General features: G+C 72.6%; 105 protein-coding genes, 2 pseudogenes and 1 riboswitch (2 of these 108 only partly in view). Of the genes and pseudogenes, 59 read left to right on the top strand and 48 right to left on the bottom strand.

Features of this window, described 5'->3' with window-relative positions:
• The 7 genes from ACFYZQ_RS12205 to ACFYZQ_RS12175 all read left to right on the top strand — a co-directional run.
• Nucleotides 1–498: the 3' portion of an NAD(P)/FAD-dependent oxidoreductase gene (locus ACFYZQ_RS12205; protein WP_389145194.1), read on the top strand. 456 nt of this gene lie to the left of the window's left edge; the window shows 498 of its 954 coding nt (coding positions 457–954); the start codon falls outside the window, past its left edge; the stop codon is at nucleotides 496–498.
• A gap of 29 nt (nucleotides 499–527) precedes the next feature.
• Complete coding sequence (locus ACFYZQ_RS12200; protein ID WP_389145192.1) at nucleotides 528–2,075, top strand: ATP-dependent DNA ligase; 1,548 nt, start codon at nucleotides 528–530, stop codon at nucleotides 2,073–2,075.
• Nucleotides 2,072–2,551 carry an NUDIX domain-containing protein gene (locus ACFYZQ_RS12195; protein ID WP_389145189.1) on the top strand — a complete coding sequence of 160 codons (480 nt, stop codon included), beginning with the start codon at nucleotides 2,072–2,074 and terminating at the stop codon, nucleotides 2,549–2,551. Before ACFYZQ_RS12200 ends, ACFYZQ_RS12195 begins: the two co-directional genes overlap by 4 nt.
• 101 nt (nucleotides 2,552–2,652) lie before the next feature.
• On the top strand, nucleotides 2,653–4,038 hold the full coding sequence (locus ACFYZQ_RS12190) for an NADP-dependent succinic semialdehyde dehydrogenase (protein WP_389145187.1): 1,386 nt from the start codon (nucleotides 2,653–2,655) through the stop codon (nucleotides 4,036–4,038).
• A 25-nt stretch (nucleotides 4,039–4,063) separates the two neighbouring features.
• The gene (locus ACFYZQ_RS12185; protein ID WP_389145184.1) at nucleotides 4,064–4,300 is read left to right on the top strand and encodes a DUF6213 family protein; all 237 of its coding nucleotides are present in this window, start codon (nucleotides 4,064–4,066) and stop codon (nucleotides 4,298–4,300) included.
• 143 nt (nucleotides 4,301–4,443) lie between these two features.
• Nucleotides 4,444–5,556, top strand: a complete 1,113-nt coding sequence (locus tag ACFYZQ_RS12180) for a type III polyketide synthase (RefSeq protein WP_389146209.1) — start codon at nucleotides 4,444–4,446, stop codon at nucleotides 5,554–5,556.
• Nucleotides 5,557–5,563: 7 nt separating this feature from the next.
• Nucleotides 5,564–6,085, top strand: coding sequence for a cupin domain-containing protein (locus tag ACFYZQ_RS12175; protein WP_389145181.1), 522 nt, complete (start codon nucleotides 5,564–5,566; stop codon nucleotides 6,083–6,085).
• Between the two features lie 9 nt (nucleotides 6,086–6,094).
• Here the strand turns inward: ACFYZQ_RS12175 and ACFYZQ_RS12170 are convergent, their stop codons facing one another.
• Nucleotides 6,095–7,330 (bottom strand): acyl-CoA dehydrogenase family protein, encoded by a 1,236-nt coding sequence (locus ACFYZQ_RS12170; RefSeq protein WP_389145178.1) that lies wholly within the window; start codon nucleotides 7,328–7,330, stop codon nucleotides 6,095–6,097.
• A 164-nt stretch (nucleotides 7,331–7,494) separates the two neighbouring features.
• Here ACFYZQ_RS12170 and ACFYZQ_RS12165 point away from each other — a divergent pair, with 164 nt between their 5' ends.
• Complete coding sequence (locus tag ACFYZQ_RS12165) at nucleotides 7,495–8,139, top strand: TetR family transcriptional regulator (protein ID WP_389145175.1); 645 nt, start codon at nucleotides 7,495–7,497, stop codon at nucleotides 8,137–8,139.
• Between the two features lie 13 nt (nucleotides 8,140–8,152).
• On the opposite strand, the gene def is transcribed toward ACFYZQ_RS12165, so the two are convergent.
• Nucleotides 8,153–8,692 carry a peptide deformylase gene (def, locus tag ACFYZQ_RS12160; protein ID WP_389145172.1) on the bottom strand — a complete coding sequence of 180 codons (540 nt, stop codon included), beginning with the start codon at nucleotides 8,690–8,692 and terminating at the stop codon, nucleotides 8,153–8,155.
• Nucleotides 8,693–8,842: 150 nt separating this feature from the next.
• Between def and ACFYZQ_RS12155 the strand changes: the two genes are divergently transcribed.
• From ACFYZQ_RS12155 to ACFYZQ_RS12135, 5 genes are all read left to right on the top strand, one after another.
• Entirely contained in the window at nucleotides 8,843–10,081 is a 1,239-nt protein-coding gene (locus ACFYZQ_RS12155) for a MurT ligase domain-containing protein (RefSeq protein WP_389145169.1), read from the top strand.
• Nucleotides 10,082–10,112: 31 nt separating this feature from the next.
• Entirely contained in the window at nucleotides 10,113–10,841 is a 729-nt protein-coding gene (locus tag ACFYZQ_RS12150; RefSeq protein WP_388790108.1) for a type 1 glutamine amidotransferase, read from the top strand.
• 407 nt (nucleotides 10,842–11,248) lie between these two features.
• Nucleotides 11,249–12,274, top strand: a complete 1,026-nt coding sequence (locus ACFYZQ_RS12145; protein WP_389145166.1) for a 6-phosphofructokinase — start codon at nucleotides 11,249–11,251, stop codon at nucleotides 12,272–12,274.
• 112 nt (nucleotides 12,275–12,386) lie between these two features.
• Nucleotides 12,387–13,337, top strand: a complete 951-nt coding sequence (locus ACFYZQ_RS12140; RefSeq protein WP_389145163.1) for a cytochrome c oxidase assembly protein — start codon at nucleotides 12,387–12,389, stop codon at nucleotides 13,335–13,337.
• Between the two features lie 56 nt (nucleotides 13,338–13,393).
• The gene (locus ACFYZQ_RS12135; protein WP_389145161.1) at nucleotides 13,394–13,564 is read left to right on the top strand and encodes a hypothetical protein; all 171 of its coding nucleotides are present in this window, start codon (nucleotides 13,394–13,396) and stop codon (nucleotides 13,562–13,564) included.
• A 60-nt stretch (nucleotides 13,565–13,624) separates the two neighbouring features.
• Here the strand turns inward: ACFYZQ_RS12135 and ACFYZQ_RS12130 are convergent, their stop codons facing one another.
• From ACFYZQ_RS12130 to ACFYZQ_RS12115, 4 genes are read right to left on the bottom strand one after another with little or no spacing between them, the layout of a single operon-like run.
• Complete coding sequence (locus ACFYZQ_RS12130; protein WP_389145158.1) at nucleotides 13,625–14,830, bottom strand: sensor histidine kinase; 1,206 nt, start codon at nucleotides 14,828–14,830, stop codon at nucleotides 13,625–13,627.
• Nucleotides 14,827–16,539, bottom strand: coding sequence for a cation acetate symporter (locus ACFYZQ_RS12125; protein ID WP_389145155.1), 1,713 nt, complete (start codon nucleotides 16,537–16,539; stop codon nucleotides 14,827–14,829). Before ACFYZQ_RS12125 ends, ACFYZQ_RS12130 begins: the two co-directional genes overlap by 4 nt.
• Nucleotides 16,536–16,892, bottom strand: coding sequence for a hypothetical protein (locus ACFYZQ_RS12120; RefSeq protein ID WP_389145152.1), 357 nt, complete (start codon nucleotides 16,890–16,892; stop codon nucleotides 16,536–16,538). Before ACFYZQ_RS12120 ends, ACFYZQ_RS12125 begins: the two co-directional genes overlap by 4 nt.
• A 10-nt stretch (nucleotides 16,893–16,902) precedes the next feature.
• Nucleotides 16,903–17,658 (bottom strand): LytR/AlgR family response regulator transcription factor, encoded by a 756-nt coding sequence (locus ACFYZQ_RS12115; RefSeq protein WP_389145149.1) that lies wholly within the window; start codon nucleotides 17,656–17,658, stop codon nucleotides 16,903–16,905.
• A gap of 77 nt (nucleotides 17,659–17,735) precedes the next feature.
• Here ACFYZQ_RS12115 and ACFYZQ_RS12110 point away from each other — a divergent pair, with 77 nt between their 5' ends.
• The 5 genes from ACFYZQ_RS12110 to ACFYZQ_RS12090 all read left to right on the top strand — a co-directional run bounded on the left by ACFYZQ_RS12110 (nucleotide 17,736) and on the right by ACFYZQ_RS12090 (nucleotide 21,457).
• Entirely contained in the window at nucleotides 17,736–18,251 is a 516-nt protein-coding gene (locus ACFYZQ_RS12110) for an Lrp/AsnC family transcriptional regulator (RefSeq protein ID WP_389145146.1), read from the top strand.
• A gap of 124 nt (nucleotides 18,252–18,375) precedes the next feature.
• On the top strand, nucleotides 18,376–19,188 hold the full coding sequence (gene ddaH, locus ACFYZQ_RS12105) for a dimethylargininase (protein ID WP_389145144.1): 813 nt from the start codon (nucleotides 18,376–18,378) through the stop codon (nucleotides 19,186–19,188).
• Nucleotides 19,185–20,411, top strand: a complete 1,227-nt coding sequence (gene rocD, locus ACFYZQ_RS12100; RefSeq protein ID WP_389145141.1) for an ornithine--oxo-acid transaminase — start codon at nucleotides 19,185–19,187, stop codon at nucleotides 20,409–20,411. The genes ddaH and rocD overlap by 4 nt, the downstream gene beginning before the upstream one ends.
• An 87-nt stretch (nucleotides 20,412–20,498) precedes the next feature.
• A complete protein-coding gene (locus ACFYZQ_RS12095; protein ID WP_389145138.1) occupies nucleotides 20,499–20,957 on the top strand; it encodes a hypothetical protein in 459 nt (152 codons plus the stop codon).
• Nucleotides 20,958–20,977: 20 nt separating this feature from the next.
• Nucleotides 20,978–21,457 (top strand): copper-binding protein, encoded by a 480-nt coding sequence (locus ACFYZQ_RS12090; protein WP_389145135.1) that lies wholly within the window; start codon nucleotides 20,978–20,980, stop codon nucleotides 21,455–21,457.
• 43 nt (nucleotides 21,458–21,500) lie between these two features.
• Here ACFYZQ_RS12090 and ACFYZQ_RS12085 read toward each other — a convergent pair whose 3' ends face one another.
• Nucleotides 21,501–22,004, bottom strand: coding sequence for a DUF4396 domain-containing protein (locus ACFYZQ_RS12085; protein ID WP_389145133.1), 504 nt, complete (start codon nucleotides 22,002–22,004; stop codon nucleotides 21,501–21,503).
• 232 nt (nucleotides 22,005–22,236) lie between these two features.
• On the opposite strand from ACFYZQ_RS12085, the gene ACFYZQ_RS12080 reads away from it, so the two are divergent.
• A complete protein-coding gene (locus ACFYZQ_RS12080; protein WP_389145130.1) occupies nucleotides 22,237–22,962 on the top strand; it encodes a lysophospholipid acyltransferase family protein in 726 nt (241 codons plus the stop codon).
• 57 nt (nucleotides 22,963–23,019) lie between these two features.
• Here the strand turns inward: ACFYZQ_RS12080 and ACFYZQ_RS12075 are convergent, their stop codons facing one another.
• From ACFYZQ_RS12075 to ACFYZQ_RS12040, 8 genes are all read right to left on the bottom strand, one after another.
• A complete protein-coding gene (locus ACFYZQ_RS12075) occupies nucleotides 23,020–24,636 on the bottom strand; it encodes an alpha/beta hydrolase (RefSeq protein WP_389145127.1) in 1,617 nt (538 codons plus the stop codon).
• 110 nt (nucleotides 24,637–24,746) lie between these two features.
• Nucleotides 24,747–25,505, bottom strand: coding sequence for an urease accessory protein UreD (locus ACFYZQ_RS12070; protein ID WP_389145124.1), 759 nt, complete (start codon nucleotides 25,503–25,505; stop codon nucleotides 24,747–24,749).
• Nucleotides 25,502–26,176: an urease accessory protein UreG gene (gene ureG / locus ACFYZQ_RS12065; protein WP_389145121.1), complete on the bottom strand. Its 675-nt coding sequence runs from the start codon at nucleotides 26,174–26,176 to the stop codon at nucleotides 25,502–25,504. Before ureG ends, ACFYZQ_RS12070 begins: the two co-directional genes overlap by 4 nt.
• 168 nt (nucleotides 26,177–26,344) lie before the next feature.
• On the bottom strand, nucleotides 26,345–27,019 hold the full coding sequence (locus tag ACFYZQ_RS12060; protein ID WP_389145118.1) for an urease accessory protein UreF: 675 nt from the start codon (nucleotides 27,017–27,019) through the stop codon (nucleotides 26,345–26,347).
• Nucleotides 27,019–28,740 (bottom strand): urease subunit alpha, encoded by a 1,722-nt coding sequence (locus tag ACFYZQ_RS12055; protein ID WP_389145115.1) that lies wholly within the window; start codon nucleotides 28,738–28,740, stop codon nucleotides 27,019–27,021. Before ACFYZQ_RS12055 ends, ACFYZQ_RS12060 begins: the two co-directional genes overlap by 1 nt.
• On the bottom strand, nucleotides 28,733–29,044 hold the full coding sequence (locus ACFYZQ_RS12050) for an urease subunit beta (RefSeq protein WP_389145112.1): 312 nt from the start codon (nucleotides 29,042–29,044) through the stop codon (nucleotides 28,733–28,735). Before ACFYZQ_RS12050 ends, ACFYZQ_RS12055 begins: the two co-directional genes overlap by 8 nt.
• Before the next feature lie 10 nt (nucleotides 29,045–29,054).
• Nucleotides 29,055–29,357, bottom strand: coding sequence for an urease subunit gamma (locus ACFYZQ_RS12045; RefSeq protein ID WP_037890687.1), 303 nt, complete (start codon nucleotides 29,355–29,357; stop codon nucleotides 29,055–29,057).
• A 243-nt stretch (nucleotides 29,358–29,600) separates the two neighbouring features.
• Nucleotides 29,601–29,879 (bottom strand): type II toxin-antitoxin system Phd/YefM family antitoxin, encoded by a 279-nt coding sequence (locus tag ACFYZQ_RS12040; RefSeq protein ID WP_389145109.1) that lies wholly within the window; start codon nucleotides 29,877–29,879, stop codon nucleotides 29,601–29,603.
• Nucleotides 29,880–29,949: 70 nt separating this feature from the next.
• Between ACFYZQ_RS12040 and ACFYZQ_RS12035 the strand changes: the two genes are divergently transcribed.
• The 3 genes from ACFYZQ_RS12035 (at nucleotide 29,950) to ACFYZQ_RS12025 (ending at nucleotide 31,898) form a co-directional block, all read left to right on the top strand.
• The gene (locus ACFYZQ_RS12035; protein ID WP_389145106.1) at nucleotides 29,950–30,588 is read left to right on the top strand and encodes an ATP-dependent Clp protease proteolytic subunit; all 639 of its coding nucleotides are present in this window, start codon (nucleotides 29,950–29,952) and stop codon (nucleotides 30,586–30,588) included.
• A gap of 7 nt (nucleotides 30,589–30,595) precedes the next feature.
• The gene (locus ACFYZQ_RS12030; RefSeq protein WP_388790048.1) at nucleotides 30,596–30,904 is read left to right on the top strand and encodes a hypothetical protein; all 309 of its coding nucleotides are present in this window, start codon (nucleotides 30,596–30,598) and stop codon (nucleotides 30,902–30,904) included.
• A gap of 305 nt (nucleotides 30,905–31,209) precedes the next feature.
• A riboswitch (cyclic di-AMP (ydaO/yuaA leader) is annotated at nucleotides 31,210–31,421 on the top strand.
• A gap of 3 nt (nucleotides 31,422–31,424) precedes the next feature.
• The gene (locus tag ACFYZQ_RS12025; RefSeq protein WP_389145104.1) at nucleotides 31,425–31,898 is read left to right on the top strand and encodes a C40 family peptidase; all 474 of its coding nucleotides are present in this window, start codon (nucleotides 31,425–31,427) and stop codon (nucleotides 31,896–31,898) included.
• 112 nt (nucleotides 31,899–32,010) lie between these two features.
• Here the strand turns inward: ACFYZQ_RS12025 and ACFYZQ_RS12020 are convergent, their stop codons facing one another.
• Nucleotides 32,011–32,469 (bottom strand): ATP-binding protein, encoded by a 459-nt coding sequence (locus tag ACFYZQ_RS12020; protein ID WP_389145101.1) that lies wholly within the window; start codon nucleotides 32,467–32,469, stop codon nucleotides 32,011–32,013.
• Between the two features lie 223 nt (nucleotides 32,470–32,692).
• Here ACFYZQ_RS12020 and ACFYZQ_RS12015 point away from each other — a divergent pair, with 223 nt between their 5' ends.
• Both ACFYZQ_RS12015 and ACFYZQ_RS12010 read left to right on the top strand, forming a co-directional pair.
• On the top strand, nucleotides 32,693–33,604 hold the full coding sequence (locus ACFYZQ_RS12015) for a helix-turn-helix domain-containing protein (protein WP_389145099.1): 912 nt from the start codon (nucleotides 32,693–32,695) through the stop codon (nucleotides 33,602–33,604).
• A gap of 9 nt (nucleotides 33,605–33,613) precedes the next feature.
• Nucleotides 33,614–33,838: a DUF397 domain-containing protein gene (locus tag ACFYZQ_RS12010; RefSeq protein WP_389145097.1), complete on the top strand. Its 225-nt coding sequence runs from the start codon at nucleotides 33,614–33,616 to the stop codon at nucleotides 33,836–33,838.
• 59 nt (nucleotides 33,839–33,897) lie between these two features.
• On the opposite strand, the gene ACFYZQ_RS12005 is transcribed toward ACFYZQ_RS12010, so the two are convergent.
• Nucleotides 33,898–35,025: an 8-amino-7-oxononanoate synthase gene (locus ACFYZQ_RS12005; RefSeq protein WP_389145094.1), complete on the bottom strand. Its 1,128-nt coding sequence runs from the start codon at nucleotides 35,023–35,025 to the stop codon at nucleotides 33,898–33,900.
• A gap of 148 nt (nucleotides 35,026–35,173) precedes the next feature.
• Between ACFYZQ_RS12005 and bioB the strand changes: the two genes are divergently transcribed.
• The 13 genes from bioB to mug all read left to right on the top strand — a co-directional run bounded on the left by bioB (nucleotide 35,174) and on the right by mug (nucleotide 49,705).
• Complete coding sequence (bioB, locus tag ACFYZQ_RS12000) at nucleotides 35,174–36,397, top strand: biotin synthase BioB (protein ID WP_389145091.1); 1,224 nt, start codon at nucleotides 35,174–35,176, stop codon at nucleotides 36,395–36,397.
• A complete protein-coding gene (locus tag ACFYZQ_RS11995) occupies nucleotides 36,390–37,679 on the top strand; it encodes an adenosylmethionine--8-amino-7-oxononanoate transaminase (RefSeq protein WP_389145088.1) in 1,290 nt (429 codons plus the stop codon). The genes bioB and ACFYZQ_RS11995 overlap by 8 nt, the downstream gene beginning before the upstream one ends.
• A gap of 1 nt (nucleotide 37,680) precedes the next feature.
• Nucleotides 37,681–38,397 (top strand): dethiobiotin synthase, encoded by a 717-nt coding sequence (gene bioD / locus ACFYZQ_RS11990; protein ID WP_389145085.1) that lies wholly within the window; start codon nucleotides 37,681–37,683, stop codon nucleotides 38,395–38,397.
• Nucleotides 38,398–38,494: 97 nt separating this feature from the next.
• Nucleotides 38,495–39,178, top strand: a complete 684-nt coding sequence (locus ACFYZQ_RS11985; RefSeq protein WP_389145082.1) for a class I SAM-dependent methyltransferase — start codon at nucleotides 38,495–38,497, stop codon at nucleotides 39,176–39,178.
• 200 nt (nucleotides 39,179–39,378) lie between these two features.
• Nucleotides 39,379–40,221 carry an ABC transporter ATP-binding protein gene (locus tag ACFYZQ_RS11980; protein ID WP_389145080.1) on the top strand — a complete coding sequence of 281 codons (843 nt, stop codon included), beginning with the start codon at nucleotides 39,379–39,381 and terminating at the stop codon, nucleotides 40,219–40,221.
• 4 nt (nucleotides 40,222–40,225) lie between these two features.
• Entirely contained in the window at nucleotides 40,226–42,790 is a 2,565-nt protein-coding gene (locus ACFYZQ_RS11975) for an ABC transporter permease (protein WP_389145077.1), read from the top strand.
• A 46-nt stretch (nucleotides 42,791–42,836) separates the two neighbouring features.
• Nucleotides 42,837–43,724: an LLM class F420-dependent oxidoreductase gene (locus tag ACFYZQ_RS11970; protein ID WP_389145074.1), complete on the top strand. Its 888-nt coding sequence runs from the start codon at nucleotides 42,837–42,839 to the stop codon at nucleotides 43,722–43,724.
• A 67-nt stretch (nucleotides 43,725–43,791) separates the two neighbouring features.
• Nucleotides 43,792–44,220: a GNAT family N-acetyltransferase gene (locus tag ACFYZQ_RS11965; protein WP_389145072.1), complete on the top strand. Its 429-nt coding sequence runs from the start codon at nucleotides 43,792–43,794 to the stop codon at nucleotides 44,218–44,220.
• A 157-nt stretch (nucleotides 44,221–44,377) separates the two neighbouring features.
• A complete protein-coding gene (locus tag ACFYZQ_RS11960; protein ID WP_389145069.1) occupies nucleotides 44,378–45,709 on the top strand; it encodes a hemolysin family protein in 1,332 nt (443 codons plus the stop codon).
• A complete protein-coding gene (locus ACFYZQ_RS11955; protein WP_389145066.1) occupies nucleotides 45,706–46,719 on the top strand; it encodes a hemolysin family protein in 1,014 nt (337 codons plus the stop codon). Before ACFYZQ_RS11960 ends, ACFYZQ_RS11955 begins: the two co-directional genes overlap by 4 nt.
• A 109-nt stretch (nucleotides 46,720–46,828) precedes the next feature.
• Nucleotides 46,829–47,623, top strand: coding sequence for an SGNH/GDSL hydrolase family protein (locus ACFYZQ_RS11950; RefSeq protein WP_389145063.1), 795 nt, complete (start codon nucleotides 46,829–46,831; stop codon nucleotides 47,621–47,623).
• Between the two features lie 97 nt (nucleotides 47,624–47,720).
• A complete protein-coding gene (purB, locus tag ACFYZQ_RS11945; RefSeq protein WP_389145060.1) occupies nucleotides 47,721–49,163 on the top strand; it encodes an adenylosuccinate lyase in 1,443 nt (480 codons plus the stop codon).
• Nucleotides 49,164–49,207: 44 nt separating this feature from the next.
• Nucleotides 49,208–49,705, top strand: a complete 498-nt coding sequence (mug, locus tag ACFYZQ_RS11940) for a G/U mismatch-specific DNA glycosylase (protein ID WP_389145057.1) — start codon at nucleotides 49,208–49,210, stop codon at nucleotides 49,703–49,705.
• A 4-nt stretch (nucleotides 49,706–49,709) separates the two neighbouring features.
• Here mug and ACFYZQ_RS11935 read toward each other — a convergent pair whose 3' ends face one another.
• Genes ACFYZQ_RS11935 through ACFYZQ_RS11925 form a run of 3 tightly spaced genes read right to left on the bottom strand, consistent with a single transcriptional unit; the run spans nucleotide 49,710 to nucleotide 51,840 of the window.
• Nucleotides 49,710–50,150: a hypothetical protein gene (locus ACFYZQ_RS11935; RefSeq protein ID WP_389145055.1), complete on the bottom strand. Its 441-nt coding sequence runs from the start codon at nucleotides 50,148–50,150 to the stop codon at nucleotides 49,710–49,712.
• A gap of 41 nt (nucleotides 50,151–50,191) precedes the next feature.
• The gene (locus ACFYZQ_RS11930; protein ID WP_389145052.1) at nucleotides 50,192–50,917 is read right to left on the bottom strand and encodes an ABC transporter permease; all 726 of its coding nucleotides are present in this window, start codon (nucleotides 50,915–50,917) and stop codon (nucleotides 50,192–50,194) included.
• 2 nt (nucleotides 50,918–50,919) lie between these two features.
• The gene (locus ACFYZQ_RS11925; RefSeq protein ID WP_389145049.1) at nucleotides 50,920–51,840 is read right to left on the bottom strand and encodes an ABC transporter ATP-binding protein; all 921 of its coding nucleotides are present in this window, start codon (nucleotides 51,838–51,840) and stop codon (nucleotides 50,920–50,922) included.
• Between the two features lie 108 nt (nucleotides 51,841–51,948).
• On the opposite strand from ACFYZQ_RS11925, the gene ACFYZQ_RS11920 reads away from it, so the two are divergent.
• The gene (locus ACFYZQ_RS11920; protein WP_389145046.1) at nucleotides 51,949–53,106 is read left to right on the top strand and encodes a sensor histidine kinase; all 1,158 of its coding nucleotides are present in this window, start codon (nucleotides 51,949–51,951) and stop codon (nucleotides 53,104–53,106) included.
• Nucleotides 53,107–53,120: 14 nt separating this feature from the next.
• Nucleotides 53,121–53,789 carry a response regulator gene (locus tag ACFYZQ_RS11915; RefSeq protein WP_389145043.1) on the top strand — a complete coding sequence of 223 codons (669 nt, stop codon included), beginning with the start codon at nucleotides 53,121–53,123 and terminating at the stop codon, nucleotides 53,787–53,789.
• Nucleotides 53,790–53,862: 73 nt separating this feature from the next.
• On the opposite strand, the gene ACFYZQ_RS11910 is transcribed toward ACFYZQ_RS11915, so the two are convergent.
• A complete protein-coding gene (locus tag ACFYZQ_RS11910) occupies nucleotides 53,863–54,138 on the bottom strand; it encodes an SHOCT domain-containing protein (protein ID WP_389145040.1) in 276 nt (91 codons plus the stop codon).
• Between the two features lie 236 nt (nucleotides 54,139–54,374).
• Between ACFYZQ_RS11910 and ACFYZQ_RS11905 the strand changes: the two genes are divergently transcribed.
• On the top strand, nucleotides 54,375–55,532 hold the full coding sequence (locus ACFYZQ_RS11905; protein ID WP_389145037.1) for an ROK family transcriptional regulator: 1,158 nt from the start codon (nucleotides 54,375–54,377) through the stop codon (nucleotides 55,530–55,532).
• A 130-nt stretch (nucleotides 55,533–55,662) separates the two neighbouring features.
• Here ACFYZQ_RS11905 and ACFYZQ_RS11900 read toward each other — a convergent pair whose 3' ends face one another.
• A complete protein-coding gene (locus tag ACFYZQ_RS11900) occupies nucleotides 55,663–56,424 on the bottom strand; it encodes a GntR family transcriptional regulator (RefSeq protein ID WP_389145034.1) in 762 nt (253 codons plus the stop codon).
• A 319-nt stretch (nucleotides 56,425–56,743) separates the two neighbouring features.
• Between ACFYZQ_RS11900 and ACFYZQ_RS11895 the strand changes: the two genes are divergently transcribed.
• On the top strand, nucleotides 56,744–57,574 hold the full coding sequence (locus tag ACFYZQ_RS11895) for an alpha/beta fold hydrolase (RefSeq protein ID WP_389145031.1): 831 nt from the start codon (nucleotides 56,744–56,746) through the stop codon (nucleotides 57,572–57,574).
• 93 nt (nucleotides 57,575–57,667) lie between these two features.
• On the opposite strand, the pseudogene ACFYZQ_RS11890 reads toward ACFYZQ_RS11895, so the two are convergent.
• Nucleotides 57,668–58,453, bottom strand: a pseudogene (locus ACFYZQ_RS11890) (EamA family transporter); the annotation flags it as partial.
• 47 nt (nucleotides 58,454–58,500) lie between these two features.
• Between ACFYZQ_RS11890 and ACFYZQ_RS11885 the strand changes: the two are divergent.
• From ACFYZQ_RS11885 to ACFYZQ_RS11875, 3 genes are all read left to right on the top strand, one after another.
• Nucleotides 58,501–59,931 (top strand): PLP-dependent aminotransferase family protein, encoded by a 1,431-nt coding sequence (locus ACFYZQ_RS11885; protein WP_389145028.1) that lies wholly within the window; start codon nucleotides 58,501–58,503, stop codon nucleotides 59,929–59,931.
• Nucleotides 59,932–60,085: 154 nt separating this feature from the next.
• On the top strand, nucleotides 60,086–61,669 hold the full coding sequence (locus ACFYZQ_RS11880; protein ID WP_389145026.1) for an alkaline phosphatase D family protein: 1,584 nt from the start codon (nucleotides 60,086–60,088) through the stop codon (nucleotides 61,667–61,669).
• A gap of 194 nt (nucleotides 61,670–61,863) precedes the next feature.
• On the top strand, nucleotides 61,864–63,318 hold the full coding sequence (locus ACFYZQ_RS11875) for a GNAT family N-acetyltransferase (RefSeq protein WP_389145022.1): 1,455 nt from the start codon (nucleotides 61,864–61,866) through the stop codon (nucleotides 63,316–63,318).
• Between the two features lie 46 nt (nucleotides 63,319–63,364).
• Here ACFYZQ_RS11875 and ACFYZQ_RS11870 read toward each other — a convergent pair whose 3' ends face one another.
• A complete protein-coding gene (locus ACFYZQ_RS11870) occupies nucleotides 63,365–64,570 on the bottom strand; it encodes a trans-sulfuration enzyme family protein (protein WP_389145019.1) in 1,206 nt (401 codons plus the stop codon).
• 60 nt (nucleotides 64,571–64,630) lie between these two features.
• Between ACFYZQ_RS11870 and ACFYZQ_RS11865 the strand changes: the two genes are divergently transcribed.
• The 5 genes from ACFYZQ_RS11865 to ACFYZQ_RS11845 all read left to right on the top strand — a co-directional run bounded on the left by ACFYZQ_RS11865 (nucleotide 64,631) and on the right by ACFYZQ_RS11845 (nucleotide 69,890).
• A complete protein-coding gene (locus tag ACFYZQ_RS11865) occupies nucleotides 64,631–65,125 on the top strand; it encodes an Lrp/AsnC family transcriptional regulator (RefSeq protein WP_388803488.1) in 495 nt (164 codons plus the stop codon).
• Nucleotides 65,126–65,157: 32 nt separating this feature from the next.
• Entirely contained in the window at nucleotides 65,158–66,849 is a 1,692-nt protein-coding gene (locus ACFYZQ_RS11860; protein WP_389145016.1) for a DUF885 domain-containing protein, read from the top strand.
• 128 nt (nucleotides 66,850–66,977) lie between these two features.
• On the top strand, nucleotides 66,978–67,238 hold the full coding sequence (locus tag ACFYZQ_RS11855; RefSeq protein ID WP_389145013.1) for a ferredoxin: 261 nt from the start codon (nucleotides 66,978–66,980) through the stop codon (nucleotides 67,236–67,238).
• Nucleotides 67,228–68,616, top strand: coding sequence for an NAD(P)/FAD-dependent oxidoreductase (locus ACFYZQ_RS11850; protein WP_389145010.1), 1,389 nt, complete (start codon nucleotides 67,228–67,230; stop codon nucleotides 68,614–68,616). The genes ACFYZQ_RS11855 and ACFYZQ_RS11850 overlap by 11 nt, the downstream gene beginning before the upstream one ends.
• A gap of 38 nt (nucleotides 68,617–68,654) precedes the next feature.
• A complete protein-coding gene (locus ACFYZQ_RS11845; protein WP_389145007.1) occupies nucleotides 68,655–69,890 on the top strand; it encodes a cytochrome P450 in 1,236 nt (411 codons plus the stop codon).
• Nucleotides 69,891–69,908: 18 nt separating this feature from the next.
• Here ACFYZQ_RS11845 and ACFYZQ_RS11840 read toward each other — a convergent pair whose 3' ends face one another.
• Together ACFYZQ_RS11840 and ACFYZQ_RS11835 are read right to left on the bottom strand one after the other, a co-directional pair.
• A complete protein-coding gene (locus ACFYZQ_RS11840) occupies nucleotides 69,909–70,424 on the bottom strand; it encodes an immunity 21 family protein (protein WP_389145004.1) in 516 nt (171 codons plus the stop codon).
• Between the two features lie 11 nt (nucleotides 70,425–70,435).
• Nucleotides 70,436–70,912, bottom strand: a complete 477-nt coding sequence (locus tag ACFYZQ_RS11835) for a rhodanese-like domain-containing protein (protein WP_389145001.1) — start codon at nucleotides 70,910–70,912, stop codon at nucleotides 70,436–70,438.
• 93 nt (nucleotides 70,913–71,005) lie between these two features.
• Here ACFYZQ_RS11835 and ACFYZQ_RS11830 point away from each other — a divergent pair, with 93 nt between their 5' ends.
• Nucleotides 71,006–71,452 (top strand): Lrp/AsnC family transcriptional regulator, encoded by a 447-nt coding sequence (locus tag ACFYZQ_RS11830; RefSeq protein WP_389144998.1) that lies wholly within the window; start codon nucleotides 71,006–71,008, stop codon nucleotides 71,450–71,452.
• 2 nt (nucleotides 71,453–71,454) lie between these two features.
• On the opposite strand, the gene ACFYZQ_RS11825 is transcribed toward ACFYZQ_RS11830, so the two are convergent.
• From ACFYZQ_RS11825 to ACFYZQ_RS11800, 6 genes are all read right to left on the bottom strand, one after another.
• Entirely contained in the window at nucleotides 71,455–74,448 is a 2,994-nt protein-coding gene (locus ACFYZQ_RS11825) for an AAA family ATPase (protein WP_389144995.1), read from the bottom strand.
• Nucleotides 74,445–75,608, bottom strand: coding sequence for an exonuclease SbcCD subunit D (locus ACFYZQ_RS11820; RefSeq protein ID WP_389144992.1), 1,164 nt, complete (start codon nucleotides 75,606–75,608; stop codon nucleotides 74,445–74,447). The genes ACFYZQ_RS11825 and ACFYZQ_RS11820 overlap by 4 nt, the downstream gene beginning before the upstream one ends.
• Before the next feature lie 107 nt (nucleotides 75,609–75,715).
• Entirely contained in the window at nucleotides 75,716–76,342 is a 627-nt protein-coding gene (locus tag ACFYZQ_RS11815; protein WP_389144989.1) for a YigZ family protein, read from the bottom strand.
• A 26-nt stretch (nucleotides 76,343–76,368) separates the two neighbouring features.
• Complete coding sequence (locus ACFYZQ_RS11810) at nucleotides 76,369–76,911, bottom strand: SixA phosphatase family protein (protein ID WP_389144986.1); 543 nt, start codon at nucleotides 76,909–76,911, stop codon at nucleotides 76,369–76,371.
• Nucleotides 76,908–77,090, bottom strand: a complete 183-nt coding sequence (locus ACFYZQ_RS11805) for a hypothetical protein (protein WP_389144983.1) — start codon at nucleotides 77,088–77,090, stop codon at nucleotides 76,908–76,910. The genes ACFYZQ_RS11810 and ACFYZQ_RS11805 overlap by 4 nt, the downstream gene beginning before the upstream one ends.
• The gene (locus ACFYZQ_RS11800) at nucleotides 77,087–77,839 is read right to left on the bottom strand and encodes a hypothetical protein (protein WP_389144981.1); all 753 of its coding nucleotides are present in this window, start codon (nucleotides 77,837–77,839) and stop codon (nucleotides 77,087–77,089) included. Before ACFYZQ_RS11800 ends, ACFYZQ_RS11805 begins: the two co-directional genes overlap by 4 nt.
• A 175-nt stretch (nucleotides 77,840–78,014) precedes the next feature.
• Between ACFYZQ_RS11800 and ACFYZQ_RS11795 the strand changes: the two genes are divergently transcribed.
• The 3 genes from ACFYZQ_RS11795 (at nucleotide 78,015) to ACFYZQ_RS11785 (ending at nucleotide 81,603) form a co-directional block, all read left to right on the top strand.
• Nucleotides 78,015–78,422 (top strand): CoA-binding protein, encoded by a 408-nt coding sequence (locus tag ACFYZQ_RS11795; protein WP_389144978.1) that lies wholly within the window; start codon nucleotides 78,015–78,017, stop codon nucleotides 78,420–78,422.
• Nucleotides 78,423–78,623: 201 nt separating this feature from the next.
• Nucleotides 78,624–80,261, top strand: a complete 1,638-nt coding sequence (locus ACFYZQ_RS11790) for an APC family permease (RefSeq protein ID WP_389144975.1) — start codon at nucleotides 78,624–78,626, stop codon at nucleotides 80,259–80,261.
• 118 nt (nucleotides 80,262–80,379) lie between these two features.
• Nucleotides 80,380–81,603: a 4-hydroxybenzoate 3-monooxygenase gene (locus tag ACFYZQ_RS11785; protein ID WP_389144973.1), complete on the top strand. Its 1,224-nt coding sequence runs from the start codon at nucleotides 80,380–80,382 to the stop codon at nucleotides 81,601–81,603.
• A 114-nt stretch (nucleotides 81,604–81,717) separates the two neighbouring features.
• Here ACFYZQ_RS11785 and ACFYZQ_RS11780 read toward each other — a convergent pair whose 3' ends face one another.
• The gene (locus tag ACFYZQ_RS11780) at nucleotides 81,718–82,077 is read right to left on the bottom strand and encodes an ArsR/SmtB family transcription factor (RefSeq protein ID WP_389144970.1); all 360 of its coding nucleotides are present in this window, start codon (nucleotides 82,075–82,077) and stop codon (nucleotides 81,718–81,720) included.
• Between the two features lie 59 nt (nucleotides 82,078–82,136).
• Between ACFYZQ_RS11780 and ACFYZQ_RS11775 the strand changes: the two genes are divergently transcribed.
• Entirely contained in the window at nucleotides 82,137–83,198 is a 1,062-nt protein-coding gene (locus ACFYZQ_RS11775) for a cation diffusion facilitator family transporter (protein ID WP_389144967.1), read from the top strand.
• Nucleotides 83,199–83,200: 2 nt separating this feature from the next.
• Here the strand turns inward: ACFYZQ_RS11775 and ACFYZQ_RS11770 are convergent, their stop codons facing one another.
• Both ACFYZQ_RS11770 and ACFYZQ_RS11765 read right to left on the bottom strand, forming a co-directional pair.
• Nucleotides 83,201–83,758, bottom strand: a complete 558-nt coding sequence (locus ACFYZQ_RS11770; RefSeq protein WP_389144964.1) for a YbaK/EbsC family protein — start codon at nucleotides 83,756–83,758, stop codon at nucleotides 83,201–83,203.
• Between the two features lie 43 nt (nucleotides 83,759–83,801).
• Nucleotides 83,802–84,374, bottom strand: a complete 573-nt coding sequence (locus tag ACFYZQ_RS11765) for a helix-turn-helix domain-containing protein (protein WP_389144961.1) — start codon at nucleotides 84,372–84,374, stop codon at nucleotides 83,802–83,804.
• A gap of 90 nt (nucleotides 84,375–84,464) precedes the next feature.
• Here ACFYZQ_RS11765 and ACFYZQ_RS11760 point away from each other — a divergent pair, with 90 nt between their 5' ends.
• Nucleotides 84,465–85,322, top strand: coding sequence for an EamA family transporter (locus ACFYZQ_RS11760; protein ID WP_389144958.1), 858 nt, complete (start codon nucleotides 84,465–84,467; stop codon nucleotides 85,320–85,322).
• A gap of 1 nt (nucleotide 85,323) precedes the next feature.
• On the opposite strand, the gene ACFYZQ_RS11755 is transcribed toward ACFYZQ_RS11760, so the two are convergent.
• Nucleotides 85,324–86,094, bottom strand: coding sequence for an acyltransferase (locus ACFYZQ_RS11755; protein ID WP_389144955.1), 771 nt, complete (start codon nucleotides 86,092–86,094; stop codon nucleotides 85,324–85,326).
• Between the two features lie 107 nt (nucleotides 86,095–86,201).
• Between ACFYZQ_RS11755 and ACFYZQ_RS11750 the strand changes: the two genes are divergently transcribed.
• Nucleotides 86,202–86,732 carry a gamma carbonic anhydrase family protein gene (locus tag ACFYZQ_RS11750; protein WP_389144952.1) on the top strand — a complete coding sequence of 177 codons (531 nt, stop codon included), beginning with the start codon at nucleotides 86,202–86,204 and terminating at the stop codon, nucleotides 86,730–86,732.
• Nucleotides 86,733–86,766: 34 nt separating this feature from the next.
• On the opposite strand, the gene ACFYZQ_RS11745 is transcribed toward ACFYZQ_RS11750, so the two are convergent.
• From ACFYZQ_RS11745 to ACFYZQ_RS11710, 8 genes are all read right to left on the bottom strand, one after another.
• Nucleotides 86,767–87,420, bottom strand: a complete 654-nt coding sequence (locus tag ACFYZQ_RS11745) for a DedA family protein (RefSeq protein ID WP_389144949.1) — start codon at nucleotides 87,418–87,420, stop codon at nucleotides 86,767–86,769.
• A 97-nt stretch (nucleotides 87,421–87,517) separates the two neighbouring features.
• Nucleotides 87,518–88,594, bottom strand: coding sequence for a class I SAM-dependent methyltransferase (locus tag ACFYZQ_RS11740; RefSeq protein WP_389144946.1), 1,077 nt, complete (start codon nucleotides 88,592–88,594; stop codon nucleotides 87,518–87,520).
• Nucleotides 88,591–89,775, bottom strand: a complete 1,185-nt coding sequence (locus tag ACFYZQ_RS11735; RefSeq protein ID WP_389144944.1) for a glycosyltransferase — start codon at nucleotides 89,773–89,775, stop codon at nucleotides 88,591–88,593. Before ACFYZQ_RS11735 ends, ACFYZQ_RS11740 begins: the two co-directional genes overlap by 4 nt.
• Nucleotides 89,772–90,578 (bottom strand): alpha/beta fold hydrolase, encoded by an 807-nt coding sequence (locus ACFYZQ_RS11730; RefSeq protein ID WP_389144941.1) that lies wholly within the window; start codon nucleotides 90,576–90,578, stop codon nucleotides 89,772–89,774. Before ACFYZQ_RS11730 ends, ACFYZQ_RS11735 begins: the two co-directional genes overlap by 4 nt.
• 3 nt (nucleotides 90,579–90,581) lie before the next feature.
• A complete protein-coding gene (locus ACFYZQ_RS11725) occupies nucleotides 90,582–90,902 on the bottom strand; it encodes a phosphopantetheine-binding protein (RefSeq protein ID WP_389144939.1) in 321 nt (106 codons plus the stop codon).
• Nucleotides 90,899–95,575 carry a beta-ketoacyl synthase N-terminal-like domain-containing protein gene (locus ACFYZQ_RS11720; RefSeq protein WP_389144936.1) on the bottom strand — a complete coding sequence of 1,559 codons (4,677 nt, stop codon included), beginning with the start codon at nucleotides 95,573–95,575 and terminating at the stop codon, nucleotides 90,899–90,901. Before ACFYZQ_RS11720 ends, ACFYZQ_RS11725 begins: the two co-directional genes overlap by 4 nt.
• Before the next feature lie 19 nt (nucleotides 95,576–95,594).
• Nucleotides 95,595–102,653 (bottom strand): SDR family NAD(P)-dependent oxidoreductase, encoded by a 7,059-nt coding sequence (locus tag ACFYZQ_RS11715; protein WP_389144933.1) that lies wholly within the window; start codon nucleotides 102,651–102,653, stop codon nucleotides 95,595–95,597.
• 406 nt (nucleotides 102,654–103,059) lie between these two features.
• The gene (locus ACFYZQ_RS11710; protein ID WP_389144930.1) at nucleotides 103,060–104,208 is read right to left on the bottom strand and encodes a hypothetical protein; all 1,149 of its coding nucleotides are present in this window, start codon (nucleotides 104,206–104,208) and stop codon (nucleotides 103,060–103,062) included.
• A 274-nt stretch (nucleotides 104,209–104,482) separates the two neighbouring features.
• Between ACFYZQ_RS11710 and ACFYZQ_RS11705 the strand changes: the two are divergent.
• A pseudogene (locus ACFYZQ_RS11705) lies at nucleotides 104,483–105,359 on the top strand (hypothetical protein); the annotation flags it as partial.
• Nucleotides 105,360–105,479: 120 nt separating this feature from the next.
• Here ACFYZQ_RS11705 and ACFYZQ_RS11700 read toward each other — a convergent pair.
• Nucleotides 105,480–105,917 (bottom strand): DUF4442 domain-containing protein, encoded by a 438-nt coding sequence (locus ACFYZQ_RS11700; RefSeq protein WP_389146206.1) that lies wholly within the window; start codon nucleotides 105,915–105,917, stop codon nucleotides 105,480–105,482.
• 85 nt (nucleotides 105,918–106,002) lie between these two features.
• Here ACFYZQ_RS11700 and ACFYZQ_RS11695 point away from each other — a divergent pair, with 85 nt between their 5' ends.
• The gene (locus tag ACFYZQ_RS11695) at nucleotides 106,003–107,010 is read left to right on the top strand and encodes a hypothetical protein (RefSeq protein ID WP_389144927.1); all 1,008 of its coding nucleotides are present in this window, start codon (nucleotides 106,003–106,005) and stop codon (nucleotides 107,008–107,010) included.
• Between the two features lie 37 nt (nucleotides 107,011–107,047).
• Here ACFYZQ_RS11695 and ACFYZQ_RS11690 read toward each other — a convergent pair whose 3' ends face one another.
• Complete coding sequence (locus ACFYZQ_RS11690; RefSeq protein WP_389146203.1) at nucleotides 107,048–107,839, bottom strand: spermidine synthase; 792 nt, start codon at nucleotides 107,837–107,839, stop codon at nucleotides 107,048–107,050.
• A gap of 106 nt (nucleotides 107,840–107,945) precedes the next feature.
• Complete coding sequence (gene tuf / locus ACFYZQ_RS11685; protein ID WP_389144925.1) at nucleotides 107,946–109,127, bottom strand: elongation factor Tu; 1,182 nt, start codon at nucleotides 109,125–109,127, stop codon at nucleotides 107,946–107,948.
• Between the two features lie 336 nt (nucleotides 109,128–109,463).
• On the opposite strand from tuf, the gene ACFYZQ_RS11680 reads away from it, so the two are divergent.
• Complete coding sequence (locus ACFYZQ_RS11680) at nucleotides 109,464–110,273, top strand: TVP38/TMEM64 family protein (protein ID WP_389144922.1); 810 nt, start codon at nucleotides 109,464–109,466, stop codon at nucleotides 110,271–110,273.
• 58 nt (nucleotides 110,274–110,331) lie between these two features.
• Here the strand turns inward: ACFYZQ_RS11680 and ACFYZQ_RS11675 are convergent, their stop codons facing one another.
• Nucleotides 110,332–110,793 carry the 3' portion of a cupin domain-containing protein gene (locus ACFYZQ_RS11675; RefSeq protein ID WP_389144919.1) on the bottom strand. The gene runs 261 nt beyond the window's last position, so only the last 462 of its 723 coding nucleotides appear in the window; its start codon lies off the right edge, out of view — the gene reads right to left on this strand; its stop codon occupies nucleotides 110,332–110,334.

Below are 110,793 nucleotides of genomic sequence, written 5' to 3'. Positions count from 1 at the left end.
GGCGTGCTCGCCACCACCCCCATGAGCGTCCACCAGGCCCTCATGGTCACCCAGTGGTCCAGCGACGTCACGCTGTTCCTGCACGAGGTCACCGAGGAGCAGCTCACCGACGACGACACGCGCAGGCTGGCGGCAGCCGGGGTCCGGGTGGTCCCCGGCGAGGTGGCCGAGGTGGTGGCCGCCGGGGACCGGCTCACCGGGGTCGCGCTCGTGGACGGACCGGCGTACGACCTCGATGTGCTGTTCGTCGCGCCCCGGGCCGTGCCGCGCACCGATCTGCTCGCCCGGCTGGGCGCGGAGCTGCGGCAGACCCCGTTCGGCGCCTACCCGGTGATCGACGAACGCGGCCTGACCACCGTGCCCGGGCTGTGGGCGGCGGGCAACGCGAGCGGCTTCGCGGAACAGGTGGTCAACGCGGCCAGCCGGGGTTACCGGGCGGGCGCGGCGATCAACGGGGAGCTGCTGTTCGCCGATCTGGACGCGGCTGTGGGGGTGTAGGCCGGGCGGCCCCGTAGCACCATTACTGCATGCTGCTGTCCCGGCTCGCCCACGTTTCCCGCGAGGTCGCCGCCACCTCGGCGCGGTCCCGGAAGACCGCCCTGCTCGCGGAGCTCTTCCGGGAGGCGGAGGCGGACGACGTGCCGATCGTCATCCCGTACCTGGCGGGACGGCTGCCGCAGGGCCGGCTCGGGGTCGGCTGGAAGGTGCTGTCCCGCCGGGTGCCGCCCGCCGCCGAGCCGTCCTTGACCGTGGCCGAGGTCGACGCCCGGCTCACCGAGCTCGGCAAGGTCTCCGGGCCCGGCTCCCAGGCGGAACGGGCGCGGCTGGTCGGGGAGCTGATGGGGGCGGCCACCAAGGAGGAGCAGCGCTTCCTGTACGGGCTGATCACCGGCGAGGTCCGGCAGGGCGCCCTGGACGCGGTCGCCGTGGAGGGGCTGGCGGGGGCCACCGGCGCGGCCCCGGGGAGCGTCCGGCGGGCGGTGATGCTCGCCGGTTCGCTGCAGACGGTCGCCGGGGCGCTGCTGGCCGAGGGGCCCGGGGCGCTGGACCGCTTCCGGCTCACCGTCGGCCGTCCGGTGCTGCCGATGCTGGCGCACAGCGCCTCCTCGGTCGCCGAGGCGGTCGGGAAGCTGGGCGCCTGCGCGGTCGAGGAGAAACTGGACGGCATCCGGGTGCAGGTCCACCGCGACGGGCCGGCCGTGCGGATCGTCACCCGCACCCTGGACGACATCACCGACCGGCTGCCCGAAGTGACCTCGGCCGTACGGGACCTGGCGGGCGAGCGGTTCATCCTGGACGGCGAGGTGATCTCCTTCGACGCGGCCGGGCGTCCCCGCTCCTTCCAGGAGACGGCGGGCCGGGTCGGTTCCCGGGTGGACGTGGCGAAGGCCGCCGGGGAGGTGCCCGTCTCCCCCGTCTTCTTCGACGCGCTCGCGGTCGACGGCCGCGATCTGCTCGACCTGCCGTTCGCCGAGCGGCACGCGGAGCTGGCCCGGCTGGTGCCCGAACCGATGCGGGTCCGCAGGACGCTGGTGTCCGGGCCGGAGGACCCTGAGGACATGGCGGGGGCGGAACGGTTCCTCGCCGACACCCTCGCCCGCGGTCACGAGGGCGTGGTGGTCAAGGCGCTGGACGCTCCCTACAGCGCGGGCCGGCGCGGCGCGTCCTGGCTGAAGGTCAAGCCCGTGCACACCCTCGACCTGGTCGTGCTGGCCGCCGAATGGGGGCACGGTCGCCGCACCGGCAAGCTGTCCAACCTCCACCTCGGCGCCCGCGACGCGGACGGCGGTTTCGCCATGCTCGGCAAGACCTTCAAGGGCATGACCGACGCGATGCTCACCTGGCAGACCGAGCGGCTGGCCGAGCTGGCGGTCCGGGAGCACGGCTGGGGGGTGACCGTACGCCCCGAACTCGTCGTGGAGATCGCCTACGACGGCCTGCAGCGTTCCTCCCGGTACCCGGCCGGGGTGACCCTCCGCTTCGCCCGTGTCGTCCGCTACCGCGACGACAAGCGTCCCGAGGAGGCGGACACCGTGGAGACGCTGCTGGCCGCGCACCCGGAGGTGGGGCCGTGAGCCCGGCGGCGCCGAGGCGAAGCGCCGGACTGCTGCTGTTCCGGCACACGGCCGACGGCCTTGAGGTGCTGCTCGGTCATATGGGCGGTCCCTACTTCAGCAGGAAGGACACGGGCGCCTGGACCGTCCCCAAGGGCGAGTACGAACCCGGTGAGCCCGCCTGGGACGCGGCCCGCCGGGAGTTCCAGGAGGAACTGGGCCTGCCGCCGCCCGACGGGAGCGCGGTGGCGCTGGGCGAGGTCCGGCAGACCGGCGGCAAGATCGTCACGGCCTGGGCGGTCGAGGCCGAGCTCGACCCGGAGACGATCGCCCCGGGCACCTTCACCATGGAGTGGCCGCCGAGGTCGGGGCGCATGAAGGAGTTCCCCGAACTGGACCGCGTGGCGTGGTTCGGCCTGGACCGGGCCCGTGCGGTGATCGTCACGGCGCAGACCGCGTTTCTGGACCGGCTGGCGGAGCACTCGAGCGACGGGTGAGCCGCCCGGCGGTTCGCCTGCCGACAGGACCGCCCCGCGTTGCGGCGCCGACCGCCGCGCGGGAAGGTCGTAACACAGCCCTGCTCCTAGGGAGGTCTGCCATGCCCATCGCGACGGTGAACCCGGCGAACGGGGAGACGCTCAAGACGTACGAGGCCATGGGCGAGGAGGAAGTGGAGCGCCGGCTCCAGCTCGCCGAGGCCACGTTCCGCACCTACCGGACGACGTCCTTCGCGGAGCGCGCCCGGCTGCTGAACCGGGCCGCCGACCTCCTCGACGAGGACCAGGGGGAGATCGCCCGGGTCATGACCACCGAGATGGGCAAGCCGATCAAGCAGGCGCGGGCCGAGGCCGCCAAGTGTGCCAAGGCCATGCGCTGGTACGCCGAACGCGCCGAGGGGCTGCTGGCCGACGAGGAACCCGCCGAGGCGGACGTACGGGACTCGGGCGCGTCCCGGGTACGGGTGCGGTACCGTCCGCTGGGCCCGGTCCTCGCGGTGATGCCCTGGAACTTCCCGCTGTGGCAGGTGATCCGGTTCGCCGCGCCCGCGCTGATGGCGGGCAACGTGGGTCTGCTCAAGCACGCGTCCAACGTCCCTCAGACGGCTCTGTACCTGGAGGACCTCTTCCACCGGGCGGGCTTCACGGAGGGCTGTTTCCAGACGCTGCTGATCGGCTCGGCGGCGGTGGACGACATCCTGCGCGACGACCGTGTGAAGGCCGCGACCCTGACGGGCAGCGAGCCGGCCGGGCGGGCGGTCGCCTCCACCGCCGGGGACATGATCAAGAAGACGGTGCTGGAGCTGGGCGGCAGCGACCCGTACGTCGTCATGCCCTCCGCCGACATCGACCGGGCGGCCGAGATCGCGGTGACCGCGCGGACGCAGAACACCGGGCAGTCGTGCATCGCCGCCAAGCGGTTCATCGTGCACACGGACGTCTACGACGCCTTCGCCGAGAAGTTCGTCGCGGGCATGAAGGCGCTGAAGACCGGCGACCCCCTGGAGGAGGGCACGGACATCGGGCCGCTCGCCAGTGAGCAGGGGCGGGCCGACCTGGAGGACCTGGTCGACGACGCCAAGCGTGCCGGGGCAAATGTGCTGTGCGGCGGGGAGCGGCCGGCCGGGCCCGGCTGGTTCTACCCGCCGACCGTGATCGCCGGGGTCACCCGCGAGATGCGCATCCACCGGGAGGAGGCGTTCGGGCCGGTGGCGACCCTGTACCGGGCCGGGGACCTGGAGGAGGCGATCCTCATTGCCAACGACTCGCTGTTCGGACTCAGTTCGAATGTCTGGACGCGGGAGGAGAGCGAGGTCGAGCGGTTCGCGCGGGACCTGGAGGCCGGGTCCGTGTACGTCAACGGCATGACGGCGTCCCACCCGGCGTTTCCGTTCGGGGGTGTGAAGCGGTCCGGGTACGGACGTGAGCTGTCCGGGCACGGAATCCGGGAGTTCTGCAACATCACGACCGTTTGGCAGGGCGCGTGAGGGTTCCCGGACTACCATCCCGTCTGTGAACCGCGAAGTGACTCTGCCTCTGATCGTCGACGAGCGCGGTACCTTGCAGGTGTCCGCTGCCGAAGTGAGCAAGCTGCTGCGCACGGTGGGCGGAAGGTGGCTGCGTCTCGTCGAGGCGGGGCAGGAGGGGCTCGACGAGGACACGGTGGCCGCGCTGACGATCGAGCTGGCCAAGCTGGCCGACCGGATCGACGTGGCGTGCATCGCGCACAGCAGCGGGGGCGCGCCCTAGCCGTCCGCCCGCCCGGCTGCCCGAATGCCTGCCGAAGCCTGCCCGAGCCTGCCGGGGGCGTCACCGGTCTGGAGTAACCCGACGCGAGATCGTCGCCCTCCCGGGTGATCGTGGATGGAGCACCCCCTGAGGTGAACCACCTTCTGACCGGTGGGCGCGAGCCCGCAGGACGGCGAAAGCAGGCACGGTTCATGGCGACTTTGTGCAGACCCTCGGTGTCGGTCCCGGAGCACGTGATCACGATGGAGGAGACGCTGGAGCTGGCGCGCTCCCACCACGCCGACCACCCACAGCTGCCGCTGGCCCTCCGGCTGATCGAGAACACGGGCGTGAAGACCCGGCACATCGTGCAGCCGATCGAGGAGACCCTGAAGCACCCGGGCTTCGAGGAGCGCAACAACCTCTACGAAGCCGAGGCGAAGGCCCGGGTGCCCGCGGTCATCCAGCGCGCGCTCGACGACGCGGAGCTGCTCACCACGGACATCGACGCGATCGTCTTCGTCTCGTGCACGGGCTTCATGATGCCCTCGCTCACGGCGTGGCTGATCAACGAGATGGCCTTCGACAGCACCACCCGGCAGCTGCCCATAGCCCAGCTGGGCTGTGCGGCCGGTGGTGCCGCGATCAACCGCGCCCATGACTTCTGCACGGCCTACCCCGAGGCCAACGCGCTCATCGTGGCGTGCGAGTTCTGCTCGCTGTGCTACCAGCCCACCGACCTCGGGGTCGGCTCGCTGCTCTCCAACGGCCTGTTCGGCGACGGCATCGCCGCCGCCGTGGTCCGGGGCCGGGGCGGCACCGGCGTGGAGCTCGAACGCAACGGCTCGTACCTGATACCCAAGACGGAGGACTGGATCGCGTACGACGTCCGGGCCACCGGCTTCCACTTCCTGCTGGACAAGCGGGTCCCGGCGACGATGGAACCGCTCGCTCCGGCCCTGCAGGGGCTGGCAAGCACGCACGGCTGGGACGCGTCCGACCTGGACTTCTACATCATCCACGCCGGCGGTCCCCGAATACTCGACGACCTCAGCAAGTTCCTGCAGGTCGAGCCGCACGCGTTCCGGTTCAGCCGGGCCACGCTCACCGAGTACGGCAACATCGCCAGCGCCGTCGTACTGGACGCCCTGCGCCGGTTGTTCGACGAGGGCGGCGCCGAGCACCGGGCGCGCGGGCTGCTGGCCGGGTTCGGTCCCGGCATCACCGCGGAGATGACGCTGGGCCGCTGGCGTGTCGAGCACGAAGGGACGGCATGAGGAACCGATGACGGCGACCGAGGGGCTGCTCGTGCCACCGGGCCACGGCCGGGTGGTGCAGACGCCCGCCCAGCGCGTGACCTTCAAGGTGACCGGCACGCACTCCCGGACGGCCTCCACCTTCGAGGTGGAGGTCCCGCCGGGCTTCGACGTGGGCGCCCATGTGCACACGCGCAGCGAGGAGTTGTTCTACGTACTGGAGGGCGAGCTGGACGTGCTCGCCTTCGAGCCGCGTGTCCGCACCCCCGACAACTGGCAGAAGTGGGAGTCGAGTTCGGGCAGCCGGGTGGTCCGGGCGACCCCGGGCACGGTCATCGTCGTACCTCCGGGTTGCCCGCACGCGTTCGCGAATCCGACGGACACCCCGGCGAAGATGTTCTTCCAGGCCTCCCCGCCCCCGGATCACGAGCGCTATTTCGAGGAGTTGCTGGAGATCCTGGGGAACGGAGGACCGCCCGACCACGAGGCGATCGAGGCGCTGAGAAAGCGCTACGACATCGAGCAGCTCACGCCTCTGCGGCACCGGTGAGCCACGGCACTACCGGATCGGCATCCCGGCGAGCGTCCTCGCGATCACCAGGCGCTGGATCTCGCTGGTGCCCTCGAAGATCGTGTAAATGGCCGCGTCGCGGTGCATCCGCTCCACCGGGTACTCCCTGGTGTACCCGTTGCCGCCCAGGATCTGGATCGCCTGTGCGGTGACCTTCTTCGCGGTCTCGCTGGCGAACAGCTTGGACATCGAGCCCTCGGCCGCGGTGAACGGCCTGCCGTTGATCGCCATCCAGGAGGCCCGCCACACCAGCAGCCGGGCGGCGTCGATGGACGTGCGCATGTCCGCGAGCTGGAAGGCGACGCCCTGGTTGTCGATGATCGGCCGGCCGAACTGCTCACGGGTCTTGGCGTAGTCGAGGGCGACCTCGTACGCGGCCCGTGCGGTGCCCACCGCCATGGCGCCCACGGCGGGCCGGGAGGCCTCGAACGTGGCCATCGCCGCGTTCTTCACCCGCTCTCCCCCCGCCTTGGCCGCCTTGGCCCGCTCCCGGGCGCGGGCGAGGCGCTCGTCCAGCTTCTCCTTGCCGCCGAGCAGGCAGGCGCCGGGGACGCGCACGTTGTCGAGGATGACCTCGGCGGTGTGGGAGGCGCGGATGCCGTGCTTCTTGAACTTCTGGCCCTGCGCGAGGCCCGGCGTGCCCGGCGGGACGATGAAGGAGGCGTGGCCCTTGGAGCCCAGCTCCGGGTCGACGACGGCGACCACGACGTGGACGTTGGCGATGCCGCCGTTGGTCGCCCAGGTCTTCGTGCCGTTGATCACCCACTCGTCCTTGGCCTCGTCGTACACCGCGCGCGTGCGCAGGGAGGCCACGTCGGAGCCGGCGTCGGGCTCGGAGGAGCAGAAGGCGGCCACCTTGACATCATTGGCGTCGCCGTACATCTGGGGGATCCAGGTGCCGATCTGCTCCTCGGTTCCGTTGGCGAGAACGCCCACGGCGGCGAGGCCGGTGCCCACAATGGACAGGGCGATGCCCGCGTCGCCCCAGAACAGCTCCTCCATCGCCATCGGGATGCCGAGGCCGGTGGGGTCGAAGTACTGCTGCGCATAGAAGTCGAGGGAGTAGATGCCGACCTTCGCGGCCTCCTGGATGACCGGCCAGGGAGTCTCCTCACGCTCGTCACATTCGGCGGCCGCGGGCCGGATGACGTCGGCGGCGAAGCCGTGCAGCCAGTCCCGGACCTCCTTCTGTTCGTCGTTGAGCTCCATGGTGAACTCGGCCATGTCCCCTCCAGCGGCTGTGCATGTTACTAGCGGTAACATGCAGTGTGTTACTCGCCGGTAGGAAAAGTCAACTCCACAAGGTGCCTCCGCTTCCGTTCGATGTCAGGGGCACGCAGTGTTAGTTTGCGCAGGCGTCACCGAACCAGCACGGGTGGGGAGAGCACATGGACACCACGCAGCGAACCGATCAGCAGCGATCCGCCGACCGCCGACGGCGCGAGCTGCTGGAGGCCGCCGACCGGGTGGTGCTCCGCGACGGCCCGCAGGCCTCGATGAACGCCATCGCGGCGGAGGCCGGCATCACCAAACCGATCCTTTACCGCCACTTCGGGGACAAGGGCGGACTTTACGCCGCCTTGGCCAAGCGGCACACGGACGCCCTGCTCGATTCCCTGCGGGCCGCGCTGGACGCACCTGCCGACCGGCGGGAGCGGGTGGAGGCCACGCTGGACACCTACCTCGCCGCGATCGAGGCCCGGCCACAGGTGTACCGGTTCCTGATGCACCCTTCGGAGGGCGGTCAGGGCGGCGACCAGGGGTTCGACGTCGGCAAGCACTCCGCGCCGTTGCTTCGCCGGATGGGCGAGGAGCTGGCCCAGGTCATCGAGGACCGGCTCGACCTCGGACCGGGCAGCCAGCAACTGGCCCGGGTGTGGGGGCACGGGATCGTCGGGATGATGCACGCGGCGGGTGACTGGTGGCTGGGCGAACGCCCCTGTTCCCGTGCGGAGTTGGTGCGCAGCCTGGCCGACCTGCTGTGGGGCCGCCTGGCGGCCGCGGGGGACAGGATGGGCGGCCCCGGGTTCTGAAGCCGCGCGGAGGTCACTGCCCCCACGGCGCTCGCGCGGCCTGCCGCAGCACCCTCCGCTTGCGCCATCCCGTGAGGCGATCCACGTAAAGGCCGCCCTCCAGGTGGTCGCACTCGTGCTGCAGGCACCTCGCGAAGAACCCCGTGCCGTGCACGGTGACCGTTTCCCCGGCCACCGTGCGGCCCTCGACCACCGCGTGGTCGTACCGCTCCGTGCCCGCCTCCAGCCCCGGCAGGGACAGGCAGCCCTCCGGACCACGGAGCACCACGCCGTCCGCCTCCACCAGCCGCGGGTTCACCACATGTCCGAGATGCCGCACATCGTCGTCGTCCGGGCAGTCGTAGACGAACACCCGCAGTGGCACCCCGATCTGATTGGCGGCCAGACCCACGCCCTTGGCCGCGTACATGGTGGCGAACAGGTCCTCCACGAGCGCGGACAGTTCGGGGCCGAAGTCGGTGACGTCCCGGCAGGGCTCGCGCAGTGCCGCGTCGCCGAGCAGGGTGAGAGGCCGGACCCGCCCGCGGGCGCCCGGGATGAAACCTTGTCGCATGGCGGCAAGGGTACGGTTCCTTCGGCCCATGCCCGCCGCGCAGACGTGGGCCGCGGTTCGGGCATGTGAGTGGATCTCGATAGGCTGAGGCCACACCACGTTGCCGGATGGCTCAAGGCGCGGCGCGTACGCAAGGAGGATCGAGAACTGATGGCAGGCAACTCGGACCCGCTCACGCCGCGGGCCAAGCTGGCCGTGACCGCGGGCAAAGCGGTCGCGGCGGCGTCGCGCGCAGCGGGGCGCGGCAGCGGATCGGTGATCGGCGGCCGGGTGGCGCTCAAGCTCGACCCCGACCTCCTGGCCCGGCTCGCCCAGAACCTGGACGTCGTCCTGGTGTCGGCGACCAACGGCAAGACCACGACCACCCGGCTCATCGCCGAGGCCCTGCGGGCCGCCGGTCCGGTCGTCTCCAACGCGCTCGGCGCCAACATGCCGGCCGGCATCACCTCGGCGCTGGCGGGCGGCTCGGACGCCAAGTTCGCCGTGATCGAGGTCGACGAGAAGTACCTGGCCGGTGTGGCCCGGGACACCGACCCCAAGTGCATCGCGCTGCTGAACCTCTCCCGCGACCAACTCGACCGCGCCGCCGAGACCCGGATGCTGGCCGAGAACTGGCGCGAGGGCCTGGCCGGTACCAAGGCCGTCATCGTCGCCAACTGCGACGACCCGCTCGTGGTGTGGGCCGCGTCCTCCTCCCCCAATGTGATCTGGGTCGCCGCCGGGCAGATGTGGAAGGACGACGCCTGGTCCTGCCCGTCCTGCGGCGGTGTGATGCAGCGGCCGGGCGACGACTGGTTCTGCGGCGAGTGCGGCTTCCGCCGTCCGACGCCGAGCTGGGCGCTGTCCGGGGACCACGTCCTCGACCCGCACGGCTCCGCATGGCCGATCCACCTGCAGCTGCCGGGCCGCGCCAACAAGGCCAACGCCACCTCCTCCGCGGCCGTCGCCGCCGTCTTCGGGGTGCCGCCGCAGGTCGGTCTGGAGCGGATGTACCAGGTGCAGGCGGTCGCCGGCCGGTACGACGTCGTTCAGTTCCAGGGTCGTGACCTGCGTCTGCTGCTGGCGAAGAACCCGGCCGGCTGGCTGGAGACGTTCTCGCTCATCGACCCGCCGCCCGCCCCGGTGATCCTCTCCGTGAACGCCCGTGGCGCCGACGGCACCGACACCTCCTGGCTGTGGGACGTCGACTACACCCGGCTGACCGGCCATCCGATCTTCGTCATCGGCGACCGGAAGCTGGACCTCGCGGTGCGCCTGGAGGTCGCGAACCAGCACTTCCAGGTCTGCGAGAACCTGGACCAGGCCGTATCGGTGTGCCCGCCGGGCCGGATCGAGGTCATCGCGAACTACACCGCGTTCCAGGACCTGCGCCGCCGCGTCGGCAACTGACCACATCGGACAACGGAGTGACGATCCCTTCATGAGCGACAACCAACTGCGGCTGGTGTGGATCTACCCGGACCTGCTGAGCACCTACGGCGACCAGGGCAACGCGCTGGTCATCGAGCGGCGGGCCCGGCAGCGCGGCCTGGACGTGGCGCGGCTCGACGTGCGCAGCGACCAGCCGATCCCCACCTCCGGTGACATCTACCTGATCGGCGGCGGCGAGGACCGGCCGCAGCGGCTCGCCGCCGAGCGGCTGCGCCGCGACGGGCACCTGTACCAGGCGGTGCAGAACGGCGCGATCGTCTTCGCGGTGTGCGCCGGCTACCAGATCCTCGGCCACGAGTTCGTCAACGACCTCGGCCAGCGCGAGCCCGGTCTCGGCCTGCTGGATGTGACCACGGTGCGCAACGAGGGCGAGCGGTGCGTCGGCGACGTCCTCGCGGACATCGACCCGCGCCTCGGCCTGCCTCCGCTGACCGGCTTCGAGAACCACCAGGGCATCACCCACCTCGGCCCCACCGCCCGTCCCCTCGCCCAGGTCCGCCTGGGCAAGGGCAACGGCACCGGCGACGGCACCGAGGGCGCGTACAACGACACCGTCTTCGGTACGTACATGCACGGGCCCGCCCTCGCCCGCAACCCGCAGATCGCCGACCTGCTGCTGAAGCTGGCGCTCGACGTCAACGCGCTGCCGCCGATCGACGACCGGTGGTACGAGGCGCTCCGCAACGAGCGCATCGCGGCTGCGCAGCAGCCTGCGTAGGTACAGCTGCGCAGCAGCCTGCGTAGGTACAGCTGCGCAGCAGCCTGCGTAGGTACAGCCGCGCAGCAGCCTGCGTAGGTACAGCCGCGCAGCAGCCTGCGTAGGTACAGCCGCGCAGCAGCCTGCGTAGGTACAGCTGCGCAGCAGCCTGCGTAGGTACAGCTGCGCGGCAGCCTGCGTAGGTACAGCCGCGCGGCCGGGTTACAGAGCCCTTTAAGGCGCCTTCAAGCGCTGTCCGGGAGAGTGGTTCGCAGGCCCGCCTGACGGTCCGTCCGCTCACATGTGCGGGCGCGTCCAGCAGGCGGACGCCTGCTACGGAGCCACCCCCTCACGCCGGTAGGGTGGCCGGGATCCAGCCGGACAGCGTGGTCCGGTTACCCGGCCCACGTCTAGAAGGTAATCGGGCTATGCGCATTGGTGTCCTCACGTCCGGCGGCGACTGCCCCGGCCTGAACGCCGTCATCCGGTCCGTCGTGCACCGTGCCGTCGTCGACCACGGCGACGAGGTCATCGGTTTCCGGGACGGCTGGAAAGGCCTCCTGGAGTGCGACTACCTCAAGCTCGACCTCGACGCCGTGAGCGGCATCCTGGCGCGTGGCGGCACCATCCTCGGCTCCTCCCGGGTCCGCCCTGAGCATCTGCGGGACGGTGTGGCGCGGGCCAAGGGGCATGTCGAGGAGCTCGGCCTGGACGCGATCATCCCGATCGGCGGTGAGGGCACGCTGAAGGCGGCCCGTCTGCTGTCGGACAACGGCCTGCCCATCGTCGGTGTGCCGAAGACCATCGACAACGACATCGCGGTCACGGACGTCACCTTCGGCTTCGACACGGCCGTCGGCGTCGCCACCGAGGCCCTGGACCGGCTGAAGACCACCGCCGAGTCCCACCAGCGCGTACTGATCGTGGAGGTCATGGGCCGCCACACCGGCTGGATCGCGCTGCACTCCGGCATGGCGGCCGGCGCGCACGCCATCGTGGTGCCGGAGCGCCCCTTCGACATCGAGGAGCTGACCCGGAAGGTCGGCGAGCGGTTCGAGGCGGGCAAGCGGTTCGCGATCGTGGTGGCGGCCGAGGGCGCCAAGCCGAGGGCCGGCTCCATGGAGTTCGACGAGGGCGGCAAGGACATCTACGGCCACGAGCGTTTCGCCGGGATCGCCCGGCAGCTCTCCGTCGAGCTGGAGCAGCGGCTGGGCAAGGAGGCCCGGCCGGTCATCCTCGGACATGTGCAGCGCGGTGGCACGCCCACCGCGTACGACCGCGTCCTCGCCACGCGCTTCGGCTGGCACGCGGTGGAGGCGGTGCACCGCGGGGAGTTCGGCAGGATGACGGCGTTGCGCGGTACGGACATCGTGATGGTGTCGCTGGCGGAGGCCGTGGAGACGCTGAAGACCGTGCCCTCGGAGCGGTACGACGAGGCTGAGTGCGTGCTCTGAGGTCCTGGTCGGGGTGGGAGCACCCTGCCCCCGGTCGCAGACGTGACCGGGGGCGGTTCTACTCTTGGGGGGCGGACAGACGCGTACAACCCCCACGAATCAGGAGCCGGCGATGGATCACAGCGGGCACGGCATGATCATGGATCTGCCGCCGTTCACGCTGGGACGGGGTCTTCAGTGGTCGGCGGACCCGTTCTTCCTCGTCGCCTGCCTGGTGGGGCTCGGGCTGTACGGCTGGGGGGTCGTGCGGCTGCGGCGGCGCGGTGACGCCTGGCCGGTCGGCCGGACGGTGTCGTACGTCGCGGGGGTGCTGACCATCGGGCTGATGATGTGCACCCGGCTGAACGACTACGGCATGGTCATGTTCAGCGTGCACATGGTGCAGCACATGGTGATCAGCATGCTGTCGCCGATCCTGGTGCTGCTGGGCGCGCCGGTGACGCTGGCGCTGCGCGCCCTGCCGACGGCGGGCAGGGGCCGCAAGGGCCCGCGCGAGCTGCTGCTGGCGCTGCTGCACAGCCGGTACATGCGGGTGATCACCCACCCGGTGTTCACGATCCCGCTGTTCATCGCGAGCCTGTACGGGCTCTACTTCACGCCGCTCTTCGACTTCCTCATGGGGTCGAAGACCGGGCACGTCGCGATGATGGTGCACTTCCTCGCGGTGGGCGTGGTGTTCTTCTGGCCGATCATCGGCGTGGACCCGGGGCCGCACCGGCCCGGATATCTGCTGCGGATGCTGGAGCTGTTCGCGGGCATGCCGTTCCACGCGTTCTTCGGGATCGCGTTGATGATGGCCTCGACGCCGATGGTGGAGACGTTCCGGAACCCTCCCGCCTCGCTCGGCATCGACGCGCTCTCCGACCAGAACGCGGCCGGCGGCATCGCCTGGGCGTTCAGTGAGATCCCGTCCGTGCTGGTGCTGATCGCGCTGCTGTTCCAGTGGTACGGCTCGGAGCAACGGCAGGCCAAGCGCAAGGACCGGGCCGCCGACCGCGACGGGGACCAGGAGCTGGAGGCGTACAACGCCTACCTGGCCTCGCTGAACGCGCGCGAGGGCTGAGAAAGCCGGTCTTCCGGGGCACCATGGGGGGACGGACCCTACAGGAGGCTGGTGCGATGCCCGGTTCCACGAACGGTTCTACGAAGGCCATGGGGGTGCTCACCGTCGGAGGGCTGGTGGTGGTGACGGCCTACACGGTGGCGCTCGGGAGCAACGGCTGGCTGTGGTTCGGCTGGGTCGTGCTGGGGCTGCTCACGATCGCCATGATCATGACACAGAGCACCTGACCAGGCAGAGCACCTGACCACGCGGAGCACCCGACCACGCGGGGCACCTACCGCTGCCGGTCAGTCCGCCGTGAGCCGGCCCGCCGAGTGCACGCCGGGCTGGTACTTGGGCAGCCGGGCGGTGATCTTCATGCCCGCGCCGACCGCGGTCTCGATGACGAGACCGCGGTCGTCGCCGTAGACCTGGCGGAGCCGGTCGTCGACGTTGGACAGGCCGATGCCGCCGGACGGGCCGACCTCGCCGGCGAGGATCCGGCGCAGCAGCGCGGGGTCCATGCCGACGCCGTCGTCCTCGATGACGACGAGGGCCTCGGCGCCCGCGTCCTGCGCGGTGATCTGGATGTGGCAGGCGTCGGCCTTGCCCTCCAGGCCGTGCTTGACGGCGTTCTCCACGAGGGGCTGCAGGCACAGGAAGGGCAGGGTGACCGGCAGCACCTCGGGGGCGATCTGCAGGGTGACGGAGAGGCGGTCGCCGAAGCGGGCCCGGACCAGTGCCAGGTAGTGGTCGATGGCGTGCAGCTCGTCGGCGAGGGTGGTGAAGTCGCCGTGCCTGCGGAACGAGTAGCGGGTGAAGTCGGCGAACTCCAGGAGCAGCTCCCGGGCACGTTCGGGGTCGGTGCGCACGAACGAGGCGATCACCGCGAGTGAGTTGAAGATGAAGTGCGGCGATATCTGGGCGCGCAGGGCCTTGATCTCGGCCTCGATGAGCCGGGTCCGGGACCGGTCGAGGTCCGCCAGTTCCAGCTGGACGCTCACCCATCGGGCCACCTCACCGGCCGCGCGGACCAGGACGGCGGACTCGCGCGGGGCGCAGGCGACCAGCGCGCCGTGGACCCGGTCGTCGACGGTGAGGGGCGCGACGACGGCCCAGCGGACCGGGCAGTCGGGGGTCTCGCAGCTCAGCCGGAACGCCTCCCCGCGGCCGGTCTCCAGCGACCCCGCCAACCGCTCCATGACCTCGGCGCGATGGTGGCCGCCCGCCCCGTCCCAGACCAGTACCTCCTCCAGGTCGGTCAGGCACAGCGCGTCCGTGCCGAGCAGTGTGCGCAGGCCACGGGCCGACTTCCGGGCGGTCTCCCCGGTCAGCCCGGCCCGCAGCGGGGGCGCGGCGAGGGAGGCGGTGTGGAGGGTCTGGAAGGTGGCGTGCTCGATCGGGGTACCGAGGTCTCCCGGGCTTCCCGGCCGGGCGGTGCGCCGCCCGATCCAGAATCCGGCCGCCAGCAGCGGCAGGACGGCGGCGCACAGACCCGCGAGGAAGCCGCTCAAGCCGTCACCTCGGACCGCAGTTCCTCGGGCAGGTGGAAGCGGGCCAGGATCGCCGCCGTGCCGGGCGGCACCCGGGCCGGGGTGGCCAGGGACACCAGCACCATGGTGAGGAAGCCCAGCGGCACCGACCACAGGGCGGGCCAGGCGAGGAGGGCGTGCAGCGGGCTGGTGCCGGGGAAGCCGGCCATGGTCGCGGCGACGGCGAGGAACGCCGAGCCGCCTCCCACCAGCATGCCCGCGGCCGCGCCGGGCGGGGTCAGCCGCCGCCACCAGATGCCGAGGACCAGCAGCGGGCAGAAGGACGACGCGGAGACGGCGAAGGCCAGCCCGACCGCGTCGGCCACCGGCAGCCCGCCCACCAGCATGCTCGCCACGAGCGGCACGGCCATGGCGAGCGCCGTGCCCAGCCGGAAATGCCGTACCCCGCGCGAGGGCAGCACGTCCTGGGTGAGCACTCCGGCGACCGCCATGGTCAGCCCCGACGCGGTGGACAGGAACGCGGCGAAGGCGCCGCCCGCCACCAGCGCGCCCAGCAGGTCGCCGCCGACGCCGCCGATCATCCGGCCGGGCAGCAGCAGGACGGCGGCGTCCGCGTCACCGCTGAGGGTGAGCTCGGGGGCGTACAGGCGGCCGAGGGCGCCGTACATCGGTGGCAGCAGGTAGAAGCCGCCGATCAGGGCGAGGACGGCGACCGTGGTGCGGCGGGCGGCGACTCCGTGCGGGCTGGTGTAGAAGCGGACGACGACGTGCGGCAGGCCCATGGTGCCGAGGAACGTGGCCAGGATCAGCCCGTACGTGGCGTACAGCGGGCGTTCCTCGCGGCTCGCCGCGAGGGAGGTCGACATGCCGCCGTTGCTGCCCCGGTCGGCGGCGGGGACGGGGGTGCCCCGGGCGAAGGTCAGGCGGGTGCCGCCCTCGATGCGGTGGGTGCCGGCGGGCAGGCGGAGCCGGGTGCCGTCGTGGGCGCGGCCGTCGATCCTGCCGCTGACGGTGATGGTGAGTGGCTCCCGGAGCCGGAGGTCGAGGGTGTCGTCGACGAGGACGGTGCGCTGCTCGCGGAAGGCGGCCGGTTCCGCGAAGGCGGGTCTCGGGCCGCCGTCGGTCTGCCAGGCGAGGACGAGGAAGAGCGCGGGGACGAGGAGCGCGGTGAGCTTGAGCCAGTACTGGAAGGCCTGCACGAAGGTGATGCTGCGCATGCCGCCCGCGGCGACGGTCGCCACCACGACCACGGCCACGATGATCCCGCCGAGCGGGTCGGGGGCCCCGGTGAGCACCGCCAAGGTCAGCCCGGCACCCTGCAGTTGGGGCAGCAGGTACAGCCAGCCGACGCCGACCACGAAGGCTCCGGCCAGCCGTCGCACGCCCTGTGAGGCGAGCCGGGCCTCGGCGAAGTCCGGCAGGGTGTAGGCGCCGGAACGGCGCAGCGGGGCGGCGACGAAGAGGAGCAGGACGAGGTAGCCGGCCGTGTAGCCGACCGGGTACCAGAGCATGTCCGGGCCTTGGACCAGGACCAGCCCCGCGATGCCGAGGAAGGAGGCGGCGGAGAGGTACTCGCCGCTGATGGCGGCCGCGTTGAGGCGGGGGCCGACGGTGCGGGAGGCGACGTAGAAGTCGGAGGTGGTGCGGGAGACGCGCAGACCGAAGGCACCGACGAGGACGGTGGTCACGACGACGAGGGCGACGGCGGGCACCGCGTAACCGGAGTTCACCGGTCTTCCACCAGGCGTACGAAGTCGCGCTCGTTGCGTTCGGCGCGGCGCACGTACCAGCGGGCGACCAGGATCAGCGGCGCGTACAGGCAGAAGCCGAGCACCGCCCAGGACAGGCGACGGGCGTCGGGGGCGGCCGCGAAGACCAGCGGGAGCGGGCCGACGAGCAGGACGAGGACCGCGAAGCCGGTGAGCGCGGCGCGCAGTTGAGTGCGCATCAGGGAGCGGAGGTAGGTGTGGCCGAGGGTGGTGAGCTCGTCGATCTCGGTGCGCGGCCGGTAGTAGCCGGAGGCTCTGCCGCGGGTGCGGCGGGGCGGTCCGGTGACGGTGACTCGGCGTTCGGTGGGCTCCACTGCGGTATCCCTACCCCGCCGTCCGGCGCATCAGCAGGTCCCGTAGTTCGCGGGCGTGCCGTCGGCTGACCTGGAGTTCCTCGTCGCCGACCAGGACGCTCACGGTGCCCGCGTCCAGGCGGAGTTCGCCGATGTGGCGCAGGGCCACGAGGTGCCGGCGGTGGATGCGGACGAAACCCCGGGCCCGCCAGCGTTCCTCCAGGGCGGACAGCGGGATGCGGACGAGGTGGCTGCCGTTGCAGGTGTGCAGGCGGGCGTAGTCGCCGTGCGCCTCCACGTGGGTGATGTCGTCGACGGCGAGGAAGCGGGTCACGCCGCCGCGTTCGACGGGTATCTGGTCGGGGTCGGGTTCGTGCACGGGTATCGGCGGTGCGGTGCCGCGCAGTTCGGCGGCCCGGCGGACGGCTTCGGCGAGACGTTCCTTGCGGACGGGCTTGAGCACGTAGTCGACCGCCTCCAGATCGAACGCCCGTACGGCGAAGTCCTCGTGGGCGGTGACGAAGACGACCAGTGGCGGCCGGGCGAACCCGGTCAACAGCCGGGCCATCTCCAGGCCGTCGAGGCCGGGCATCTGGATGTCGAGGAAGACCACGTCGATGGCGTCGGGCCCGGCCGGCCCGGACTCCAGGGCGCGGGTGATGCGGCGCAACGCCCCGGTGGCGTCCCCGGCACCCTCGGCGGCGGCGATGCGCGGGTCGGCGTTGAGCAGGTACAGGAGTTCTTCGAGCGAGGGCCGTTCGTCGTCGACGGCGAGGGCGCGCAGCATGAACGTGGAGTGTAGGAGGAATCCGCACGCCTGGACATGTGCCGGGTGTGGACGTCGCCGCTGGATACAGTGCCGACATGAACAGCAGGACCGTCCCGTTCGACGAGCTCGACCGCAAGATCATCACGGCGTTGATGGCGAACGCCAGGACCAGCTTCGCCGAGATCGGTGCGGCGATCGGGCTGTCGGCCACCGCGGTGAAGCGGCGTGTGGACCGGCTGCGGGACACGGGTGTGATCACGGGGTTCACGGCCACCGTGAAGCCGTCGGCGCTGGGCTGGCGCACGGAGGCGTACGTGGAGGTGTACTGCGAGGGGGCGGCGCCGCCGAGGCGGCTGGCCGAGGTGGTCCGCAACCATCCGGAGATCACGGCGGCCATGACCGTGACGGGCGGCGCGGACGCGCTGCTGCACGTGCGGGCCCGGGACGTGGAGCACTTCGAGGAGGTGCTGGAGCGGATCCGCACGGAGCCGTTCATCAGGAAGACGATCAGCGTGATGGTGCTGTCCCACCTCCTCCCGGAAAGTCCGGAGGCGGGAGCCACCCAGGCCGCGCCGGACGGGGACGGGCCAGGCGCAGCAGACGTGCGCTGATCGGGTTCACAACGCAGCGATCCTGCGCAAAGACGCAGGTGTCGTTCCTTGTCGGGCGTCCGGGTCCGTTCTTACCTTGGAGTCAACCCTCGTTCGGCACCGCAGGAAGCGGAGGAACACCTCTGTGCCCGACAGCCGTGTACCGCGCCTCAGGCGCTTCCTCGTCTGCGAACCCAGACACTTCGCCGTGCAGTACGCGATCAATCCCTGGATGCATCCCGACACCCGCGTCGACGTGGACCTGGCCCGGGAGCAGTGGCAGGCGCTGATGAGCGCCTACCGCACCCACGGCCACACCGTCGACACCGTGGACCCGGCCCCCGGCCTGCCGGACATGGTCTTCGCCGCGAACTCCGCGGTGGTCGTCGACGGCCGGGTCTTCGGCTCCCTCTTCCACGCGCCGGAGCGGCGCCCCGAGTCGGCCCACTACGACACCTGGTTCAGGTCGGCCGGGTTCGACGTGCACCGTCCCGAGTCCGTCTGCGAGGGCGAGGGCGACCTGGTGTGGACGGGCCGGTACCTGCTGGCCGGGACCGGCTTCCGCACGACGCGTGAGGCGCACCGCGAGGTGCAGGAGTACTTCGGTCACCCGGTGATCAGCCTGACGCTGGTGGACCCGTACTTCTACCACCTGGACACCGCGCTGTTCGTCCTCGACGACGACAACATCGCCTACTACCCCGAGGCCTTCTCGGCCGGCAGCCGGGAGGTGCTCGCGCGCCTGTACCCGAACGCGGTGCTCGCCACCCGCGACGACGCGATGGCGTTCGGCCTCAACTCGGTGTCCGACGGCCGGCACGTCTTCATCGCGCCGCGGGCCGAGGCACTCGCCGGCCGCCTCGCCGAGCACGGCTACGTCCCCGTCCCCGTCGACCTGTCGGAGTTCCACAAGGCCGGCGGCGGCATCAAGTGCTGCACCCAGGAGATCCGCTCATGAGCGCACCCGCACGCACCCGTACGTCCGCCGACCTGATCCGCGCGGAGGAGCCGGTCCTCGCGCACAACTACCATCCGCTGCCGGTGGTGGTCGCCCGGGCCGAGGGCGCCTGGGTGGAGGACGTCGAGGGCCGCCGCTACCTGGACATGCTGGCCGGCTACTCGGCCCTCAACTTCGGCCACCGCCACCCCGCGCTGATCGAGGCCGCCCACCGCCAGCTCGACCTGCTGACGCTGACCTCGCGCGCCTTCCACAACGACCGGCTCGCCGGGTTCGCCGAGCGGCTCGCCGCGCTGACCGGGCAGGACATGGTGCTGCCGATGAACACCGGCGCCGAGGCCGTGGAGAGCGGCATCAAGGTGGCCCGCAAGTGGGCGTACGAGGTGAAGGGTGTGCCCGCCGACCGGGCGACGATCGTGGTGGCGGCGGAGAACTTCCACGGCCGTACGACGACGATCGTCGGCTTCTCCACCGACGAGACGGCCCGCGCGGGCTTCGGGCCCTTCGCGCCGGGTTTCCGGATCGTCCCGTACGACGACCTGGCCGCGCTGGAGGCGGCCGTCGACGAGACGACGGCGGCCGTGCTGATCGAACCCGTCCAGGGCGAGGCGGGCGTGATCGTCCCCGCCGACGGCTATCTGCGCGGTGTCCGCGAGCTGACCCGGCGCGCGGGCTGTCTGTTCGTCGCGGACGAGATCCAGTCGGGGCTGGGCCGCACCGGCCGCACGCTCGCCGTCGAGCACGAGGACGTCGTCCCGGACCTGGTGCTGCTCGGCAAAGCGCTGGGCGGCGGAATCGTGCCGGTGTCGGCCGTGGTGGGCCGCCGCGAGGTCCTCGGTGTGCTGCGGCCCGGCGAGCACGGTTCCACGTTCGGCGGCAACCCGCTCGCGGCGGCGGTCGGCACGGCGGTCGTCGAGCTGCTCGAGACGGGTGCGTTCCAGCGCCGGGCGGCCGAGCTGGGCGGCGTGCTGCGCGAGGGGCTGGCGGGGCTGACCGGCCGGGGCGTGGTCGGCTTCCGCTCGCGCGGACTGTGGGCGGGCGTCGACGTGGATCCCGCCCTCGGCACCGGTCGCGAGGTCAGCGAACGTCTCATGCGGGAGGGGATCCTGGTCAAGGACACCCACGGCTCGACGATCCGGCTGGCCCCGCCACTGACCATCACCGCGGAGGAACTCCGTTCCGCGCTGGGCGCGTTGGAGCGGGTGCTCGTCCGAGGAAGCTGAGGTTCGCGGTTCCGGGTTCCCGGCGGGCGCAATCCGCCGAGAGCTGTTCTCCGTATCCCTCACAGGAGCGGAACACCTGGAGCCACGATGAATCCCACCCATGCCGTCGAAGCCGGCCTCACGGGACTGGGAGTGTGCTGCGCCGTGGCCAACACGGCGCTGCACACGCTTCTCGTCCCCGACCACCTGGAGGAGATGTTCTACATCGGCGTCCTCTTCGCGGTGGGGAGCGCCGTCATGTTCGCGGTGGCGGTGGCGCTGGTCGCCATGAGGCGCCCGCTGGCCGCTTGGCTGACCGGGACCCTGGTCAGTCTCGGGATGATCGTCGGCTTTGTGCTGTCGCGCACCGTCGGCCTGCCGGCCGGTTATTACGAACCCGGCTGGGAGACGCCGTACGGCCCGCTGTCCCTGCTCGTCGAGGGACTCTTCGTTCTTGCATTCCTTGCCTGGCTGGGCGGCCGGGTGGCCCGTGGCGCCTCTCCGGGACTGCCGTACAGGTCGGCCCGCGAACCGGTCTCCGTCGGGCCCGACGTCTCAGAACGCTGACGCAGCGAGGAGGACCGGCCATGGCTGGAACACTCAGCCGGAGCGGAGCGGCGGTGGGGGCGTGCGTGATGACGCTGGCCGCCGTGCTCACGGCGTGCGGCAACTCGGGGTCGGGCAGCGTGGGAACCGGGACCACGTCCTCCGCGTCGCCGTCACCGTCGTCCTCCCCCTCGTCCTCCCCGTCGGCAAGCGGCAAGCCGATGGGTACGACGGTGACCGTGCAGATGACCGAGTACAAGCTGACCCTGTCGTCGAAGACGTTCAAGTCGGGTGACTACACCTTCGTCGCCGAGAACAAGGGGCACATCGCGCACTCCCTGGAGGTCGAGGGACAGGGCGGTGACGTGCGGCTGCCCCACGACCTCGCTCCGGGCCAGTCTGCGCAGCTCAGGGTCACGCTGAAGAACGGCTCGTACGAGCTGTACTGCCCGGTGGACGGGCACAAGGACCTCGGCATGAAGACGGACATCACCGTCGGTGGCGCCACCGGTGGCTCGTGAGCGGCGGCACGGGCCGGCCTGTGCTCGACGGGCCGGCCCGTGCTCAGTGGTGGGCGTGCACGACCGCGTGCCCCTTGCCGCGGCCGATCATCCACCGGTTCACGGGGGTGGTCAGCACGAACGCAAGAGCCAGGGACAGCACGAGTGAGGCCCAGAACAGCCAGTCGGCAAGGCCCGCGTCCATGGCGCCGGGCACGCCGACCATGACCGTGTTGTCGATCAGTTCCATCACCGCGATGGACACGGTGTCGGCGGCCAGCGCGACCTTGACCGCCTGCCCCAGGGGGACACCGGCGCGCAGGACGCCCCGCATGGTCAGCGCGTAACCGAAGACGAACGCCAGGACGATGGAGATGACCACGGTGGCCGCGTTGTGCAGGCCGGCCGCGGTGCCGATGACCAGGCCGAGGACCTCGCCGATGGCGCAGCCGGTGAGGCAGTGGAGCGTGGCCCGGGCGGCCATGCTCCAGGACGTACCGGTCGCCTGGTGGTGCCCGTGGTGTCCCTGGTGCCCGTGGTGCTGGTGGTCGTGCGTCGCGTGGTCCATCGTCGGTCTCCCTTTCGCGATCAGCTCTCGACTCCCCCAACCATATACCCCCTGGGGGTATTCCGCACCCGGATCGCCCGCCAGGAAGGCCGGTGGCGGGTCGTCATCGACACGGCCGGAACCGGTTCCGCGGGACTACGGCTGCACTTACACTGACACCCCGTTTGACATGCCGGTTGACCTGCGAGAACTCTGCGGTTGAGCCGATCCACCCGGAGTGAGGAGCGACCCCTTGTTCTACTACCTGCTCAAGTACGTGCTGCTCGGGCCGCTGTTGAGGCTGGTCTTCCGGCCCCGCATCGAAGGCCTCGACCACGTGCCGTCCTCCGGAGCGGCCATCGTCGCCGGCAACCACCTGTCCTTCGCGGACCACTTCCTGATGCCGGCCATCCTCAAACGGCGCATCACCTTCCTGGCCAAGGCCGAGTACTTCACGGGACCGGGCCTGAAGGGCCGTCTGACCGCGTTCTTCTTCCGCAGCGCCGGCCAGATCCCGGTCGACCGCTCCGGCAAGGAGGCGGGCCAGGCCGCGATCCGTGAGGGGCTCGGCGTACTCCGCAAGGGCGAACTGCTCGGCATCTATCCCGAGGGCACCCGCTCGCACGACGGCCGTCTGTACAAGGGCAAGGTCGGCGTCGCGGTGATGGCGCTGCAGGCAGGGGTACCGGTCGTCCCCTGCGCGATGATCGGCACCTTCGAGGCGCAGCCGCCGGGGCGCGTCATCCCGCGCATCCACCCCATCGCCATCCGTTTCGGCGAGCCGCTGGACTTCTCCCGCTACACGGGCATGGAGAACGAGAAGGCCGTCCTGCGAGCCATCACCGACGAGATCATGTACGCCGTTCTGTCGCTGTCCGAGCAGGAGTACGTCGACGAGTACGCGGCGGTGGTCAAGGCGGAGCAGGCCGCGGCGGGCGCCGAGAAGGAACGCCGCTTCCCGCGGCTGCCGCTGAGCTGACCGGCATGACCGAGGGGCGACCGGAACTCCGGCCGCCCCTCGGTCGTCGTGATGCGATTACGGCTTGGGCGTGGCGTGCGGAGCGCAGGTGACGTCCGCGGTGTCCAGCTTGCCGGTGAGCAGGTAGGCGTCCACCCGGTCGTTGACGCACGGGTTGACCAGGCCGGTCACGCCGTGGGAGCCCGCGTCCTTCTCGGTGACCAGACGGGAGCCCTTGAAGCTCTTGTGCAGTTCGACGGCGCCCTCGTACGGGGTGGCGGCGTCACGCGTGGACTGCACGATGAGAACCGGCGGCAGGCCCTTGTGGGTCTTGACGTGCAACGGGGTCTGCTGCTTGACCGGCCAGGTCGCGCACGGCAGGTTCATCCACGCGTTGGCCCAGGTCATGAACGGGTAGTTCTTGTTGAGCCGCGTGTTGTCGCGGTCCCACTTGCGCCAGCTGGTGGGCCACTTGGCGTCGGCGCACTCGACGGCCGTGTAGACGGCGTTGCTGTTCTCCGAGGTGATGTTGCCCGCGGTGTCGGACATGTCCGGAGCGGCGGCGTCGACCAGCGCCTGGGTGTCACCCGCGAAGTACTTGCTGAACGTCGTCGCCACCGGCACCCACGAGGAGTCGTAGTACGGGGCGCTCTGGAAGAAGGAGATCAGCTCGGCCGGGCCGACGACCCCGCCGATGGGGTTCTTCTTGGCGGTGGCGCGCAACTGGAGCCACTTGTCCTGGACCGCGGTCCGGGTGGTGCCGAGGTGGAAGCTGGCGTCGTTGGCGGCGACCCAGTCCTCCCAGTCCTTCCAGCGGCCCTCGAAGGCGACGTCCTGCTCCAGGTTGGCCTCGTACCAGATGTTCTGGCGGGACGGGTTGACCACGCTGTCCACGATCATCCGGCGGACGTGCCCCGGGAAGAGCGTGCCGTAGACGGCGCCGAGGTAGGTGCCGTAGGAGACGCCGAGGTAGTTGAGCTTCTTCTCGCCGAGCGCGGCACGGATGACGTCCAGGTCGCGGGCGGTGTTCGGCGTGGTCATGTAGGGCAGCATCCCGCCGCTGCGCTCGTGGCAGCCGTCCGCGTACTCACGGGCCAGCTTGCGCTGGGCGGTCTTGTCCGCCTCGGTGTCCGGCACCGGGTCGGCCTTGGGCGCCTTGACGAACTCCTGCGGGTCGATGCAGGAGATGGGCGCGGAGTGACCGACACCGCGCGGGTCGAAGCCCACGAAGTCGTACGCCTTGGCGGTGTTGACCCACAGGGCGCTCTTGGTGGTGACCCGGCGCGGGAAACGCATGCCGGAGCCGCCCGGACCGCCGGGGTTGTAGACGAGCGCGCCCTGGCGCTCCCCCTTGGTCCCCGTGTTGCCGATACGGTCGACGGCGAGCTTGATCTGCTTGCCGTACGGCTTCGCGTAGTCGACCGGTACGGAGACCCAGCCGCACTGGATGGGCTTCTCCAGCCCCCAGTCGGCCGGGCAGTCGTGCCAGTCGATCCCGGCCTTGGCGGCCCGGGCGGCGGCGATCGCGGCGCCGCGTGCCTCCCGGTCCTGGCCGTGCCGCTCGGCCGCGCCGGCCGTGGGCGCCGAGACGGCACCGGCCAGCAGGGTCGCCGTGACGAGTGCTCCGGCCGAACCGAGCGCCAGCACGCGGTTCTTCGGTCTCGTGTCCCTCAAGTGGGGCCCCTCCCCGTACATCGCAGCGAATGGTCACGGAGGATCCTCGCGGCTGTGAACCACCTGAGGACAGGGGCCGTTGACCTTCTTTACCAATCCGATAACCGGACGTTGACGTCCCGTTCAGCGGATCAGGCCAACTGCGCCAGCGCCTCGTCCAGTACCCGCCGCAGTCGCAGCGCGTCGGCCGCGACGGCGGTCACCAGCACGGCGGGACCGGCGAGCGGCGCGATGGCGGCTCCCTCCCCCAGCATCCGCGCCGCCACCGGCTCCCGGTCGAACTCGGGCCGGACGACGACGAGTTGCCCGACGGCTCGGTGTCCCGCGAGCACGGCGGGACCGTCCCAGCCGCCCGGCGCGCCGGGCCCGCAGGCCAGCTCCTGGTCGAGTACTGTCCGCCCGGCTATCCGCACGGTGAGACGGCTGGTCAGTCGCCCGGGCTCCTCCCCGGTCCGGCCCAGTACCTGCTCCTCGCGCAGCACGAGCCGGGCCCCGGCCGCGAGATCGACGTGTGTGGAGACGTACAGGTCGCTGCCGCGGGCAGAGATCAACTGCTCAGGCAGCCAGTGCAGTTCACCTCCGTCGGCCACGACGAGCCGTACGTCGTACCGGGATTCCCCCTTCCGCTGCCCCGGCAACGCGATGGTCGCGGCGGCGGAGCGCACGTGCAGCCGGGCACCCTGCCCCACCTCCGCCGTCACGTCGAACCGGTCGCCGCCGAGAGGCCCGCTCATCGCCCCGACGAGCACGACCCGCGCTTCGCCCCCGCTCGCCCGGGTCCGGCGCGGCGCCAGCGGCCCCTCGCCGTCCAGCACGGGCAGTGCGGTACCGCCCCGCCCGTCGTCCCGGGCGACGATCCGGGCGGTGCCCCGCACCCCGGTCACGGTCATGCCGCCCACGCCGCGAGCCGGGCGCGCACCCAGTCGGCCACGTCCGTCACACCCGGCTCGCTCCTGAGCGACTGGAAGACGACCGGCAGTTCGCCGCGCTGCACCTTCGCGTCGGCGGCCATCCGCGCGAGGTCGGAGCCGACGTACGGTGCCAGGTCGGTCTTGTTGACCACGAGCAGGTCGGCGGTGGTCACGCCGGGCCCGCCCTTGCGCGGGATGTCGTCCCCGCCTGCCACGTCGATGACGAAGATCTGCGCGTCCACCAGCCCCCTGGAGAAGGTGGCGGTCAGGTTGTCCCCGCCGGACTCGACCAGGATCAGGTCCAACGGCCCGACCTCGTCCTCCAGGTCCTCCACGGCTTCGAGGTTGGCGGAGATGTCGTCCCGGATCGCGGTGTGCGGACAGGCGCCCGTCTCCACGGCGGTGATCCGCTCCGGCGGCAGCACTGCCTCTCTGAGCAGGAACTCGGCGTCCTCCCGGGTGTAGATGTCGTTCGTGACGACCGCGAGCGACATCTCGTCCCGCAACGCCCGGCAGAGCGCGGCGACGGTGGCGGTCTTCCCGGACCCGACGGGCCCACCGAGGCCGATCCGCAGCGCCCGCCGACTTCCGCCGGGCAGGCGGGCGTCGGCGCTGAGGGCGGGGGTGGTGTGGGTGTGGTCAAGATGCATGAGGACAGCTCCATCAATCAGCCCGTCTGGGGGTGCTCCCTCTGGGGGAGTTCGAGGACTAGGCCGTTCAGGCCGATACGGGGGTCCAGGGGGCGAAGCCCCCTGGCGGGGTCGAAGGGGCGGAGCCCCTGGGGACGGGAAGGGTAGGGGCGGCGGAGGCGAAACCCCCTACGAGGCGAACAACCGCACGGACCACCCCGCATGCCACTCCGCTCCGATTTCCAGCAACGGCGCCGACGCCGCGGGCAACACGTCGGCCCCCTCCCCGACCGCCCGCCGAGCCGCCTCCACCGCCCGGTCCGCGACACGATCCAGCTCCGGCGCCAGCCGGGCCAGCACCGCCGTCGCGTCGAACGGATCCAGGCTCAGCAACCGCACCACCGCGGCAGCGGGCCCGCTCACGCTCTCGTACGCCGCACAGTACGCCGCGTCCAACGCCTCCAGCCCGGCCGCCCTGGCCACGAGCCCCAGCACCACCGGCTGATGCGCCCCCTTGGGGAACCCCCTTGCCAACGCGTCCAGTTCACCGCACGGCCAGGTCGCCCGAGCGGCCCGCAGCAGCTGCCGCCCCAGCCGCCGCCCGGCACCCCGCAACGCGGGCGACGGCGTCCGCGCGTCCGCCGCGGCGTCCAGCACGGCCGGGTCCACACCGAGCGCCGCGGCCGCGGCGAGCGCACCCGCCACGAGCCCCGCGGTGTGCAACCGCCCCCTGCAGAAGTCCTCCAGGCTCGCGGCCCCGCTGATCCGCCCGGCCTTGACGGCCGCCTCGGCCCCGCCCGAGTGCGCGTGCCCACCGGCGGGAAACCGGCCGTCGGCCAGGACGAGAAGTGCTGCCCTGGACATCAGAAGAGGAAGTAACGCTGGGCCATGGGAAGTTCGGCCGCCGGTGCCGCCTCGACCAGTTCCCCGTCGATGTGCACGGCGAAGCTGTCGGGATCGACCTGGACACGCGGCCGGGCGTCGTTCTCCCTCATGTCCGCCTTCGTCACACCGCGCGTCGACTCGATGGCGACGAAGCGCTTCCCCAGCTGCAGCCGTTCCGGCAGCCCGTCCTCGATGGCGAGCGGCGCCACGAAGTTGAACGAGTTCGCGGCCGGTGCCCGGCCGATCGCCCCGTACATCGGCCGCGGGAGGATCGGCTGCGGCGTGGGAATGGACGCGTTGGCGTCGCCCATCTGCGCGTACGCGATCTGGCCGCCCTTGAGCACGAGGTGCGGCTTGACCCCGAAGAACGCCGGCTCCCACAGCACCAGGTCGGCGAGCTTGCCGGTCTCGACGGAACCGATCTCGCGGGCGAGGCCCTGGGCGAGCGCGGGGTTGATCGTGTACTTGGCGACGTACCGGCGCACCCGCAGGTTGTCGGCCCGCCCGTCACCGGGCAGCGCACCCCGCCGCCGCTTCATCACGTGCGCGGTCTGCCAGGTGCGCAGCACGACCTCACCCACCCGCCCCATGGCCTGGGAGTCCGAGGAGATGATCGAGATCGCGCCCAGGTCGTGCAGTATGTCCTCGGCGCCGATGGTCGACGGCCGGATCCGGGACTCGGCGAAGGCCAGGTCCTCGGGGACGGCCGGGTTGAGGTGGTGGCACACCATCAGCATGTCGAGGTGTTCCTCGGCGGTGTTGACGGTGAACGGCCGCGTCGGGTTGGTGGAACTGGGCAGCACGTGCGGCTCCGAGACCACGGTCATGATGTCCGGCGCGTGCCCGCCGCCCGCACCCTCCGTGTGGTACGCGTGGATGCCGCGTCCGGCGATTGCGCCAAGCGTGTCGCCCACGAAGCCGGCCTCGTTGAGGGTGTCGGTGTGGATGGCGACCTGGATGCCGGTGCGGTCGGCGACGGTCAGCGAGGCGTCGATGACGGCCGGGGTGGCGCCCCAGTCCTCGTGCAGCTTCAGGCCCAGCGCGCCGCCGCGGATCTGGGACAGCATCGCCTCGTGCGAGACGGTGTTGCCCTTGCCGAGGAAGCCGATGTTCAGCGGGTACTGCTCCATCGCCTCCAGCATCCGGGCCAGGTGCCAGGGGCCCGGGGTGACGGTGGTCGCCTTGGAGCCCTCGGCCGGTCCGGTGCCGCCGCCGACCAGCGTGGTGATGCCGGCCGCAAGAGCCTCGTCGGCGATCTGGGGGCAGATGAAGTGGACGTGCGCGTCGATGGCGCCGGCGGTGAGGATCCGCCCGTTGCCCGCGATCACCTCGGTCTCCGGGCCGATGACCAGGTCCGGGTGGACGCCGTCCATGGTGTCGGGGTTGCCGGCCTTGCCGATTCCGGTGATCCGGCCGTCGCGGATGCCGAGGTCGGCCTTGACGACGCCCCAGTGGTCGACGATGACGACGCCGGTGACGACGGTGTCGGGGGTGCCTTCCGCGCGGGTGGCGCGGGACTGGCCCATGGACTCTCGGATGACCTTGCCGCCGCCGAAGACCGCCTCGTCACCGGCGCGTCCGGGACCGCCGGAACGATCCTCCTCGATCTCGATCAGCAGGTCGGTGTCGGCGAGCCGGATCCGGTCACCGGTGGTCGGGCCGAACAGGTCCGCGTAGGCGGCACGGGAGATCTCAGGCATCGAGGGCACCTCCGGTCTCCCCGCGCAGGCCTGGTACGACACGGGCGCCGGCGAGCGGGACGAGTTCGACGTCGACGGGGACACCGGGCTCGAAGCGCACGGCGGTGCCGGCGGCGACGTTGAGGCGCTTGCCCCGCGCGGCGCCCCGGTCGAACTCCAGACCGGGGTTGGCCTCGGCGAAGTGGTAGTGGGAGCCGACCTGGACGGGCCGGTCGGCGGCGTTGAGGACGGTGACACGGGTGACCTCGCGGCCCTCGTTGAACACCACGGGGCCGTCCGCGAACAGGATCTCTCCGGGAATCATGGACGGCCCCTCAGACGATGGGGTCGTGGACGGTGACGAGCTTGGTGCCGTCCGGGAAGGTGGCCTCGACCTGTACGTCGTGGATCATCTCCGGGACGCCCTCCATGACGTCGTCCCGGGTGAGCAGCTTGCGCCCGGAGGACATGAGTTCGGCGACGGTACGGCCGTCACGCGCGCCTTCGAGGATGTGCGAGGTGATGAGCGCGACCGCCTCGGGGTGGTTGAGCTTCAGCCCACGGGCCCGGCGCTTCTCGGCGACGTCGGCCGCGACGTGGATCAGCAGCCTCTCTTGCTCGTGCGGGGTCAGTTGCACGTCCCACCTCACAGTCCTCGCTCCGGACCGTGCGGGGCCCGGTTGCCGCGGCCACGGGGCAAAGTCCCTGTTGGCGTGGATCGGCAGGCTAGTGCGAGCGGGTTTCGGGCACGTTAACCGTTCCGTGATCCCTCGTTCGGCCGCGGACGGGCCACGCGGCCGGCAGGGAGCCCGGACCGCGCCCGGACCGTATACGGCGCGACAGCGACCGCCCCGGTCCCCAGGCCGGCCTGCGGGGCGCCGCTAGGAGCGGTCGGGCCGTCGGTGTTCCGCCGCGATGCCGAAGCGCTGCTGTTCGCGAGGAGCGGACGTGGCGTCGCGGGTGTGCGAGACGGAGCTGATCACCCGCTCCTCCTCCGGCTGGTCGAGTGCGTCGAGTCGTTCCAGGTCGGCGGCGGAGACGAGGGCGACCAGGGGCTTGCCGTGCCGGGTCACGACGACGCGCTCACCGCCGTACACCACGCGGTTGATCAGGTCGGCGAGTTCAGCCCTGGCTTGCGTCACCGGAATCTCGTAGGCCATACCCCCATCATAACGTCACGTACGTCCTGTACATTTTTTACAGATAGCGCCGCCCGAGGAGGGGAACGCCATGACCCGACCGTCCGCCCGTCACGTCCTGCCCGAGTTCACCGAGCGAACCGGAGGCGGCTACCGCACCGTCGATCCGTACTCCAAGCTGCTGCAGGAGCGGATCGTGCTCCTCGGGACACCGATCGACGAGGTCTCGGCCAACGACGTCATGGCGCAGTTCATGTATCTGGAGTACGACGCGCCCGACCGGGACATCTCGCTGTACATCAACTCCCCGGGCGGCTCGTTCAGCGCGATGACGGCGATCTACGACACCATGCGGTACGTCGGCTGCGACGTGGAGACGATCTGCCTGGGACAGGCGGGCTCGTCAGCCGCGGTGCTGCTCGCCGCGGGCACACCGGGCAAACGGTTCGCGCTGCCGGGCGCGCGGGTGGTGCTCCAGCAGCCGTCGCTGCCCGAGCCGACGCGGGGTCAGCCGAGCGATCTCGCCATCCAGGCGGACGAACTGGTCCGGATGCGCGGCCTGCTGGAGGACATGCTCGTTCGCCACACCGGCCGCGATCCTGAGCGGGTCGACGCCGACCTCGAACGGGACCTGGTGCTGGACGCCCGGGGCGCTCTGGAGTACGGGCTGGTGGACGGGGTCGTCCCCAGCCGCAAGTCCTCGCGCACCGTCACCCCGGACGCGGGGTGAGCCGCCGATGCTGCCACCGGAACTTCCGCCGTTGCCGGCCCTGACCCGGGCCGAGGGCGAGTTGATCGACCGTTACCTGGAGGCTGCCGACCTGCTGGGCCGGGTCAATCCGGCGCGGCACGGCCACACCTACAGCGGACTGCGGGCCGCCCAGGCGCTGGTGCGCAAGGCGGTGGAACTGCGCGACGCGCTGGCGCTGATGCACAGCCGTGGCGAGACGGAGCTGCACGAGGCCACCCTGGCGCGGGCGCTGAGGGTGCTGGACGGCGAGCGCCGCACCGCGCGCGTCACCGTGCCCCCGGACGGCACCGGTTGAGAGCTTGCGCGCTCGCGACTGAGTCGAAACGGCCCAAAGGACGTACCCACGTTCGGACTAGCAGCGCATCCTTTTCCAGGGCCCTCGAAGTTGCGCGAACCGCCCGGCCGAAGAGCGCCGGGAGGAGCTTCGACCCTGGTCGGAGGGTGCGCCGCTGTCCCGGCAGGGACTCGAACACGAGCCCGTCCACCCGAACGGCTGAGTGGTGAGTAACACCACAAATACTCGGTTCCGTTGGGTTTTTCGGACAGGTGTGGGCGAAGATCCCTGACTGACGACAAGACCCCGCCAAAGCGGCGGGGCGATCCGGGCGGACGCCGAGTCCTGCCGCCGCCCGGATGACCGGTCGACAGGAGTGGATCGGCAGGAGTGGAGGACCCAGGCAAGACGGGTCGCCGGAACGGACAGCCGTCCGTCTCCGAGCAGCCCTTGGGGTGAAGCCGCGGCAACGCGGCCGGGCAACTTCGCCAGCCCGAATCCGACAGGTCATCCTTCACAGGCGGCTGACGAAGGGTTGCGCATGACTGCGCTCAATCGTGTCCCGTCGCTCATGGCCCGGGCCGGCACGGCCTCGGCATTCGCCATCGCCGCCGTCGGCGGCTCGATAGTCGTTCCCGGTGTCGCCACCGACGCCGCTGCCACGACTCCGGCGACGAAGGCGCTCCAGGTCGCGGCGTCCAAGAAGGGCGCACCGTACAAGTGGGGGGCCACCGGTCCCGGCAGGTTCGACTGCTCCGGCCTCACGTTGTACTCGTTCAAGAAGGCGGGCAAGAAGCTGCCGCGGACGGCAGCCCAGCAGTACAACAAGACCCACCACATCTCCGCCAGCCACCGCAAGGCCGGAGACCTGGTCTTCTTCCATTCGGGCTCGAACGTCTACCACGTCGGCATCTACGCCGGGAAGGGGAAGATCTGGCACGCCCCGAAGACCGGGGATGTCGTGAAGCTGCAGAAGATCTGGACGAAGAGCGTCTGGTACGGCCGGGTGAGCTGACCCGCGGTCACGCGCCGCACGGTCCCGGGCACAGGGCCACACCCGGAACCGTGCGGACCCCTACGGCCCCGTACGGACCCGTACGGACCCGTACGGACCCGTACGGGACCCCCTAGGGCTCCTGCTGCCCCCCTGCCGTGACCGGCCTCGCCGGGACCGCCCACGGCAGTTCGACGAAGACCGTCTTGCCTCCCTCGCGGGTGGGCCGCACCCTGAGCCTGCCGCCGCACTCGGCGGTCAGCCAGCGGATGATGACCATGCCGCGGCCGTTGTCCTGCTGCACGGCGGCGGGCAGCCGCTTCGGGAAGCGGGGGTGGCTGTCGGTGACACCGACGCGCAGCTGCTCGTCACGGTCGAGCGCGAGGGCCACCGTGAAGGTGGGCGACTGCCCGAAGGTGTGCTGTACGGCGTTGGTGGCGAGCTCGGAGACGATGAGCCGGACGGTGTCGCAGACGCCGGTGTCCGGCTGAAGCCCCCATTCCGCCAGGATGCCCACCACATAGCTGCGGGCAGCGGAAACCGAGGCTGGATCGCTCGGCAGAGTGATGGATGCTTCCAGATGGTCCGCCATGGCGACGTCGTCCCTTTCCCACGGGACCGCAGTCCGACACGGAGCGGATGGGTTCGAGTACGGTCCCGCACTGGTGCTTCGTCGCCAGACTGCCATCAGCGCGCCGGTCACGGGTGAGAACCACCAAGATATGCATATATCTGTCGCTCAAAGCGGTGAACTCTACGACGGCAGACCGTATTCGGGCGGCGCGCACGGAGTAATGGCGAGTAAGGAGTGGCCCATGCAGAACGGTCCCGCGGTGCGCCGCCGGAAGCTGGGCGCCGAACTGCGCGAGCTGCGCACCGGCGCGGGCCTCACCAGCGGTGAGGCCGCCCGTCTCGTGGGCTGGCACCAGTCGAAGGTGAGCCGGATCGAGACCGGCGCCAGCGGGGTGAAATCGGCCGATGTCCGGTTACTCCTGGACGCCTACGGCGTGACCGACCGTCAACAGCGCGAGCTGCTGCTGGTGCTGGCCGGGTCGGACGACGTCGGCGGCCGGCACCACTGGTGGCACGCCTACCGCGGTGTGCTGCCGCCCGCCTACCGTGACTTCATCAGCCTGGAGTCGCAGGCGAGCGAGATGCGCACCCTGGAGACATCGGTGGTCCCGGGACTGCTGCAGACGCCGGAGTACGCCCGCGCGGTCACCGGGGCGGCCGTCGGAAGAGGCCACGACGGTCCCGACGGCACCGGCGGCACCGACGGTCCCGGTGCCTCCGGTGACGCCGAGGAGCGGCTGGACGCTCTGGTGAAGGTGCGGCTGGCCAGGCAGGACGTGCTGCGGTCGGATCCGCCGCTGGTGCTGAGCGCCGTTCTGGACGAGGCGGTGCTGCGGCGGGAGGTCGGCGGGCCGGAGGTGATGGCGCGGCAGCTTCAGCGGCTCCTGGAGGCGGCGCGTCTGCCGCAAGTGCGCCTCCAGGTGCTGCCCTTCTCCGCCGGGGCGCATATCGGTATCACCGGCCCTTTCGTTATCTTCTCATTTCCGAGCACATCTGATCTGGACGTGGTTGTTCTCGACCATTTGACGAGTAGCCTCTACCTCGAGCGGAAAGAAGACCTCCGGGCCTACTCGGAGGCCTTCAACACCCTTCAGATCCATGCCCTTTCACCCGAGGACTCGCTGGATTACATCGCCGGGATAGGCGGCGCGTAAGGAGGCACCATGTCTGCACTGCCTCGGAACGTACCTTCCAGTACCGATCTGCACGGTGTGCGGTGGCTGCGCAGCAGCTACAGCACCGGAGCGAACAACTGCGTGGAGACGGCCCGCCCGCACTCCGGTCCCCGGGCCGGACTGCTCGCCGTGCGCGACTCCAAGGACCCGGCCGGACCCGCCCTGCTCTTCTCCCCCGGGAGCTGGGCGGAGTTCGTCGCCGCGCTCCGGTGACCTGCTGACCGCTTCCGGTCAGTTTCCGTCCAGGCGATGCACGGCCGTGTCACGCCGACTCATGGCCGCGTCTCGCCGATCACTCGTACAGCGCGTTCGATCTCGGCCCCGGAGAGGTCCGCCCGTGCGGTCAGCCTGAGCCGTGAGATGCCGTCGGGCACGGAAGGAGGACGGAAGCAGCCCACGGCCAGGCCCGCCGCCCGGCATGCGGCCGCCCAGCGCACCGCGTTCTCCGGGGACGGGGCACGCACGGAAACGACCGCGGCGTCCGGACGCACCGCTTCCAGCCCCGCGGCGGTCAGGCGTGCGTGCAGTTCGGCGGCCACCGCACGGGAGCGCGCCGCCCGTTCCGGCTCGCGGCGCAGCAGCCTGAGGGCGGCGAGGGCCGCTCCGGCCGCCGCGGGTGCGAGGCCCGTGTCGAAGATGAAGCTGCGGGCCGCGTTGACCAGGTGGTCGATCACCCGTGCCGGTCCCAGCACCGCACCGCCCTGACTGCCCAGCGACTTCGACAGGGTGACGGTGACGACGACGTCGTCGGCGCCCGCGAGTCCGGCCCCGTACGGTGCTCCCCGGCCGCCGTCGCCCAGCACACCCAGGCCGTGCGCGTCGTCGACGACCAGCCCGGCGCCGTACGCCCGGCAGGTCTCGGCGAGCGCGGACAGCGGCGCCGCGTCACCGTCGACGGAGAACACCGTGTCGGAGACGACGACCGCGGGCCCCTCGTGCGTGGCCAGTGCCTTGCCCACCGCTTCGGGATCGGCGTGCCCGACGACCTGCGTGGTGCCCCGGGCCAGCCGGCATCCGTCGATGAGGGAGGCGTGGTTGCCCGCGTCGGAGACGATGAGGGAGCCGTGCGGTCCGAGCGTGGTGACCGCCGCGAGGTTGGCGGCGTACCCCGAGGAGAAGACCAGGGCCGCCTCGAAGCCGCAGAAACCGGCCAGCTCTCGCTCCAGCTCGGCGTGCAGTTCCGTGGTGCCGGTCACCAGCCGGGACCCGGTCGAGCCGCCGCCCCAGGTCCGGGCCGCCGTCGCGGCGCCCTCGGTGACCTCGGGGTGGCGGGCCAGACCGAGGTAGTCGTTGCTCGCGAGGTCGAGGAGCGGCGAGTCGGCGGCCCGGGGCCTGAGGGTCCGGACCAGTCCGGCGCGGCGGCGCAGTTCCGCCTGGTCGTCGATCCAGCCGAACGCCATGGCTCCTCCGGGGATTTTGTAGGCAGTGAACAGACACTAGCCGGACGACCAACCGCCCACCGTGTGGCAATACCCACACAGGCAACCAGTCTCCGTTGTGCAAACTCTCCTTGGCCCGGGGCGGTCACGTAGGACAGGATCGGACCTCATGGACCTGCTGAACACGCTGGTGGAAAAGGGGCTTCGGCGCGAGCTGCCGACCCGCGAGGAAGCACTCGCCGTACTGGCCACCTCCGACGAAGACGTGCTCGATGTGGTGGCCGCGGCCGGCAAGGTGCGCCGGCACTGGTTCGGCCGGCGCGTGAAACTCAACTACCTGGTCAACCTCAAGTCCGGCTTGTGTCCGGAGGACTGCTCCTACTGCTCGCAGCGGCTCGGCTCCAAGGCCGACATCCTGAAGTACACCTGGCTCAAGCCCGACGAGGCCTCCGCGGCGGCGGCCGCGGGCCTGGCCGGAGGTGCCAAACGCGTCTGCCTGGTGGCCAGTGGGCGCGGTCCGACGGACCGGGACGTGGACCGGGTCTCCGAGACGATCAGGACGATCAAGGAGCGGAACGAGGACGTCGAGGTGTGCGCCTGCCTCGGCCTGCTCTCCGACGGCCAGGCCGAGCGGCTGCGCGAGGCGGGCGCGGACGCGTACAACCACAACCTCAACACCTCCGAGGGGACGTACGCGGACATCACGACCACGCACACGTACGCCGACCGGGTGGACACGGTGCAGAAGGCGCACGCGGCCGGGCTGTCCGCCTGCTCCGGTCTCATCGCGGGCATGGGTGAGAGCGACGAGGACCTGGTCGACGTCGTCTTCTCGCTGCGCGAGCTCGACCCCGACTCGGTTCCGGTGAACTTCCTCATCCCGATGGAGGGCACCCCCCTCGCCAAGGAGTGGCACCTCACCCCGCAGCGCTGCCTGCGAATCCTGGCGATGGTCCGGTTCGTCTGCCCGGACGTCGAGGTGCGCATCGCGGGCGGCCGTGAGGTGCATCTGCGCACCCTGCAGCCGCTCGCCCTGCACCTGGCCAACTCCATCTTCCTCGGCGACTACCTGACGAGCGAGGGCCAGGCGGGCAAGGCCGACCTGGAGATGATCGCGGACGCCGGGTTCGAGGTGGAGGGCGCCGACCAGGTGACGCTGCCGGAGCACCGGGCGGCGTCCGGGGGCGACTGCGGGTCCCATGGCGAGGCGGGGTGCGGGTCGCACGCGGAGGCGGGCTGCGGTTCGCACGCGGCGGACGGAGGCTGCGGCTCCCACGCGGGCGGTGGGGTCTGCGGCACCGCAGCGACGGCCACGGTGGCGGGCGAGCCCCGCACCGACCTCGTCGCCGTCCGCCGCCGGGGTGCCGGAACGGACCTCGCGCCCAATGCCTGACCTGCCCGGCCGGAGCGTGTCGGAGCTGCTGGAGCTGGACCGGCGGCACGTGTGGCATCCGTACGGCCCGATGCCCGGGCGGGCCGAGCCGCTCGTCGTGGAGTCGGCGAACGGGGTGCGGCTCAGGCTCGCCGACGGCTCGGGCGAACTGGTCGACGGCATGTCCTCGTGGTGGTCGGCGATCCACGGCTACAACCACCCGGTCCTGAACGAGGCGGCGCGCGAGCAGCTGGGTCGGATGAGCCATGTGATGTTCGGCGGGCTCACCCACGAGCCCGCCGTGCACCTCGCGAAGCTCCTTGTCGACATGTCGCCGGAGGGGCTGGAGCACGTCTTCCTGGCCGACTCCGGTTCGGTGTCGGTCGAGGTCGCGGTCAAGATGTGCCTGCAGTACTGGCGTTCGCTCGGGCGCCCGGAGAAGCGGCGGCTGCTGACCTGGCGGGGCGGCTACCACGGCGACACCTGGCAGCCCATGGCCGTGTGCGACCCCGAGGGTGGGATGCACGAGCTGTGGAGCGGGGTGCTGCCGCGTCAGGTCTTCGCGGACGCGCCGCCGGTGGAGTACGAGGACGCCTACGCCGGCCATCTGCACGACCTGATCGAGCGGCACGCCCATGAGGTGGCCGCCGTGATCGTGGAGCCGGTGGTACAGGGCGCGGGCGGGATGCGGTTCCACTCCCCCGCGTATCTGCGCACCCTGCGCGAGGCGTGCGACGCGCACGGCGTGCTGCTGGTGTTCGACGAGATCGCGACCGGCTTCGGGCGCACCGGTGCGCTGTTCGCGGCGGACCACGCGCTCGTGGCCCCCGACGTGATGTGCGTCGGCAAGGCGCTGACCGGCGGTTACCTGACGATGGCGGCGACGCTGTGCACCGCGCGCGTGGCCGACGGCATCTCACGGGGCGAGGTGCCGGTGCTGGCCCACGGGCCGACGTTCATGGGCAATCCGCTGGCGGCGGCCGTCGCCTGCGCCTCCCTCGAACTGCTTCTCGGGCAGGACTGGCTCGCGGAGGTCAAGCGGATCGAGGGGGGCCTGCGCGAGGGGCTCGCCCCGGCCGCGCGGCTGCCCGGGGTGAGGGACGTACGGGTGCTGGGCGCGATCGGGGTGGTACAGCTCGACCACGAGGTCGACATGGCGGCGGCCACCCGCGCCGCCGTGCGCGAGGGCGTCTGGCTGCGGCCGTTCCGCGATCTGGTCTACACGATGCCGCCGTACGTCACCGGCGACGCGGACGTGGCGCGGATCACCCGCGCGGTGTGTGCGGCGGCGCAGGAGGGATGACATGCCGGTACTGGTGATCACGGGAACGGGCACGGAGGTCGGCAAGACGGTCACGACCGCCGCCGTGGCGACGGCCGCGGTGGCGGCCGGGCGGTCGGTGGCCGTGCTGAAGGCCGCGCAGACGGGTGTACGGCCCGACGAGCGCGGGGACGCCGACGAGGTCGCGCGGCTCGCGGGAGCCGTTGCCACGGCCGAACTGGCCCGTTATCCGGAGCCGTTGGCGCCCGGGACGGCGGCGCGGCGGGCGGGCATGGCGCCGGTGCATCCGCACGAGGTGGCCGAGGCCGCCGCCAAGCTGGCCACGGAGCACGATCTGGTGCTGGTCGAGGGTGCGGGCGGGCTGCTCGTCCGGTTCGACGCGGCGGGCGGCACGCTCGCGGACGCGGCCCGGCTGCTGAACGCGCCGGTGCTGGTCGTCGCCTCGGCCGGGCTGGGCACGCTGAACACGACCGAGCTGACGGCGCGCGAGCTGCGTTCCCGGGAGCTGGAGTTGCTGGGCGTGGTGATCGGCAGCTGGCCGCAGTCACCCGACCTGGCGTGCCGTTGCAACCTGGCGGATCTGCCGGACGTGGCGGGCGCTCCGCTGTTGGGTGCGCTGCCCGCCGGGGCCGGGGCGCTGCCGCCGGCGGAGTTCCGCGCGGTGGCGCCGGGCTGGCTCGCGCCGCGGCTGGCCGGCACGTGGGACGCGGAGGCGTTCCGGGTGCGCAACGCGCCCTGATCCGCCTCCTCAGGGGTCGACGATCCGCTTCCTCAGGGGTGCGACGGGCTCGTACGGGGGACAATCCCCGTAGGCCCGTCCTGTCCGGGAGGTCGTCATGCGGCTGCGCTCCGCCGGCTCCGGCAAGGTGGCACGGGATGCCGTCCACCATCCCCTGTTCGCCCGCTACTACGCCCGGATCAGTACGGGCGCCGAGGCCCGGCTCGGGATGGCCGGGATGCGGGACAGGCTGCTCGCCGGCCTGTCCGGGCGGGTGATCGAGATCGGCGCGGGCAACGGTCTGAACTTCGCGCACTACCCGGGCGCGGTCGCGGAGGTGGTCGCGATCGAACCGGAGCGCGTGCTCAGGCGGTTGGCGGTGCGGGCGGCGCTGCGCGCGGAGGTACCGGTGGACGTGGTGCCGGGCGCGGCGGAGGCGCTGCCGGTGAAGAGCGAGGCCTTCGACGCGGTGGTGCTGTCGCTGGTGCTGTGCAGCGTCCGGGACGTGCCGCGCGCACTGGGTGAGGTGCGGCGGGTGCTGCGGCCCGGCGGAGAGGTGCGTTTCTTCGAACACGGCAGGGGCGGCGGCCGGGCCATGACCCTCACCCAGCGCGCCCTGGACGGGACCGTGTGGCCGGTGCTGAACGGCGGCTGCCACCTGGCCCGCGAGCCGGTCGCCGCGCTGCGGGAGGCCGGGTTCGAGCTGGGCCCGTACCGTACGGTGCTGCTCCCGGAGAAGGGACCGCGGCTGCCCACGTCGTACTGCGTGCTCGGCACGGCCTGGCGGCCCGCGGAGCGGTGATCCGCGGCTGACGGCGGGCGCGGTCCCGCGGAGGGCGGTTCTCCTCCCCCGGGTGGAGGATGCCCCTTACACCGGTATCGGGGCTGCGACCTGAGACGGAGACGCCCTCTGCCCCACGGGGGATTCCAGCCGTGGCCTCGTCACCTTACGCTCGGGCGGCACGAGGAGTGCACGGCATCCCGGCGAGCGAGGAGGCGGCCTTGTCCACACCTGCTGCGGAGCACGCGCCCGGCCGGGCGCCCGGCGACGGGATCGCGGCCCGCGCCCGGGGGCTGACCAAGGCGTACGGCTCGGGCGAGACCACGGTGCTCGCGCTGGACTCGGTGGACGTGGACATCGCGCGCGGCCGGTTCACCGCGGTCATGGGCCCCTCGGGCTCCGGGAAGTCCACCCTGATGCACTGCCTCGCGGGACTCGACACCGTCTCGGCCGGTCAGGTGTGGCTCGGCGACACCGAGATCACCGGGCTGAGGGAGCGTGAGCTGACCCGGCTGCGACGGGACCGGATCGGCTTCATGTTCCAGTCGTTCAACCTCATCCCGACGCTGAACGCGGCGGAGAACATCACCCTGCCCATGGACATCGCGGGCAAGAAGCCCGACGAGAAGTGGCTGGACCAGGTCATCGACACGCTGGGGCTGCGGGGCCGGCTGAAGCACCGGCCCGCGCAGCTGTCCGGCGGGCAGCAGCAGCGCGTGGCCTGCGCCCGGGCGCTGGCCTCACGGCCCGAGCTGATCTTCGCCGACGAGCCGACCGGGAATCTCGACTCGCGGGCCGGGCTCGAGGTCCTCGGGTTCCTGCGCGACGCCGTCGACGACCTCGGGCAGACCGTGGTCATGGTGACCCATGACCCGGGCGCCGCCGCCCACTCCGATCTGGTGCTCTACCTCGCCGACGGGCGCATCGTCGACGAGATGGAGCGGCCCACGGCGGAGGCGGTGCTGGACCGGATGCGCCTCTTCTCCGGGGGAGGCGCCCAGACCACCGGCACCGACGCGACGCACGGCGTCTCCGACCGCGACAGCGCCGCCGAGGAGGACTGACCCGGTGCTCAAGGCGACACTCCGCAGCTTCCTCGCCCACAAGGGGCGCCTGCTGCTGTCCGCACTGGCCGTCGTGCTGTCCGTGGCGTTCGTCGCGGGCAGTCTGATCTTCTCCGACACGGTCACCCGCACCTTCGACCGGCTCTTCGCCTCCACCTCCGCCGACGTGACGGTGGAGCCGAAGCAGGACCTGAAGTCGTCCGTGCCCACCGGCGCGGTCCAGACCGTGCCCGCCGCGCTCGCGGAGAAGGTCGCCAAGGTCGACGGGGTCGCCGCCACGCACGCGGACGTGTCCGTGCAGAACATCGTGGTGGTCGACAGCAGGAACAAGTCCGTTGGCCCGACCACCGGCGCCCCGACCATCGCCACCGACTGGTACCTCACCCACCGCAGCCCGGTGAAGCTGACGTCCGGACACGCCCCGCACGGCGCGGACGAGGCGCTGCTGGACGCGGACACCGCCGACAAGAAGCACGTACGGATCGGCGACACACTGACCGTGCAGGCGGCGCCCGGCACCTTTCGGGTGAAGGTCGTCGGCATCGCCACCTTCACCACCACCAACCCGGGCGCGGCCCTGGTCTTCCTCGACCCCGCGGTCGCCGCCCGCGAGCTGCTCGGCTCCGCCGGCCGGGCCACCAGCATCTCTGTGGACGCGGCGCAGGGCGTGAGCGACGGCGAGCTCAAGGGGCGGGTCGGCCGGGTGGTCGGCACCGGCGCCTACGATCTGAAGACCGCGGACGAACAGGCCAAGTCGGCCGCCGCCGACCTCGGCGGCTTCCTCGACGTGATCAAGTACGTGATGCTCGGCTTCGCCGGGATCGCCGTGCTGGTCGGTGTCTTCCTGATCGTGAACACCTTCTCCATGCTGATCGCACAGCGCACCCGTGAACTCGGCCTGCTGCGGGCGCTGGGTGCCGACCGGCGGCAGGTGCGGCGGTCGGTGCTCACGGAGGCGGTACTGCTCGGCCTGGTCGGCTCGACCGTGGGCCTGGCGGCCGGGATCGGGCTCGCGTTCGGGCTGATCCGCCTGATGAGCGCGTTCGGCATGAACCTCAAGGCGACCGAGATGGTCATCGGGTGGCCGACGCCCGTCTCGGCGTACGTCGTCGGTGTCGGCGTGACCTTCGTCGCGGCGTATCTGCCCGCCCGGCGCGCGGCGGGGGTCTCGCCGATGGCGGCGCTGGCGGACGCGGAGATCGCCGGGGTGGGACGGCCGCTGAAGACCCGCGCGATCGTCGGTGGTGTCGTCGGGGCGGCCGGTGTGGCCGCGCTGGCGGGCTGCGCGGCGGCGTCGAAGACCGCCTCGGCGGCCTCCCTGCTGGGCCTCGGAGTCGTGCTGACCCTGGTCGCCACCGTGATCGCCGGGCCGTTGCTGGTCCGGCCGGTGATCCGCGTCCTGGGCGGCGCGTTCCCCGCGCTGTTCGGTTCGGTCGGCCGGATGAGCCAGCGCAACGCCCTGCGCAACCCGCGCCGCACCGGCGCCACCGCCGCCGCGCTCATGGTGGGCCTGGCCCTGGTCGGCGGGATGTCGGTGGCCAGTGCCTCCATGTCGCGGTCGTTCGACCAGCAGATCGACAAGACGCTCGGCGCCGACTTCACCGTCCAGAACAGCAACTTCCTGCCCTTCACCAAGGAGATCACCGACCGGGTGCGCGCCACCGACGGCGTGCGTCTCGTGGTACGGCAGCGGTTCGTGCCGGTGGCGGTGCGGCTGCCGGACGGCAAGCGGGTCAAGACGACCGCCTCGGGATACGACCCGCAGGTGGACGAGGTCGCCCACGTCACGTACAAAGGCGGCGACAGCGCGGCGGCGCTGGCCGCCGGGCACCTCGGCATGGACGTGAACTTCGCCGAGGACCACCATGTGCGCCTGGGCAGCACCATCCCGGTGGAACTCCCGGGCGGCCGGACCACCGACATGACCGTGGCCGCCCTCACCGACCAGGGCGGCTCGGGATTCGGCATGCAGGGCGGGCTGTTCTTCGGCATCGCCACGGCGGAGAAGTACCTGCCGGGCGGCCAGGACGCGGCGCTCTACGTCGCCAAGGACCCCGGCACGAGCGCCGACCGGCTGCGCTCGCGCCTGGAGAAGACGCTCGATCCGTATCCGCAGGTGCAGGTCCGCGACCAGGCCGACTACAAGAAGCTGGTCCACGACCAGATCGCGGTGCTGCTCTACCTCGTGTACGCGCTGCTCGGGCTGGCGATCGTCATCGCGGTGCTCGGCGTGGTCAACACCCTCGCCCTGTCGGTCGTGGAGCGCACCCGGGAGATCGGCCTGCTGCGCGCTATCGGGCTGGCCCGGCGGCAGCTGCGCCGGATGATCCGGCTGGAGTCGGTGGTGATCGCGGTGTTCGGCGCGGTGCTGGGGCTCGCCCTGGGCCTGGTGTGGGGGGTGTGCATACAGCAGGTGCTGGCCCTGCAGGGCATGACCGCGCTGGCGATTCCCTGGGGAACGATCGTCGCGGTCGTGATCGGCTCGGCGGTGGTGGGCGTGGTGGCAGCCCTGCTGCCGGCGTTGCGTGCATCCCGCATGAATGTGCTGGCGGCCATCGCCCACGAGTGATGGAATCGCGGCGAAGACTCAAGTCGTCTGCTGTTGAGGAGAGTTCATGCCGCGCCCGTTCCGCTTCGGGGTCAATCTGCTCAACTCCGCACCCGCCGAGGAATGGCGCGCCAAGTGCCGCCGCGCCGAGGAGCTCGGGTACGACGTGATCCTCGTCCCCGATCATCTCGGCTGGGTGGCGCCGTTCCCGGCGCTCGTCGCGGCCGCCGGGGCGACCGAGCGGCCGCGGCTCGGCACCTTCGTGCTCAACGCCGGCTTCTGGAATCCGGCGCTGCTGGCCCGGGAGGTGGCCACCACGGACGCGCTGACGGGCGGCCGCCTGGAACTCGGCCTCGGCACGGGCTACGTCCAGGCGGAGCACGACACGGCCGGGCTGCCCTACGGTTCGCCGCGCGAACGTGTGGACCACCTTGAGCGCACGGTGACCGAGGTGGAGCGGCTGCTCGGCTCGGCGGACCACCAGCCCCGGCCGGCGCAACCGCGAGTACCGCTGCTGGTCGGGGGAAACGGCGACCGGATGCTGCGGCTGACCGCCGAGCGGGCCGACATCGCCGCGTTCACGGCCGGACGGGTGGTGGCGGGGAGCACGACCGGCAGGATGACGCCGCTCACACCCGAGGAACTCGACGAGCGCGTGGCCCGCTACCGGGAGTTCGCCGCGGGCCGTGCGGAGCCCGCCGAGCTGAACCTGCTCGTCCAGATGGTGGCCTTCACCGACGACCCCGAGGCCGCGCTCAGGCCACTGCTCGACCGCCAGCCGCAGCTGGCCGTGGAGCAGGCGCTGGCGCTGCCGATCGTGCTGGTCGGCTCCCTGAAGGAGATCGTGGCACGGGTGCGGGCGCAGCGGGAGCGGTACGGGTTCTCCTATCTGACCGTCCTGGAGCCGTACATGGAGGACTTCGCGGCGGTGATCGAGGAGTTGCGCGGCGAGTAGGCAGGTGGTGGCCGTCCACATACTGGAATCCCCCGGCAGGAGACGGGCCACGTGCTGTGATGATCACATGACTGAGCTGCTCATACGGCCTGCCGGGCCCGACGACCTCGACACCGTGCTCGCCTTCTGGAAGACGGCCGCCGAGGGCACCAGTATCAGCGACGACAGGGACGGCGTCGAACGGCTGGTGGCCCGTGACCCCGAGGCACTGATCCTCGCGGAGAAGGCGGGGGAACTCGTCGGCACGGTGATCGCGGGCTTCGACGGCTGGCGCTGCCATCTGTACCGGCTGGCGGTGCACCCCGGGCAGCGGCGGCAGGGCATCGGCTCGGCGCTGCTGGCCGCCGCCGAGGAGCGGTTCGTCCGGCTCGGCGGGCGGCGCGGGGACGCGATGGTGCTGGTGCGCAACGAGACCGCGCAAGCCGCGTGGCGGGCGGCGGGGTACACGCCGGAGGAGCGGTGGCGGCGCTGGGTGAAGCCGCTCTCCGTCGACTGATCACCTCCCCCCACATTTCTTTGCCCATCCTTTACCATGGGAGGATCACTCGGTTCTGCATGAAAGGTTGTGAGCCTGCGCCCATGGGCGAGCCTCCCGGTCGACGCCATCGCGCGACCCTCCCTGCCCTGTCCGACGATGGGAAGGAGGTGACCCGATGACCGAAGTGCTCCTCCTTCTGGTGGCGGTCCTGCTCTCGCTCGCCTGTGGTGCCTTCGTGGCCGCCGAGTTCTCTCTGACCACGGTCGAGCGGGGCGAGCTGGAGCGGGCCGCCGAGAGAGGTGAGCGCGGCGCCGCCGGTGCCCTCAAGGCGGTGCGGAGCCTCACGTTCCAGCTCTCCGGGGCGCAACTCGGCATCACGGTCACCAACCTGGTGGTCGGCATGCTCGCCGAGCCGTCCATCGCCGTGCTGCTCTCCGGTCCGCTGCAGGCGCTCGGCATCTCCGCCACCGCGGCGAGCTCGGTCGCGCTGGTGGTCGGCACGGCCCTGTCCACGGTGTTCCTGATGGTCGTCGGCGAGCTGGTCCCCAAGAACTGGGCGATCTCCTCTCCGCTGACCATGGCCAAACGGGTCGGCAGCGCGCAGCGCTGGTTCAGCGCCGTCTTCCGCCCGTTCATCACCCACCTCAACAACACGGCGAACCGCGTCGTACGCCGCCTCGGCGTGGAGCCCGCCGAGGAGCTGGCCTCCGCGCGCGGACCCCAGGAGCTGGTGGCGCTGGCCCGGCACTCCGCCAAGGAGGGGGCCCTGGAGGCGGACACCGCGGAACTGTTCGTCCGCACCCTGAACCTCGCCGACCTGACGGCGGAGAACGTGATGACCCCGCGGGTCCAGGTCGTCGCCCTGGACGTCCAGGCCACCTGCCAGGACGTGGCGAACGCGACCCGGGCAACCGGGCTGTCCCGGTTCCCGGTCTACCGGGACAGCCTCGACTCGGTCGTCGGGACCGCCCACATCAAGGACATCCTGGCCCTGCCCGCCGACCAGCGGCCCCACCGCTCCGTCGCGCAGGTGATGCGCGAGCCGCTGCTGGTCCCCGAGTCGCTCACCGTCGACCGGCTCCTCGACCGGCTCTCCGGCAAGCGCACCATGGCCGTCGTCATCGACGAGTACGGCGGCACGGCGGGCGTCGCCACCCTGGAGGACATCGTCGAGGAGGTCGTCGGCGAGGTGCGGGACGAGCACGATCCGCACGAGACGCCCGACCTCGCGCCGGCCGGGGCCGACGAGCAGGGCCGCGCCCTGTACTCGGCGGACGGCGCGACCCGCATCGACCAGCTCGCCCAGGTGGGACTGCGGGTGCCGGACGGCCCCTACGAGACACTGGCCGGGCTCATGGCGACGGAACTGGGGCGGATACCCGCGGTCGGGGACGGCGTCGAGGTCGCCGGGTGGCGGCTCGACGTCGTGGACGCCTCGGGCCACCGGGCGGCCCGGGTGCTGCTGCACGCGCCGCTCGACGACGAACAGAGGGAGGCCGTACGGTGACCGCCGTCCAGTTGCTGATCGGGCTGGCGACGCTGGTCGTCAACGCCTTCTTCGTGGGCGCCGAGTTCGCGCTGATCTCCGTGCGGCGCAGTCAGGTCGAGCCGCACGCGGAAGCCGGCGACCGGCGGGCGAAGAGCGTGCTGTGGGGCCTGGAGCACGTGTCCGCGCTGCTGGCGGCGGCCCAGCTCGGGATCACGCTGTGCACGCTGGTCCTCGGTGTGGTCGCGGAACCGGCGATCGCGCACCTGCTGGAACCGGTGTTCCACGCGGTGGGCGTGTCCAAGAGCGCGGGCCACGCCGTCTCCTTCGTGATCGCCCTGGGCCTGGCCACCTATCTGCACATGCTGCTCGGCGAGATGGTGCCGAAGAACATCGCGCTCGCCGAACCGGTCCGCAGCGCGCTGCTGCTCGGCCCGCCCCTGGTCGCGCTGTCCCGGGCGCTGCGGCCGGTGATCTTCACGGTGAACTCCTTCGCGAACACACTGCTGAAGCTGCTGAGGGTGGAGGCCAGGGACGAGGTCTCGGCGACCTTCTCGGACGCCGAGCTGGCCGAGATCGTCAAGGACGCCGGCGAGGCCGGTCTGATCGACGACCGCGCGCAGGAACGACTGCACGACGCGCTGGAGCTGGGCAGCCGCCCGGTGCGGGACGTGGTGGTCCCGCTGGAACGTGTGGTGTACGCGCGCGTGGGCGTCACGGCGGAGCAGTTGGAACACCTGTCGGCCCAGTCCGGCTTCTCGCGCTTCCCGGTGGTCGACTCGGCACGCCGGATCGTCGGCTACCTGCATGTGAAGGACGCGCTGGACGCCTCACCGCGCGATGCTCCGTTCCGGCTGCGGGACATGCGGCCCATCGCGCGGGTGCGGGAGAACACGCCGCTGGACGACGTGCTCACCGCGATGCGGGGCAGCCGTACGCATCTCGCGGCGGTGCTCGGGTCGGACGGCAGGCTCGCCGGGCTGGTGACGATGGAGGACGTGCTGCGGCAGTTGTTCGGGCAGCCCGCGTGACGGCGCCTTCCGGCCGGGCGGAACGGCCGGCCCGCCGGGCCGGGAACGGCCGGCCCGGCCCCGGGCGACCGACCGGCGGGTATGGCGCCGGGTTACCATCGCTGTCGCCATGCAGACCAATTCCGCACCCCAGCCCGCCCACACCAGCCTCGTCGCCGTCGGCGACTCCTTCACCGAAGGCATGTCGGACCTGCTGCCCGACGGTTCCTACCGTGGCTGGGCCGATCTCCTCGCCGCGCGGATGGCCGCCCGCACCCCCGGGTTCCGGTACGCGAACCTCGCGGTACGGGGGAAGCTGATCGGACAGATCGTCGACGAGCAGGTACCCGTGGCGGCCGCGATGGGTGCCGACGTGATCACGCTCGTCGGCGGTCTCAACGACACACTGCGGCCCAAGTGCGACATGAACCGGGTCAAGGACCTGCTGACGGAGGCCGTGGAACGGCTGGCGCCGGCGTGCAAGCAGCTGGTGCTGATGCGCAGCCCCGGCCGGCAGGGCCCGGTCCTCGAGCGGTTCCGCCCGCGCATGGAGGAACTGTTCGTCTGCGTCGACGAGCTCGCCGCACGGCACGGCGCGCTGGTGGTCGACCTGTACGGAGCGCCCTCGCTGTCCGACCCCCGGATGTGGGACGTGGACCGGCTGCACCTGACGGCGGAGGGGCACCGCCGGGTCGCCGAGGCGGTCTGGCAGACGCTCGGCCACAAAGCCGAGGACCCTCAGTGGCGGACCCCGATGGCGGCGACCCTGCCGCCGGGCTGGGTCACCCGGCGGGTCGCGGACGCGCGGTTCGCCCGGCAGCACCTGCTGCCGTGGATAGGCCGGCGGCTGACCGGCCGCTCCTCCGGCGACGGCCGCCCCGCGAAGCGACCTGAGCTGCTGCCGTACGAGGGTCCGGGGGCGTGAGGCCCCGGACGGCGGTGGACGTGACGCCGGTCTCGTAGCTTCCGCCGAACAGGCCCGTGGGGCTGGCCTGCACGAATCGCCAGTAGAATCCGTACACGTGACTTCAGCGCCCGCCAAGCCCCGCATCCCGAACGTCCTCGCCGGACGCTACGCCTCCGCCGAGCTCGCCACGCTCTGGTCGCCCGAGCAGAAGGTGAAGCTGGAGCGGCAGCTCTGGCTCGCCGTGCTGCGGGCCCAGAAGGACCTCGGGATCGAGGTTCCCGACGCGGCGCTCGCCGACTACGAGCGTGTCCTCGACACCGTCGACCTGGCTTCCATCGCCGAGCGCGAGAAGGTCACGCGGCACGACGTGAAGGCGCGGATCGAGGAGTTCAACGACCTCGCCGGGCACGAGCACGTGCACAAGGGCATGACCTCCCGCGACCTGACGGAGAACGTCGAGCAGCTGCAGATCCGCCTCTCGCTGGAGCTGGTGCGCGACCGCACGGTGGCCGTCCTGGCCCGGCTGGCGAAGCTGGCCGCCGAGTACGGCGAGCTCGTCATGGCCGGCCGCTCCCACAACGTGGCCGCGCAGGCCACCACCCTCGGCAAGCGCTTCGCGACCGCCGCCGACGAACTGCTCGTGGCGTACGGCAGGGTCGAGGAGCTCCTCGACCGCTACCCGCTGCGCGGCATCAAGGGCCCGGTGGGCACCGCGCAGGACATGCTGGACCTGCTGGGCGGGGACGCGGGCAAGCTCGCGGAGCTGGAGCGGCGGATCGCCGGCCACCTCGGCTTCTCGCAGGCCTTCACCTCGGTCGGCCAGGTCTATCCGCGCTCGCTGGACTACGAGGTCGTCACCGCGCTGGTGCAGCTGGCCGCCGCGCCGTCGTCGCTGGCCAAGACCATTCGGCTGATGGCGGGCCACGAGCTGGTGACCGAGGGCTTCAAGCCGGGCCAGGTCGGCTCCTCCGCCATGCCGCACAAGATGAACACCCGCTCCTGCGAGCGCGTCAACGGCCTCATGGTCATCCTGCGCGGCTACGCCTCGATGACCGGCGAGCTGGCGGGCGACCAGTGGAACGAGGGCGACGTCTCCTGCTCCGTGGTGCGCCGGGTCGCCCTGCCGGACGCGTTCTTCGCCCTGGACGGGCTGCTGGAGACCTTCCTGACGGTCCTCGACGAGTTCGGCGCCTTCCCGGCGGTCGTCGCCCGTGAGCTGGACCGCTACCTGCCGTTCCTGGCCACGACCAAGGTGCTGATGGGGGCGGTGCGGGCCGGCGTCGGCCGCGAGGTGGCCCACGAGGCCATCAAGGAGAACGCCGTCGCCACGGCGCTGGCGATGCGCGAGCAGGGCGCCGAGCGCAACGACCTGCTGGACAAGCTCGCCGGCGACGAGCGCCTTCCTCTGGACCGGGCGCAGCTCGAGCAGCTCATGGCCGACAAGCTGTCCTTCACCGGTGCGGCGGCCGACCAGGTCGGCGTCGTCGTCGCCCGGATCGAGGAGATCGCCAAGCAGCACCCGGAGGCCGCGGGCTACACCCCTGGGGCGATCCTCTGACCCGCTTCACCCAGGCGGAACTGGAGGCCGCCCGCGACCGTCTGGTGCCGGACGTGGTCGCGGACGGCCTCCACGTGCTGTTCTGCGGCATCAATCCGGGGCTGATGACGGCGGCCACCGGCCACCACTTCGCGCGGCCCGGGAACCGCTTCTGGCCGGTACTGCACCTGTCGGGGTTCACGCCCAGGCGGCTGAAGCCGTCGGAGCAGCGGGAGTTGCTGTCGTACGGGCTCGGCATCACGAACGTGGTGGCGCGGGCGACGGCGCGGGCCGACGAGCTGACCTCACGGGAGTACGTCGAGGGCGGCCGGCTGCTGGCGGCGAAGGTGGCGCGGCTGCGGCCGAGGTGGCTGGCCGTGGTCGGGGTGACCGCCTACCGGGCCGCGTTCGGCGACCGTGCGGCCCGGGTGGGGCCGCAGGAGCGGACGATCGGGGACACGCGTGTGTGGGTGCTGCCCAACCCGAGCGGTCTGAACGCGCATTGGACGGCGGCGACGATGGCTGAGGAGTTCGCGCGGCTGCGGGAGGCGGCGCAGGGCTGACGGGTCACGGGGGGTCTATGTCCGTGACCAGGGCGAGCAGCTGGAACGGAAGTTCCTTGTCCCACTGGGAGACGCCGAGTGCGACCCAGCGGTCCGTCTCTGGCGACCGCCACAGGTGCAGGTCGGGCACATGGGCGCTGAGCGAGGCCCACGGCTCGGGTATGTCCTCGCCGCTCTCCGCGCGCACGAGGACACTGGCCAGGCTGAGGACCTGCGGAGGTCCCCAGCGCCGGGTCAGCCGCTCGCTCAGGCCGTCCCTGTCGGCCTCGTACTGCTCCTCGGTCCGCTCCCGCTCCGTCCCGTCGTCGTCCCAGAAGTCGCCGCTCGTCTGTAAGGCGGCGACGTGATACCCCGGCCCGGTGCCGACGTCCGTCCCGCCGTGCTCCGCGGGAAAGTCCCCCGTGCACAGCAGTTCGATGGTGCCGAGGTACCGCGCGATGTCCATGTGATCCAGTAAAACGCCGACCACTGACAATTGGCGGGGCGTCAAGCATCCCGGCGGCGCAGGCTCCAGGCCCCCGCACCGAGCGCCGCGGCCGTCCAGAGCGCGGTCACCGCGAGGCCCGCCCACGGCCCCAGGGCCCCGTCGTACGACTGGCGCATGATCACCTGCCCGGCGTGGTCGGGCAGGAGGTCGGCGGCGCCGCCCGCCGCGGACCCGATCACGAAGGGGACGACGAGGAGGAACGGGCTGAGGACGGAGAGCGTGACCACGCCGCTGCGGAGCAGGGCCGTGAGTCCGGCCGCGAACAGGGCCATGAGCATCAGGTAGATCCCGCAGCCGACGACGCCCCGCACCTGCTCACCGACGGTCAGTCCGCTCGCCGCGGAGCCGAGGCCCGTACGCGCCGCGAGGAGGGCGGCGCAGGCGGTCAGCAGCCCCACGACGAGGGCCGGTGCGGCGATGGCCGTCACCTTGGCCGCGAACCACCGTCCACGCTGCGGGACCGCGGCCAGCGACAGCCGGAGCCCACCTCCCTGGAACTCCGACGACACCGCCATGGCGCCGAAGGCGACCGCGGCGATCTGGCCGGGCAGGACGCCCGACAGCGCCATGAACAGCGGGTCGAAATCCGGGTCCCAGGTGTCGGAGAGCCCGGCGAGCGCGGAGAACGCCGTGGTCGCGGCGAACAGCGCCAGCAGCGTTCCGCCCAGCGAGCGCAGGGTGCGGATCTTGATCCACTCGGAGTGGAGCACGGGTGTGAAGGGCATGGTCAGGCCTCCTGGTGCTGTGCGGTGAACTCGGCTTCGGCGGCGGTCAGGTCGAGATAGGCCTGCTCCAACGTGCCTTCTTGTGCGGCGAGTTCGAGGATGGGAACGCCCGCTGCGGAGGTGAGGCGTCCGATGTCGTCCACGCGTGCGTGGGGTACGGTCCAGTGGCCGTCCTCGTGCTCCACGGCGTCGTGATCGTGCCGAGCGAGGACGCTCCTGAGAGTGGCGGGATCGGTCGTGCGGATCCGCACACTCGGCTGCACGCGCGCGTGGATGAACTCCCGCATCGGGGTGTCCGCCAGCAGGCGGCCCCGGCCGAGGACTACCAGGTGGTCGGCGAAGGACGCGGTCTCGTTCATCAGATGGCTGGAGACCAGGACGGTTCTCCCCTCCTTCGCCAGCCGGCGCAGCAACTCCCGGATCCAGACGATGCCTTCCGGGTCGAGGCCGTTGGACGGCTCGTCGAGCAGGACCACCTCGGGATCACCCAGGAGGGCCGCGGCGATGCCGAGCCGCTGGCGCATGCCCAGGGAGTACGTCTTCACCCGGCGGCGTGCCGCCGAGGCCAGGCCCGTCTCCTCCAGCACCTCGTCGACCCGGCGCGCGGGGATGCGGTTGCTTGCCGCCAGCGCTCGCAGGTGATCGCGGCCGGTGCGGGAACCGTGCGCGGCCTGCGCGTCGAGGAGGGCGCCCACGTGGCGCAGGGGTTCGCCGAGGGTGGCGTAGGGCCGGCCGCCGATCGTGGCGGAGCCGGAGGTCGGCCGGTCCAGGCCGAGCAGGAGCCGCATGGTGGTCGACTTCCCGGCGCCGTTGGGGCCGAGGAAACCGGTCACGCGACCGGGCAGGACACGGAAGGTCAGGTGGTCCACGACTCGCCGGGTGCCGTACTCCTTGGTGAGGTTTTGGACGTCGATGCTGGTCATGGCAGCAGCATGGCCGCCGCCCCGGGGCCGGGACCTCCCCCGCCGGTGGAGATCGTCTCCCCCGCGCGGGGGAGGTCCGCTGTCGGTGGCGGCTGGCACGATGACCAAATGGCCCGCCTTCTGCGCCCGTTGCTTCGGGGGACGACATACACACGGCTGCTGCATCTGTGGGTGCCGATGCTGATCGTCAGCGTGTGGTTGTTCATCGACCCGGCCAAGCCGTGGGTGCCCGCGCTGGCTCTGGTTCCGGTGGGGCTGTTGATCCCGGGCGTACGCAGGGGCGAGGGCGTACAGGCGCATCTGCTGCTGACGCCGGGTGAGGAGGACTCGGGCATCTCCACGGCCCCGTCGGCGACATGGCGCGACCGGTTCCGCACGATGCTGTGGCTGGAGACGCGGATGGCGCTGTCGGTGGCCGTCTGCTTCGCCACCGCCTGGCTGCCGGTCCTCGCCGTCGACCTGACCGGCGCGGCGCTCGGACACGTGCCCACCGGCAACCCGCTGCTGCCGGTCTCCGAGCCCCGCTGGGTCTACGCCCTGCTGGCGCCCCTGCCGGTGATCGCCTTGTACGCCGTCGTCGTAGGCCTCGGGGAGCTGGACACCGCCCTCGCCCGCCGTCTTCTCGGCCCTTCCCCCGCCGAGCGCATCGCCGCACTGGAGGAGCGCACCGAGTTGCTCCTGGAACGCACCCGCATCGCGCGCGAGCTGCACGACTCGATCGGTCACGCGCTGACCGTCGCCGTGGTGCAGGCGGGCGCCGCGCGTGCGGCCGGCGACCCGGCGTTCACGGAACGTGCCCTGGACGCCATCGAGGAGACCGGCCGGGCGGCACTGGAGGACCTGGAACGCGTGCTCGGCGTCCTGCGGGAGTCCCAGCGGCCCGTGAGCAGCCGCCCGACGCTGACGGACGCGGATCGTCTGCTGGAGTCCGCGCGCGCCTCCGGAGCCAAGGTCGACGCGGAGTTCTCCGGTCCCCTGGAAACGGTCCCCGGCCCGGTCTCCCGCGAGGGGTACCGCATCATCCAGGAGTCGCTGACCAATGTGCTCCGGCACGCTGGGCCGGTTCCCGTCCAGGTATGCGTGCGGGTCGCCGACGGCGCGCTCGCGCTGGAGGTCCGCAATCCGCTCGCCGCCGGCGTCCCAGGGGCCGGTGGGGGCAGCGGTCTGCGCGGGATACGCGAGCGGGCGGCACTGCTCGGCGGCCGCGCGCACACCGGCCCGGACGAAGGTGACTGGCAGGTGCATGCAGAGATCCCGCTGCGCTGATCTACGCTGGCGGGGTGCCGGTCACCGTTCTCCTCGTCGACGACGAACCCCTGGTCCGCGCGGGTCTGCGGGCCGTGCTGGGGGCCCAGCCCGACATCGAGGTCGTCGGCGAGGCGGCCGACGGGGCGGCGGTGATCCCGCTGGTCCGGCAGTTGCGGCCGGACGTGGTCGCCATGGACGTGCGGATGCCGTTGCTGGACGGCATCGAGGCCACGCGCGCGGTGCTGCGCACCGTCGACAGCCCGCCGAAGATCCTGGTCGTGACCACCTTCGAGAACGACGAGTACGTGTACGAGGCGCTGCGCGCGGGCGCCGACGGCTTCCTGCTCAAGCGGGCCCGGCCCGCGGAGATCGTGCACGCGGTGCGGTTGGTCGCGGAGGGCGAGTCGTTGCTGTTCCCGGCCTCCGTACGGCAGCTCGCCGCCCGGTACGGCACCGACGGCGACGGCGGCAACCGGGCCGCGCGTGCCGTGCTGGAGCGGGCCCGGCTGACCGAGCGGGAGGCCGAGGTGCTGCGGCTGATGGCCCGCGGGCTGTCGAACGCGGAGATCGCGGGCCGGCTGGTGGTCGGCACGGAGACGGTGAAGTCACATGTGAGCGCCGTACTGGCGAAGCTCGGGGCCCGCGACCGCACCCAGGCGGTGATCGCGGCGTACGAGTCGGGGTTCGTGGCTCCGGGCTGATCAGGCGGCCAGGTGCCGGCGTCGATGCTTCCGGCGGTGCTTCCCACGGTGTTTCCGGCGGTGCTTCCGCTGGTCAGGGTGGTGTCCTCCACCGGGCCGGAGGGCCGCTGCGCAGCGCGTCGAGGCGGCGCCGGTACTCGTCCTCGTCGATCTCCCCGCGGGCCAGCCGCTCCCGGAGTATGTCCTCCGCCGAGGGCGTGGCCGGCGTGCGGGTGTGCTCGTAGGGCCGGTTGAGGGCGCGGACGAGCAGGACGGCGCCTGTGATGATCAGCGCCCAGAACAGGATCATGCCGGCGGACATCGCGAACCAGCCCCAGCCGCCGAAGCCGTGGCCGTACCAGAAGATCATCGCAACTCACCTGCTTCGGCCGTGTTCCGCGCCCCGGACGTCTGGTGGCGCCCGGCACATTGCGGCCTCGATCCCAGGGTCCCGCCGCTCGCGGTCGCGGTCTGGGGCCGGACGGCCCCTGCCCCCGGGCCGCCCGGCCCCGGCACCGCGTCCGTCGCGGGCGCCCGGCTCTCGCCGGGGTGCGGTGTGCCGAGTAGCATCCGCCCCACACGGCGCACGAGCTGGGAGGACGGACGGTGGCGCGGCTGACCGGCGGGGATCCCTCGCTGCTGCGAAGGATCAACTCCGCGGTGGTGCTGCACGCGCTGCGTGCCACCGACTGCGCGACGCTCACGGAGATCTCCCGGGTGACCGGTTTGTCCCGGCCGACGGTCGAGGGCGTCGTCGAGGGGCTCATCGGGGCCGGTCTGGTCGTCGAGAAGGAGGCCGAGGAGGGTGCCGCCCGGCGTCAGGGCAGGCCCGCGCGGCGGTTCCGGTTCCGGGCCGAGGCCGGGCACCTGCTGGGGCTGGAGATCGGGGCGCACCGCGTCGCCGCGCTCCTCGCCGACCTCGACGGGCGGATCCTGGGTTCGCAGGCGAAGGAGGTCTCCGAGACGGCCGACGCGGACGAGCGCCTGGAGCGGCTTCGCACCGCGGTGGCCGAGCTGCTGCGGCGGGCCGGGACAGCGCGCGGCTCGCTGCGGGCGGTCGGGGTCGGCACCCCGGGGATCGTGGAGGCCGACGGCACGATACGGCTGGGCACCGCTTTGCCCCAGTGGACCGGTCTGCGCCTGGGCGAACGACTCAGCCGTTCCTTCCGGTGCCCGGTTCTGGTGGAGAACGACGCCAACGCCGCCGCGGTCGCCGAACACTGGAAGGGTGCCGCGGCCGAGTCGGACGACGTCGTGTTCGTGCTGGCCGGGCTGAGTCCTGGCGCCGGTTCACTGATCGGGGGACGGCTGCACCGCGGCTACGGCGGGGCCGCCGGGGAGATCGGCGCGCTGCATCTGCTGGGCCGGGAGGCGACGCCGGAGACGCTGCTGTCCACCACGCACGAGCCGTTGCACCCGCTGGACGAGCAGGCCGTCGCCGAGGTGTTCGCGCTCGCGCGCCAGGGCGACCGGCGGGCCCGGGACGCCGTCGACCGGTTCATCCAGCGGCTGGTGCACGACGTCGCGGCGCTGGTCCTCGCGCTCGACCCGGAGCTGGTGGTGATCGGTGGCTGGGCGGCCGGACTGGACGGCGTACTGGAGCCCCTGCGCCGCGAGCTGTCCCGCTACTGCCTTCGGCCGCCCGGGGTGGCGCTGTCCCTGCTCGGGGAGGCTGCCGTGGCGACGGGTGCCCTGCGGCTCGCCCTCGATCACGTCGAGGAGCAGTTGTTCGCGGTGGAGGGCACGGTGACGGCGCGACGGTGAGGGCCCGCCGGAGACCGACGGGCCCGGGGGCCTGATCCGCCGGACAGGACCCATGCCGTGCCCGCAAAGTCCCGCCTGCCCCGCTACGCCTGGCACGCTCCCCCAGAGGACGGGACCTTGCGGACACGACCTAGGAGGCCTGGCGCTCCGGCCCGTGGTGTATCTCCACGCCTCCGGAGTCGCCGAAGGTCAGTCGGCAGGTGTCCGCGCGGTAGGTGGCCACGGAGACCGCCGCGGTGCGGCCCTGGGCGAAGAAGCGGGTGGTGACGACGAGGACGGGGGCGCCGGGGAGCCGGTCGAGTTCCCTGGCGTCGTCCGCGCGGGCCGAGCCGAGCTCCACGGCGCGGTCCTGGCCCTCCAGCTCCAGGTGCTGCAGCTCACGCAGGACGGCACGCGCGCGTGCGGGCCCGGAGGGCGCGTCGATCCCGGACAGGTCGGGGACCGAGGACGCCGGGATGTAGAGCAGTTCGGCGGCGACCGGCTGGCCGTGCGACACACGCGAGCGGCGCACGACGTGCACGGCCTCGTCGTCGCCGGCCTCCAGGGCGGTGGCGACGGCGGCGGGCGGCGCGTCCTGCGCGCAGTCGACGGGCTGCCAGGCGTCACCGGGGGCGCCCGGCCAGGCCTGCTGCTCGGTGCCGACGGCCACACCCACGCGCGGGGGTGCCACGGTCGTGCCGACACCGCGCCGGCGCTGGAGGCGGCCTTCCAGTTCGAGCTGCTCGAGGGCCTGGCGGAGCGTGGCGCGGGCGACACCGAACCGGGCAGCGAGGTCGCGCTCGTTCGGCAGGATCTCACCCACGGCGAACTCGGAGTCCAGTGCCTCACTGAGCACGGTCTTGAGGTGCCAGTACTTCGGTTCCGGCACCGTTTCCAGCTGCGTGGTCCCCACCCTGTCCTCCGCAATCGCCGTGGTCCGCGGCGTTTTAGCGCCCTTGTTTATTAAAGGTTGTTGCACTTGTCTGCGACGATAAGGCGGCCCCCACCCCTGGTCAAGACCAATCCTGGTTCCCACAGAGAACGCGGAGGTGAACGCAGAGGTGAACGCCGCGGGGCGTTCACACGGGTCCGGCGCGAACGAGGTACACCGTCCGGCCGCGGCCGCCGCCGCGAAGGATTTTGGGGCTCTCGAGGGCTACCCGTCGGTAGCAATCGCTGACAGTCTGTCTACCCACGGCGTCCCCGAGCGAGTCCAGACGAGGAGCAGCACCATGTCCGCCACCGTCTCCTTCCCGGTCCCCACACCGCACGGCCCACGCACCGCGACCGTCTCCTACGCGCGCGTGGGCAGCGGAGAGCCGCTGCTCCTGCTGCACGGCATCGGGCACCACCGGCAGGCCTGGGACCCGGTGGTGGACGTCCTCGCGACCGAGCGCGAGGTGATCGCCGTGGACCTGCCCGGCTTCGGCGCGTCGCCCGGGCTGCCGGAGGGCCTGGCGTACGACCTGTCGACGACGACCGCGGTGTTCCGTGCGTTCTGCGAGGCGCTGGAACTGGAGCGCCCGCATGTCGCGGGCAACTCGCTCGGCGGCCTGATAGCCCTCGAACTCGGCCGCGAGAAGCTCGTACGGTCCGTCACGGCCCTGTCCCCCGCCGGGTTCTGGTCCGGGGCCGAGCGGATCTACGCCTTCGGCATCCTCTCGGTCATGCGCCGGATCTCCCGGCGGCTGCCGGTGCCGCTGGTCGAGCGGGTCGCACGCACGGCGGTCGGCCGGGTGGCGCTGACGAGCACCATCTACGCCCGGCCCACGCGCCGTTCACCCGAGGCCGTGGTCGCCGAGACGCTGGCGCTGGCGAACGCCACCGGGTTCGACGACACCCTCCGGGCCGGTACGGCCGTCCGGTTCACCGACGACATCCCCGGCATTCCCGTCACCGTGGCCTGGGGTTCGAGCGACCGGCTGCTGGTGCCCCGCCAGGGCGTCCGGGCGAAGGGCATCATTCCCAAGGCACGGCTGGTCCGGCTGCCCGGCTGCGGCCATGTCCCGATGAACGACGACCCGGCGCTGGTCGCACGCGTCATCCTGGACGGCAGCCGCTGACCGGCCCGGAAGGCGGGACAGGGCGCCCGAGCCCAGGGCGACCCCGGCTCCCACGAGCGCACTGCCCGCGGCTTGAGCGGTCCCGTAGGAGCCCGTTCCGACGAGCGGCGCGGTGCAGGCGGCGGCCACCGGGATGAGCCCGGAGAAGAGCGTGGCGCGCTCCGCGCCGATCCGCTGCATGCCCATGTACCAGCACACGAACCCGACGACCGTGACGACCGCCGCCTGCCACAGCAGCGCGGCGCTCTCCCCGGCGTCGGGGTGCCGCAGCCACCCTGCGCCGTCGAGGACCACCCCGGTCAGGGCCGCCTCGGCGGCGGCGACACCGCACACCGTGGCGGACAGCAGCCGGGGTCCGAGTGGCCGCAGGACCGGCACGGCCAGGACGGCGAACCCCACCTCCCCGGCCAGCGCGCACACCGAGTACGCGATCCCCGCGCCGTCGGTGCGTCCCCACCCCTGGACGGTGAACGCGCCCACGGCGACGAGCGAGGCCCCGTACAGCACGGCCGACCGGGGGCGCCGTCCGTCGAGGAGCGGCACGAGGACCGCCACCACCACGGGCGCGCACCCGACGAAGACGCCTGGAACCGCTGGTTCCGCAGTGCGTTCGGCGGCGATGACGGCGAGGTTGAAACCGACCATGCCCACCGCCGCGAGGACCGTGAGGCGGGCCCACTGACCTCGCGTCAGCCTGCGCAACGGTGCGCTTCCGCCCCGGCCGACGAGCGGGAGGAGCAGCAGGCAGGCCAGGGCGTAGCGCAGGAACTGGCCGCCCGCGTACGGGTAGTCGCCGAGAACGCTGTTGGCGGTGAAGGAGCCGCCGACGAGGACGCAGGCGAACGCGGCGAGAAGGGCGCCGCGGATGGTGGAGTTCATGCCGGCGACGTTAGGAACCCGTGCGGTCCGGTTTAAGGTCCAGTCGCATGACGTCATCGGGGACCAATCCGGGCGGGCTCGTCGGCTCCGCCGCGTGGGAGCTGCTGCTGCCGGCCGCTTCGGCACCGGCACGCGCGCGTGGCCGCTCGTTGCAGGCGGCGCTGCGCGAGGCGATCCGCTCGCACCGCCTGGCGGCGGGCACACGACTGCCGTCGAGCCGGGACCTCGCGGCCGATCTCGGCGTCTCGCGCGGGCTGGTCACCGAGGCGTACGAGCAGTTGACCGCCGAAGGGTATCTGCGCAGCGGCCGGGGGGCCGGTACCTGGGTGAGCGGGACCGTGCGGGCCGCCACTGTCCGCGCGCGTGATCTGGCGCCGCGCGCTCCGGGCGCCCGCGCCGACTTCGTTCCCGGAACGCCGGACCTGTCGCTGTTCCCGCGCACCGCCTGGGCCGCCACGCAGCGTGCCGTCCTGGCCGAGCTGCCGCACCAGGACCTCGGTTACCCCGATCCGCGCGGACTGCCGCGCCTGCGCACGGCCCTCGCCGGACTGCTGGCCCGCCGCCGGGGCGTGGACGCCGACCCGGAGCGGATCGTGGTGGTCTCGGGGGTCGCCCAGGCCACCACCCTGCTGGGCTCCGTGCTGCACGCGCGCGGGATGCGGGCCATCGGCGTGGAGGACCCGGGCAGTCCACAGCACGGCGCGCTGTACGCCTCGGCGGGCATGGCCGCGGTGCCCCTGCCGCTGGACGCCGAGGGCCTGGCGGTCGGCCCGCTGCGCGCCTCGGGCGTACGGGCCGTGTCGACGACCCCGGCCCACCAGTTCCCCACGGGCATCGCCTACTCCGCCCGGCGCCGCGCCGAACTGCTCGACTGGGCGCGGTCCGTGGACGGTCTCGTACTGGAGGACGACTACGACGGCGACTTCCGCTACGACCGGGCTCCGGTCGGCGCGCTCCAAGGGCTCGACCCCGACCGGGTCGCCTACACGGGATCGGTCAGCAAGTCCCTCGCTCCCGGGCTGCGGCTGGGCTGGCTGCTGGTTCCGCAGGGGCTGGCCGACGAGGTGGTGGAACGCAAGCGGACCATGGACCTGGGACACCCGGTCCTCGACCAGGCGGCTTTCGCGCGGTTCGTGGAGCGCGGTGACTACGACCGCCAGCTGCGCCGCTGCCAGCGCGCCTACCGCGAGCGGCGTGACGTCCTGGTCGCCGCGCTGGCGGAGCACTTCCCGGATGCGAGGGTGTCCGGGATCGCCGCGGGGCTGCACGCCATCGCCGAACTGCCCGGACGGTACGGGCCCGAGGGGAACTGCACCGCTCTGCTCGCCACGGCCGGTGTCATGGTCCGCCCGCTGGGCTCCTGCACGTCCGCGCGAGCCGACGCGGACGAGGTGCGGCTGGTCCTCGGGTACGCCCACCTGGGCCCGGCCCGGATCCGCGAGGGCGTCAAGCTGATGGCGGAGGCCCTCGCCGCCTGACGGCCGACGGCACGACGGCACGAACCCTCGAAATCGCACGCCGGTTCCCCTCCGCTCGCGGCCAGTTGTTCACCCGCGGTTTGCGTGCGCGCTGCGGCGCGCCAGTAGTTGTGGCACTGCACACCGGCCGGATCCCGCCCCTGGAGGCCCCCGCATGTCCCACCGACCCTTCCCGGGCCGCCGCAGCGTACTGCGCGGCTCCCTCGCCGCGTCGGCGGCCCTGACCCTGCCCACCGCCGTCGGCGCGGCACCGGCGTTCGCCCTGTCCGGGCGCCCCGAGGCGGACTGGGGCGTACAGGCCGGCGACGTGACCTCCGACTCGGGCCTGGTGTGGGTGCGTTCGGACCGCCCGGCCCGCATGATCGTCGAGACGTCGGCCACCGAGACCTTCCGCAACCCCCGCAGATGGCACGGCCCGCTGCTCGGCGCGGACACCGACTTCACCGGCACCACCCGGCTGCGCGGACTGCCCTCCGGGGAGCAGATCCACTACCGCGTGCTGCTCGCCGACCCGGACGACCCGCGCCGTACCGGCGCCCCCGTGACGGGCACCTTCCGCACCGCTCCCGCACGGCGGCGCCAGGACGTGCGCTTCGTCTGGTCCGGCGACCTGGCCGGCCAGGGCTGGGGCATCAACGAGTCGATCGGCGGCTACCGCATCTTCGACGCCATGGCGAAGCTCGATCCGGACTTCTTCCTGTGCAGCGGCGACAACATCTACGCGGACGGCCCGATCTCGGCCACCGCCACACTCCCGGACGGCAGCCTGTACCGGAACGTCACGACCGAGGAGAAGTCGCACGTCGCCGTCACGCTGGCCGACTTCCGGGGCAACTTCCGCTACAACCTGCTGGACGCGGCGCTGCGCCGGTTCAACGCCCAGGTGCCGAACGTCATCCAATGGGACGACCACGAGGTCCGCAACAACTGGTACCCGGGCGAGGTCATCGGCACCGGCACCCCGTACCCGGCCGGGACGAAGCTCGACGACCTCGCGCTGCGCTCCCGGCAGGCCTTCTCGGAGTACTTCCCGATCTCCACGATCGGCGGGCGTCCCGACGGCAGGATCTACCGCGTCGTCAACCATGGTCCGCTGCTCGACGTGTTCGTGCTCGACATGCGGACGTACCGCGACGCCAACTCGCCGGACAACCAGACCACCGACCCGCAGGGCATCCTCGGCCGGGAGCAGCTGGAGTGGCTGAAGCGGGAGCTCGGCCGGTCGCGTGCGCTGTGGAAGGTCATCGCCGCGGACATGCCGCTCGGCCTGGTCGTGCCCGACCCGGTCGAGGGCAAGGCGAACTTCGAGGCCGTCGCCCAGGGCGACCCGGGCGCGCCGCTCGGCCGGGAGCTGCAGATCGCCGAGCTGCTGCGGTTCATCAAGCACCGTCGTATCACCGGCACGCTGTGGCTGACGGCTGACGTGCACCACACCTCCGCCCAGCACTACGACCCGTCGCGGGCCGCGTTCAAGGACTTCGAGCCGTTCTGGGAGTTCGTCTCCGGCCCGCTCAACGCCGGCGCCTTCCCGGCCAGCGCGCTCGACGGCACGTTCGGCCCCGACCGGGTGTTCGTCAAGGCGCCGACGGCCTCCAACGTCTCGCCGGCCGAGGGCTACCAGTTCTTCGGCGAGGTCGACATCGACGGCGGCAGCGGTGAGCTGACGGTCCGGCTGCGCGAGTACGACGGCACCGTGCTGTTCACCCAGGTGCTGCAACCGGGCCGGGTCGGCCAGTAACTCCCTTACCCTCGTCACCTGCGCCGCGCACCGGAGTCATCCCCCGGTGCGCGGCGTGCTGTCCCGCCCCCGTACAACCCGAAGCCACCGTATGGCGAGTCATAGAAAAAACAACAAAAGGGACAGAACCATGCTTTACCCATCAGTCACAATGCGTTTGTGATCACGCAACACCGTTCCTTCACAGTGGGTGCATGACTCGAGACATGTTCGATGTGAAGCGTGCGAAGAACGGGCGTCCGGTGCACCACTGGCGACGGGACGTCGTCGAACTCGCCGCCCTGTTCACGGCCGTCGCGGTGGCGGACGTGACGGCCGATCTGGTGGGACACGGGCCGGACGGCCCGGCGCTGCTGGTGATCTCGGCGATCGCGCTGGCGGCGACCGCGGGATTCCACGTCTGGTGGGCACGGCGCCACGGCCACGCACCGCCGGCCGGTGATACCGGTGCCCGGCCGTCCGCCGAGGTGCGGCAGGCCGGGCCGTCCGCCGAGTCCGCGGCGGCACCCGAGGCCGTGGCCGGGGCGAGCACGCTGTGGCGGATGCGGACGACGGTGAAGGACCAGCCGGGATCGCTGGCCGCGCTGTGCACGGCGCTGGCCGGGCGGCGGGTCGACATCCTGAGCCTGCAGACGCACCCGCTGGCCGAGGGCACGGTGGACGAGTTCCTGCTGCGGGCTCCCGGCGGGCTGGCGGCGGCGGAGATCTGCCGGGCGGTCTCGCTGGCCGGGGGCGCGGGCACCTGGATCGAGCGGGCCGACGCGCACGATCTGGTGGACGCGCCGACCCGGGTGCTCGGCCTGGCGGCCCGCACGGCGCTGGACGCGGCGGAACTTCCGCTGTCGCTGCGGCAGTTGCTGGGACGGTGCACCATCCGTTCCCTGCCCGCCGCTCCGGCCGGAAAGGCCCGTGGCCCGGAGGCCGTACCGGTCGAGGGGGTGCTCGAGGACACCGTCATGCGGTTGCGGGCGCCGGAGGGCGGAGTGATCACCGTGGAGCGGCCGTACCTGCCGTTCACGCCGACGGAGTTCGCGCGCGCCCGGGCCCTGGTGGAGCTGGACGCCCGGCTCGGTCCGCGGGTCCCGCACGGCCGGGATGTGCTGACCCTGCCGGAGGGCGACGCCATCACCGTGCGCCGGGCCGACCCACGGGACCTTCAGGCGGCCAGGGCGATGCACGAGCGCTGCTCGGCCCGGACCCTCGGCATGCGGTACCACGGGCCGGTCGCCGACGCGGACCGCTACCTCAACCATCTGCTGAGCCCCCGCTTCGGCCGGACGCTGGCCGTCGAGACCGCGTCGGGACGCGTCGTCGGCCTCGGCCACCTGCTGTGGGACGGCGACGAGACGGAGGTCGCGCTGCTCGTCGAGGACGACTGGCAGCGGCGCGGCATCGGCGGGGAGCTGCTGCGCCGGCTGGTGGCGATGGCGGTCGACGCGGGCTGCGAGAGCGTGTACGCGGTGACGCAGGCGTCCAACACCGGCATGGTCGCCGCGATGCGCGGGCTGGACCTGCCCCTCGACTACCAGGTCGAGGAGGGCACGCTCGTCATCACCGCCCGCCTGGACGCCACCCCGGTCGTCTCGAGGCCGCCCTACGACGGCGGCGCCGCACAGCAGCCGCCCGCCGGGCGCATCGCACGGGACTGACGCCCGGCCCGGGAAGAAGGCCCCCCGGGCCGGGCACCGGCGCGGGTCAGCCCACCGCCTGCCGGTGTCCCGCCCGGGCCGGGTCCCCGGTTCCGGCTCCGAGCGCCCGGTCCAGGTCCGCCCACAGGTCCTCGACGTCCTCCAGCCCCACCGACAGCCGCAGCAGCCGGTCGCTCACTCCGGCGCCCCGCCGGTCCGCGGCGTCGACGATGCGGTGGCTGATGGACGCCGGGTGCTGGATGAGGGTGTCGACGCTGCCCAGGCTCACGGCCGGCGTGATCAACCGCACCCGGCCGATGACCTCGTGGGGGTCGCCGTGCACCTCGAAGGCGATCATCGCGCCGCCGAGACGCGGGTAGCGGACCCGGGCCACGCGCGGGTCGGCCGTCAGGCGCCGGGCCAGTTCGGCGGCGTTCGCGGAGGCCGCCCGCACCCGCACCGGCAGCGTGGACAGCCCGCGCAGCAGCAGGTAGCCGGCCAGCGGGTGCAGGACGCCGCCGGTGGCGAACCGGATCTGCCGCAGCCGCCGCGCGAACTCCTCGTCACAGGCCACCACGCCCGCCAGCACATCACCGTGGCCGCCCAGGTACTTGGTGGCGCTGTGCAGCACCAGCCGGGCGCCGTGTTCCGCCGGGCGCTGCAGCACAGGGGTGGCGAAGGTGTTGTCCGCCAGCAGCGGCACGCTGCCGCACGCGTGGGCGATCGCGCGCAGGTCGAGTTCGGCGAGGGTCGGATTGGCCGGCGACTCCACCATCACCAGCCCGGTGTCGGGGCGCAGCGCGTCCGCGATCCCGGCCGGATCGGTCCAGGTCACCTCCGTGCCGAGCAGACCGGCGGTCAGCAGGTGGTCGCTGCAGCCGTAGAGGGGGCGCACGGCCACGACATGGCGCAGGCCCGTCGAGCCGCGCGCGAGCAGGACGGCGCTCAGCGCGGCCATGCCGCTGGCGAAGGCGACCGCCGCCTCGGTGCCCTCCAGCCGGGCCAGGGCGGTCTCGAACCGGGCCACGGTCGGGTTGCCCAGTCGCCCGTAGACCGGCGGGCCGACGGGTTCGGCGCCGTCGGCGGCGAAGGCGTCGATGCGGGCGGCCTCGGCGCGGCTGTCGTAGGAGGGGTAGGTCGTGGACAGGTCGATCGGCGGGGCGTGCAGTCCCTGCCGGGCCAGGTCGTCACGGCCGGCGTGCACGGCCTCGGTGGCGAGTGCTCTCGACGCGGTGCGCGCGTCGTCGTGTGCGCGGATGCTCGCTGAGTCCATGGGCGGAAGGGTGAACAGTGAACGGTTCTCCGGCCGCGTACTCCGTGCTACGTTCGGGCGATGGCCGAATCCGTCGAACTGGATCCGGTGGACCTGCATCTGCTGCGGCTGCTGCAGAACGACGCCCGGACCACCTACCGTGACCTCGCCGCGCAGGTCGGCGTCGCGCCCTCGACCTGTCTGGATCGGGTGACCAGGCTGCGCCGCTCGGGCGTGATCCTCGGCCATCAGCTGCGGCTCGACCCGGCGAAGCTGGGGCGCGGGCTGGAAGCGCTGCTGTCGGTGCAGGTCAGACCGCACCGCCGGGAGCTGGTGGGGCCGTTCGTGGAGCGGATCCGGGCGCTGCCGGAGTCACGGACGGTGTTCCATCTGACCGGGCCCGACGACTATCTGGTGCACGTCGCGGTCGCGGACATGGCGGACCTGCAGCGGCTGGTCCTGGACGAGTTCACGGCGCGGCGCGAGGTGGCCCGGGTGGAGACCCGGTTGATCTTCCAGCAGTGGGACTGCGGACCACTGCTGCCGCCGCGCACGCCCTCAGCTGAATCCGGGTGACGCGGACATCGGTGCCGTATGAGGATGACCGCATGTCTGAGACGAAGAGCCCGCTGCCCCGCGAGGTCGCCGACACCTATGTCGACGAGCTCATCGCCCTCGATCCGGCCCTCGGTACCTACCTCGGTGTCAAGGAGAGCTCGAGCAGGCTGCCCGACTTCTCCCCGGCGGGTCAGGAGGCCCGTGCGCGACTGGCGCGGACCACGCTGGCCCGGCTCGACGATGCCGAACGCCTGCCCGGCGCGGACAGCGACCAGGAGCGCCGCTGCGGACGGCTGCTGCGCGAGCGGCTCACCGCCCAGCTCGCGGTGCACGAGGCCGAGGAGGGCCTGCGCGAGGTCGGCAACATGAGCACACCCGGGCACGTCGTGCGGGACATCTTCACCGTGACGCCGGCGCAGACGGAGGAGGACTGGGCGGCGATCGCCGAGCGGCTGCGCGCGGTCCCGGCCGCGCTGGCGGGCTACCGCGAGTCCCTGACTCTCGGTCTGGAACGCAAGCTGTACGCGGCGCCGCGCCCCACCGCCACGTTCGTCGAACAGCTCACGGAATGGTCGGACACGGACGGGAAAGGCCGCGGCTGGTACGAGGACTTCGCCGCGGCGGGTCCCGAGGCGCTGCGTGCGGAACTGGACGAGGCCGCCCGCGCGGCGACCGCGTCCGTGGTGGCGCTGCGGGACTGGATGCGGGACGTGTACACGCCCGCTCTCGAGGGCGCGCCGAACACCGTGGGCCGTGAGCGCTACGCCCGCTGGGTGCGCTACTACAACGGCGCCGACGTGGACCTGGACGAGGCGTACGCGTACGGCTGGGCCGAGTTCCACCGCATCCTCGGCGAGATGCGGCAGGAGGCCGAGAAGATCCTTCCTGGCGCCGAGACGCCGTGGGTGGCGCTGGCGCACCTGGACGAGCACGGCAGGCACATCGAGGGCGTCGACGAGGTCCGCGAGTGGCTGCAGGGGCTGATGGACCGGGCGATCGAGGAGCTGAACGGCACCCACTTCGAACTCGCGGAGCGGGTGCGGAAGGTGGAGGCGTGCATCGCGCCGCCCGGCGGTGCCGCGGCCCCGTACTACACGGCCCCGTCGGAGGACTTCTCCCGCCCCGGCCGCACCTGGCTGCCCACGATGGGACAGACCCGGTTCCCGGTGTACGACCTGGTCTCGACCTGGTACCACGAGGGCGTGCCGGGTCACCACCTGCAGCTCGCCCAGTGGGCGCACGTGGCCGAGGACCTCTCCCGCTACCAGGCGTCGATCGGCGGGGTCAGTGCGAACGCCGAGGGCTGGGCGCTGTACGCGGAGCGCCTGATGGACGAACTCGGCTACCTCACCGATCCCGAGGAGCGGCTGGGCTATCTGGACGCGCAGATGATGCGGGCCGCGCGGGTGATCATCGACATCGGCATGCACCTCGAGCTGGAGATCCCGGCGGACTCACCGTTCCACCCCGGTGAGCGCTGGACGCCGGAGCTGGCGCAGGAGTTCTTCGCCGCGCACAGCAGCCGGCCGGCGGACTTCGTGGAGAGCGAGCTGACCCGCTACCTCACCATCCCGGGGCAGGCGATCGGCTACAAGTTGGGCGAGCGGGCCTGGCTGCTGGGCCGGGAGAACGCCCGCAGGCGGCACGGCGAGGCGTTCGACCTGAAGGCCTGGCACATGGCGGCGCTCTCCCAGGGCTCACTGGGCCTGGACGACCTGGTGGACGAGCTGTCCCGGCTCTGACCGCGGGCCCCGAGGTCCCCGCGCCCCGGTGAGCGCCGGTCACCCGATCGGCCCTACCCGCGCGCGGGGCCTCGCCGCGGCTTCCATGCTGGTCTGCGAGACCAGGCCACCGGAAGGGCGGATCGTCGATGAGGCTCGTCGTGGATCTCAACAAGTGTCAGGGGTACGCGCAGTGCGCGTTCCTCGCGCCCGACGTGTTCGCCATGCACGGCGAGGAGTCGCTGATCTACAACCCGCAGCCCGCCGAGGACCAGCGGGAAAGAGTGGTCCGGGCCGTCGCCGCCTGCCCGGTGCAGGCGATCACGGCCGACGGTCTGGTCACGGCCGACGGTCTGGACGGCACGGGTGAGCGTGCGCCGGCCGGCCGGGAGACGTCCGATGGCCGCTGACTACGGGGACTGGCTCAGGCGCGAGGGCCGCATCGTGATCGTGGGCGCCTCACTGGCCGGCCTGCGGGCCGCCGAGACGCTGCGCGCCGAGGGTTTCACCGGCGAGCTCACCCTGATCGGTGACGAGCCCTACGAGCCGTACGACCGGCCGCCGCTGTCCAAGGCCGTCCTGCTGGGCAGGGCGACGCCGCAGCACACCGAGCTGCCCCACCGCTGGGAGATCGACGCGAAGTGGCGGCTGGGCGTCGCGGCGACGGGACTCGACCTGGCGGCCAAGCGGGTACGGCTCGCCGACGGCGACGAGGTGGAGTACGACCGGCTGCTCATCGCGACCGGCGTCCGCGCCCGGCCCTGGCCGAAAGAGGAGGAGAGCCGCCTGGACGGCGTCTGCCTGCTGCGGACCCGCGAGGACGCGGCCGGGCTGTACCGGAGGCTGAAGGCCGGGCCACGCCGGGTGTTCGTGATCGGTGCCGGGTTCACCGGTTCCGAGATCGCCTCGGGCTGCCGTGAGATGGGCCTCGCGGTCACCGTCGCGGAGCGCGCCGGTGCCCCGCTGGTGGGCGCCCTCGGCGGGGTGATCGGCGCGGTCGCCGCCGACCTGCAGCTCGAGAACGGCGTGGACCTGCGCACCCATGTCACGGTGACGGCGCTGGAGGGGGACGCGGTCGGCAGGGTGCGGGCCGTCCATCTGTCCGACGAGAGCACCGTCGAGACGGACGTGGTGGTGGTCTCGTTGGGTTCGATGCGCAACACCGAGTGGCTGACCGGGTCGGGGCTCGGTGCGGGGCCCCGGGGCATCGCCTGCGACGCGGGTTGCCGGGCCTTCGACTTCCGGGGGATCGTCACCGACGACGTGTTCGTCGCGGGTGACGTGGCGCGGTCCCCGCACGCGCTGTTCGGCTACCAGTTCCTCTCGCTCGAACACTGGGGCAACGCCCTCGCCCAGGCGGAGACGGCCGCGCACAACATGATCTGCCCGGGCGCCGAGCGGCGTCCGCACCTGTGGATGCCCGCCTTCTGGTCGTCCCAGTTCGGGGTGAACATCAAGTCGGTCGGTGTACCGCCCATGGGCGAGCAGCTGATGATCACTCAAGGGTCGCTGGCGGAACGGCGCTTCGTCGGCGTCTACGGCCACCAGGGCCGGATGGTGGCCGCGGTGAGCTTCGACAACACGCGGTGGCTGGAGTTCTACCAGCGGCAGATCGAGCGGGGTGCCCCGTTCCCGGTGGAGTTCCCGACCGTGGACCGGCGCCCCGAGGGGCGGCCGGTGCCGGCGGACTTCCCCGACCCGTCGCTGCCGACCCATGGCCCCACCGTGACCCTGAGCGGCTACTCACCGGCCGACCAGCATCTGGTCTTCACCCCCGGCCGCCACTGAGCGGCCGACCGGCCCCCTCACCTTCCTAGGGACCCGCCATGACGCACGCCCCGCTCCTGCGCCAGATCACCGACTACGCCAACCGCGCCGACCCGTATCCGCTGTACGAGGAGCTCCGTAAGACCCCGGTGCTGCAGGAGGAGGACGGCGGCCCGTACGTCATCAGTTCGTACTGGGACATCGAGAGCCTGCTCCACGACCCGCGGATCAGCTCGGACGCCTCCAACCTGGCCGCGGCCGGCGACGACGAACTCTCCGGCACCGAGCAGACGGGCCTGCCGCCGAGCTTCATCCGGCTGGACCCGCCGGAGCACGACCGGCTACGGCGGATCGCCAACAGCTCCTTCGGCCCGCCGCACCGGCCCCACCGGGTCGACGCCCTGCGCGGTGATCTCGCCCGGATCGTCACCGACCTGATCGACGGCTTCGGAGACGCCCGGGAGATCGACCTGGTCGACGAGTTCGCCTATCCCTTCCCGGTGACCGTGATCTGCCGGCTGCTCGGGGTGCCGCGCGAGGACGAGCCGCGTTTCCGCGCCTGGGTGGACCCGCTGGTCGCCAGTCTCGACCCGGACACCCGGCAGGGCGCGAGCGCGGAGTTCAAGGAGTCCGCGCAGAAGGCGCGGATGGAGCTCGGCATGTACCTGGCCGGCCTGGTCGAACAGCGGACCAAGGAGCCGCAGAGCGACATGCTGTCCGACCTGGTGAACAGCCGCGGCCCGGACGGCGCCATGACGATGATGGAGGTCCTGAGCACGGCCGTGCTGCTGCTCATCGCGGGCCACGAGACGACCGTCAACCTCATCACCAACGGCATGCTCACGCTGCTGCGCCACCCGCGGATCCTGGAGCGGCTGCGCGACGACCCCGGTCTGTCGGTCAAGGTCGTCGAGGAACTGCTGCGCTACGAGCCGCCGGTGCAGCTGGTGCCGCAGCGCACCTGCATCGCGGACATCGAGGTGCGCGGGGTCACGATTCCCAAGGGTTCGCGGATCTGGCTGGTCCTCGCCGCCGGCAACCGGGACCCGGAGCGCTTCCACGAGCCCGACCGGTTCGACCCGGACCGTGAGGACATCCAGCACCTCGGTTTCGGCAGCGGCATCCACAGCTGCTTCGGCGCTCCGCTGGCGCGGCTGGAAACCCAGCTGGCGCTGTCCGAGCTGGCCCGGCGGCTGGACAATCCGCGTCTGGTCGAGGATCCGCCGCCGTACCGGCCGAACGCGGTGCTGCGCGGTCCGCGTCATCTGCGGATCGCCTTCGACGGTCTGCGTTGACCGCCGGGCGGGACCGGCTCAGTCCGCAAGCCGCCTGAGCTGCACCAGACCGACCCAGGTCTCCGGTCCGGGCTGGGCGTACGCGGCGCGCACCGAGTACGGGCCCGGTTCCAGGGGGACGCGCAGGTGTTCGGCGCCCTGAGTCGCGCCGCCCGGCCAGGCGGAGTCGAACAGCACCACCGGGCCGGGCACGTTCCAGCGGATCTCGTGGTCCCACACGGCCGCGTCGAGCGCGGCGGGGACACCGGCCAGCAGCTCCCTCTCGGAGTTGGCGGCGGACCAGCGCACGAAGGTGCCGTGGTCGGGCAGGTAGGAGGTGGAGGCGGGTTCGTCACCGAAGACGAGGGCCGCGCTGTCGCCGACCGGGAGCAGGCCGACGTAGCCGTCGACCTCGCACGCGCGGTCGTAGTCCGTGGCGAGTTCCTCGCTGTCGGCGCCCGCCCAGAACGGCAGCACCGTCTCCGGTACCGCTATCAGCGGGCCGCCCCCGGACTCCACCCACTCCAGCGCGCCTGGATCCGCGTATCGAGCCATGGGCACAGAACCTAGCAGCCGCAGTCGCCGTCCACCGGCGCGGTCAGCGAGTCGGCGGCCCGGCGCTCGCGCCCCCGCCGGGTCTCGAACTCGAAGCCCTCGCGCACCCAGTACTCGAAGCCGCCGAGCATCTCCTTGACCTGGTAGCCGAGTTCGGCCAGGGCGAGCGCGGCGCGGGTGGCGCCGTTGCAGCCGGGACCCCAGCAGTACGTCACCACCGGCACGGATCTGTCGAGGAGTTGCCGGGCCCGCTCGGGGATGAGCGCGGTGGGGAGGTGGACCGCGCCCGGGACGTGACCCTGGTCCCAGGACTCGGTGGAGCGGGAGTCGAGGACGACGAATCCCGGGTCACCGTCGGCGGCGAGCGCGGCGGCCACGTCGGAGACGTCGGCGTGGAAGGCCAGGCTCGCGCGGAAGTGGGCGGCGGCTTCGGTGGGAGCGGCGGGGGCGACCCGCAGGACGGGATTCACGGTGCTGGTGGTGGTCATGACCGAAATCTACGGTCGGTGGCCCGCACCCTGAAGTGAGGATCCACGGCCTTTCCCTTGATCGGCCGGGGCATCCCTTGGTATCCATGCGGGATGACCGTGTTTTCCCCGGACGCCACCGACTGGCGCATCCTCGAGATCCTCCAGCGGGACGGACGGGCCGGCTATGCCGAGCTGGCCCGTGCCGTCTCCATGTCGCCGAGCGCGGTCACGGAGCGGGTGCGCCGACTTGAGGAGGCGGGCGTCATCCAGGGGTACGCGGCGGTGGTGGACCCCGAACGCCTTGGTCTGTCGATCCTCGCGTTCGTGCGGCTGAGGTATCCCAACGGCAACTACAAGCCGTTCCACGACCTGGTGGCCGCGACGCCGGAGATTCTCGAGGCGCACCACGTCACGGGCGACGACTGCTTCGTCATCAAGGTCGCCGCGCGGTCCATGCCCCATCTTGAGGAGATCTCCGGGAAGATCGGCGCGCTGGGTTCGGTGACCACCAGTGTCGTCTACTCCTCACCCCTGCCCCGGCGGCCGCTCGGGCGCTGACCTCAGCGGACGCCCCGCTGCCGGAGTGTGGATCCGGTGCGTTCCTTCACCACCTCCAATTGCGCGTGGATCCGGCGGCGCAGGTCGGCGACATGGCTGACGATGCCGACGCTGCGGTCCCGTTCGCGGAGCGAGTCGAGGACGTCGAGGACCTCGTCGAGGGTCTGGTCGTCGAGGCTGCCGAAGCCCTCGTCGATGAAGAGCGTGTCCAGCCGCACCCCGCCGGCCTCGTCGGTGACGACGTCCGCGAGGCCGAGGGCGAGCGCGAGGGAGGCGAAGAACGTCTCGCCGCCGGACAGCGTCGCCGTGTCCCGCTCACGTCCGGTCCAGGCGTCCACGACGTGCAGACCGAGCCCGCTGCGGCCGCGTCCGCTGCGGTCGGCGGAGTGGACGAGCGTGTAGCGGCCGGAGGACATCCGCTGCAGCCGTACGGTCGCGGCGGCGGCGACCTGTTCCAGGCGGGCCGCCAGTACGTACGACTCCAGGCGCATCCGGCGCTCGTTGTCCGCGGAGGTCCCCGCGGTGAGGGCGGCCAGGCGGGCCACGCGCTCGTGCTCCTCGCGCAGCGGTGCCAGTCGTCGCACTCCGTCGGCGGCGCGGGCGGAGAGCCGGTCGAGCTCGGCGCAGCAGCGGGCGGCGGCGTCGCGCGCGGAGGCGGCCTCGCGCAGCCGCCGGGCCGCCCGTATGGCGGTCTCCTCCGCCGTCGCGGGATCGGCGGGCGGCCGCTGGGCGGCGGCGGCCGTGTCGGACTCGGCCAGCACGGCCCGCACGGCGGCTTCCTCGGACTGCCAGTCGTCCAGGCGGTGTTGCAGCTCCCGGTGGGCCGCGTCGTCGAGCAGTGCGGCGGCCGCCTCCTGCGGGGTGTCGAAGCCGGCGCGGTACGCGGCGTCGGCGAGCCGGGCGTCGGCGTCCTTGAGGCGCTGGGCGGCGTCCTCGGCGGCGCGCGCGGCGTCGGCGGCCTCGGTGAGCAGCCTGACCCGCTGTTCCAGCTGGGCGGCCCGCGCGGCCACGCTGTCGGCGCCGTCCCGTGCTTCGGCGAGTTCCTGCTCCAGGGTGGCCTGTTCGTGGTCGAGGGTCTCGCGGCGGGTGAGCCGGGAGGCGGCCCGGACGGCGGCCTGCTGCCGGGCCGTGAGACGCCGCTCGCGTTCCTGCTCGGCCCGGCGCAGCTCCTCGCGCACGGCGTGCAACCCGGAGGAGTCCCGGCGGGCGCGCGCGTACTCCTGCTCCAGCCGGTCCGCTTCTTCGGCCAGTCGGGCCGTGGGCGTGTCGCCCGCTTCGGCGGTCGCGGCGGCCAGCGCCTCTCGTACGACGCCCAGGCGCCGCTCGTCCTCGGCGTGCTGTTCCTCGGCGTGCCGGGAGGCCGCGAGCGCCCGCTCCTCCGCCTCGCGGCCGACGTGTCCGGCGACCTTGCGTGCCGGGGCCGGGTGTTCGGTGGCGCCGCAGACCGCACAGGGCTGACCGTCGGTGAGGCTCGCGGCCAGTTCGGCGGCGATGCCGCTCAGGCGCTGTTCCTTCAGGTCGAGCCAGTGGCGGCGGGCCTCCAGTGCGCGGTTGCCGGAGGCGAGGGCACGCCGCTGGGCCTCCTCCGTGTCACCGGCCAGTTGGTCGCGCATCCGGGCCGCGTCGAGTCGCCGGCGGGTGGGTTCGCGCTGGACGGCGAGTTGTTCGGCCCTGGTGGCGGCCTCCTGCGCGGATTCGATGCGGGCCTGGAGGGACGCGCGGGTGGCGTCCCACCCGGCGAGCCAGTGCTCCGCCTCCCGCAGAACGTCCTCGTCGTCGCGCTCCAGGCGGTCCAGTTCCGCGCGCTCGGTGACGAGTTCGCCGAGCCGCTGCTCGGCGCGGCGGGCCGACTCCAGGCCGCCCAGTTCCTCGGCGGCGCGGCGGGCGGCCGCCGCGAGCCCGGCCGTCCCGGCGTCCGCCCAGGTGTCCGGAAGCCGGCCGCGCGCCCGTGTGTGCGCGACGGTCGCCCTGCGGTGCTCGGCGTCGGCGGCCTCCCGCAGCTCCAGCGTGGGCGCCACCGCCTCGGCCTTGCGCGCCCGCTCCATCCGTGTCTGTGCCTCCCGGTGGGCACCGGCCCGCTCCTGCAGGCGTCCGGCGCGCTCCCGGGCCTCCGTGAACCGGCGTTGCAGCCGCGCGAGTTCGCGTACGTCGGTCAGCGTGCGTTCGGCGGTGGCCTGCGCCGACTCGGTCGCGGCGAGGCGGCAGTCGGCGACGGTGAGCCGTTCGCGTGCCGTGCTGCGGGCGACGGCCGCCGCGCTCAGCACGGCCTCGGCGAGGCCCGGTGCGCCGGGGGCCAGCTCCGGCAGCTCCATGGCGTCCCCGGCCTCCTGCTGCATGCGGTGGGCGTCGGCGAGCAGTGCCGCGTCCCCCTCGCGCACCCGGGCCTCGGTGGTGCGTCGGCGTTCGGCGAGGTGCTTCTCGACCTCGGCGAAGCGCCGGGTGTCGAAGAGCCGGCCGAGCAGCCTGCCGCGGGCCTCGGCGTCGGCGCGCAGGAAACGGGCGAAGTCGCCCTGGGGCAGCAGGACGACCTGGCAGAACTGCTCGCGGCTCATACCGAGCAGCTGCTCGACCTCGTTGCCGACCTCCTGGTGGGAACGGCTGAGGTCCTTCCAGGTGCCGTGCGTGGCGTCGTACTCGCGCAGCCAGGTCTGGGCCTTGTCGACCGTCGTTCCCTTGCCGCGGAGCTTGGCGCGTTCCCACGGCGGCTGCCGGATGATCTCCAACCGGCGTCCGGCGACGGTGAGTTCGAGACGGACCTCGGTGCGTGTGCCCGGTTCCGCGTGATCGCTGCGCAGGTTCGTGCCCTGGTTGCCCTGTCGTGCTCCGGGCACGGCGCCGTAGAGCGCGTAGCACACGGCGTCCAGCACGGAGGTCTTTCCGGCGCCGGTGGGTCCGTGCAGCAGGAACAGCCCGGCGGCGGACAACGCGTCGAAGTCGACCGTCCGGGCGCCGCCGAAGGGCCCGAAGGCGGTGATGTCGAGCCGGTGCAGCCTCACCGGGCCACCTCCCGCACCACGTCGTCGGCGCGCACCGCGTCGAACGCCTCGCGCAGCACCTTCTGTTCGTGTTCGTCGGGTCCCGCGCCGCGCACATGGGCGACGAAGTCCTGGGCGATCTGCTCGTCGCTGCGGTCCGCGAGGCGCCGGGAGTAGGAGACGGTGGGGTCGTCGGGGGCCCGGTCGGGGGCGAAGACGAGGCTGAGGGTGTGCGGGAAGCGCTCGGTGAGCCGGGCCATGGGGTCGGCGGGGCGGACCGGGTCGGTGAGGGTGGCCTCGACCCAGGCGTTCTCGTGCCGGGCCAGCGCGGGGTCCGCGAGGAGGTTCTCCAGGGTGCCGCGGACGCGGGCGAGCGGGCGGGGCACGGGGCAGTCGACGCGTTCGGCGGTGACGGCGCCGTCGGCGTCCAGGTCGACGAGCCACATGCTCTTGCGGTGGTCGGTCTCCGAGAAGGAGTAGGCCAGCGGGGAACCCGAGTAGCGGACGCGTTCGGTGATGGTCTGGCAGCCGTGCAGATGACCAAGGGCCACGTAGTCGACCCCGTCGAACACGCCGGCGGGTACGGCGGACACTCCGCCGACGGTGATGTCCCGTTCGCTGTCGCTGGCCCGGCCGCCGGTGACGAAGGCGTGCGCGAGGACCACGGATCGGGTGCCGGGGGCGCGGGCCGCGAGGTCGGCGCGGACCCGGTCCATGGCGGCGGCCAGAACGGACTCGTGGGCCGCCTTCTCGACCCGGAACTCGTCCTTCACCAGAGCGGGTTCCAGGTAAGGCAGCCCGTAGAAGGCGACGTCCCCGAAGGAGTCGGTGAGCACGACGGGTGTCCCGCAGGCGGAGGGCTCGGTCCGCAGGTGGATGCCCGCACGCCCGATCAGACCCGCGCCGACGCCGAGACGGCGGGCCGAGTCGTGGTTCCCGGAGATCATCACCGTGGGCACGCCCAGGTCGGCCAGCCGGTGCAGGGCGTCGTCGAACAACTCGACCGCGGCGAGCGGGGGCACCGCCCGGTCGTAGACGTCTCCCGACACGACGACCGCGTCCACGTCGCGTTCCCGTACGGTCGTGACGAGGTGACCGATGAACTCGGCCTGGGCGCCGAGCATGTTCACCCGGTGGAAGGCCCGGCCGAGATGCCAGTCGGAAGTGTGCAGGAGCCTCATGATCCCCGAGACTAACGGCCGGGTCCGACATCACGGGCGGTCACTCCCGTACCGCCCCGTCATGGGGCCCTCTCCGGGGGCGACTTGTGTCCGATTCGTGCCGAACGTCACACGTCCCCGTAGGCCTCCCCGCCCAGTTCGAACCCCGCCGTCCCGGATGTGACGTCGGCCAGCCAGGCCCGGAAGGCGTCCACCTCGGTGTCCGGCAGGCCGATGTCGATGGTGACCGCCTCGCCGTAGCGCACGTCCCGCACCTCCCGTCCGGTCGCGCGCAGGTCGTTCTGCACCTTGCCGGCGCGCTGGTGGTCGACGGTGACCGTGGCCAGCCGGAAGCGGCGCCGGGTGCGGGTGCCGAGCGCGTCCAGCGCCTCGCCCACGGCGCCGCCGTAGGCGCGGATGAGCCCGCCGGCGCCCAGTTTGACCCCGCCGTAGTAACGGGTGACGACGGCGACGACGTAGCGCATGTCGCGGCGCAGCAGCATCTGGAGCATGGGCACGCCGGCCGTGCCGCCCGGTTCGCCGTCGTCGCTGGCCTTCTGGACGGAGGCGTCGGCGCCGATGACGTACGCCCAGCAGTTGTGCGTGGCGTCCGCGTGCTCCTTGCGGACCGCGGCGACGAAGTCCTGGGCCTCCTGCTCGCTGGCCGCCGGGGCGAGGGCGCACAGGAAGCGGGAGCGGTTGACCTCGGTCTCGTGCACGCCCGCGCGGGCGACTGTGCGGTACTCGTCCTGCATCCGGCCAGCCTATGCCCGTCGAACGCCTACTCCTTCCGGCCCCGGGGCACGGTCACCGACGTCAGCAGTGCCGTGCCGGGCGTCAGGTCCCGCCAGGTCGGGCCGTGCCAGGTCAGGTCGGCGATCGCCGAGGTCGGGAACTTCGCGCGCACCTGCCCCAGGGCGTCTCCCAGGTCGTCCCCGGCCAGGTCCAGGACGAGGTCCTCGAGGCCGGGGTTGTGCCCGACGAGGAGCAGCGTCGCGACGTCGGGCGGCACCTCGCGCACGACGTGGAGCAGTTCCGGCACGTCGGCCGCGTACAGCCGCGGGTCGAACCGTACGGGAGGCGGGGTGCCCCACTGCGTCGAGGCCAGCTCCCAGGTCTGGCGGGCGCGTACGGCGGTGGAGCACAGGGCGAGGTCGGGCAGCCGGTCGGCCTCGGCCAGGGCTCGGCCCGCCGCGGGCGCGTCACGGCGCCCGCGGGGCGCCAGCGGGCGCTCGTGGTCGGCGACCCCCGGCGGCCAGGCCGACTTGGCGTGCCGCAGGACGACCAGCCGGCGCAGCGGGCCCACGCCCGCGGGGGCCCTCACGACAGGCCCCCGAAGTCCCGCACCAGCTCCGGACCGAGGCCGGCGCAGACAGGGAAACGGCCCGCCGCGGGCACGTCGCGGCGCCGCGACGAGGACTCGGCCACACCCGGCCGGACCGACTCGACATGCAGCAGCACAGCCACCCGCCGCAACAGGCCGGCACCCGCGCGGGCCCTCACGACAGGCTCCCGAGGTCCCGCACCAGGTCGAGGCCGAGGAGCCGGTCGGCGTAGGCGTAGGTCTCGAAGCGGGCGCCGTCCGGCAGGCCCGGCTCGGTCTCCACGCGGCCGAGCACGCGCAGCACCCCGGGCACGTCCAGATCGTCCTCCCAGGCGGTGCGCAGCCGTCCGCGCACCTCCTCGGGAACCGGCCGCGACGGCTGCCGGGCCCAGCCGGCGACGGCCCGCCGCCAGCGCGCGAGACTGCGGTCCGCTGCGTCGAGGGCGTCCGTGTCGAGTCGTACGGGTGTCCCGCGGGGCGCGGCGAGCAGGGCCAGGCGCAGGGCGGCGGGATCGCGGACACCGCCGTCGGCCACCGTGGGAGGCTCCGGCCCGGTCACCGGAGCGACCTCGACCAGGACGGCTCCGTCCGGCGACGTTCCGTCGGTCGCCGCCCCCCGCTCCCCCGCCACACGGATGACCTGGGACTCGCCCAGCCCCGTCGCGAGGTCCCGGCCGTCCTCGAAGGGGCGGATGCCCAGGCCGGTGGCGGCGGCACGGAGTTCCGGCTGCTGCCGGTCGCCGGTGAGCACGGCCCAGACCGGGGTGCCGCCGAGTTCCAGGACGCGGACGAGGACGTCGGCGACCAGCAGCACGCGAAGGGCGGAGGCGTCGAGGCCCGAGGCGTGCGCGTGGACCCGGGTCAGGCCCCGCCGGGCGGGAGCGGCCTCGACGGGCTCACCGGTGCGGGAGTCGATGATGCGCAGCACGGCCCGACTGTAGGCGCAGGGACGGCCCTTTGCAGACACTTGGCCGCGATTGCGGACGTTGTGGCGGGATACCGGACGGCCGGGGAGCGGCTTTTGGACAGCGCGGCGGGAATCACCGCCCGGCGGCCGCCGTTCCCGCCGAGGACAGTGACCCCGAGGCCCGAGGAGGCCGGCCGTGTACGGCGACGCAGCGACCATCCGCAGGATCCTGACCGAGCTCGGTGACACCTGGGCCGTCGTCGGCCTCTCCTCGAACCGGGGCCGGGCCGCGTACGGCGTCGCCGAGGTGCTGCGGCGCTTCGGCAAGCGTGTGGTGCCCGTCCACCCGAAGGCGGAGACGGTGCACGGCGAGCCCGGCTACGCCTCCCTCGCGGAGATCCCCTTCGAGGTGGACGTGGTCGACGTCTTCGTCAACAGCGACCTCGCCGGACCGGTCGCCGACGAGGCGGTCGCCAAGGGTGCCAAGGCGGTCTGGTTCCAGCTCGGGGTGATCGACGAGGCCGCGTACGAGCGGGTCCGGGCGGCTGGAGTGGACATGGTGATGGACCGGTGCCCGGCGATCGAAATTCCTCGTCTGGGCTAGCTGTCTTACTCTCTTCTCACATTCCGTGTCTGAATACGAACATTCCGTGTAACCCCCTGACCTGTACAAAGACTGTGGCGCTGCGTTCCGGCTCAACAGTCAAAATTTGGGAAACAGTCTTTTGCCGCCTCGCAAGGCGTCCCTACCCTGTGGCCTCATTGCTCGTTAATCCTCTGTTCAGAAACTGAGAGGCCACTTGACATGGCGAATGTCGACCATGCCGTGCCGCAAGCCACGAGAGACCCGAGCGGTCTGCGAAGGGACGTCGGGCTGATCGGACTGATGTGGGCCTCCGTGGGGTCCATCATCGGTTCCGGCTGGCTCTACGGAGCCCAGAAGGCCGTCGTGGCGGCCGGCCCCGCGGCGATCATCTCGTGGGTGATCGGCGCGGTGGCCATCGTCCTGCTCGCGCTGGTGCACGCCGAACTCGGCGGCATGTTCCCGGTGGCGGGCGGAACGGCGCGCTACCCGCACTACGCGTTCGGCGGCCTGGCCGGCATGTCGTTCGGATGGTTCGCCTGGCTGCAGGCGGCGACCGTGGCCCCGATCGAGGTCGAGGCCATGATCGGCTACGCCGCGCACTGGCACTTCGCCCAGGGCTTCCAGCACGCCGACCAGACGCTGACACCCAGCGGCTTCGTCGTCGCCGTCCTCCTCATGGCGGTCTTCGTCGCGGTCAACTTCTTCGGTGTCCGGGCCCTGGCGCACACCAACAGCGCCGCCACCTGGTGGAAGATCGCCGTCCCGCTGGGCGCCATCTTCATCATCGCCGCGGGCCACTTCCACGGCGGCAACTTCACCTCGGAGGGCTTCGCCCCGTTCGGCGCGAAGGGCGTGCTGAGCGCCATCAGCGGAAGCGGCATCATCTTCGCCCTGCTGGGCTTCGAGCAGGCGATCCAGCTGGCGGGCGAGAGCCGCAACCCCCAGCGTGACCTGCCGCGCGCCACGCTCGGATCGGTCGCGATCGGTGCGGTGATCTACATCCTGCTCCAGGTCGTGTTCATCGCCGCACTGCCGCACAGCGCCTTCGCGCACGGTTGGGCCCATCTGAACTTCCCGGGCATCAGCGGTCCGTGGGCGGGCCTGGCGACCCTGGTGGGTCTGGGCTGGCTGGCCGTGGTGCTGTACGTGGACGCGGTGATCTCCCCCGGTGGCACCGGCCTGATCTACACCACCGCCACCTCCCGCGTCTCCTTCGGCCTCGCGAAGAACGGCTACGCGCCGAAGATCTTCGCCCAGACCGACAAGCGCGGCGTGCCCTGGTTCGGCCTGATCATCTCCTTCGTGACCGGCGTGGTCTGCTTCCTGCCCTTCCCCAGCTGGCAGGAGCTGGTCGGCTTCATCACCTCGGCGAGCGTCCTGATGTACGCCGGCGCTCCGCTCGCGTACGGCGTCTTCTCCGACCGGCTGCCGCACTTCGCGCGCCCGTACCGGCTGCCCGCCGGCAAGGTCATCTCGCCGCTGTCGTTCGTGGTGGCGAGCCTCATCATCTACTGGTCCGGCTGGGACACCCTGTGGCGGCTCGGCATCGCCATCATCCTCGGCTACGTGCTGCTCGGCTCCTACGCCTGGTACGCCACGAGCAAGGAACTGCCGGACGCGCCCCGGATGGACTTCAAGGCCGCCCAGTGGCTCCCGGTCTACCTGCTGGGCATGGGCGTGATCTCCTGGCTGGGCGGCTTCGGCGGCTCCGGCAAGCTCCCGCTGTGGTGGGACATAGTGGTGATCGCGGCGTTCTCCGTCGGTATCTACTACTGGGCCAAGGCCTCCGCCTCGGGCACCGAGGAGATCGAGCGCAGCATCGACGAGGTCGTGGTCGTGGACATGCCCGCGCACTGAGCGCAGCCGTCCGCACCGACCGCAGCATCCCGCTGAGGGCCCGGCCGCTACCGCGGCCGGGCCTTGCGGTCTGTTTGCCGTTTGCTGTTTGCTGTCTGAACACCGTCATACTGGCCCGGTGACACGCCCCTCCCCCCATCTCGATCTCCCTGCCGAAGAGCGCCGTCCGGTCGTCATCGTGGGCGCCGGCCCCGCCGGGCTCGCCATCGGGAACATTCTGCGAGCCGCCTCCGTCGACTGTGTGGTCCTGGAGACCGAGAGCCGCGAGTTCATCGAGACGCGGCCGAGAGCCGGGATCGTCGAGGAGTGGGCGGTGCGGGAGCTCCGACGGCGCGGGCTCGGCCGGGGCATGCTCGACCGGGCCGAGGCGCACACCGAGTGCGAGTTCCGCTTCGCGGACGAGCGGCACCGGTTCGCGTACACCGACCTGACGGGCCACCGCCACTACGTCTATCCGCAGCCGATGCTGGTGACCGATCTGGTGCGCGAGTACACCGAGGCCCGGGGCGGCGACATCCGCTTCGGCGTGCGGGACGTACGACTGCACGACCTGGACACGGACCGTCCGTCGGTGTCCTACCTCTGCCCGGAGTCGGGGCTGCGGCGGATCGTCGGCTGCGACTTCGTGGCCGGTTGCGACGGGGCGCGCGGGGCCACCCGGGACGCGCTGGCGCCGGGACGGGCCCGGATCGCCCGCCACGACTACGGCATCGGCTGGCTGGCGCTGCTCGCCGAGGCGCCGCCGTCCTCCGACTGCGTCGTGTTCGGCGTCCATCCGCGTGGCTTCGCCGGGCACATGCCCCGCAGTCCGGAGGTCACCCGCTACTACCTTCAGTGCCCGCCCGGCGACGACCCCGAGAACTGGGGGCACGAGCGCGTCTGGGCCGAGCTGCGCGAGCGGCTGCGGGCGGCGGGGGCGCCGGCACTGACGGAGGGACGGCTGATCGAGAAGCGCGTGCTGGACATGCACGACTACGTCGTGGAACCCCTGGTGTTCGGCCGGCTGTTCCTGGCGGGTGACGCCGCCCATCTGACCGCGCCCATCGCGGCCAAGGGCATGAACCTGGCCCTGCACGACGCCTTCCTGCTCGGCGACGCGCTCGACGCGCGGCTCACCCGGGGCGACGGCACCGGGCTGGACGGCTACTCGGCGGCGGCCCTGCGGCGGGTGTGGGACTACCAGGAGTTCTCGCAGTGGCTGTCGGACATCTACCACGGGGCGGCCTGCGGCGATCCGTTCCGCGCGGGCACCACGCTGGCCCGTCTGCGGCGCCTGTTCACCTCTTCGGCGGCGGCAGGCGCGTTCGCGGAGCAGTATTTGGGCACGGCCGCACGGCACTGACGCCTGGGGCCTGTCGGGCGGATCAGGTCGCAGGAATCGACAACCGACGGCAACGCCGCAGATGGCGTGCCGAGCCCCGCGTCTGCGGCATGATCCGCCGGACAGGCCCTGGCCTCAGTCGTGCACCGGACGGTCACCGAGGCGGTGGTCCGCCACGTTCAGCGCCTCGTCGACCAGGCGGCGCAGATGCCCGTCGTGAAGTGAGTAGACCACGCGGCGGCCCTCCTTGCGGGTGTTCACCAGCCCCGCGAGCCGCAGCCGGGCCAGGTGCTGGCTGACGGCGGGCCGGGCCGCCCCGCACGCCGCCGTGAGGGTCGTGACGTCGGCCTCCCCCTGCGTCAGCGCGTGCAGCAGCGTGAGGCGGGTGCGGTCGCCGAGCAGGGCGAGGAGTTCGGCGGCGAGCGCGAACTGTTCCTCGCCCGGGGTGCGCGGATGCGCATGGTGCGCAGGTGACAGGTGCATGCGTGCGCTCATACGCACATAATGGCTCCGTGGGCGGCGTACGTCCACTCCCGCACCGGAAGGGGAACCACGTGAGCGACCGCCACCATCACCACGAACACCGGCACCGCCACTCCGCCGGGCATCACCACGAACACCCGCACCGCCCCTCCGCCCGGCACCGCCTCGCCCACCTCCTCACGCCCCACTCCCACGACAGCGCCGACAAGCTCGACCCCGCGCTGGAGTCGAGCGCGCGCGGCATGCGCGCCCTGTGGGTCTCGATGGCCGTGCTGGGCGGCACGGCCCTGGTACAGGCGGTCGTCGCGGCCGTCTCAGGGTCGGTGGCACTGCTCGGGGACACGGCGCACAACACCGCGGACGCACTGACCGCCGTACCGCTGGGCATCGCCTTCGTGCTCGGCCGGCGCGCCCCGACGCGCCGCTTCACCTACGGGTACGGGCGTGCCGAGGACCTCGCGGGGCTCGCGATCGTACTGACGATCGCCGCGTCCGCGGTCTTCGCGGCGTGGACGGCGGTGGACCGGCTCCTTGATCCGCGGCCCGTCGCGCACCTGCCGGCCGTCGCCGTGGCCGCGCTGGTGGGGTTCGCGGGCAACGAGTGGGTGGCCCGGTACCGGATGCGGGTGGGCCGCGCCATCGGGTCGGCCGCCCTGGTCGCCGACGGCCTGCACGCCCGGACCGACGGGTTCACGTCACTGGCCGTGCTGGTCGGCGCCGGAGGATCCGCCCTGGGATGGCAGCTCGCCGATCCGCTGGTCGGGCTCGCCATCACGGCGGCGATCGCCCTGGTGCTGCGGGACGCGGCGCGCGAGGTGTTCCGGCGGGTGATGGACGCCGTCGACCCGGCGCTGGTGGACCGCGCCGAGCGGGCGCTCGGGGAGGTCTCGGGCGTGCTGGAGGTCGGTGAGCTGCGGCTGAGGTGGATCGGGCACCGGCTGCGGGCGGAGGTCGCGGTCGTGGTGGACGGCGAGACGACGGTCCGCCAGGCCCACGCGGTGGCCGTCGAGGCCGAGCACGCACTGCTGCACGCCGTACCGAGGCTCACCGCGGCCCTGGTGCACGCGGACCCGGCGCCCGCCCCGGGCCACGCCGACCCGCACCTGCCGCTGGCCCACCATGTGACCGCCTGACGTCAGGCCGTGCCCAGCCCCTCCAGCACCACCGCTCCCGGCAGTTCGGCGAACGCCTTGCCCGGCACCAGCAGTTTGCCGCGCCGGCGCCCGCTGCCGACCAGGACGTAGGGCAGGTCGACGACGGCCGGGTCCACCAGCACCGGCCAGCCGACCGGAAGACCGAGCGGGGTGACGCCCCCGTACTCCATGCCGGTCTCCCCCGTCGCGGTCTCCATCGGCGCGAAAGAGGCCTTGCGGGCACCGAGCTGGCGGCGCACGACGCCGTTCACGTCGACCCGGGTGGTGGAGAGAACGACGCACGCGGCCAGGGTGGTCTCGCCGCCCCGTTTGCCCGCGACGACCACGCAGTTGGCCGACTGCTCCAGCAGTTCGCGGCCGTAGTGCTCGACGAACACGGCGGTGTCCGCCCACTGCGGATCGGTGTCGACGTAGACGATCCGGTCGGCCGGGACGTTGCCGCGCCAGTCGCGCACGGCGTCGGCGACCGGGCGGGTCAGCTCGTCGAGGCAGTCAGGAGCGGGCGTGGCGGTGTCGAAGTGTCCGATGGGTGCGCGCATGGCCGCACGCTAACAGCCCTGGGGCGAGGGGCGGCCGGGCGCCTCAGGGGACGGGTGGCACCGAGACCGCCATCACCATCTCCATCGGCACCTCGCCCGTGTTGCCGTACGTGTGGGGCGTGTTCGCCTCGAAGGAGACGCTCGCGCCGGCCGGGACGCGGTACTCCGTGCCGTCGACAGTGAGAGTCAGCTCTCCGGCCGTGACGTGGAGGAGTTCGACGGTGTCGGCCGGGTGCGGGTCGGAGGTGCTGTGCTCGCCGGGCATCAGGCGCCAGTCCCAGATCTCCAGCGGTCCAGGGGCCTCGGCGCCCGCGAGGAGCCGGTTGTAGCTGCCCGCTTCCGTGTGCCAGAGCCGTACGGCCTGCTCGGCGGGGACGATCCGGACCTTCGGACCCTGCTCGTAGTCGAGCAGGGTGGTGATGCTGACGCCGAGCGCGTCGCCGATCTTGACGACGGTGCCGAGGCTGGGGTTGGTCCGGGCCTGCTCGATCTGGATGAGCATGCCACGGCTGACGCCCGCCCGGGCGGCCAGCACGTCCAGAGTGAAGCCGCGCACCGCGCGCCAGTGCTTGACGCTGCGCGCCAGGGACTGGGTCAGCAGGTCGAGGTCCGACACATTCCGTCCAATATTTTGGATGACAGTGTTCATCGTACTGAACTACGGTGGGTGTACCGAATTGTTCACCGAACTGTACTGCGAGGACCCGTGACAGCACTCTTCGCCCTGGCCACCAGCCTCCTGTGGGGTCTGGCCGACTTCGGCGGCGGGCTGCTGACGCGACGCATCCCCGCGCTGACGGTGGTCGTGGTGTCGCAGGCGATCGCGGCCGTGGTCCTGGGTGCGATCGTGATCGCCACGGACGGCTGGAGCGAGGCCGGGCCCCGGCTGTGGTTCGCGTTCGCGGCGGGCCTGGTGGGCCCCGTGGCGATGCTGTCCTTCTACAAGGCGCTCGCCCTGGGGCCGATGGGTGTCGTCTCCCCACTCGCCACCCTGAGCGTGGCCGTACCCATCGGCGTGGGCCTCGCCCTCGGCGAACGTCCGGGCCTCGCGCAGGTGGCGGGCATCGCGGTCGCCGTCGCGGGCGTCGTCCTCGCGGGCGGGCCGCAACTGCGGGGCGCACCCGTGCAGCGGCAGGCGATCCTGCTCACACTGGTCGCCGCCCTCGGCTTCGGCACGGTGTTCGCCCTGATCGCGGAGGCCTCGACCACCATCACCGGCCTGTTCCTCGCGCTGTTCGTGCAGCGCGTGACGAACGTGGCCGCGGGCGGCGCCGCACTGTACGTCTCCGTGCGCCGGGGCGCCTCCGCCCTCCCGGCGGGCGGCTTTCCCTGGTCCGACCTGCCGGCCCTCGGGTTCGTCGGGCTCGCCGACGTGGCGGCCAACGGCACCTACTCGGTCGCCGCCCAGCACGGCCCGGTCACCGTGGCGGCGGTCCTCGCCTCGCTCTACCCGGTGGTCACCGCGCTGGCCGCCCGCGGCTTCCTCCGGGAACGCCTGCGTGCCGTGCAGGCGGCGGGGGCGGGCCTCGCCCTGCTGGGCACGCTGCTCCTGGCGACCGGCTGAGTCAGCTCTCGGGCTCGAGCTCCGCCAGCCGGGCCAGGTCCTCCTCGTCCAGCTCCGCCAGGGACAGCAGCTGCTCCGGGGTGACGCCTTCCGGGATCGGTACCGGGGGCGGGGTGCGCAGCGGCGGCTGCCAGCCGTCGGCGGGTGTCCAGCGGCGCACGACCTTGGCGGGTGCGCCCGCCACCACGGCGTGGTCGGGCACGCTCCCGCGGACCACCGCTCCGGCGGCCACGACCACGTTCCGGCCGATCCGCGCGCCGGGCAGGATCACCGCACCGGTGCCGATCCAACAGCCCGGGCCGATCTCCACCGGCTCCATCCGCGGCCATTGCTTCCCGATCGGCTCGTGCGGGTCGTCGTACGAGTGGTTGGTGGAGGTCACGTAGACGTACGGCCCGAAGTAGCAGTCGCTGCCGATGGTGACCGTCGTGTCGGCGATGACGTGGCTGCCCCGGCCGAGCACGACCCCGTCGCCGATGCGCAGGATGGGCTCGGGCCCGAGGTCGAGGTCGGGCATGAGGCCCGCGGTCAGGGTGACCTGTTCGCCGACGATGCAGTGGGCGCCGAGATGGATCCAGGGTTCGCCGAAGACGGTGCCCAGCGGGAAGGCGAGCCTGGTACCCGTTCCGATCGCGCCGAAGCGCAGGCGTCCCGGGTGCTCGGCGGTGACCGAGCCCGTGCGCTGCGCCCATGCCCAGCCCGCGTGCACGGCGCGCTGGAGGAGACCGCGCCGCCAGGACGAGAACGAGAACGTGTTCTTGGGCTTGGGCATCCGCTCACCGTACTCAGCGCGCGGTCCGCCCAAGAGGCCGGACGGCTGTGATCTTCGCCCCACCGGGTGGCGTACGGTGCGGAGGTACCGACGACGAGGAGAGGGCGATGACGCACAAGGCGTTGATCATGGGTATCGGCGGCAGGGAACCGAAGGTCGACACCGGGGCGTTCGTGGCGCCCACGGCCTCCGTCATCGGAGACGTGACGCTCGAGGCGGGGGCGAGCGTCTGGTACGGGGCGGTGGCGCGCGGCGACGTGGAGCGGATCACCGTCCGGGCGGATGCCAACGTGCAGGACAACGTGACGCTGCACGCCGACCCGGGCTTTCCCGTCACCATCGGCGAGCGGGTGTCCGTCGGGCACAACGCCGTGGTGCACGGGGCGACCGTCGAGGACGACTGCCTGATCGGGATGGGGGCGACAGTCCTCAACGGGGCGGTGATCGGCGCGGGGTCCCTCGTGGCCGCGCAGGCCTTGGTGCCGCAGGGGATGGTCGTGCCGCCGGGGTCACTGGTGGCGGGGGTGCCGGCGAAGGTGAAGCGCGAGCTGACGGAGGAGGAGCGTCAGGGGGTGACGCTCAACGGCACGCTGTACGCGGAGCTGGCGAAGGCGCACCGGGACGTGCACCGGGACTGAGACCTCACGGTCTGTCTCAGTCAGCAGGTCCGTCTCAGTCGGCGGCCGGGACGGGTTCCCGCTCGGTGTCGGCCTCCCGCTTCTCGGCCGCCCTCTTCGCCTTGCGCTTGAGCACCAGCATCGAGGACAGGCCGATCAGCACGGCCACGACCAGGCCCAGGTAGGAGAAGCGCTTGAGCCAGTCCTCGGCGACGACTCCGACGTAGTAGATGACGGCGGTGGTGCCGCCCGCCCAGCAGATGCCGCCGAGGACGTTGGCGACGAGGAACTTCCAGTAAGGCATGTGCAGGACACCGGCGAGCGGGCCCGCGAAGATGCGGAGCAGGGCGACGAAGCGGCCGAAGAAGACCGCCCACATGCCCCACTTCTCGAAGGACCGCTCGGCCGTGGCGACGTGGCCCTCGCTGAAGTGCCGGGGGAACTTCCTGCCCAGCCAGGCGAGCAGCGGGCGCCCGCCCTTGCGGCCGATGGCGTATCCGATGGAGTCGCCGATGACCGCTCCGGCGGTCGCGCACGCCCCCAGCACGACGGGGTTGACGCCGGAGTGCTGTGAGGACATCAGGGCCGCCGAGACGAGGATGATCTCTCCGGGCAGCGGGATGCCCAGGCTCTCCAGGCCGATCACCAGGGCCACCACGGCGTAGACGGCGGCCGCGGGCACCGAGTCGAGCCATTCCTGGACGTGCACCGCCGGTTCCTCCCCTGTCGGTCATCACTTGCGGGACGGCACCGTCGGGCGCTCCCCCAGTGAAGGCTACCGGTTCACCGGTGGACGGCGGCGGCCATCAGTCACGGCGGGCCACGAGGCGGTAGGCGTTGGACAGGCCGAGACGGTGGGACAGCGGCCGTACCGCGAAGCGGTCCGCCAGGGTGGCCAGGACCAGGGCGGGCACGCCCGAGAGCAGGGTCGCGGTGCGCAGGGCCCGGCTCAGGGCCCCGGGTGACTCGGCCAGCCAGGGGGCGTCCTCACGCGGCGCGGTGTGGTCCAGGGCGAGCCAGACGGCGGCGAGCAGGTCGACCGGATCGTGCGGCTCGGTGTGCTGTTCGGCGACCACCGTGAAGCCGAGTCCGGTGAGCCGTCGGCGCAGGTTGGCGACCGGCATGAAGTGCAGGTGCTGCGGCTGGAGCCAGGGCAGCCACCAGCGGCCGAGGAGGCGGGCGTAGCGGCTCTCCGGGTCGGGGACCTCGATGAGCAGGTGACCGCCGGGGCGGACGGCCTGGTGGGCGGCGCGCAGTTCGCGATCGGGGTCGGTGCTGTGTTCCAGGTAGTGGAACATGCTGACGACGTCGTAGCGGGCGGCGAGGTCGGGTGCCAGGTCGGGGAAGAGGCCGCGGTGGGCGTGCTCCACGCGGCCCTCGCGGGCGGCGATCTCCACCCCGTCGGTGAAGTCGAGGCCGTCGAAGGTCGTGCCGGGCAGCACCTCGCGGGCGGCCGCGCAGAAGTGGCCGTGTCCGGTGCCCACGTCGAGCCAGTTCTTGGGGGTGGGGTCGTGCGGCAGCATCGACTCGGCTCGGCCCCGGTACATCTTGGTGCGGCCTCCGAAGGTGCCGCCCATCTTCTGCTCGCCGAGGCCGTCGTAGAAGTCGCGGTAGTAGAACTCCAGGCCGGCCTCGTTCAGGGCCGGGTTCTGGAAGGTGTGCCCGCACGCCTCGCAGCGGTCGAGGAGGAAACGGCCCGGCTTGTGCTGGAGCAGGTCGATGGTGCGCAGCCGGGTGGTCAGGCGGTCGGAGCCGCACCAGGGGCAGGTGCCGCGCCGGGGCGCGAAGAAGCGGTCCACGCCGCCCGCGAGGTCGGCCTGGTAGGCGGGGCGCAGCGCGGCGACCCGGGTGGCGCGGTCGGTGCCCTCGGTCTCGTTGCTCATCGGGTCTCCTCCGGGCGTGTGTCGGCGGCCAGCCGCTCGAGACGGGTGGCGGCGGCGGGGGCGCCGCCGGCGGCGCGGAACGCGGCGCGGATCCGTCCTGCGGCGGTGCGGTGGGCGGGTTCGTGCAGGACCGTGTCGAGGGCCGCGCCGAGCCGGGCGGCGGTGACCCGGCCGAACCGCACCCGGACGCCCGCTCCCGCGTCGACGACCTGGGCGGCCACCACGGGCTGGTCGTCGCGGATGGGGGCGACGACCAGCGGGACGCCGTGCCAGAGCGCCTCGCAGACGGTGTTGTGCCCGGCGTGGCACACCACCGCGCCGGCCCTTTCCAGTAGGGCCGGTTGGGGCACGTAGGGCAGGACCAGTACGTCCTTGTCGTCGCCGGACGCCTCCACGGCGCCGCCCGGGTCGGCCACCACGGCCTGGACCCGGTCGGCCCGTTCCCGTACCGCGCCGACGCACTCGGTGAGGAAGCGTCCGGTCGCGTCGGCGTTGGCGGTGCCGAGGGTCACCAGGACCGTGGCCCGGGCGGGGTCCAGCCATTCCCAGGGGAAGCCGGGCGCGGCCGGGCGGTCGGCGATCGAGGGGCCGACGTAGTGGATGTGGTCGCCGCGTACGGCCGACGGGCCGGCGAGTTCGGGGGTGCTGAACGCCAGCAGCAGGTGGGGGGAGAAACGCGGGTCGGTGTCTCCGGCCGGGTCGCCGATGCGGGCGCGCAGTTCGTCGAGGCGCGCGCCGAGCCAGTCGGCGACCTTGGGGATGCCGTCGTAGACGCCGGTGAGTTCGGCCGAGGTGGTCGCTGAGGTGGCCCAGGGCAGGCCGAGGTGCTCGGCCACCAGGGCCCCGGCGAAGGCCTGCTGGTCGGCGACGACGACATCGGGGCGGAAGTCCTGCGCGGCCGCCCGGACTCCGGGGGCCATGGCCTCGGCGAGCGGCAGCAGGTATCCCTCCCACAGGTACTTCAGCGCCTCCGGTCCGCGGAGCTCCGGCGGGCGTGCGGCCGGGGCGGGTCCGGCGCACGGGAGGACGTCGGCTTCGGGGCCGGCGAGCCGCCGCAGCAGTCCGGGGTCGGCGCACACCCAGGCCACGCGGTGTCCGCGCGCGGCGAGTTCGGCGGCGACGCCCACCGCCGGGTTGATGTGCCCCACCAGGGGCGGCACGACGAACAGGAAACCGCTCACCTCAGGGCCCCGGCGCCCGCCGAGCGGATCAGTTGCAGGACGTGCCCGCCGACGGTCCCGGCCGCCTCGACCAGCACGGAGTGTTCGTGTCCCGGCAGTACGACGGACCGGAAGTCGGCGAGCAGCGCCTCCTTGAGGGGCGCGAGTTCCACCAGGTCCGAGTCGCCGCCGTAGACACCGAGGACGGGGCAGCGCACGGCCCTGATCTCGTCCTCGGTGAGCACCCGGCTGGCGGGGATGTCCCGGCCGAGGGTGGTGTCCCGGGCGAGCCGTGCGGCGCCCTTGGCGAGGCGCGCGGTGTTGTGGCCGCGGTTGGCGGTGATCCAGCGAATCGCGTCGGGCTCGTTGTGCGCCAGCTCGGTCACCACCCGGTCGAGGATTCCGCCGAGCTTCGCCGCCCAGGCCGCGGTGGCCGGCTCGGACTCGATCAGGGTGAGGCTGGCCGTCCGCTGAGGGTGGCGGGCGGCGTAGCCGAAGGCGATGGTGCCGCCGTAGGAGTTGCCGACGAGGTGGACGGGCCCGGTGACGCCGAGGCGGTCGAGCAGTGCTTCGAGGTCGTCGATGTTGTGGTCGAGGGTGTAGCCGGCCGGTGGCCGCTCGCTGCGGCCGTGGCCGCGCAGGTCGTACATGACGACGTCGACGCCCGCCACCGCGAACCGCGGGGCCACGGTGAAGTAGTAGCTGGCCAGGCTGTCGGTGAGCAGGCCGTGCACGAGCACGGCGGTGGCGACCGGGGGGCGGCCGTCCTCGGGTCCCATCCGCTGTACGTGCAACCGGACTTCGCCGGTGTCGACGATCGCCATCAGTCAGCTCGCCTCCGCGGCCTTCAGGCTGTGCACCACGTGCTCGACGAGTCTGCCGACGGTGAGCTCGATGATCTCCTCGAACTCCATCCCGGCCAGGAACTCGGCGAAGTTGACCCGGTTTCCGTAGTGCTCCCGCAGCAGGCCCGCCAGGGTCACGAGGTCGATGCTCTCCAGCTCGAGGTCGCGGTTGAAGGTGGTGGTCATGCCGATCTCGAGGTCTTCCTCGCCGTACTCCTCCAGGAGGGTCAGGAGCATGCCCCTGATGTCGGCGAGCACCGCCTCCTCGTCGGCGTGCGCGGCGGTCGGCTCCATGGGTTTCATCGCTCCTGCTCCTCTTCGTCGTCGCCCGTCGGGCCCGTCGTCCAGGCCACGACGTAGTCCCTCGGCGGCAGTGCGGGCGGATTGCGGACCGTTGCGCAGTGCACCGTGTACACGCGTTCCAGACGGCCCGAGACCAGCAGCCGCTCTCCGGTCGGTGCCGCGTGGAAGACTGCGAAGTCCCGGGGGCGACCGCCGAATCCGGTGCCCTCCGCCTTCGCGACGGCCTCCTTCGCGGCCCAGAACCGGGCGAACCAGAGCGAGGCGTCGCCCGCCCCGGACAGGGCGTGCAGCAGCCGGAGTTCCTCGTCGCCGAGGGCGGTGGCGACGGCCGCCGGGTCGCGCGCGGTGACCTCTTCGATGTCGATGCCGGGACCGGGGCCGGGCGTGTGCGGCCGTACGATCGCCACGCCCGCCTCGGCGCGGTGGGCCAGGGAGACGTCCAGCGGGGGCAGGGTGCGTCCGTGCACTCCGGTGACGTACGGGCGGCCGAGGTCGTCGTTGTGCACCTGGATCTCGGCCGGGAAGACCGGTCCCTCGCCCTGCTCCCACAGCCATCGCCGTACGGCGTCCTTGACCGCGATCCGGCCGAGCAGCCACTGTCTGCGGCCGCGCGGCGCGTGCTCGGCGTACCGCGTCCGCTCCGGGCCGCCGAGGGAGTTCCGCATGATCAGTTCGCGGGACGCGAGGTCCGGCCATCTCTCGTGGAGCAGCGACCAGCCGCCCGGCCGGGGTTCGGAGAGGGTGTTGCGCTCGGGGAAGCGCTCGACCGGGCGGGTCTGCGGGTCGTTGTCGAAGCGGCGGTCCTGCCATCCGGTCAGCCGGGCCCACACCCGTCCGGCGACGGTCAGTTCCACGTCCGCCTCGAGGACGGTGTCGGTGAGCGAGGTGATCCGTACCAGGCACTCGACCCGGGTGCCGGGGGCCGGGTGCGGTCCGTGGAAGAGCATGTGCCGCATCTGCACGGGGAACACGACGGTCCGCTCGGTCCTGGTCGCCATGATCCAGTAGCCGAGGATCTGACCCACGTTGTCGAGCAGGGCACCGGGGGCGGTGGGCGTGGTGATGACGCCGCGTACGTGCCCGTCGCCGATGCCGGTGAGTTCGGTGACCCCCTGGAACGCCGGCCCGTGGAACATCCAGCGTTCGCCGTAGAGCTGGGCGGCGGTGTGGCCGGGGGTGCGTTCGGGGGTGCCTTCCGCAACAAGGGGAGCCGTGCGCGGCGCGGCCGGTTCGGGGTACCGGGCGGCGAGTTCGACCACGGCGCGGGCCGTGGGGCCGAAGGAGACCGCGAGGCGGTCGGGGTCGTCCGGGGTCGGGGTGACGGTGACCGGGACGTCGACGGGCGGGGTGGCGGTGAGCCACCGGTCGAAGCGGGCCCCGTGCACGGCGACCGCCCGCATCCCGGGTGACGCCTGCTCCGCGGCGTCCATCATGTGCTGCACGATCGTGGTCGCCGGGACCACGGGCCACCGGTCGCCCACGTCCGGCCAGCCGGGGCGCTGCGGGAAGAAGCAGTGGTCGAGCAGGTGGGGCATGGTGTCCGGGGAGACGCGGACGGTCGTCTGCCGGGTGGACGGGGCGACGATGGCCGGAGGCCGCCGGGCGGGCGCGGGAGGCGGGGGCGTTTCGCGGGTGCCGCCGGCGGTCCAGGGTGCGCTGCCGGTGCGCAGGGATGCGGTCGGGGGCCTGCGTCCGTCCGCCGTGATGAGCTGGGCGGCCGTGTGCGCGGTGTCGCGCAGGAGCGCGCTCAGTTCGGCGGCGGCCGGGAAGCGTTCGGCGAGGGTGTCCAGCGGGGACGTCGGGGCGGCGGGGTCGACGCGTGCCGGGGCCGGATCCGCGGTGGGCGCGGCGCGCAGCTCCGCCCGCAGCGCGGTCAGGGCCGGGCCGTCGAGCGACACCAGCGCGCCTGACATATCGAGCGGGACCGGTGGACGCTGCGGCCGGGCGGTGGGGGCGGAGGCGGTGACCGGGGCGTGCGGCCGGGGCAGTGCCGGTGCCACCCGGGCGCCCGCGGTCCACAACGCCGCGGCGACCCGGCGGAGTTGGGCGAGGCCGGTGCGGTGCGGCGAGTTGGCGGCGACGACCAGGTGGTCCCGGTCGCCGAGGGTGTCGTCGACGAGGGAGGCGAGCTGTCCCGGGCCGGCCTGGACGAAGGCGTGGTGCCCGGCGTCGTACAGGGCCTCCACGAGCCGGCGGAAGCGGACGGGTTCCAGCAGGTGCCGGACGAAGAGTTCGCGCACGGCCGTCTCGCCCTCGGGGAACGGTGCCGCCGTCGTCCCGGACCAGACGGGGACGGTGGGCGGGTGCAGCCGGAACCGGGCCGCGGCCTCCTCGATGGGCGACAGGTAGGGCTCGAGCATCGGCGTGTGGAACCCGGACCGGAAGGGCAGCACCTGGCACAGCACGCCCCGGGCGCGCAGCGTCCGTACGAAGTCGCCGACCGCGGTGTCCGGGCCGCAGACCATCGACTGGCTGGGCGCGTTGTCGTGGGAGAGCACGATCCCCGTGTCCGCCCAGCCGTCGGCTAGGGCGGCGACGACCTGCTCGGCGGGTGCGCCGACGGCGGCGAAGGCCAGGCCCGGGACGGTGACCGTGTCCGGGTCGAACCCGGCCATGAACGCGTCGACCTCGGCTCCCGAGTACAGCCCGGCCACCGCCATCGCGGTCCACTCGCCGACGCTGTGCCCGGCGACGGCGTCCGGGACAACGCCCATCCGGCGCAGCGCCGCGTCGAGGAGCCGCCCCACACCTACGACACCGGCGCCGTGCCGGCCCAGGTCGTCGACCCTCGGCTCCCCGGCGGCGGCCCCGGGGAGCGGGGGCAGGCCGAAGTGGGCTGCGATGTCGTCGACGCGTGGCGTGAACTCGGCCTCCAGACCGGGGAAGACGAAGGCCAGCTTCCCCCGCCCGGGTCCGAGGAGCGGGCCGGGCCGGAACCAGACGTCGCCGCGGCCCTGCCAGGCCCTGCCCTTGCCGACCGCCCGCCGGGCGAGCGCGAGCCGCTTGGCGGTGGGATCGACGATGCCGAGCCGCGCGGGACCCGCCTCCGGGTGCGTACGGGCGCCGTCCAGCCCGGAAGCGAGGACGGCGGAGTCGTCGGCGGCGAGGAGCGCGGCGAGCCCCTCCGGACGGTCGGCGGCGAGCAGGAGGACGCGCTCCGGTTCGGCGACGCGGACGGGGGTCCGCGGGCGCCCGCCCGTGGTCTTCGCCGGGTCGTCGTCCGCGGCGGGCGCCGTCGCTCGCCCGCCGGGTGCCTCCTCAAGCACCACGTGGGCGTTGATCCCGCCGAAGCCGAAGGCGTTCACGGCCGCCCGGCGTACCGGGCGGTCCGGGGTGGTCTCCCAGGGGGCCGCCTTCTCCAGTGGGCGGAAGCGGGTGCGGGCGAGGGCGGGGTGCGGGTCGTCGCAGTGCAGGGTGGGCAGGAGCGTGCCGTGGTGGACGGCGAGGGCGGCCTTGACGAGGCCCGCCACCCCGGCGGCCGGCATGGTGTGGCCGATCATCGACTTCACCGAACCGAGCACCGCGCGTTCGTCGCCGCAGGGGTCGCCGGGGTCTCCGGGGCCGAACACCTCGGCCAGCGTGGTCAGCTCGGCGGTGTCCCCGGCCGGGGTCGCGGTGCCGTGCGCCTCCAGCAGGCCGATCGCGCCGGGGGCGGCCGGGTCGAGTCCGGCGGCCCGCCAGGCCTGGCGTACGGCGTGGCTCTGGCCGCCCGGGTCGGGGTTGACGAGACCGGACGTACGGCCGTCACTGGCCACGCCCGTGCCGCGGATCACCGCGTACACGCGGTCGCCGTCGCGCTCCGCGTCGGCCATGCGTTTGAGGACGACCACGCCCGTGCCCTCACCGATGAGGATGCCGTCGGCGTCCCGGTGGAAGGGGCGGATGCGCTGGCTCGGGGACAGGGCGCGCAACTGGGAGAAGACGCTCCAGAGAGTGATGTCGTGGCAGTGGTGCACTCCCCCGGCCAGCATCATGTCGCAGCGTCCCGCGGCGAGTTCGCCGACGGCTTGGTCGACCGCGACGAGCGAGGAGGCGCAGGCCGCGTCCACCGTGTAGGCGGGGCCGCGCAGGTCGAGCCGGTTGGCGATGCGGGAGGCGGCCAGGTTGGGCACCAGGCCGATCGCGGACTCGGGGCTGTCGGGGCCCAGGCGCTCGGTGAACGCCCGGCGGACGCGGCCGAGTTGGTCCGGCGTGAGGTGGGGCAGCAGTTCGCCCAGGGTGCGTACGAGCTGTCCCGCCGTGCGGACCCGTTGGTCGAGCCGGACCAGGCCGGGGGTGAGGTAGCCGCCCCGGCCGAGGACGACGCCGACGCGGTGCCGTTCGGGCAGCCGGTCCCCGCCGCCCGCGTCGGCGATCGCGGCGGCGGCCACGTGCAGCGCGATCAACTGGTCGGGCTCGGTGCCCGCCACGGAGGCGGGCATGATGCCGAACCGGGTGACCTCCACCTCGGCGAGGCCGTCCACGAACCCGCCGCGCCGGCAGTACACCTGGTCGGCCGCGGCGGGCCCGGTCGCGGCCGAGGGCCGGTAGTAGTCGGCGTCCCAGCGGTCCTCGGGCACGTCGGCGATCGCGTCCACGCCGTCGCGCAGGTTGCGCCAGTAGGCGTCGAGGTCGGCGGCGCCGGGCAGCAGGACCGCCATCCCCACGATGGCGACCGGGACCTGACGGCTCATGATGTCGTGGTCCGTCATGTCACCGGGCCGAGGCGGTGTAGACGACCGCGCGGGCCGATTCGTCGCCCCAAGCCAGTTCCCGCAACAGGGCCGCGGTGCCCTCCTCGGGGTCGATGAGCCGCATCCCCCGCCGGGCGTACTCCCGGCCGAGTTCCGGGCTCACCATGCCGGTGTGTGCGCCGGTGGGCGCCCACGGCCCCCAGTGGACGGTCAGCGTGCGGTGGCCGGTACGGGCGGCCCAGTCGGCGCCGAGGTCCTCGAGGGCGTCGTTGGCGGCCGCGTAGTCGGCCTGGCCCCGGTTGCCGAGGACGGCGGAGACACTGCCGAACAGCACGGCGAAGCGCGGGCCGGTGGGGAGTTCCTCCAGGGCGGCCAGCAGGGTGGTGGCGCCGGTGGTCTTGGTGCCGTACACCCGCTGGAAGGATTCGGCGGTCTTCTCGGCGATCAGCCGGTCCTCGATCACCCCGGCGGCGAACACGACCCCGTCCAGCCGTCCGTGCTCGGTGTGGATCTCCTTGACCGCCTGGAGTGCCGCGTCCCGGTCGCGGAAGTCCACCGAACGGTACCGGGCCTCGCTGCCGAGCGCGCTGAGTTCCGCGAGCGTGGCGGTGATCTCCCGCCCCGCCAGGATCAGTTCGGCGACGCGGTTGATCTCCGCGGGCTTGAGCGAGACGTCCGCGCGGGTGGCGAGCGCCGCGCGCAGTGCGGCCGGGGTGCGGGCGGCGGCGGTGCGCGGGTCCTCGGGGCCGGCGGGGGCGGGGGTCCTGCCGATGAGTTCGATGCGGCAGCGGCAGGCCGCCGCGAGCGTGGCCGCGAACCTGGCGGTGATCCCGCGGGCGCCGCCCACCAGCAGCACCACGGAGTCGTGGTCGAGGCCGAGCGCGGCGGCCTCGGCCGCGCCGTCGCCGGCCGGACCGGCGCCGGTGGTGCCGAGCAGGCCGAGGGGCGCCTCGACGAGTTCCATGCCGTGCCGGCCTGCGGCCGTGCGCAGGACGACGGGGTCCTGCCCGGGCGACGGCGCGAGCAGTTCGGTGAGCAGGGCGTCGGCGACGCAGGCCGGTGCGGTGTCGTCGAGGCCGACGACCCGTGCGACGGTCTCCGGGTACTCGCGGGCGATGGTGCGGAACAGGCCGTACAGCCCGGCCGCGGGAAGGGCGTCGCCGCCGGCGGTGGGGCGGGCGGCCAGCAGCCGGCTCGGGCCCAGCGCAAGGGCGGCCTGGAGCACGGGGAAGGCGTCCGGCAGGACCGGTACGTCGGCGCCGGGCAGCGCGCCGAGATACAGCACGCCGTCCAGTGGGCCGTCGGCCTGGGTGAGCAGATGTTCCCGCCCCGCGGTCACCACCTGGGCGCCGTACCCGGCGAGCCGTGCCTCGATCTGCCCGGCCGCGCCCGCGCCGTCGCCGAGGACGGCGAACCGCTTCCCGGCGAGCGCGGCGGCGGGGTCCGGCGGGCCGACGGGCAGGGGCAGGGGCACCGGGCGCAGTTCGAAGCGTTTCGGGGCCTCGCCGGTGATCTCCTGGGTGATCTCCGCGGGCTCGTGCGGGGGCTCGTCCAGGTGGTTGACCGTCAGGTCCATGACAGCATCAGTCGCGGCCCCAGCCCCGTCCGCGGTCGCGGCGGCCGGCTGTCCGGCAGTCGCCTCGTCGTCGGCGACGGTCAGCCGCGCCTCCAGCCAGTCGGTGACCGACGCGGCCGTCCGCGCCCTGGCCAGCTCCTCCAACTCGGCGTCGGCCAGGGAGGCTTGCAGGTCGGAGCCGCTCCCGATGCCCAGTCGCTTGGCGAGTTCACCCGCGATCTCGGCCCGTTTGATCGAGTCGATGCTCAGGTCCGCCTCCAGGTCGAGGTCGGGCTCGATCATGTCGACCGGGTAGCCGGTGCGTTCGCTGATGATCTCCAGGACGACGCGCTGGACGTCGGCACCCTCGGAGGCGCCGGTGTCCGCCTCGGCCGGGGCGGGCGCGGACGACTGGGCGGGCACGGTCCCGGCCGGCGGGAGCTCGACGGGCGTGGCCTGCGTCCGGGGCGGCGCGGCGGGGGCCGCCGGAGCCGGGACCGACGCGCCCGCTGCCGCGCCGAAGTAGGTCAGCAGCACATCTCGCTGGGCGGCGATCATCTCCCGGCTGGTGCGCAGGAACTCGGAGACCAGCGCGTCGTGATCGGCCGGGGCGCCGTGCGGGGGGTTCGTCGTCACAGTCGTCTCCACGACTCGTCGGGCCGGTGCGAGCGCACCGGGGAGGAGGTCTCCGGCGGCGGTGCGGACCAGGTGTCCGTCGACGGTCCATCCGGGCCGTCCGGGCGCCGGTGTCCGGACCGCGTCGACGGCGTCGCGCCCCCTCAGGAGCCAGGCGGTGCGCACCGGCCGCCCCGCGACGGCCAGTTGGGCCAGCGCGTCGAGCCAGCCCCGCAGGCCGCTTCCGTCGCGCGGTTCGCAGGCGACGGTGCGGTGCGGACGGTCGCCGAGGATCTGCCGGACCAGTCGGGTGAGGACCGTGCCGGGTCCCGCCTCCACGAAGACCCGTGCCCCGGCCTCGTACATCGCCTCGATCTGCCGGACGAAGGCGACGGGCGCGCCGATCTGCGCGGCGAGTCCGGCGCGCACGGCGTCGGGGTCCGGGTCGTAGGGGGCGGCGGTGCGGTTGGACCACACGGGGAACTCGGGTGGCCGTACGGTCTTGTCCTTCAGGACCTTGGCGAACCGCTCGCCCGCGCCGGCCACCAGGGGACTGTGGAAGGCACAGGCCACCGGGACGCCCTTGGCGGTGAGTCCACCGGAGCGCAGCAGCCGTACGGCGGTGGCGACGTCCTGTGTCGGACCTGAGATCACCGTCTGTTCGGGCGAGTTGTGGTTGGCGACGACGACCGTGGTGGGTGCGCCGGCCGCGCGCAGGGCCCGTTCGACGTCCTCGGCGCCGGCGGTGACGGCGGCCATGGTGCCGGGGTCGTCGCCGGCGGCGGCCAGGATCGCCGCCGCGCGCTCGGTGCTGAGCTCCAGGAGTGTGTCGGGGTCGAGGGCACCGGCCGCGCAGAGGGCGGCCAGTTCGCCGTAGCTGTGTCCGGCCGCCATGTCGGGCCGTACTCCGGCCGCGGTGAGCAGGGCGTGTGCGGCGAGCCCGGTGACGCCGAGCGCGGGCTGCGCGGCCCGGGTGTCGGTGAGCGCGGCCCGCTGCCGTGCGCGGCCGGCCTCGTCGAAGGCGGCCGGCGGATACATCCGCTCGGCGAGCTCCGGTGCCGCCTCCAGGAACCGCTGCAGCTCCGGGAAGGCGAGGAAGACCTCGGCGAGCATGCCGGGGCGCTGGCTGCCCTGCCCGGGGAAGAGGAAGGCGACCTTGCTCTCGGCGGGGCCTGCCGTCTCCTGCGCCAGGTGAGTGCCCGCGGCCGGGTCGTGCTCCCCGGCCAGCGCCCGGCGCAACTGTCCGATCAGGTCGTCGACGTCACCCGCCACGATCGCCGCACGCACCGGCTCCGGGGAGGCGTCCGCGCGCCGCGCCGCGCTCAGTGCAAGGTCCCGCAGCCGCCAGGGGCGGCCCTCGGCTTCTGCCGCCGTCAGCACTTCCCCGATGGCGCGGTGGGCCGCAGCCAGGTCCCGGCCCCGGAACAGGAACAGTTCGGCGGGCCAGGTGTCCAGCGCCTGTTCGGGCGGTACGGCGTCACCGTGGGCGCCGATGATCACATGGAAGTTGGTGCCGCCGAAGCCGAACGCGCTGACCCCGGCGAGGCGTTCGGCTGCCGGAGCCGCCCACGGCCGGGCCCGGGTATGGAAGGCGAAGGGGCTCTCCCCCTCCCGCCACGCCGGGTTCGGCCGCTCCAGGTGCAGGGTGGGCGGCTTGACGCCGGTGTGGAGGGCCAGCGTCGCCTTGATCAGGCCCGCGAGGCCGGCGGCGCACTTGGTGTGGCCGATCTGCGACTTGACCGACCCGAGCGAGCAGGCGCCCACCCCGGCGCCCGCGGCGGCGAACACCTCGCTGAGGACGGTGAGTTCCGTACGGTCGCCGACCACGGTGCCGGTGCCGTGCGCCTCGACGAGACCGACGTCGGCGGGCGAGACGCGGGCGTTGCGGTACGCCCTTTCCAGCGCGGCCCGCTGTCCCTCCGGGCGGGGTGCGGTCAGGCCGAGGGAGCGGCCGTCGCTGGACGAGCCGAGCCCCTTGATGACGCCGTAGATCCGGTCGCCGTCGCGTTCGGCGTCGGCCAGCCGCTTCAGGACGACGCAGGCTACGCCCTCGCCGAGGGCGATGCCGTCGGCGGAGCTGTCGAAGGCACGGGAGCGGCCCGTCGGGGAGAGCGCGTGCACCGAGGAGAACAGGACGTAGTCGTTGATGCCGTTGTGCAGGTCGGCGCCTCCGCACAGCACGACGTCGCTGGTGCCGCCGACGAGTTCCTTGCAGGCGACGTCGACCGCGGCGAGCGAGGAGGCGCAGGCGGCGTCGACGGTGTAGTTGGCTCCGCCGAGGTCGAGGCGGTTGGCGATCCGGCCGGAGATGACGTTTGCGAGCATGCCGGGAAAGGAGTCCTCGGTGAGCCGGGGCAGTTGGGCGTCCAGCCCGTCCGGCACCTTGCCGTGGTACGACGGCAGTACGGCGCGCAGGGTGGCGGCGTTGGACAGGTCGCTGCCGGCCTCGGCGCCGAAGACGACTGAGGTGCGGGAGCGGTCGAAGTCCCGTCCCGTGTCGCCGTATCCGGCGTCCTCCAGTGCGCGCCGGGCCGCCTCCAGGGACAGCAGCTGGACCGGCTCGATGCCGCCGAGGGAGGCGGGCGGGATGCCGTAGCGCAGCGGGTCGAAGGGGATGCGGGGCAGGAAGCCGCCCCACTTGGAGGTGGTGGCGCCGCCGGCATGGTGGACGGCGGGGTCCCAGCGCTCGGGCGGGACCTCGGTGACCGCGTCGTTTCCGGCGACGACGTTCGCCCAGAAGGCGGGCAGGTCGGGGGCGTCGGGGAACATGCAGGCCATGCCGATGACAGCGATGTCGAGGGGGGCGGGCGCCGCCGGTCGCGGGGCCGGGTCCGCGCCGAGCCGTTCGGTGAGCTCCCGGGTGCGGCCGGCGAGGAAGACGGCCGCTTCCGCGGTGACCGAGCGGTGCAGGGCATCGATCGTGGTGGTCGCCGAGCGCAGGACGGCCACGTCGCCGGCCATGAACATGCCTTCGCTGAGCTGGCGTTGCTCGTCGACCGGGGTGAGTTCCCCGCCGTCGGGCCGGTCCAGGCCCTTGCTGGCGATGCGCAGCCGACCGACGTTGAGCCGTTCCAGCTCCTCCCAGATCCGCCGGTCCGGCACGCCCCGGGCGCGCAACTCGGCTTCCCGGTCACGGTAGTCACGGGTGAAGGGGCTGGGGACGCAGCGGGTGGCGTGTCCGGGGGCGGTCTCCAGCAGGGCGGTCGTGGTGGCCGTCACGACCTGCCGCTGGAAGAGGGGCTGGATCGCGCCGTGTTCGACCGACTCCGCAGTGAACAGGTAGGCGGTGCCCATGAGAACGCCGACCGCCGCACCCCGGGCGGTGAGTGGTGCGGCGAGCGCGGCGACCATGGCCGCCGAGCGTGCGTCGTGCACGCCGCCCGCGAAGAACACCTCGATCCGCCGGGCGGTCTCCTCGTCCGCACCGGCCAGGAAATCTTCCAGCACGGCGAGTTGGGCCTCCCACAGCGGGAAGCTCGCCCGGGGTCCGACGTGGCCGCCGCACTCCGCGCCCTCGAAGACGAACCGGCGGGCCCCGGCGTCCAGGAACTGCCGGAGCAGGCCCGGCGAGGGCACGTGCAGGAAGGTGCTGATCCCGGCCCGCTCCAGCGCCTCGGCCTGGGAGGGCCGGCCGCCCGCGATGACCGCGTGGCTGGGGCGCAGTTCCCGTACGGCTTCCAGCTGGGCGTTCCTGACCTCTTCGGGCGCGAACCCGAGTACTCCCACACCCCACGGCCGCCCTTCCAGTACGGTCCGGGCCGCCGTCAGCATCGTCCGGGTCTGCTCGCCGCTCGCGAGGGCCAGCGCCAGGAACGGCAGCGCACCGGCGTCGGCCACGGCCGCGGCGAACCCGGCCTGGTCACTGACCCGGGTCATGGGTCCCTGCGCGACGGGCAGCCGCGTGCCGAGGGCGCGGCTCATGGGGGAGCCGGGTAGGAGGGCCCGGTCGGGTGTGGGGGTGATCGCAGCGGATTGCCGGTCAACGGGCTTCATGGGGGCGGGAGTCGAGGGGCCGGCATCCGCCAGCGCTTCCCGAACGGTCGCCCGCAGTCCCCTGACCACGCCCTTGACGTCCCGCCACCGTTCGGCGAAGCGGGCCGCCAGGAAGCCGTCCTGTCCGACCGGCAGCAACCGGTGCCGCGGATCGTCGGCGCCGAGCAGGGCCGCGACCGCCGCTGGATCCCCGGACGGCAGGGGCGGCGCGTCCGGGCCCCGGCGGCGAAGCACCCGGTGCCCGCCCACCACTACGGTCTCCGAGCCGTCCAGGGAACGCAGCGCCGCGGCCGTCACCTCGGGCAGCCCCGACTCGGCCAGCAGGGCCAGTTGGCTGTCGAGCACCACTCCGGCCGCCCCGCCGGCCACGGCGGCCGCCGCCGTACGGGCCCCGATGCCGCCGCATGCCCACACCGGCGCGTCCACATCCGGCTCTGCCAGCAGCTGTTGCAGCAACACGAAGGTACTGAGGCTGCCGACCCGGCCGCCGCTCTCCCCGCCCCGGGCGATCAGCCCGTGCGCCCCGGCGCGCACCGCGTCGCGGGCCCCGGCCAGGTCCGTCACCTCGACCAGAACGCGGTGGCCTGCGGCGATCTCGTCGACGCGCCACGGCGCATCCGGGGCCAGCACCACGGAGTCGGGGCCGCCCTTGCCCTTCTCCCCCGGGCCCGAGGTGCGGTGTCCGGTCAGGTCCTGGGGCCGCATCCGGCAGTGCGCGGCCACTCGCACCCCGTACGGGCCGGGGGCCGTCCGTCTCAGGCGTGCCAGCGCCTCACGTGCTCCTCGGTCGCCGGCTCCGAGGTCCAGGACGCCGAGTCCGCCGGCCCGGGAGGCCGCCGCGGCGAGCCTGGCATCGGGTTCTCCGAAAGGGGTGACACAGATGATCAGGTCCAGGGCGCGCACGGCAGACGTCATGATGCTCCGAAGAATTCGGTGGACCAGCACGGTGGGGGGCTAGTGCGACGTGGAACTCCTGTGCGAGGCCCCCGGAAACTAGCGAGCGCCTTACTCGCCGGTCAATATCGGTGCGGGCTTTCCCGATGCCGTCGAACCGATCCGGCCAGCCGTCTGAACTCACCGCAAGAGCCGAAAATCCGAGCAATTCCGTGCGGCCGGACGGCGGCACGCGTCCCGCCCCGGCACGCACCACACCACCGCAAGCCCGTCAAAGTGCCCGGGCGATTCACCCGGCACTCATCTCTCCGCAACGCGGCGGGCCGCCGGGCCGCGCTGTGTTAAATCCCCATGTCCGCCGCTCCGTGGCTCGATCGGGGCACCGGCCCCGGGAAACCCTCGACAACGCAATTCCTGGCGTAAACCCCTATCCGGGAAAGTTGTCGTAAATCCTTGAAGTAACGGCCGGTAACGTCCCTCCCGGGCGGCGCGGGCCGCTTCGGCCGAAGGCCGGCATGACGGTCGTCGGGCCGTCGGCGGCACCCCAGGTCGCACGAGGAAGGGGGATGCCGCTGTCGTCGCACCAGTTCTTGGCCAGGAGCAAGGTGACGACCAGTGCGAGGGCGGTGAGGCCGACGCCGACCAGCAGGGCTTTGCGGCGCCTGCCCCGGGAGACGGTGCGTTGACTTCCACCGGCCGCCGGGTGGGCGGCCCGGGACGTGGGTGGCCTCTCCTCGGCAGGGCCACGCACCTCGCGCGAGTCGAGGTAGCGGCGGGCACCCCAGCCGAGCACGGCTTCGGCGAGCAGTGCGTCCAGGCCGTCCTCGAAGTGGCTGAGTTGCTCGGCGGCGTGGCGGCAGTAGCGGCACCCCACCAGGTGCCGCTGCACATCGGGCAGCAGCACGCCGCCCCGGCGTACGGGGATCTCGAGCAGACGGTTGTAGAAGCGGCATTCCTTGGTGGGCGCGAGTTCCCTGTGGGCCCGTACACAGGCAACCCGGAATTGTGCGCGAGCCCGCACCAGAGCGGCGGAGGCGGTGGCGGTGTCGACCCCCAGCAGACTAGCTGGTATGTTTATCGGTTCCGCCTCGACCTCGGTATGCCAAAGAAGGCATTGAGAGGATCCCGGAAGCGCCCGGAATGCACGCTCGGCGAGTTGGCGCCTTTCGGGCGTGCCGGGCATCGCCGCGCGTAGACCGCGGCCACCGGTGGGCTTGCGCAGTTCCGGCAGGACTATCGGAATAACGTCGTCGGCCGCCCAGTTCCGGACCGTTTCCCGCACGGCCGCCAGGAGCTGCGGGCGCAGCGCGCCGCCGACCGCTCCGCCCGCCAGCCGTCCCAGCACCCGGCTGAAGGCGGAGGTGGCCACCAGCTGGGCGGAACTCGACATGGACGCCAGGCAGATGACCGCATAGTCGCAGGTCGCGCGCCAGTGCCGGGCCAGCAGCAGGGCGACCGCACGATGACTGTCACCGCCCGGGCCGTGCAGCTGGGCGACCAGGTCGCGGTCGGAATCCCCCGGGGTGGATCCCGGACGCGGCGGGTACGGCGGGGGTGGGGGGTGAGGGGGTTGCACTGGACCTTTTCCTTCCGGGCCGCAGGACGGCACGGGAAATGCGCGCCCTGCGGAAATCAGTGCCTGATTGGTGCGTACCTGGGGATCGGCCTTCCTCCGTGGGCCCGGCCGCACCCCTCCCGCGGGAGGCTCACCTTCGCACACGCGCCTCACAGGAAACAAGAAGTTCGAGTGACTCAAGTTCAGGGTGCGGGAAATCCCGCAGAGTTACCGCCGGTATCCGCACCCGCTTTCGAGATCCGAGGTGGCAGAAGCGTCAACGAGTGCCCCTCGAATGCGCGATGACACCCCGTTCCCACATGTTTCTCCCGCACCCCGCCCGGCGTGGGTGCGCAAGGCCGTGACCCCGGCCGCCGGGCTCGGCACCCGCTTTCTGTCCGCGCCGAAGGCGACGCCCAAGGAGATGCCGCCGGTCGTCGACAAGCCGGCCATCGAGTCCCGCCGCGGCGTCCGTGGTGACCGGACGTCACAAGCGCGCCGTGGAGGAACACTTCGAGGATGCCCACGAACTGGGCCAGGCCCTTGCAGCCAAGGGCGACGCCGTGCACCGACTGGGCCGAGCGGTGGCGTGCGTGTGTGTGCCGACCGTGGGAGCGAGGCCGTCCGTGCCGGGAGGGGCGGCGGGCCGCACGCCCGCTCCGGTGGCGCCCGGGCCGGCTGGCCGCGGCGTTCCGCCCGGTGCCGTGCCGGGGTCACGCGACGCCGGCCTGTGCGCCCGTCGGCACGTCGGCGACCAGCCTTTCGCCGTGCTCCTCGGCGACGACCTGATCGCCTGCGCGAGCCCCTGCTCAGCCGCATGCTGGACGTTGGCGACCGGTACGCCTGCAGCGTGGTCGCCCTCGTGGGGGTCGATCCCGCGCGGATCCACCTGTATGGCTGGGCGGCGGTCGAGCCCACCGGCGAGGGCGACGCCGTGCGCGTCACCGGCCTGGTGGAGAAACCGTCACGCGAAACGCCCCGAGCGCCTACGCGTCATCGGCGTCACGCCCTCGACCCGGCCGTCTTCAGCGCCCTGGAGCGCGCCCCGCCCGGCCGGCTGCGCCACGGCCCCGACGACAAAGGCAGACTACCTGCGCACGGTGGTCCGCCCGGCCTGCGACCGGCCGGACCTCGGCCCCGGATGCGTGGCCCGGCTCAGGGAGTTCGTCGCGGGGCTGGAGGGCGACGGGGCGGCGCGGCGGAAAGAGCGGCGCGCGGCCTGGGCGTCCCCGGAGTCCGCCGTCGAGTCCCGGGGCCGCCGTCGAGTCGCAGGGTCCGCGGTCGAGTGCGGGTCAGCCGCCCGGCCGCAGGGTCCAGACCACGGTCATCTCCCCCGTGACGGCGCCGTCCTCCCGCTGGATGGCGACGGTCACCGGGAACTCGGGGCGCTTGCCCTCGTCGAGTTCGGCGACCACGTCCGCGGCGGGGCGGCCGAGGGTCGCGGTGGCCTTGACCGGGCCCAGTGCGATCTTCTTGAACGCGATCTGGGCGGAGACCGGGAGCGGCACGGCGCGCGCGAGCTGGTCACCGAAGGCGGCGAGCACGACGGCACCGCTGGCGGACTCGCCGAGGGTGAACATCGCTCCGGCGTGCGGCCCGCCGACGTGGTTGCGGTACTCGCTCTGGTCCGGCAGGGACAGCACGGCCCGCTCCGGGGTGGTCTCGAGGTACTCGAGATTCAGGGTCCGCACCATCGGCACCGTTGCGGCCAGCAGCTCGCCGATCGACATCTGGTCTGCGCTCATGACCGCATGTTACTCACGAGTAGCCGATCCTGGCCAGAGCTCGCGCGCCACGCCATTAGGGTTACGTGCCATGTGGCCAGGACAGCAGCCGCCCGGGGGCGAGCAGAACCCGCAGAACAACCCGTACCGGCAACCGGGTTACCAGCAGCCGAATCCCTACCAGCAGCCCGGCTACCAGCAGCCCAACCCGTATGCGCAGCAACCGCAATGGGGGACGCCCCCGCCCGTGGGTGCTCCGCTTCCGCCGCAGGGTGGAGGCGGGGGTGACAACCGGACGAAGGTCGTCGCCATCGTCGCCGCCACGGCCGTGGTGGTGGCCGCCGGTGTGACCGGATTCCTGGTGCTCGGCGGCAAGGACGACAAGGCCGACGACGGCGCGGCGAAGGACGACGCGAGCCGGTCGGCGTCGGCGTCCCCGGACCCGGGCGGCTCCCCGTCCGGGGCGGACGCCGATCCGCGGGGCGCGGAGACCCAGAAGCCGACGATCGCGGGCTGGAAGGTCGTCGTGAATCCCAAACGGGGCGTCGCCTTCGACGTGCCGCCCGACTGGGAGGTGCAGCCCCCGGGTGCGGGCATCGGCATGGAGGACCACAAGACGGGCAAGCCGATCGCCTTCATGACGGGCACGGCCCTGTACAAGTCCAAGTGGTGCACGTCCGACGACGACAAGGACGGCCGCACGGACGACACAGAGCTGGGCGCGGCCGGCACCAAGGGCGCCAGCGGCGCGAAGAACACCGACGTCGCCGCGTTCAACGCCGTGGGCTGGTGGGTCTACGGCGGTTACACCCAGCCCGACGACAAGAGCCTCACCCTCGACAAGAAGGCCACGAAGTTCACGACGGATTCGGGCATCGAGGGCAGCTACGCCTGGGCCCGGTCCCACAACAGCCCGCAGAAGGGCAAGTCCAAGTGCGCCAGCGACGGCAAGGCCGTCAGCTTCGGCTTCAAGAACTCCGCCGGGGACTTCGTTTCCTGGATCCTCTACGGGGCCACAGGCGTCAACGGAGAGATCCCGGACAAGACCATCATGAAGATTATGAGTACCGTGCGCCTGTCCGGTGACCCCACGGGGTGATGCGACCGGCCCCGTCCGCCCCGGAACGGACGGCACGTCAGCCGATGCCGAACGCTCCGTCGGGGGGCTCGGGTGACGGCACGGCGTCCTCGTCCCGTACCGGCCGGGCGTCGCCGATGAAGTCCCTCAGCCCCGGGCCGTGTGAGACCCGGGCCGGGAAGGCGTCGGAGGCGGTGCGGCGGGCCAGGGCGGCCGTGTCCAGCGGGTGGTGCGCCGCGACCAGGACGGCGTTGCCGAACCGGCGGCCGCGCAGCACACCCGGCTCGGCTATCAGCGCCAGTTCCTCGAAGACGGCCGCAAAGGTGGCGAGCTGCGAGCGGAGGAAGGCGAACGGCGTGGCGTCCGCGAGATTGGCGAGATAGACCCCGTCGGCGCGCAGCACACGGGCCGCCTCACGGGCGTAGGCGAGCGAGGTGAGGTGCGCGGGCACCCGGGAGCCGCCGAAGACGTCCGCGATCAGCACGTCCGCCGAGCCGGCCGGGGCGGACTCGAGCCAGGCGCGGGCGTCCGCGGCGTGCAGCGCGATACCGGAGCCGTCCGGGAGCGGCAGGTGCTCGGCGACGAGCTCCAGCAGCCCCCGGTCGGCCTCCACGACGTCCTGCCGGCACCCGGGCCGGGTCGCAGCGAGGTACCGGGGCAGGGTGAACGCGCCGCCGCCGAGGTGCAGCACGTCCAGCGGTCGTCCCGGCTCGGCGACCGTCTCCAGGACGTACCCGAGCCGCCGCGCGTACTCGAACTCCAGATGCGCCGGCGCGTCCAGGTCCACGTACGACTGCGGCGCCCCGTCGACCGTGAGCAGCCACGCCCGCTCCCGATCGACGTCCGGCATCAGCTTGACGGTACCGTGGTCGGTGACCCGGGAGATGGGTATCGGCTCGGCGGGTGTCGGCTCGTTCACCTTCCCATTGTGCCTAGTGCGAGGCGGTCACTTGTGCCTAGTGCACAGCCGTCACCGTGCCCGCCCCGACCGTCCTGCCGCCCTCGCGGATCGCGAAGCCCAGCCCCGGCTCCAGCGGCACCTCGCGGCCCAGCTCCACGGTCATGGCCACCGTGTCCCCGGGCCGCGCCACCGCCGCCTCACCGAGGTCCACATCGCCCACGACGTCCGCCGTGCGGATGTAGAACTGCGGCCGGTACCCCGTGGAGAGCGGCGTCGCACGTCCGCCCTCCCGCGTCGAGAGCACGTACACCCGCGCCGAGAACCGACGTCTGGGCACGACGCTCCCGGGCGCGGCAACGACGTGCCCCCGCCGGACGGCGTCCCGCGGCACCCCGCGCAGCAGCAGCGCCACGCTGTCCCCGGCCTGGGCCTCGTCCATCGGCTTGCCGAAGGTCTCCAGCCCGGTGACGACCGTCTCCACGGAGGCGCCGAGCACCTCGACCCGGTCGCCGACCCGCACCGTGCCCCGCTCGACCGCGCCCGTGACGACGGTCCCCCGCCCGGTGATGGTGAGCACGTTCTCCACCGGCAGCAGGAACGGCGCGTCCAGGTACCGCTCCGGCATGGGCACATACGTGTCCACGGCGTCGAGCAGCGCCTCGATGGACGCCGTCCAGCGCGGGTCGCCCTCCAGGGCCCTGAGGCCGGAGACCCGTACGACGGGGGCGGCGTCGCCACCGTAGCCGTGCGCGGTGAGCAGGTCGCGGACCTCCAGCTCGACCAGGTCGGTGAGCACGGTGTCCTCGCCGTCGTCGACGGCGTCGGCCTTGTTGAGGGCGACGACGATGTGGTCCACGCCCACCTGCCGGGCGAGCAGCACGTGTTCCGCGGTCTGCGGCATGATCCCGTCGAGCGCGGAGACGACGAGGATGGCCCCGTCGAGCTGGGCGGCGCCGGTGACCATGTTCTTGACGTAGTCGGCATGGCCCGGCATGTCCACGTGCGCGTAGTGCCGGGTGTCGGTCTCGTACTCGACGTGCGCGATGTTGATGGTGATGCCGCGCTCGGCCTCCTCCGGGGCCCGGTCGATGTGGTCGAAGGGCACGAACGTGCCGGCGCCGCGCTCGGCGAGGACCTTGGTGATGGCGGCGGTCAGGGTGGTCTTGCCGTGGTCGACATGACCCATCGTGCCGATGTTCAGGTGTGGTTTGGTGCGTACGTACGCCGTCTTGGGCATGACTGAGTACCTCGAAGCCTCTGTGTAGAAGAGTTCCAGGAGAGATGGGGACCCCGAGGACTCGCCGACCCTCCCCCTGCGGGGTCCGCCGGACTTTCCGGAGAGGGTCAGCTTCGGGCGCCGTCGACAGCGGCCAGGAAGATCGGGACGGCAGCCTTCGGGGCATCCGCGACCGCGGATGCTGCGAGGAGGAAGGCGTACCGGAACATGACGCAGATCATGGCTGACGCTTCGTCGCACGTCGAATGGTTTTTCGGGCGCTGCACGGCCCCGGGTCGCGGGCAACGGACAGGTTCCATACGGCGATCACACGCGTTCGTCGGTTAATGTCACCGAATGCTCGATGCCACCAACCGCTCTGGGGGCACCGCCACGGCCTCTCCCCGGGCCGCCGCCTCGGAGCTCGCGATCGCCGTCCCCACGGCCGCGACCGCCGCGCCCCTTCTGTCCGTCCGGCCCGCGGGCCCGTCCGGCTTCGTCGCCCGCTGCACCCGAGCGCTGCGCTCGCCGTGGTCGCGGCTGTCGCTGCTCCTGGTGCTGCTCGCGGCCGCCGGGGCCTGCGTGCTGCTCTTCGAACCACAGCGGCTGATCACGAACGGCTGGCCGCCGCAGCTCGGCGGGGCCGCCGCGGCGGCCGTGTTCGCGGCCGCGTACGGGCTGTGCACGGTGGCCTTCGTGCCGCGGCCACTGCTGAACCTGGCCGCGGGCGCCCTGTTCGGCTCCCAGATGGGTCTCGGGACGGCGCTCACGGGCACCGTGCTCGGTGCCGGGGTCGCGTTCGGCCTGGGCCGGCTGCTCGGTCAGGACGCACTGCGCCCGCTGCTGCGCGGTCGCTGGCTGAAGGCGGCCGACGGGCAGCTCAGCCGGCACGGCTTCCGGTCGATGATGGTGGCGCGGCTCTTCCCCGGCGTACCGTTCTGGGCCGCGAACTACTGCGCCGCCGTCTCCCGTATGGGCTGGCTGCCGTTCCTGCTGGCGACGGCGCTGGGCTCGGTCCCGAACACCGCCGCATACGCCGTCGCCGGCGCCCGCGCCTCGGCGCCGACCTCGCCGGCCTTCCTGGTCGCGATGGCCTTGATCACCGTACCGGCGCTCGTGGGCACGGTGGTGGCCTGGCGCAAGCGGCACCACCTGCGCGCCCGCTGAAGTTCTGTCAGGGCCGGCGGCTTCCGCCGGCGACCCGCAGCCGTCGGCGCCGCTCTCCTCAGCCGGCTCCCGGGTACACGTCGAGCCGGCCGCACATTCCGAATTTCCCGTACTCCGACGGCTGCTCGGCCCGTACGACGGCACCGGTCAGATGCGCCGCGTCCCCCCGCTCGAGCCGGTCGAGCTGCTCCCCCGTAGCCGTAGCGGCGGCTGCCGCACCGCGCCGCCAGCGTTCGCGCCATTCGGCGATCCGGGGTCGTACGAGCGCGGCGGCGGCCCGGTGGAAGGCGGCCAGCCGCTCCGGGCCCGAGCCCTCACGCAGCGCCCGGTAGCCCTCCAGCGCCAGATCGCGCCGGGCGCGGGCGAGCCGCTCCCGCTCCTCCTCCGGCGCGTCGGCGGGGATGGCGGTGGCGGCGGCGTACACCGCCGGATCGGTCAGGTATTCCGGGGGCAGCGTGAGCACCGCGTCCCCCGCTTCGGGCAGCCCGCTGTTCTGCATGAGGACGGTGATGCGCAGGTC

This window comes from Streptomyces sp. NPDC001843 (genome assembly GCF_042891955.1).
In the GTDB taxonomy this organism is placed as follows: domain Bacteria; phylum Actinomycetota; class Actinomycetes; order Streptomycetales; family Streptomycetaceae; genus Streptomyces.
Note: the sequence above shows the minus strand (reverse complement) of the source record. Positions and strands in the feature narration are given on the sequence as shown.

Excerpts from the sequence above, each read along its gene's own strand:
- ACFYZQ_RS12200 (WP_389145192.1), top strand. The coding sequence starts at position 528 with ATGCTGCTGTCCCGGCTCGCCCACGTTTCCCGCGAGGTCGCCGCCACC.
- ACFYZQ_RS12190 (WP_389145187.1), top strand. The coding sequence starts at position 2,653 with ATGCCCATCGCGACGGTGAACCCGGCGAACGGGGAGACGCTCAAGACG.
- ACFYZQ_RS12175 (WP_389145181.1), top strand. The coding sequence starts at position 5,564 with ATGACGGCGACCGAGGGGCTGCTCGTGCCACCGGGCCACGGCCGGGTG.
- ACFYZQ_RS12170 (WP_389145178.1), bottom strand. The coding sequence starts at position 7,330 with ATGGCCGAGTTCACCATGGAGCTCAACGACGAACAGAAGGAGGTCCGG.
- ACFYZQ_RS12165 (WP_389145175.1), top strand. The coding sequence starts at position 7,495 with ATGGACACCACGCAGCGAACCGATCAGCAGCGATCCGCCGACCGCCGA.
- def (WP_389145172.1), bottom strand. The coding sequence starts at position 8,692 with ATGCGACAAGGTTTCATCCCGGGCGCCCGCGGGCGGGTCCGGCCTCTC.
- ACFYZQ_RS12155 (WP_389145169.1), top strand. The coding sequence starts at position 8,843 with ATGGCAGGCAACTCGGACCCGCTCACGCCGCGGGCCAAGCTGGCCGTG.
- ACFYZQ_RS12150 (WP_388790108.1), top strand. The coding sequence starts at position 10,113 with ATGAGCGACAACCAACTGCGGCTGGTGTGGATCTACCCGGACCTGCTG.
- ACFYZQ_RS12145 (WP_389145166.1), top strand. The coding sequence starts at position 11,249 with ATGCGCATTGGTGTCCTCACGTCCGGCGGCGACTGCCCCGGCCTGAAC.
- ACFYZQ_RS12140 (WP_389145163.1), top strand. The coding sequence starts at position 12,387 with ATGGATCACAGCGGGCACGGCATGATCATGGATCTGCCGCCGTTCACG.
- ACFYZQ_RS12135 (WP_389145161.1), top strand. The coding sequence starts at position 13,394 with ATGCCCGGTTCCACGAACGGTTCTACGAAGGCCATGGGGGTGCTCACC.
- ACFYZQ_RS12115 (WP_389145149.1), bottom strand. The coding sequence starts at position 17,658 with ATGCTGCGCGCCCTCGCCGTCGACGACGAACGGCCCTCGCTCGAAGAA.
- ACFYZQ_RS12110 (WP_389145146.1), top strand. The coding sequence starts at position 17,736 with ATGAACAGCAGGACCGTCCCGTTCGACGAGCTCGACCGCAAGATCATC.
- rocD (WP_389145141.1), top strand. The coding sequence starts at position 19,185 with ATGAGCGCACCCGCACGCACCCGTACGTCCGCCGACCTGATCCGCGCG.
- ACFYZQ_RS12095 (WP_389145138.1), top strand. The coding sequence starts at position 20,499 with ATGAATCCCACCCATGCCGTCGAAGCCGGCCTCACGGGACTGGGAGTG.
- ACFYZQ_RS12090 (WP_389145135.1), top strand. The coding sequence starts at position 20,978 with ATGGCTGGAACACTCAGCCGGAGCGGAGCGGCGGTGGGGGCGTGCGTG.
- ACFYZQ_RS12085 (WP_389145133.1), bottom strand. The coding sequence starts at position 22,004 with ATGGACCACGCGACGCACGACCACCAGCACCACGGGCACCAGGGACAC.
- ACFYZQ_RS12075 (WP_389145127.1), bottom strand. The coding sequence starts at position 24,636 with ATGTACGGGGAGGGGCCCCACTTGAGGGACACGAGACCGAAGAACCGC.
- ACFYZQ_RS12070 (WP_389145124.1), bottom strand. The coding sequence starts at position 25,505 with ATGACCGTGACCGGGGTGCGGGGCACCGCCCGGATCGTCGCCCGGGAC.
- ureG (WP_389145121.1), bottom strand. The coding sequence starts at position 26,176 with ATGCATCTTGACCACACCCACACCACCCCCGCCCTCAGCGCCGACGCC.
- ACFYZQ_RS12060 (WP_389145118.1), bottom strand. The coding sequence starts at position 27,019 with ATGTCCAGGGCAGCACTTCTCGTCCTGGCCGACGGCCGGTTTCCCGCC.
- ACFYZQ_RS12055 (WP_389145115.1), bottom strand. The coding sequence starts at position 28,740 with ATGCCTGAGATCTCCCGTGCCGCCTACGCGGACCTGTTCGGCCCGACC.
- ACFYZQ_RS12050 (WP_389145112.1), bottom strand. The coding sequence starts at position 29,044 with ATGATTCCCGGAGAGATCCTGTTCGCGGACGGCCCCGTGGTGTTCAAC.
- ACFYZQ_RS12040 (WP_389145109.1), bottom strand. The coding sequence starts at position 29,879 with ATGGCCTACGAGATTCCGGTGACGCAAGCCAGGGCTGAACTCGCCGAC.
- ACFYZQ_RS12035 (WP_389145106.1), top strand. The coding sequence starts at position 29,950 with ATGACCCGACCGTCCGCCCGTCACGTCCTGCCCGAGTTCACCGAGCGA.
- ACFYZQ_RS12030 (WP_388790048.1), top strand. The coding sequence starts at position 30,596 with ATGCTGCCACCGGAACTTCCGCCGTTGCCGGCCCTGACCCGGGCCGAG.
- ACFYZQ_RS12025 (WP_389145104.1), top strand. The coding sequence starts at position 31,425 with ATGACTGCGCTCAATCGTGTCCCGTCGCTCATGGCCCGGGCCGGCACG.
- ACFYZQ_RS12020 (WP_389145101.1), bottom strand. The coding sequence starts at position 32,469 with ATGGCGGACCATCTGGAAGCATCCATCACTCTGCCGAGCGATCCAGCC.
- ACFYZQ_RS12015 (WP_389145099.1), top strand. The coding sequence starts at position 32,693 with ATGCAGAACGGTCCCGCGGTGCGCCGCCGGAAGCTGGGCGCCGAACTG.
- ACFYZQ_RS12010 (WP_389145097.1), top strand. The coding sequence starts at position 33,614 with ATGTCTGCACTGCCTCGGAACGTACCTTCCAGTACCGATCTGCACGGT.
- ACFYZQ_RS12005 (WP_389145094.1), bottom strand. The coding sequence starts at position 35,025 with ATGGCGTTCGGCTGGATCGACGACCAGGCGGAACTGCGCCGCCGCGCC.
- bioB (WP_389145091.1), top strand. The coding sequence starts at position 35,174 with ATGGACCTGCTGAACACGCTGGTGGAAAAGGGGCTTCGGCGCGAGCTG.
- ACFYZQ_RS11995 (WP_389145088.1), top strand. The coding sequence starts at position 36,390 with ATGCCTGACCTGCCCGGCCGGAGCGTGTCGGAGCTGCTGGAGCTGGAC.
- bioD (WP_389145085.1), top strand. The coding sequence starts at position 37,681 with ATGCCGGTACTGGTGATCACGGGAACGGGCACGGAGGTCGGCAAGACG.
- ACFYZQ_RS11985 (WP_389145082.1), top strand. The coding sequence starts at position 38,495 with ATGCGGCTGCGCTCCGCCGGCTCCGGCAAGGTGGCACGGGATGCCGTC.
- ACFYZQ_RS11970 (WP_389145074.1), top strand. The coding sequence starts at position 42,837 with ATGCCGCGCCCGTTCCGCTTCGGGGTCAATCTGCTCAACTCCGCACCC.
- ACFYZQ_RS11965 (WP_389145072.1), top strand. The coding sequence starts at position 43,792 with ATGACTGAGCTGCTCATACGGCCTGCCGGGCCCGACGACCTCGACACC.
- ACFYZQ_RS11960 (WP_389145069.1), top strand. The coding sequence starts at position 44,378 with ATGACCGAAGTGCTCCTCCTTCTGGTGGCGGTCCTGCTCTCGCTCGCC.
- ACFYZQ_RS11950 (WP_389145063.1), top strand. The coding sequence starts at position 46,829 with ATGCAGACCAATTCCGCACCCCAGCCCGCCCACACCAGCCTCGTCGCC.
- ACFYZQ_RS11935 (WP_389145055.1), bottom strand. The coding sequence starts at position 50,150 with ATGGACATCGCGCGGTACCTCGGCACCATCGAACTGCTGTGCACGGGG.
- ACFYZQ_RS11930 (WP_389145052.1), bottom strand. The coding sequence starts at position 50,917 with ATGCCCTTCACACCCGTGCTCCACTCCGAGTGGATCAAGATCCGCACC.
- ACFYZQ_RS11925 (WP_389145049.1), bottom strand. The coding sequence starts at position 51,840 with ATGACCAGCATCGACGTCCAAAACCTCACCAAGGAGTACGGCACCCGG.
- ACFYZQ_RS11920 (WP_389145046.1), top strand. The coding sequence starts at position 51,949 with ATGGCCCGCCTTCTGCGCCCGTTGCTTCGGGGGACGACATACACACGG.
- ACFYZQ_RS11910 (WP_389145040.1), bottom strand. The coding sequence starts at position 54,138 with ATGATCTTCTGGTACGGCCACGGCTTCGGCGGCTGGGGCTGGTTCGCG.
- ACFYZQ_RS11895 (WP_389145031.1), top strand. The coding sequence starts at position 56,744 with ATGTCCGCCACCGTCTCCTTCCCGGTCCCCACACCGCACGGCCCACGC.
- ACFYZQ_RS11885 (WP_389145028.1), top strand. The coding sequence starts at position 58,501 with ATGACGTCATCGGGGACCAATCCGGGCGGGCTCGTCGGCTCCGCCGCG.
- ACFYZQ_RS11880 (WP_389145026.1), top strand. The coding sequence starts at position 60,086 with ATGTCCCACCGACCCTTCCCGGGCCGCCGCAGCGTACTGCGCGGCTCC.
- ACFYZQ_RS11875 (WP_389145022.1), top strand. The coding sequence starts at position 61,864 with ATGACTCGAGACATGTTCGATGTGAAGCGTGCGAAGAACGGGCGTCCG.
- ACFYZQ_RS11870 (WP_389145019.1), bottom strand. The coding sequence starts at position 64,570 with ATGGACTCAGCGAGCATCCGCGCACACGACGACGCGCGCACCGCGTCG.
- ACFYZQ_RS11865 (WP_388803488.1), top strand. The coding sequence starts at position 64,631 with ATGGCCGAATCCGTCGAACTGGATCCGGTGGACCTGCATCTGCTGCGG.
- ACFYZQ_RS11860 (WP_389145016.1), top strand. The coding sequence starts at position 65,158 with ATGTCTGAGACGAAGAGCCCGCTGCCCCGCGAGGTCGCCGACACCTAT.
- ACFYZQ_RS11855 (WP_389145013.1), top strand. The coding sequence starts at position 66,978 with ATGAGGCTCGTCGTGGATCTCAACAAGTGTCAGGGGTACGCGCAGTGC.
- ACFYZQ_RS11850 (WP_389145010.1), top strand. The coding sequence starts at position 67,228 with ATGGCCGCTGACTACGGGGACTGGCTCAGGCGCGAGGGCCGCATCGTG.
- ACFYZQ_RS11845 (WP_389145007.1), top strand. The coding sequence starts at position 68,655 with ATGACGCACGCCCCGCTCCTGCGCCAGATCACCGACTACGCCAACCGC.
- ACFYZQ_RS11840 (WP_389145004.1), bottom strand. The coding sequence starts at position 70,424 with ATGGCTCGATACGCGGATCCAGGCGCGCTGGAGTGGGTGGAGTCCGGG.
- ACFYZQ_RS11835 (WP_389145001.1), bottom strand. The coding sequence starts at position 70,912 with ATGACCACCACCAGCACCGTGAATCCCGTCCTGCGGGTCGCCCCCGCC.
- ACFYZQ_RS11830 (WP_389144998.1), top strand. The coding sequence starts at position 71,006 with ATGACCGTGTTTTCCCCGGACGCCACCGACTGGCGCATCCTCGAGATC.
- ACFYZQ_RS11820 (WP_389144992.1), bottom strand. The coding sequence starts at position 75,608 with ATGAGGCTCCTGCACACTTCCGACTGGCATCTCGGCCGGGCCTTCCAC.
- ACFYZQ_RS11815 (WP_389144989.1), bottom strand. The coding sequence starts at position 76,342 with ATGCAGGACGAGTACCGCACAGTCGCCCGCGCGGGCGTGCACGAGACC.
- ACFYZQ_RS11790 (WP_389144975.1), top strand. The coding sequence starts at position 78,624 with ATGGCGAATGTCGACCATGCCGTGCCGCAAGCCACGAGAGACCCGAGC.
- ACFYZQ_RS11780 (WP_389144970.1), bottom strand. The coding sequence starts at position 82,077 with ATGAGCGCACGCATGCACCTGTCACCTGCGCACCATGCGCATCCGCGC.
- ACFYZQ_RS11770 (WP_389144964.1), bottom strand. The coding sequence starts at position 83,758 with ATGCGCGCACCCATCGGACACTTCGACACCGCCACGCCCGCTCCTGAC.
- ACFYZQ_RS11755 (WP_389144955.1), bottom strand. The coding sequence starts at position 86,094 with ATGCCCAAGCCCAAGAACACGTTCTCGTTCTCGTCCTGGCGGCGCGGT.
- ACFYZQ_RS11750 (WP_389144952.1), top strand. The coding sequence starts at position 86,202 with ATGACGCACAAGGCGTTGATCATGGGTATCGGCGGCAGGGAACCGAAG.
- ACFYZQ_RS11740 (WP_389144946.1), bottom strand. The coding sequence starts at position 88,594 with ATGAGCAACGAGACCGAGGGCACCGACCGCGCCACCCGGGTCGCCGCG.
- ACFYZQ_RS11730 (WP_389144941.1), bottom strand. The coding sequence starts at position 90,578 with ATGGCGATCGTCGACACCGGCGAAGTCCGGTTGCACGTACAGCGGATG.
- ACFYZQ_RS11725 (WP_389144939.1), bottom strand. The coding sequence starts at position 90,902 with ATGAAACCCATGGAGCCGACCGCCGCGCACGCCGACGAGGAGGCGGTG.
- ACFYZQ_RS11720 (WP_389144936.1), bottom strand. The coding sequence starts at position 95,575 with ATGAGCCGTCAGGTCCCGGTCGCCATCGTGGGGATGGCGGTCCTGCTG.
- ACFYZQ_RS11715 (WP_389144933.1), bottom strand. The coding sequence starts at position 102,653 with ATGACGTCTGCCGTGCGCGCCCTGGACCTGATCATCTGTGTCACCCCT.
- ACFYZQ_RS11700 (WP_389146206.1), bottom strand. The coding sequence starts at position 105,917 with ATGTCGATCGGCGAGCTGCTGGCCGCAACGGTGCCGATGGTGCGGACC.
- ACFYZQ_RS11695 (WP_389144927.1), top strand. The coding sequence starts at position 106,003 with ATGTGGCCAGGACAGCAGCCGCCCGGGGGCGAGCAGAACCCGCAGAAC.
- ACFYZQ_RS11690 (WP_389146203.1), bottom strand. The coding sequence starts at position 107,839 with ATGCCGGACGTCGATCGGGAGCGGGCGTGGCTGCTCACGGTCGACGGG.
- tuf (WP_389144925.1), bottom strand. The coding sequence starts at position 109,127 with ATGCCCAAGACGGCGTACGTACGCACCAAACCACACCTGAACATCGGC.
- ACFYZQ_RS11680 (WP_389144922.1), top strand. The coding sequence starts at position 109,464 with ATGCTCGATGCCACCAACCGCTCTGGGGGCACCGCCACGGCCTCTCCC.